General features: G+C 41.7%; 115 protein-coding genes, 1 rRNA gene, 1 pseudogene and 1 riboswitch. Of the genes and pseudogenes, 74 read left to right on the top strand and 43 right to left on the bottom strand.

The window, feature by feature from the left end; all coding sequences use genetic code 11:
• The first annotated feature begins 174 nt into the window (after nucleotides 1-174).
• The 11 genes from ES017_RS11480 (at nucleotide 175) to qoxD (ending at nucleotide 15,041) form a co-directional block, all read left to right on the top strand.
• Nucleotides 175-1,656 carry a TIGR02677 family protein gene (locus tag ES017_RS11480; protein WP_042535613.1) on the top strand — a complete coding sequence of 494 codons (1,482 nt, stop codon included), beginning with the start codon at nucleotides 175-177 and terminating at the stop codon, nucleotides 1,654-1,656.
• A 13-nt stretch (nucleotides 1,657-1,669) separates the two neighbouring features.
• The gene (locus ES017_RS11475) at nucleotides 1,670-2,836 is read left to right on the top strand and encodes a TIGR02678 family protein (RefSeq protein ID WP_075039531.1); all 1,167 of its coding nucleotides are present in this window, start codon (nucleotides 1,670-1,672) and stop codon (nucleotides 2,834-2,836) included.
• Complete coding sequence (locus ES017_RS11470) at nucleotides 2,826-6,962, top strand: TIGR02680 family protein (protein ID WP_075039532.1); 4,137 nt, start codon at nucleotides 2,826-2,828, stop codon at nucleotides 6,960-6,962. The genes ES017_RS11475 and ES017_RS11470 overlap by 11 nt, the downstream gene beginning before the upstream one ends.
• Nucleotides 6,946-8,187, top strand: a complete 1,242-nt coding sequence (locus ES017_RS11465; protein WP_042535617.1) for a TIGR02679 family protein — start codon at nucleotides 6,946-6,948, stop codon at nucleotides 8,185-8,187. Before ES017_RS11470 ends, ES017_RS11465 begins: the two co-directional genes overlap by 17 nt.
• 57 nt (nucleotides 8,188-8,244) lie before the next feature.
• Nucleotides 8,245-8,916 carry a helix-turn-helix domain-containing protein gene (locus ES017_RS11460; RefSeq protein WP_021094552.1) on the top strand — a complete coding sequence of 224 codons (672 nt, stop codon included), beginning with the start codon at nucleotides 8,245-8,247 and terminating at the stop codon, nucleotides 8,914-8,916.
• Nucleotides 8,900-9,523 carry a PIN domain-containing protein gene (locus ES017_RS11455; protein WP_042535619.1) on the top strand — a complete coding sequence of 208 codons (624 nt, stop codon included), beginning with the start codon at nucleotides 8,900-8,902 and terminating at the stop codon, nucleotides 9,521-9,523. Before ES017_RS11460 ends, ES017_RS11455 begins: the two co-directional genes overlap by 17 nt.
• Nucleotides 9,516-10,865, top strand: a complete 1,350-nt coding sequence (locus tag ES017_RS11450) for an aldehyde dehydrogenase (RefSeq protein ID WP_021094554.1) — start codon at nucleotides 9,516-9,518, stop codon at nucleotides 10,863-10,865. The genes ES017_RS11455 and ES017_RS11450 overlap by 8 nt, the downstream gene beginning before the upstream one ends.
• A gap of 343 nt (nucleotides 10,866-11,208) precedes the next feature.
• Nucleotides 11,209-12,180, top strand: coding sequence for a cytochrome aa3 quinol oxidase subunit II (gene qoxA / locus ES017_RS11445; RefSeq protein WP_171335082.1), 972 nt, complete (start codon nucleotides 11,209-11,211; stop codon nucleotides 12,178-12,180).
• A complete protein-coding gene (gene qoxB / locus ES017_RS11440) occupies nucleotides 12,170-14,146 on the top strand; it encodes a cytochrome aa3 quinol oxidase subunit I (RefSeq protein ID WP_021094556.1) in 1,977 nt (658 codons plus the stop codon). The genes qoxA and qoxB overlap by 11 nt, the downstream gene beginning before the upstream one ends.
• Nucleotides 14,136-14,741: a cytochrome aa3 quinol oxidase subunit III gene (qoxC, locus tag ES017_RS11435; protein ID WP_021094557.1), complete on the top strand. Its 606-nt coding sequence runs from the start codon at nucleotides 14,136-14,138 to the stop codon at nucleotides 14,739-14,741. Before qoxB ends, qoxC begins: the two co-directional genes overlap by 11 nt.
• Nucleotides 14,742-15,041 (top strand): cytochrome aa3 quinol oxidase subunit IV, encoded by a 300-nt coding sequence (gene qoxD, locus ES017_RS11430; RefSeq protein ID WP_021094558.1) that lies wholly within the window; start codon nucleotides 14,742-14,744, stop codon nucleotides 15,039-15,041.
• 15 nt (nucleotides 15,042-15,056) lie between these two features.
• On the opposite strand, the gene pstA is transcribed toward qoxD, so the two are convergent.
• The 4 genes from pstA to ES017_RS11410 form a co-directional block, all read right to left on the bottom strand.
• Nucleotides 15,057-15,968: a phosphate ABC transporter permease PstA gene (pstA, locus tag ES017_RS11425; protein WP_021094559.1), complete on the bottom strand. Its 912-nt coding sequence runs from the start codon at nucleotides 15,966-15,968 to the stop codon at nucleotides 15,057-15,059.
• Nucleotides 15,969-15,971: 3 nt separating this feature from the next.
• On the bottom strand, nucleotides 15,972-16,892 hold the full coding sequence (gene pstC / locus ES017_RS11420; RefSeq protein WP_021094560.1) for a phosphate ABC transporter permease subunit PstC: 921 nt from the start codon (nucleotides 16,890-16,892) through the stop codon (nucleotides 15,972-15,974).
• Nucleotides 16,893-16,954: 62 nt separating this feature from the next.
• Nucleotides 16,955-17,830: a phosphate ABC transporter substrate-binding protein gene (locus ES017_RS11415; RefSeq protein WP_021094561.1), complete on the bottom strand. Its 876-nt coding sequence runs from the start codon at nucleotides 17,828-17,830 to the stop codon at nucleotides 16,955-16,957.
• A 22-nt stretch (nucleotides 17,831-17,852) separates the two neighbouring features.
• Nucleotides 17,853-19,583, bottom strand: a complete 1,731-nt coding sequence (locus tag ES017_RS11410) for a stalk domain-containing protein (RefSeq protein WP_021094562.1) — start codon at nucleotides 19,581-19,583, stop codon at nucleotides 17,853-17,855.
• A 199-nt stretch (nucleotides 19,584-19,782) separates the two neighbouring features.
• Here ES017_RS11410 and ES017_RS11405 point away from each other — a divergent pair, with 199 nt between their 5' ends.
• Both ES017_RS11405 and ES017_RS11400 read left to right on the top strand, forming a co-directional pair.
• Complete coding sequence (locus ES017_RS11405) at nucleotides 19,783-21,291, top strand: HD domain-containing phosphohydrolase (RefSeq protein ID WP_021094563.1); 1,509 nt, start codon at nucleotides 19,783-19,785, stop codon at nucleotides 21,289-21,291.
• Between the two features lie 64 nt (nucleotides 21,292-21,355).
• A complete protein-coding gene (locus tag ES017_RS11400; protein WP_021094564.1) occupies nucleotides 21,356-22,042 on the top strand; it encodes a hypothetical protein in 687 nt (228 codons plus the stop codon).
• Nucleotides 22,043-22,080: 38 nt separating this feature from the next.
• Here the strand turns inward: ES017_RS11400 and ES017_RS11395 are convergent, their stop codons facing one another.
• The 4 genes from ES017_RS11395 to ES017_RS11380 all read right to left on the bottom strand — a co-directional run bounded on the left by ES017_RS11395 (nucleotide 22,081) and on the right by ES017_RS11380 (nucleotide 25,314).
• On the bottom strand, nucleotides 22,081-22,713 hold the full coding sequence (locus ES017_RS11395) for a PspA/IM30 family protein (RefSeq protein WP_021094565.1): 633 nt from the start codon (nucleotides 22,711-22,713) through the stop codon (nucleotides 22,081-22,083).
• Between the two features lies 1 nt (nucleotide 22,714).
• Nucleotides 22,715-23,197, bottom strand: a complete 483-nt coding sequence (locus ES017_RS11390; RefSeq protein ID WP_021094566.1) for a hypothetical protein — start codon at nucleotides 23,195-23,197, stop codon at nucleotides 22,715-22,717.
• 85 nt (nucleotides 23,198-23,282) lie between these two features.
• A complete protein-coding gene (locus ES017_RS11385) occupies nucleotides 23,283-24,653 on the bottom strand; it encodes a sensor histidine kinase (protein WP_021094567.1) in 1,371 nt (456 codons plus the stop codon).
• Complete coding sequence (locus ES017_RS11380; RefSeq protein WP_021094568.1) at nucleotides 24,643-25,314, bottom strand: response regulator transcription factor; 672 nt, start codon at nucleotides 25,312-25,314, stop codon at nucleotides 24,643-24,645. The genes ES017_RS11385 and ES017_RS11380 overlap by 11 nt, the downstream gene beginning before the upstream one ends.
• Nucleotides 25,315-25,484: 170 nt before the next feature.
• Between ES017_RS11380 and ES017_RS11375 the strand changes: the two genes are divergently transcribed.
• From ES017_RS11375 to ES017_RS11285, 19 genes are all read left to right on the top strand, one after another.
• Nucleotides 25,485-26,684, top strand: a complete 1,200-nt coding sequence (locus tag ES017_RS11375) for an FAD/NAD(P)-binding oxidoreductase (RefSeq protein WP_042895433.1) — start codon at nucleotides 25,485-25,487, stop codon at nucleotides 26,682-26,684.
• 13 nt (nucleotides 26,685-26,697) lie between these two features.
• Nucleotides 26,698-27,222 carry a hypothetical protein gene (locus tag ES017_RS11370; RefSeq protein WP_171335081.1) on the top strand — a complete coding sequence of 175 codons (525 nt, stop codon included), beginning with the start codon at nucleotides 26,698-26,700 and terminating at the stop codon, nucleotides 27,220-27,222.
• Between the two features lie 16 nt (nucleotides 27,223-27,238).
• Nucleotides 27,239-28,648 carry an MBL fold metallo-hydrolase gene (locus ES017_RS11365; RefSeq protein WP_075039536.1) on the top strand — a complete coding sequence of 470 codons (1,410 nt, stop codon included), beginning with the start codon at nucleotides 27,239-27,241 and terminating at the stop codon, nucleotides 28,646-28,648.
• A 66-nt stretch (nucleotides 28,649-28,714) separates the two neighbouring features.
• Nucleotides 28,715-29,734, top strand: coding sequence for a PAS domain-containing sensor histidine kinase (locus tag ES017_RS11360; protein WP_075039537.1), 1,020 nt, complete (start codon nucleotides 28,715-28,717; stop codon nucleotides 29,732-29,734).
• Nucleotides 29,715-30,347, top strand: a complete 633-nt coding sequence (locus ES017_RS11355; protein WP_042895435.1) for a response regulator — start codon at nucleotides 29,715-29,717, stop codon at nucleotides 30,345-30,347. The genes ES017_RS11360 and ES017_RS11355 overlap by 20 nt, the downstream gene beginning before the upstream one ends.
• A gap of 14 nt (nucleotides 30,348-30,361) precedes the next feature.
• Nucleotides 30,362-31,150, top strand: a complete 789-nt coding sequence (locus ES017_RS11350; protein WP_075039538.1) for a sulfite exporter TauE/SafE family protein — start codon at nucleotides 30,362-30,364, stop codon at nucleotides 31,148-31,150.
• Nucleotides 31,151-31,255: 105 nt separating this feature from the next.
• Nucleotides 31,256-32,182, top strand: a complete 927-nt coding sequence (locus tag ES017_RS11345; RefSeq protein WP_042535635.1) for a diacylglycerol kinase — start codon at nucleotides 31,256-31,258, stop codon at nucleotides 32,180-32,182.
• A gap of 65 nt (nucleotides 32,183-32,247) precedes the next feature.
• On the top strand, nucleotides 32,248-33,627 hold the full coding sequence (rlmD, locus tag ES017_RS11340) for a 23S rRNA (uracil(1939)-C(5))-methyltransferase RlmD (protein WP_021094570.1): 1,380 nt from the start codon (nucleotides 32,248-32,250) through the stop codon (nucleotides 33,625-33,627).
• Between the two features lie 251 nt (nucleotides 33,628-33,878).
• The gene (locus ES017_RS11335) at nucleotides 33,879-35,093 is read left to right on the top strand and encodes an MDR family MFS transporter (protein WP_021094571.1); all 1,215 of its coding nucleotides are present in this window, start codon (nucleotides 33,879-33,881) and stop codon (nucleotides 35,091-35,093) included.
• Nucleotides 35,094-35,125: 32 nt separating this feature from the next.
• Nucleotides 35,126-35,977, top strand: coding sequence for a hypothetical protein (locus ES017_RS11330; protein WP_021094572.1), 852 nt, complete (start codon nucleotides 35,126-35,128; stop codon nucleotides 35,975-35,977).
• A 186-nt stretch (nucleotides 35,978-36,163) separates the two neighbouring features.
• Entirely contained in the window at nucleotides 36,164-36,484 is a 321-nt protein-coding gene (locus ES017_RS11325) for a PadR family transcriptional regulator (RefSeq protein WP_006322987.1), read from the top strand.
• Nucleotides 36,477-37,049, top strand: a complete 573-nt coding sequence (locus ES017_RS11320; RefSeq protein ID WP_171335080.1) for a DUF3995 domain-containing protein — start codon at nucleotides 36,477-36,479, stop codon at nucleotides 37,047-37,049. The genes ES017_RS11325 and ES017_RS11320 overlap by 8 nt, the downstream gene beginning before the upstream one ends.
• Before the next feature lie 21 nt (nucleotides 37,050-37,070).
• A complete protein-coding gene (locus ES017_RS11315) occupies nucleotides 37,071-37,727 on the top strand; it encodes a class I SAM-dependent methyltransferase (RefSeq protein ID WP_021094574.1) in 657 nt (218 codons plus the stop codon).
• A gap of 103 nt (nucleotides 37,728-37,830) precedes the next feature.
• Entirely contained in the window at nucleotides 37,831-38,802 is a 972-nt protein-coding gene (locus tag ES017_RS11310; protein ID WP_021094575.1) for an ATP-binding cassette domain-containing protein, read from the top strand.
• Entirely contained in the window at nucleotides 38,799-39,599 is an 801-nt protein-coding gene (locus ES017_RS11305) for an ABC transporter permease (protein WP_021094576.1), read from the top strand. The genes ES017_RS11310 and ES017_RS11305 overlap by 4 nt, the downstream gene beginning before the upstream one ends.
• Nucleotides 39,600-39,713: 114 nt before the next feature.
• Nucleotides 39,714-40,385, top strand: a complete 672-nt coding sequence (locus ES017_RS11300) for a response regulator transcription factor (protein ID WP_021094577.1) — start codon at nucleotides 39,714-39,716, stop codon at nucleotides 40,383-40,385.
• Nucleotides 40,382-41,431: a sensor histidine kinase gene (locus tag ES017_RS11295; protein WP_171335079.1), complete on the top strand. Its 1,050-nt coding sequence runs from the start codon at nucleotides 40,382-40,384 to the stop codon at nucleotides 41,429-41,431. The genes ES017_RS11300 and ES017_RS11295 overlap by 4 nt, the downstream gene beginning before the upstream one ends.
• A 153-nt stretch (nucleotides 41,432-41,584) precedes the next feature.
• Complete coding sequence (locus ES017_RS11290; RefSeq protein ID WP_021094579.1) at nucleotides 41,585-42,070, top strand: sigma-70 family RNA polymerase sigma factor; 486 nt, start codon at nucleotides 41,585-41,587, stop codon at nucleotides 42,068-42,070.
• Nucleotides 42,057-43,226, top strand: a complete 1,170-nt coding sequence (locus tag ES017_RS11285; RefSeq protein ID WP_021094580.1) for an immunoglobulin-like domain-containing protein — start codon at nucleotides 42,057-42,059, stop codon at nucleotides 43,224-43,226. The genes ES017_RS11290 and ES017_RS11285 overlap by 14 nt, the downstream gene beginning before the upstream one ends.
• Before the next feature lie 19 nt (nucleotides 43,227-43,245).
• Here the strand turns inward: ES017_RS11285 and ES017_RS11280 are convergent, their stop codons facing one another.
• Nucleotides 43,246-43,692 carry a hypothetical protein gene (locus tag ES017_RS11280; RefSeq protein WP_021094581.1) on the bottom strand — a complete coding sequence of 149 codons (447 nt, stop codon included), beginning with the start codon at nucleotides 43,690-43,692 and terminating at the stop codon, nucleotides 43,246-43,248.
• Between the two features lie 220 nt (nucleotides 43,693-43,912).
• On the opposite strand from ES017_RS11280, the gene ES017_RS11275 reads away from it, so the two are divergent.
• The gene (locus ES017_RS11275; RefSeq protein WP_021094582.1) at nucleotides 43,913-44,980 is read left to right on the top strand and encodes a nitric oxide synthase oxygenase; all 1,068 of its coding nucleotides are present in this window, start codon (nucleotides 43,913-43,915) and stop codon (nucleotides 44,978-44,980) included.
• A gap of 119 nt (nucleotides 44,981-45,099) precedes the next feature.
• Nucleotides 45,100-46,581 (top strand): methyl-accepting chemotaxis protein, encoded by a 1,482-nt coding sequence (locus tag ES017_RS11270; protein ID WP_021093933.1) that lies wholly within the window; start codon nucleotides 45,100-45,102, stop codon nucleotides 46,579-46,581.
• A 67-nt stretch (nucleotides 46,582-46,648) separates the two neighbouring features.
• Here ES017_RS11270 and ES017_RS11265 read toward each other — a convergent pair whose 3' ends face one another.
• The 3 genes from ES017_RS11265 to ES017_RS11255 form a co-directional block, all read right to left on the bottom strand.
• On the bottom strand, nucleotides 46,649-48,547 hold the full coding sequence (locus ES017_RS11265; protein WP_042535654.1) for a protoglobin domain-containing protein: 1,899 nt from the start codon (nucleotides 48,545-48,547) through the stop codon (nucleotides 46,649-46,651).
• Between the two features lie 20 nt (nucleotides 48,548-48,567).
• Nucleotides 48,568-50,691: a bifunctional diguanylate cyclase/phosphodiesterase gene (locus ES017_RS11260; protein WP_021093935.1), complete on the bottom strand. Its 2,124-nt coding sequence runs from the start codon at nucleotides 50,689-50,691 to the stop codon at nucleotides 48,568-48,570.
• A gap of 168 nt (nucleotides 50,692-50,859) precedes the next feature.
• Nucleotides 50,860-51,309, bottom strand: a complete 450-nt coding sequence (locus ES017_RS11255) for a C40 family peptidase (RefSeq protein WP_021093936.1) — start codon at nucleotides 51,307-51,309, stop codon at nucleotides 50,860-50,862.
• A gap of 225 nt (nucleotides 51,310-51,534) precedes the next feature.
• On the opposite strand from ES017_RS11255, the gene ES017_RS11250 reads away from it, so the two are divergent.
• Nucleotides 51,535-52,224, top strand: a complete 690-nt coding sequence (locus ES017_RS11250) for a TerC family protein (RefSeq protein ID WP_021093937.1) — start codon at nucleotides 51,535-51,537, stop codon at nucleotides 52,222-52,224.
• Between the two features lie 127 nt (nucleotides 52,225-52,351).
• Here ES017_RS11250 and cdr read toward each other — a convergent pair whose 3' ends face one another.
• On the bottom strand, nucleotides 52,352-54,787 hold the full coding sequence (gene cdr / locus ES017_RS11245) for a CoA-disulfide reductase (protein ID WP_021093938.1): 2,436 nt from the start codon (nucleotides 54,785-54,787) through the stop codon (nucleotides 52,352-52,354).
• A 178-nt stretch (nucleotides 54,788-54,965) separates the two neighbouring features.
• Between cdr and ES017_RS11240 the strand changes: the two genes are divergently transcribed.
• The 4 genes from ES017_RS11240 (at nucleotide 54,966) to ES017_RS11225 (ending at nucleotide 58,171) form a co-directional block, all read left to right on the top strand.
• Complete coding sequence (locus ES017_RS11240; RefSeq protein WP_042535658.1) at nucleotides 54,966-55,682, top strand: arginase family protein; 717 nt, start codon at nucleotides 54,966-54,968, stop codon at nucleotides 55,680-55,682.
• Between the two features lie 97 nt (nucleotides 55,683-55,779).
• Nucleotides 55,780-56,010 (top strand): FeoA family protein, encoded by a 231-nt coding sequence (locus tag ES017_RS11235; RefSeq protein WP_009360812.1) that lies wholly within the window; start codon nucleotides 55,780-55,782, stop codon nucleotides 56,008-56,010.
• Nucleotides 56,007-58,010, top strand: coding sequence for a ferrous iron transport protein B (gene feoB, locus ES017_RS11230; RefSeq protein WP_021093940.1), 2,004 nt, complete (start codon nucleotides 56,007-56,009; stop codon nucleotides 58,008-58,010). The genes ES017_RS11235 and feoB overlap by 4 nt, the downstream gene beginning before the upstream one ends.
• Nucleotides 58,011-58,024: 14 nt before the next feature.
• Nucleotides 58,025-58,171: a FeoB-associated Cys-rich membrane protein gene (locus ES017_RS11225; protein ID WP_035062905.1), complete on the top strand. Its 147-nt coding sequence runs from the start codon at nucleotides 58,025-58,027 to the stop codon at nucleotides 58,169-58,171.
• 16 nt (nucleotides 58,172-58,187) lie between these two features.
• Here the strand turns inward: ES017_RS11225 and ES017_RS11220 are convergent, their stop codons facing one another.
• Complete coding sequence (locus tag ES017_RS11220) at nucleotides 58,188-58,466, bottom strand: acylphosphatase (protein WP_021093941.1); 279 nt, start codon at nucleotides 58,464-58,466, stop codon at nucleotides 58,188-58,190.
• Nucleotides 58,467-58,580: 114 nt separating this feature from the next.
• Here ES017_RS11220 and ES017_RS11215 point away from each other — a divergent pair, with 114 nt between their 5' ends.
• Entirely contained in the window at nucleotides 58,581-59,312 is a 732-nt protein-coding gene (locus tag ES017_RS11215) for a DUF4397 domain-containing protein (RefSeq protein ID WP_216367535.1), read from the top strand.
• A 25-nt stretch (nucleotides 59,313-59,337) separates the two neighbouring features.
• Here the strand turns inward: ES017_RS11215 and ES017_RS11210 are convergent, their stop codons facing one another.
• Genes ES017_RS11210 through ES017_RS11180 form a run of 7 tightly spaced genes read right to left on the bottom strand, consistent with a single transcriptional unit; the run spans nucleotide 59,338 to nucleotide 64,809 of the window.
• A complete protein-coding gene (locus ES017_RS11210) occupies nucleotides 59,338-59,835 on the bottom strand; it encodes an NAD(P)-dependent oxidoreductase (RefSeq protein WP_042535660.1) in 498 nt (165 codons plus the stop codon).
• Between the two features lie 4 nt (nucleotides 59,836-59,839).
• Complete coding sequence (locus tag ES017_RS11205) at nucleotides 59,840-60,547, bottom strand: sirohydrochlorin chelatase (protein WP_171335078.1); 708 nt, start codon at nucleotides 60,545-60,547, stop codon at nucleotides 59,840-59,842.
• Between the two features lie 3 nt (nucleotides 60,548-60,550).
• Entirely contained in the window at nucleotides 60,551-61,324 is a 774-nt protein-coding gene (cobA, locus tag ES017_RS11200) for a uroporphyrinogen-III C-methyltransferase (RefSeq protein ID WP_171335077.1), read from the bottom strand.
• Nucleotides 61,325-61,333: 9 nt separating this feature from the next.
• The gene (gene cysC, locus ES017_RS11195; RefSeq protein WP_171335076.1) at nucleotides 61,334-61,921 is read right to left on the bottom strand and encodes an adenylyl-sulfate kinase; all 588 of its coding nucleotides are present in this window, start codon (nucleotides 61,919-61,921) and stop codon (nucleotides 61,334-61,336) included.
• Entirely contained in the window at nucleotides 61,918-62,997 is a 1,080-nt protein-coding gene (gene sat, locus ES017_RS11190) for a sulfate adenylyltransferase (RefSeq protein WP_171335075.1), read from the bottom strand. The genes cysC and sat overlap by 4 nt, the downstream gene beginning before the upstream one ends.
• Before the next feature lie 44 nt (nucleotides 62,998-63,041).
• The gene (locus tag ES017_RS11185) at nucleotides 63,042-64,088 is read right to left on the bottom strand and encodes a sulfate permease (RefSeq protein ID WP_171335074.1); all 1,047 of its coding nucleotides are present in this window, start codon (nucleotides 64,086-64,088) and stop codon (nucleotides 63,042-63,044) included.
• Between the two features lie 13 nt (nucleotides 64,089-64,101).
• Nucleotides 64,102-64,809, bottom strand: a complete 708-nt coding sequence (locus ES017_RS11180) for a phosphoadenylyl-sulfate reductase (RefSeq protein ID WP_171335073.1) — start codon at nucleotides 64,807-64,809, stop codon at nucleotides 64,102-64,104.
• 184 nt (nucleotides 64,810-64,993) lie between these two features.
• Here ES017_RS11180 and ES017_RS11175 point away from each other — a divergent pair, with 184 nt between their 5' ends.
• Entirely contained in the window at nucleotides 64,994-65,971 is a 978-nt protein-coding gene (locus ES017_RS11175; protein WP_171335072.1) for an HD-GYP domain-containing protein, read from the top strand.
• Here the strand turns inward: ES017_RS11175 and ES017_RS11170 are convergent.
• Complete coding sequence (locus ES017_RS11170; RefSeq protein ID WP_035062907.1) at nucleotides 65,966-66,184, bottom strand: DUF1128 domain-containing protein; 219 nt, start codon at nucleotides 66,182-66,184, stop codon at nucleotides 65,966-65,968. The two genes, ES017_RS11175 and ES017_RS11170, sit on opposite strands and share 6 nt — an antisense overlap.
• 57 nt (nucleotides 66,185-66,241) lie before the next feature.
• Between ES017_RS11170 and ES017_RS11165 the strand changes: the two genes are divergently transcribed.
• The 3 genes from ES017_RS11165 to ES017_RS11155 are packed head-to-tail and all read left to right on the top strand — an operon-like array spanning nucleotide 66,242 to nucleotide 67,840.
• Nucleotides 66,242-66,712: a low molecular weight protein-tyrosine-phosphatase gene (locus ES017_RS11165; RefSeq protein WP_171335071.1), complete on the top strand. Its 471-nt coding sequence runs from the start codon at nucleotides 66,242-66,244 to the stop codon at nucleotides 66,710-66,712.
• A 12-nt stretch (nucleotides 66,713-66,724) separates the two neighbouring features.
• Nucleotides 66,725-66,988 carry a glycine/betaine ABC transporter substrate-binding protein gene (locus ES017_RS11160; RefSeq protein WP_171335070.1) on the top strand — a complete coding sequence of 88 codons (264 nt, stop codon included), beginning with the start codon at nucleotides 66,725-66,727 and terminating at the stop codon, nucleotides 66,986-66,988.
• Nucleotides 66,989-67,006: 18 nt separating this feature from the next.
• Complete coding sequence (locus tag ES017_RS11155; RefSeq protein ID WP_042535673.1) at nucleotides 67,007-67,840, top strand: YihY/virulence factor BrkB family protein; 834 nt, start codon at nucleotides 67,007-67,009, stop codon at nucleotides 67,838-67,840.
• Between the two features lie 206 nt (nucleotides 67,841-68,046).
• Here ES017_RS11155 and ES017_RS11150 read toward each other — a convergent pair whose 3' ends face one another.
• Nucleotides 68,047-68,196 carry a BH0509 family protein gene (locus ES017_RS11150; protein WP_009360828.1) on the bottom strand — a complete coding sequence of 50 codons (150 nt, stop codon included), beginning with the start codon at nucleotides 68,194-68,196 and terminating at the stop codon, nucleotides 68,047-68,049.
• A 62-nt stretch (nucleotides 68,197-68,258) separates the two neighbouring features.
• A complete protein-coding gene (locus ES017_RS11145) occupies nucleotides 68,259-69,431 on the bottom strand; it encodes an MFS transporter (protein ID WP_021093955.1) in 1,173 nt (390 codons plus the stop codon).
• 174 nt (nucleotides 69,432-69,605) lie between these two features.
• Between ES017_RS11145 and ES017_RS11140 the strand changes: the two genes are divergently transcribed.
• Nucleotides 69,606-70,358, top strand: a complete 753-nt coding sequence (locus ES017_RS11140; protein WP_235045424.1) for a YfkD famly protein — start codon at nucleotides 69,606-69,608, stop codon at nucleotides 70,356-70,358.
• Between the two features lie 40 nt (nucleotides 70,359-70,398).
• On the opposite strand, the gene yfkAB is transcribed toward ES017_RS11140, so the two are convergent.
• Nucleotides 70,399-71,523, bottom strand: coding sequence for a radical SAM/CxCxxxxC motif protein YfkAB (gene yfkAB / locus ES017_RS11135; RefSeq protein ID WP_021093957.1), 1,125 nt, complete (start codon nucleotides 71,521-71,523; stop codon nucleotides 70,399-70,401).
• A 113-nt stretch (nucleotides 71,524-71,636) separates the two neighbouring features.
• On the opposite strand from yfkAB, the gene ES017_RS11130 reads away from it, so the two are divergent.
• The 6 genes from ES017_RS11130 to ES017_RS11105 all read left to right on the top strand — a co-directional run bounded on the left by ES017_RS11130 (nucleotide 71,637) and on the right by ES017_RS11105 (nucleotide 76,850).
• Entirely contained in the window at nucleotides 71,637-71,831 is a 195-nt protein-coding gene (locus ES017_RS11130) for an SE1561 family protein (RefSeq protein ID WP_026011859.1), read from the top strand.
• A gap of 92 nt (nucleotides 71,832-71,923) precedes the next feature.
• A complete protein-coding gene (locus ES017_RS11125) occupies nucleotides 71,924-73,447 on the top strand; it encodes a fumarate hydratase (protein WP_035062910.1) in 1,524 nt (507 codons plus the stop codon).
• A gap of 36 nt (nucleotides 73,448-73,483) precedes the next feature.
• Nucleotides 73,484-74,314 (top strand): delta-lactam-biosynthetic de-N-acetylase, encoded by an 831-nt coding sequence (pdaA, locus tag ES017_RS11120; protein WP_021093959.1) that lies wholly within the window; start codon nucleotides 73,484-73,486, stop codon nucleotides 74,312-74,314.
• A gap of 52 nt (nucleotides 74,315-74,366) precedes the next feature.
• Nucleotides 74,367-75,203, top strand: a complete 837-nt coding sequence (locus tag ES017_RS11115) for a DNA-3-methyladenine glycosylase family protein (protein ID WP_021093960.1) — start codon at nucleotides 74,367-74,369, stop codon at nucleotides 75,201-75,203.
• Nucleotides 75,204-75,214: 11 nt separating this feature from the next.
• The gene (gene rlmD / locus ES017_RS11110) at nucleotides 75,215-76,588 is read left to right on the top strand and encodes a 23S rRNA (uracil(1939)-C(5))-methyltransferase RlmD (RefSeq protein WP_021093961.1); all 1,374 of its coding nucleotides are present in this window, start codon (nucleotides 75,215-75,217) and stop codon (nucleotides 76,586-76,588) included.
• Nucleotides 76,581-76,850 (top strand): hypothetical protein, encoded by a 270-nt coding sequence (locus tag ES017_RS11105; RefSeq protein ID WP_021093962.1) that lies wholly within the window; start codon nucleotides 76,581-76,583, stop codon nucleotides 76,848-76,850. Before rlmD (ES017_RS11110) ends, ES017_RS11105 begins: the two co-directional genes overlap by 8 nt.
• A gap of 50 nt (nucleotides 76,851-76,900) precedes the next feature.
• Here ES017_RS11105 and ES017_RS11100 read toward each other — a convergent pair whose 3' ends face one another.
• The 3 genes from ES017_RS11100 to ES017_RS11090 all read right to left on the bottom strand — a co-directional run bounded on the left by ES017_RS11100 (nucleotide 76,901) and on the right by ES017_RS11090 (nucleotide 78,458).
• Nucleotides 76,901-77,080 (bottom strand): hypothetical protein, encoded by a 180-nt coding sequence (locus ES017_RS11100; protein ID WP_021093963.1) that lies wholly within the window; start codon nucleotides 77,078-77,080, stop codon nucleotides 76,901-76,903.
• Nucleotides 77,081-77,339: 259 nt separating this feature from the next.
• Nucleotides 77,340-77,867 (bottom strand): hypothetical protein, encoded by a 528-nt coding sequence (locus ES017_RS11095; RefSeq protein ID WP_021093964.1) that lies wholly within the window; start codon nucleotides 77,865-77,867, stop codon nucleotides 77,340-77,342.
• A 6-nt stretch (nucleotides 77,868-77,873) separates the two neighbouring features.
• Nucleotides 77,874-78,458, bottom strand: a complete 585-nt coding sequence (locus tag ES017_RS11090) for a ComF family protein (RefSeq protein ID WP_042535677.1) — start codon at nucleotides 78,456-78,458, stop codon at nucleotides 77,874-77,876.
• Between the two features lie 137 nt (nucleotides 78,459-78,595).
• Here ES017_RS11090 and ES017_RS11085 point away from each other — a divergent pair.
• The 3 genes and pseudogenes from ES017_RS11085 to ES017_RS11075 all read left to right on the top strand — a co-directional run.
• A pseudogene (locus ES017_RS11085) lies at nucleotides 78,596-79,714 on the top strand (type I restriction endonuclease subunit R); the annotation flags it as partial.
• A gap of 145 nt (nucleotides 79,715-79,859) precedes the next feature.
• Nucleotides 79,860-80,396, top strand: coding sequence for a hypothetical protein (locus tag ES017_RS11080; RefSeq protein ID WP_075039575.1), 537 nt, complete (start codon nucleotides 79,860-79,862; stop codon nucleotides 80,394-80,396).
• Between the two features lie 329 nt (nucleotides 80,397-80,725).
• Nucleotides 80,726-82,171: a protein adenylyltransferase SelO gene (locus ES017_RS11075; protein WP_075039574.1), complete on the top strand. Its 1,446-nt coding sequence runs from the start codon at nucleotides 80,726-80,728 to the stop codon at nucleotides 82,169-82,171.
• Nucleotides 82,172-82,413: 242 nt separating this feature from the next.
• On the opposite strand, the gene adhP is transcribed toward ES017_RS11075, so the two are convergent.
• A complete protein-coding gene (gene adhP / locus ES017_RS11070; RefSeq protein WP_075039573.1) occupies nucleotides 82,414-83,427 on the bottom strand; it encodes an alcohol dehydrogenase AdhP in 1,014 nt (337 codons plus the stop codon).
• A gap of 236 nt (nucleotides 83,428-83,663) precedes the next feature.
• Nucleotides 83,664-83,751, top strand: a riboswitch (cyclic di-GMP riboswitch).
• A 104-nt stretch (nucleotides 83,752-83,855) separates the two neighbouring features.
• Here adhP and ES017_RS11065 point away from each other — a divergent pair.
• On the top strand, nucleotides 83,856-85,547 hold the full coding sequence (locus ES017_RS11065; protein ID WP_075039572.1) for a methyl-accepting chemotaxis protein: 1,692 nt from the start codon (nucleotides 83,856-83,858) through the stop codon (nucleotides 85,545-85,547).
• Nucleotides 85,548-85,592: 45 nt separating this feature from the next.
• On the opposite strand, the gene ES017_RS11060 is transcribed toward ES017_RS11065, so the two are convergent.
• The 5 genes from ES017_RS11060 to ES017_RS11040 form a co-directional block, all read right to left on the bottom strand.
• Nucleotides 85,593-85,781 (bottom strand): YfhD family protein, encoded by a 189-nt coding sequence (locus ES017_RS11060; RefSeq protein WP_075039571.1) that lies wholly within the window; start codon nucleotides 85,779-85,781, stop codon nucleotides 85,593-85,595.
• A gap of 74 nt (nucleotides 85,782-85,855) precedes the next feature.
• Nucleotides 85,856-85,984: a YfhE family protein gene (locus ES017_RS11055; protein ID WP_075039570.1), complete on the bottom strand. Its 129-nt coding sequence runs from the start codon at nucleotides 85,982-85,984 to the stop codon at nucleotides 85,856-85,858.
• A gap of 95 nt (nucleotides 85,985-86,079) precedes the next feature.
• Nucleotides 86,080-86,637 carry a GNAT family N-acetyltransferase gene (locus ES017_RS11050; RefSeq protein ID WP_042536102.1) on the bottom strand — a complete coding sequence of 186 codons (558 nt, stop codon included), beginning with the start codon at nucleotides 86,635-86,637 and terminating at the stop codon, nucleotides 86,080-86,082.
• Nucleotides 86,638-86,880: 243 nt separating this feature from the next.
• Nucleotides 86,881-88,008, bottom strand: a complete 1,128-nt coding sequence (locus ES017_RS11045; RefSeq protein WP_042536101.1) for an amidohydrolase — start codon at nucleotides 88,006-88,008, stop codon at nucleotides 86,881-86,883.
• Between the two features lie 41 nt (nucleotides 88,009-88,049).
• Nucleotides 88,050-88,958, bottom strand: a complete 909-nt coding sequence (locus ES017_RS11040; protein WP_075039569.1) for a TIGR01777 family oxidoreductase — start codon at nucleotides 88,956-88,958, stop codon at nucleotides 88,050-88,052.
• Nucleotides 88,959-89,026: 68 nt separating this feature from the next.
• Here ES017_RS11040 and recX point away from each other — a divergent pair, with 68 nt between their 5' ends.
• Nucleotides 89,027-89,827, top strand: coding sequence for a recombination regulator RecX (gene recX / locus ES017_RS11035; RefSeq protein ID WP_021095753.1), 801 nt, complete (start codon nucleotides 89,027-89,029; stop codon nucleotides 89,825-89,827).
• 6 nt (nucleotides 89,828-89,833) lie between these two features.
• Here recX and ES017_RS11030 read toward each other — a convergent pair whose 3' ends face one another.
• Nucleotides 89,834-90,502 carry an SDR family NAD(P)-dependent oxidoreductase gene (locus tag ES017_RS11030; protein ID WP_021095754.1) on the bottom strand — a complete coding sequence of 223 codons (669 nt, stop codon included), beginning with the start codon at nucleotides 90,500-90,502 and terminating at the stop codon, nucleotides 89,834-89,836.
• Between the two features lie 157 nt (nucleotides 90,503-90,659).
• On the opposite strand from ES017_RS11030, the gene ES017_RS11025 reads away from it, so the two are divergent.
• Together ES017_RS11025 and ES017_RS11020 are read left to right on the top strand one after the other, a co-directional pair.
• A complete protein-coding gene (locus tag ES017_RS11025; protein WP_021095755.1) occupies nucleotides 90,660-92,306 on the top strand; it encodes an L-lactate permease in 1,647 nt (548 codons plus the stop codon).
• Nucleotides 92,307-92,359: 53 nt separating this feature from the next.
• Nucleotides 92,360-92,680: a YfhH family protein gene (locus ES017_RS11020; RefSeq protein ID WP_021095756.1), complete on the top strand. Its 321-nt coding sequence runs from the start codon at nucleotides 92,360-92,362 to the stop codon at nucleotides 92,678-92,680.
• Between the two features lie 24 nt (nucleotides 92,681-92,704).
• On the opposite strand, the gene ES017_RS11015 is transcribed toward ES017_RS11020, so the two are convergent.
• The 3 genes from ES017_RS11015 to ES017_RS11005 all read right to left on the bottom strand — a co-directional run bounded on the left by ES017_RS11015 (nucleotide 92,705) and on the right by ES017_RS11005 (nucleotide 94,107).
• The gene (locus ES017_RS11015; RefSeq protein ID WP_006322047.1) at nucleotides 92,705-92,869 is read right to left on the bottom strand and encodes a YpzG family protein; all 165 of its coding nucleotides are present in this window, start codon (nucleotides 92,867-92,869) and stop codon (nucleotides 92,705-92,707) included.
• Between the two features lies 1 nt (nucleotide 92,870).
• Nucleotides 92,871-93,038: a small, acid-soluble spore protein K gene (locus ES017_RS11010; RefSeq protein ID WP_035063558.1), complete on the bottom strand. Its 168-nt coding sequence runs from the start codon at nucleotides 93,036-93,038 to the stop codon at nucleotides 92,871-92,873.
• 91 nt (nucleotides 93,039-93,129) lie between these two features.
• Complete coding sequence (locus tag ES017_RS11005) at nucleotides 93,130-94,107, bottom strand: metal-dependent hydrolase (RefSeq protein ID WP_021095757.1); 978 nt, start codon at nucleotides 94,105-94,107, stop codon at nucleotides 93,130-93,132.
• Nucleotides 94,108-94,162: 55 nt separating this feature from the next.
• Between ES017_RS11005 and mutY the strand changes: the two genes are divergently transcribed.
• Nucleotides 94,163-95,251 (top strand): A/G-specific adenine glycosylase, encoded by a 1,089-nt coding sequence (gene mutY, locus ES017_RS11000; protein WP_035063560.1) that lies wholly within the window; start codon nucleotides 94,163-94,165, stop codon nucleotides 95,249-95,251.
• Nucleotides 95,252-95,263: 12 nt separating this feature from the next.
• Here mutY and ES017_RS10995 read toward each other — a convergent pair whose 3' ends face one another.
• Nucleotides 95,264-95,488: a hypothetical protein gene (locus tag ES017_RS10995; RefSeq protein ID WP_021095759.1), complete on the bottom strand. Its 225-nt coding sequence runs from the start codon at nucleotides 95,486-95,488 to the stop codon at nucleotides 95,264-95,266.
• Between the two features lie 100 nt (nucleotides 95,489-95,588).
• Between ES017_RS10995 and ES017_RS10990 the strand changes: the two genes are divergently transcribed.
• The 7 genes from ES017_RS10990 (at nucleotide 95,589) to nikC (ending at nucleotide 102,152) form a co-directional block, all read left to right on the top strand.
• Nucleotides 95,589-95,741 carry a gamma-type small acid-soluble spore protein gene (locus ES017_RS10990; RefSeq protein ID WP_021095760.1) on the top strand — a complete coding sequence of 51 codons (153 nt, stop codon included), beginning with the start codon at nucleotides 95,589-95,591 and terminating at the stop codon, nucleotides 95,739-95,741.
• A gap of 99 nt (nucleotides 95,742-95,840) precedes the next feature.
• On the top strand, nucleotides 95,841-96,371 hold the full coding sequence (gene ntdP, locus ES017_RS10985; protein ID WP_021095761.1) for a nucleoside tri-diphosphate phosphatase: 531 nt from the start codon (nucleotides 95,841-95,843) through the stop codon (nucleotides 96,369-96,371).
• Between the two features lie 192 nt (nucleotides 96,372-96,563).
• Nucleotides 96,564-97,577 carry an ABC transporter ATP-binding protein gene (locus ES017_RS10980; RefSeq protein WP_171335069.1) on the top strand — a complete coding sequence of 338 codons (1,014 nt, stop codon included), beginning with the start codon at nucleotides 96,564-96,566 and terminating at the stop codon, nucleotides 97,575-97,577.
• A complete protein-coding gene (locus ES017_RS10975) occupies nucleotides 97,552-98,520 on the top strand; it encodes an ABC transporter ATP-binding protein (RefSeq protein ID WP_021095763.1) in 969 nt (322 codons plus the stop codon). Before ES017_RS10980 ends, ES017_RS10975 begins: the two co-directional genes overlap by 26 nt.
• Before the next feature lie 48 nt (nucleotides 98,521-98,568).
• Nucleotides 98,569-100,173 carry an ABC transporter substrate-binding protein gene (locus ES017_RS10970; protein ID WP_021095995.1) on the top strand — a complete coding sequence of 535 codons (1,605 nt, stop codon included), beginning with the start codon at nucleotides 98,569-98,571 and terminating at the stop codon, nucleotides 100,171-100,173.
• A gap of 65 nt (nucleotides 100,174-100,238) precedes the next feature.
• Complete coding sequence (locus tag ES017_RS10965) at nucleotides 100,239-101,243, top strand: ABC transporter permease (protein ID WP_009360861.1); 1,005 nt, start codon at nucleotides 100,239-100,241, stop codon at nucleotides 101,241-101,243.
• A 15-nt stretch (nucleotides 101,244-101,258) separates the two neighbouring features.
• Nucleotides 101,259-102,152, top strand: coding sequence for a nickel transporter permease (gene nikC, locus ES017_RS10960; protein WP_021095994.1), 894 nt, complete (start codon nucleotides 101,259-101,261; stop codon nucleotides 102,150-102,152).
• A gap of 31 nt (nucleotides 102,153-102,183) precedes the next feature.
• Here the strand turns inward: nikC and ES017_RS10955 are convergent, their stop codons facing one another.
• The 3 genes from ES017_RS10955 to ES017_RS10945 form a co-directional block, all read right to left on the bottom strand.
• Nucleotides 102,184-103,257, bottom strand: a complete 1,074-nt coding sequence (locus ES017_RS10955) for an FUSC family protein (protein ID WP_021095993.1) — start codon at nucleotides 103,255-103,257, stop codon at nucleotides 102,184-102,186.
• 138 nt (nucleotides 103,258-103,395) lie between these two features.
• Nucleotides 103,396-107,865 (bottom strand): glutamate synthase-related protein, encoded by a 4,470-nt coding sequence (locus tag ES017_RS10950; protein WP_021095992.1) that lies wholly within the window; start codon nucleotides 107,863-107,865, stop codon nucleotides 103,396-103,398.
• 263 nt (nucleotides 107,866-108,128) lie between these two features.
• Nucleotides 108,129-109,424 (bottom strand): glutamate-1-semialdehyde 2,1-aminomutase, encoded by a 1,296-nt coding sequence (locus ES017_RS10945; RefSeq protein WP_021095991.1) that lies wholly within the window; start codon nucleotides 109,422-109,424, stop codon nucleotides 108,129-108,131.
• A 133-nt stretch (nucleotides 109,425-109,557) separates the two neighbouring features.
• On the opposite strand from ES017_RS10945, the gene ES017_RS10940 reads away from it, so the two are divergent.
• The 6 genes from ES017_RS10940 (at nucleotide 109,558) to perR (ending at nucleotide 113,667) form a co-directional block, all read left to right on the top strand.
• Nucleotides 109,558-110,553 (top strand): ABC transporter ATP-binding protein, encoded by a 996-nt coding sequence (locus ES017_RS10940; protein WP_021095990.1) that lies wholly within the window; start codon nucleotides 109,558-109,560, stop codon nucleotides 110,551-110,553.
• A complete protein-coding gene (locus tag ES017_RS10935; RefSeq protein ID WP_021095989.1) occupies nucleotides 110,546-111,337 on the top strand; it encodes an ABC transporter permease in 792 nt (263 codons plus the stop codon). The genes ES017_RS10940 and ES017_RS10935 overlap by 8 nt, the downstream gene beginning before the upstream one ends.
• A gap of 4 nt (nucleotides 111,338-111,341) precedes the next feature.
• On the top strand, nucleotides 111,342-112,127 hold the full coding sequence (locus ES017_RS10930) for an ABC transporter permease (protein ID WP_021095988.1): 786 nt from the start codon (nucleotides 111,342-111,344) through the stop codon (nucleotides 112,125-112,127).
• Nucleotides 112,128-112,169: 42 nt separating this feature from the next.
• The gene (locus ES017_RS10925) at nucleotides 112,170-112,568 is read left to right on the top strand and encodes a potassium channel family protein (RefSeq protein ID WP_021095987.1); all 399 of its coding nucleotides are present in this window, start codon (nucleotides 112,170-112,172) and stop codon (nucleotides 112,566-112,568) included.
• A 10-nt stretch (nucleotides 112,569-112,578) separates the two neighbouring features.
• Nucleotides 112,579-113,040, top strand: a complete 462-nt coding sequence (bcp, locus tag ES017_RS10920) for a thioredoxin-dependent thiol peroxidase (RefSeq protein ID WP_021095986.1) — start codon at nucleotides 112,579-112,581, stop codon at nucleotides 113,038-113,040.
• A 183-nt stretch (nucleotides 113,041-113,223) separates the two neighbouring features.
• Complete coding sequence (perR, locus tag ES017_RS10915; protein WP_026011847.1) at nucleotides 113,224-113,667, top strand: peroxide-responsive transcriptional repressor PerR; 444 nt, start codon at nucleotides 113,224-113,226, stop codon at nucleotides 113,665-113,667.
• A gap of 23 nt (nucleotides 113,668-113,690) precedes the next feature.
• Here perR and ES017_RS10910 read toward each other — a convergent pair whose 3' ends face one another.
• On the bottom strand, nucleotides 113,691-114,053 hold the full coding sequence (locus tag ES017_RS10910) for a YgzB family protein (RefSeq protein ID WP_009360872.1): 363 nt from the start codon (nucleotides 114,051-114,053) through the stop codon (nucleotides 113,691-113,693).
• Between the two features lie 111 nt (nucleotides 114,054-114,164).
• On the opposite strand from ES017_RS10910, the gene ES017_RS10905 reads away from it, so the two are divergent.
• Nucleotides 114,165-115,037: a nucleotidyltransferase-like protein gene (locus tag ES017_RS10905; RefSeq protein WP_021095984.1), complete on the top strand. Its 873-nt coding sequence runs from the start codon at nucleotides 114,165-114,167 to the stop codon at nucleotides 115,035-115,037.
• Nucleotides 115,038-115,233: 196 nt separating this feature from the next.
• A 16S ribosomal RNA gene (locus ES017_RS10900) occupies nucleotides 115,234-115,343 on the top strand; the annotation flags it as partial.

Genomic DNA, 115,343 nt, shown 5'->3' with positions numbered 1-115,343 from the left:
CACCTCCTTTTCGTTTCCATTTTACACGAATCGACAACGGATGACTAGCGAACAGTTTCATTTTTTAGACAAGCTGCTTATAGATGATCACATTTTCCAAACGATGTTTTAGTAGAGAACGGCTCGCGAATCGATTACAATGATAGTAGATGAATGGAAGAAGGGGAGCAAAAGATGGATACGTCATGGCTAAAGCCGATTACAGAGGCGAAATATTTAGTAGTGGACAACGCGTATCGATACCGCGCGATTTTGCGCTATTTTTATACACAGCACGAGCGAATGCGGCAATATTTGTTTCCGGAAGAAGTATACGCTTTTTTAAAACAGTTCGATGAATTTCAAACGTATACAGAAGAAGAGATGCAACAAGATTTGGAACAGCTCGTCAAATGGAAAAACTTAATCGCGCGGCAAGAAACGGGCCATATTCGGACGATTGAGGAATTTAAAAAGAAACGGTTTCGCTATCAATGCAGCCCATATACAGTCGAAATCGAACGAATGATTCGTACCCTTGAGCAACTAGGGGAAACTTTTGGCGGTTCGCTCGAGAAAACGCGGTTTGACCGCCTGTATGCCTCGCTTGTCCGGATGGAATCGATTATTGACAATGGATTCGGGGAAAAACGAGAAGAAATGAATCAAGTGTGGGAAGAAACGTTCGATTATTTTAAAAAAATCATCCAAAATTCTGCCGATTACATCGCTTATTTGAACGGAGAAAACATGGAAGAACGGATGATGTCTGATTCGTTTCTTGCGTATAAAGAACAGTTTACCGCCTATTTGCGTGATTTTATCGTCGCATTGCAAAAAACATCGATGCAAATTGAAAAGCTGCTCGAAGATTTGCCAGAGGACGGGGTGCGTCGGTTTATTGAGGAAGTAGTTGCTTACCAACTCGCCATTCCCCGTTTTGAAGGCGCCGTTTTTTCACGTGAACAGCTAACGGAAGAGAAGCTAGACACATGGCGCAGTTTAAAAGAATGGTTTTTAGGGAGAAACGGACATGAAAGCGAGCTATCGTTTTTACAAAAGCAAACGAACGAAGCGATTCGACGAATGACGCGCGTCGTCCAGCGGTTAGGAGAGCGCCATCATCATTTTCGCAGCCGAAAGAAAGACTACTTGCATTTAGCCAAATGGTTCTCGTCATTAGAAACGGTAGAAGAAGCGCATAAACTGTCCGCGGTTGTGTTCGGCTGTTTCCATACGAAACACATCGTCGCTGAAAACGATGCGACGGAAAACATGTACCGCGATATTTGGGAGGAACAGCCGACAGAATGGCTCGTCAAACCGCGCGTTCGCCATTACCGGGAAAAGAAAAAGCCAGAAGCAATGATTGATAGGCGAAAAGAAAAAGAGGAAACAATGACCGCCTATTTAGCAGAGAAACAACAAGAAGAAGAAGCGCTCGCACAGCTTATAACCGACGGGAAAATTGTGCTTCAAGAGCTTCCGATTGTTGCTCCACACATTCGTAAAACGTTGCTCGGCTGGATTGCGAAAGCGATGGGGCGAGAAGACAGGATTGTCCAAACGGAAAACGGGTGGAAAGTGAAAGTGGTCCAACGTGAAGGAACGATTACACTGGAAGCAGAAGATGGCATGTTAATGATGCCGAATTACGAAATCCATTTGCTAGATTAGGAGAAGAGAAAGAATGGAAAAAGAGTTTGATGAGAAAGCGAAAGAAGCGTTAACGGCATTGTTTGAACATTTTTGGATTGTTCGGGAAAAAGAGCCGGAGCTTTTTCAAAAAATACGCGAACGCGAAAAAGTATTAAAGCGGTATGTGCAAGAGAAATTTGGCTATCGGTTAATTATTCACCGCTACTTTGCTAAGCTCGAAAAGATACCAGCGGAGCCAGAAGCATGGATGGGCATTGAGTCGTTTCAAGAACCGCTCGATTACGCATTGTTTTGTTGCTTATTAGCATATTTAGAAGGAAAAGCGGTCGAAGAAAAATTTTTATTGTCTGACGTATGCGAAGAAATAAAAGCGATGTACCCAGGCGAAACAGCGCTTGATTGGACGAACTATCAACATCGGCGCGCCCTTATTCGCGTGTTGAAAACAGCCGAGCAAATCGGAATTGTACATCACGTCGACGGAGAACTCGAGGCGTTTGCCAATCAAGAAGACGAAGAAGCATTATATGAAGTCCCTGTATTGTCTCGCTATTTTATGCGGTCATATCCGAAAGATTTTATTCAATATGAAACGATCGAGCAACTGTTAGAAGAAGAATGGAAAGCAGCGCCCGACGACTACCGCCGCCACTTTATTTATCGGCAGCTCTTTTTATCGCCTGTCGTGTATCGTCGGCAAAAAGACGACCCAAACTTTTATTATTTGCGCAACTTCCGCCATCGGTTGCGTGACGACATCGAAGCGCATACCGATTTTCGCTATGAGCTATATAAAAACGCAGCGTTGCTGACGATTTCAGAACGGCAACATGTGTATACATTGTTTCCTAACCAAAAAGGAATATCGGATATCATTCTTCACTTTGCCGCCGTTGTGCGCGCTCACTTGGACAACTATCCGCCAGATGAATACGGGCAAATTCGTGTCACGATGCCGGAGTTTCATCAGTTGCTGAACCGGTGTATGGAGCAATACGGCGAAGGCTGGAGCAAAACGTATCGAGAAATGACATTGGCACAACTTTCATCTGAACTGCTCTCTGCTTTAAAAGAATGGAAAATGGCGGAGCATGAACAGGAAACGGGCATGGTGACTCTTTATCCGCTACTTGGACGGCTTGTCGGTCGATATCCGGACGATTTTCTAATGAAAGGAAGAGACGATGATGACGAATAAATGGGTGCTTCATCGCGCAGGATTGATTAATTTTTGGTATTACGATGAGCAATATTTTGAGTTTGCCGACGGTAAGTTGTTGCTTCGCGGAACGAACGGTTCTGGGAAGTCAGTGACGATGCAAAGCTTGCTTCCTGTCTTATTGGACGGGAAAAAAACGCCAGATCGGCTGGATCCGTTCGGTTCTCGGGCACGGAGAATGGAAGATTACTTGCTTGGTGAAAAAGAAATTGTCGATCGCGATGAGCGGACAGGCTATTTGTTTTTAGAATATAAACGAAAGCAGACGGAGCAATATGTGACAACGGGAATCGGATTGCGGGCAAAGCGGCAAAAAAACATGGATTTTTGGGGGTTCGTCATTTTTGATAACCGCCGCATCGGCCGTGATGTATTTTTATATAAAACGGAAAAATCAGCGAACGGAACGGAAAAAATCCCGCTCACGAAACGCGAGTTAGCCAATTTGCTTGGCAACGGTGGAACGGTCGTGGATTCCCAAAAAGAATATATGGAACTCGTCAATAAGCACGTCTTCCGTTTTGAATCAATGGAGGCGTTTCAAGAGTTAATTGAGCTATTGATTCAATTACGTAGCCCGAAGCTATCAAAAGATTTTAAGCCGACCGTCATTTATGAAATTTTAGAAAGCTCGCTTCCGGCGTTGACGGACGACGAATTGCGCCATTTATCGGAAACGATTGAAAATATGGATCAAACAAAGCAACAACTAGAGCAGCTCGAGCGGGATGAGCAGTCGTTAAAGCGGCTTTGTGGGCAATATCGGGCGTATAACGAGTATATGATAGCGGAAAAAGCGAGCGAATGGCTAAAGGCAGAAAAACAGATGAAGCGTCTAGCCGAAGAAGGGAAGCAATGGCTTACGGAAGAAGCAGAAACAGAAGCGCACCTTGTGGATTTAAGCGAATACATTCAGACGCTTGCAAACGAGCAGGACGTATTGCATCAACGGGAATTAGAACTCGCAAGCCACGAAGTGTTCCAAGCGGCGCAACAATATGAACGCATCCAACGAGAAATCCAAAACGTGAAAGAAAAGCAACAAAAGCTATTGCGACAAATCGATGAAAAAGAACAAATCGAACGCCGCTACAAACGCCAGCTTGAAGAAACGAATGATAAGCTGTACGAAACAGAAAAACAACTCGATGGGCAGCTAGAAGATTTGCGCCACGATGCGCTAGAAAGCTCCTTTTCTGCCCACGACCTCAATGAAGCGGATTTTTCCCGCCACCGCCAAACGCCATTTGATTTTACTGTATGGAAGCGTGAGGGGCAGGGATATGTTGAGAAGCTAGAACAAATTCTCACCCTTTGGCGCCGCCATGATGAGATAAAGGCGCGCTATGAAGAGACGAGTAAAGAAGTAGGCGACCTGCAGCGGGAAGTCGACGAATTGCGCCACGAAGAAGCGAAATGGCTCGAGCTGTTAGAAAACGAAAAATCGCGGTTCCAACAAGAAGTATTTCGCTGGCTCGAGCAATGCCAAGACGTTTCCGTGCAAGAAACATCTGTCCAACTATTTTTGCAGCGCCTTCATGAACTATACGAAACGTATCATATCGACGAGATGAAGCAGCCGTTTACGGAAGCGTATTACGAAGCGCTCAATCGAAAAAACGAAGAAAAAATGGCGCAAAAACATGCGTGCACGTTACTAGAAGAGAAGATTGCCGCAAAAGAAGCGGAATGGAACCAATGGAAAATGCAAAAAGACCCAGAACTAGCGCGCGATGAACAAACGTTGGCAGCGCGGGCGGAGTTAGACAAAAAAGGCGTTGCTTTTGTCCCATTTTATGCAGGGGTGGAATTTCAAGACCATGTGCCAGAACCGCTTCGGGAGCGGATCGAATCGGCGCTGTACCACGCAGGGCTGCTTGATGCGTTAATTACAGAAACCGATGTTGAAGTAAGTTGTGACCGTGTACTTTTCCCACGTCCTGTCGAAATGGCGCATACGTTGGCAGACTACTTACAACCGGACGTAGATGAAGCGTGTCAGGTGTCGAAAACGCGCATCGAAGAAGTGCTCCAAAGCATTGTGCTTTCTGACAGAGAAATGGATGGAGCGTTTGTGCTCAATGAAGCAGGACATTATACGCTCGGATTAGTCAAAGGGCATGCACCGATGCGAGAAAAAGCGCTATTTATTGGCCGAACAGCCCGCAAACGTTGGCGGTTAGAAAAAATCGCCGCACTTGAAGCGGAGCTAGCTGAACTTCGTGCCCATCTTTACGAACAAACCGAAATGTTCCGCCAGCTGGACGAGGCGATTGAGCAAATGAAAAATTGGTTTCGCTCCTTTCCAACCGATCGTGACATGCGCGCAGCCTTTGAAGAGCGAGAAAAAACGAAACGCACGATGTTTAGTAAACAACAAGAATGGGAAAAGAAAAACGAAAAACTAGCACAGCTTGCCCGCAATTGGCAACAACTCAAACAAACGCTCCGTGAACAAACGGAAGGGCTCGATATAGAATTTTCCAAAGATGGCTATGAACAGTCGCTTCTTTTGATGAAATCGTATATGCGGCGTTTGCATGAACTTCAATTGACCCACCAATCATTTGTTCATTTATTTGAGATGATCGAGCGTCTCACCGAGCAAGTGGGAACATTGCAACAAGAAATCGATGACATCAAGGGTGAACGAAATGTACTAGCAAACGAACAGCAAAAACTTGATTTGAAGCGGCAAGAAATCGAGCGAACGATGCAGCTGATGGGGGCGGAAGAAGTGCAAGCAGAAATTCAGCGCGTCCGCGCCCGATTGGCGTTTTTGCAGAAGGAAATGCCAGCGAAAACAAATGAGCGTATCGCACTAGAGCATCAGCTCAAAGCTATCCGTGAGAAACGCGAACAGCTAGAAGGGAAAGAAGCATTCGCTAAACGATTGGCAGGGGCGTGGAGGCGGTCGTTTGAGCGAGAGGTCGCCCTCGAACTTGTTGAACTTCACGCACAAGATGCGGTTGAACAAGCAAAAGAAGCGATTGAGCGATATGGAGCACAGCTTAAGGAAACGCGAACGTCGCTTGTGAACCGGTTAAATAGCGTCTTTTTCCAAGAGTCAGCGAATTTGACGGAATACCGGCTTAGCCAAGAGCCAGTTGTCGTAGAGGAAGCGAGTCCATTTGCGGAGATCGAGCTAGACGAAGAAATGGAATTAAAGGTCGCTGGGTGGAGAGAAAAGCAAGACCGAATCGTCCTTTTGCTTGATTATAAAGGGCAGCGCGTATCGCCGTTTTACGTATGGAACGAAATCGAGCATGATATTTTCTTGCAGCGTGAATACATGAAAGAACAAGACCGTGAATTGTACGAAGAAATTATTTTAAAAACGATTGGGCGGATTTTGCGCAGCCGCATCCAACGAGCGGAGCGTTGGGTAAAAGATATGAATGACTTAATGCAGCAGCTCGATACGTCTTCCGGTCTTGTGTTGTTTATTCAATGGAAGCCGCGCACTGCGGAAACGGAAGAAGAGATGGATACGAAAGAGCTTGTCGAGTTGTTGCGGATGAATTCAAGGTTATTAAAAGAGGAAGATTTGCAGCGGGTGACGAAACATTTCCGCTCGAAAATTAACCGTGCACGTGAACTGCTAGAAGAGCGCGGCCAAGGCAATACGCTCCACCAAATTATTAAAGAAGTGTTGGACTATCGGAAATGGTTTTCGTTCACTCTTTATTACCAAAAGACGAACGAGCCAAAGCGGGAGTTGACGAACCAACGTTTCTATCAATTTAGCGGCGGGGAAAAAGCGATGGCGATGTATATTCCGCTCTTTGCCGCAACGTATTCGCGTTATCAAGAAGCGGCAGAAGATGCACCGTACATTATTTCACTCGATGAAGCGTTCGCAGGGGTAGATGAAAATAACATTCGCAATATGTTCGGGCTTGTCGAACAGCTTGGATTTAACTATGTGATGAACTCGCAAGCGCTCTGGGGCGACTATGACACCGTCCCATCATTATCGATTTGCGAACTCGTTCGTCCGAAAAACGCGTCGTTCGTGACCGTCATTCGCTATTATTGGAACGGAAAAGTAAAGCAGCTTGTCACTGAAGCAAGAAAGGGTGAGCTCATTGAACCGATTAGATGAAGCGGTGCAATTTTTTCGCGGTGAACGTTCGTTTCACCGCCTTTTTTGCGAGATGAAAAAGAAATACGAATCGCTTGGCCGCATTGGCGGCACGATTTCCGTTGCATCTTTTTCAATGGAAGAAAAAGATGCGATTGCGTCTTTTTTTGGCAAAGAAATGAGCCGTGTATCGCTTGCAGCATTTGAACAACAGCTTGCCAATACAAAGTTTGCCGGTATTTCTCTTGTGGAACTACTGTCAAGCTATTTTGGCGAGCCGCTCGTAACAAAAAAAGAGCAACAACAACAAGCAGAGCAAGAAAAAGAAGCATATTTTACGCGGTTGATACATACGTATCGACCACAGCGCGATTGGCTGATGGAGATGGCGAACCAACGAGTGGTGCAACTAGCCTATCAACAAAATCCTCAAGCGCTAGAAGCAGCCATTTCCGCCGTTTGCCGCGCGCTTGAACAGCTTCCATCCACGTATGTCCGTCTTCCTATGTTTGCACAAAAAGTGGCGAACGACCCGCATGCATTTGATTTGCATACGCTTGCAGGGAAGCTACTGCTTTCGGCGCTGCAATTTTATGCGGACACCAAATACGACTTGTCGTCGGTCGAAGACGTGAACGAATTATTGCAGTCGTATCGGTTATTGCGGGAAGATGTGCTGAACTTTGTCACGTGCGCTGGCGTGATGGCAGAAAAGGAGGGTCGCCATCCTGTGTTCGCTGCTGCATGCGAAACGAATACGGCGCTAAATGTGCCGCTTCGGGAAGTGATGCCGTTGACACGAGCGTATCCGTCCATTGGCAACATTGTCTTTATCGTTGAAAATGCCGGCGTGTTTTCGACGTTATTAGATACGAACGTACCACTCATTAGCACCAACGGCCAGCTCAACTTAGCAACGATATGGCTGCTTGATTTGCTTGTCAAAGAAGGGGTCGCTCTGTATTATTCGGGCGATTTTGACCCAGAAGGATTAAAAATGGCGCAGCGCCTTGTCGAGCGGTACGGTTCCTCTGTTCGGCTTTGGCATTACGATCGATTGGATTATTTGGCGACAAAACCGACCGTTCCGCTACCAGATGAGCGGTTAGCGAAATTGCAATCGGTGACGCTTCATGACTTGCAGCCAGTAAAACAAGAAATGTTGCGGCGGAAAAAAGCAGGATACCAAGAGGCGCTTGTGGAAGCGTTGAGGAAGGAGATAAAGAGAAATGTTGATTTTGTTTGAATTGTTGATTTTATTTGTTTTTCGGTAGTAAAATAATTTTAACAGGAGGTGTGAAAAGTGACACGTGCCATCGACCGAGAGCAAGAATATATGTGGGATAGTGTGTACATTCTTTCGCAAATTCATAGCGAAAAGGCGAAAGCTGTATTTAAAGCAGCAATTGAAAAATCTTTTTGGCAACTAGGGCTTACACTCCCTGTTTTTTCAACGATTCGATTCTCATTGCCAAATGAAGAGCACCTTTCTCGGCTTCGGGACATCGAAAAGAAAATGCGAGAGGCTTATACAACGAAAGAACAGGAGAAGGCGTATGAATATTTAGTGGATTATATTGAACAGCTGTCCGAAATAGCGGAAGGGGATTCGCTGACTGTTCGCAAAAAATTGCTTGTTTCCCTGTTAAATGAAAGTGCTAAGAACAATAAATGCTCAATGAAAAACTGCCAGCTACCAACCTCTATCGCTTCATTTCCATCTAGACAAACTAACGTCGCTTATTACACGACGACTGAAGTAGCGAAAAAGCTCGGGTTAAGTGACCAAACGATTCGGCGAATGTGTGAAACTGGAAAATTCCCGGGGGCATATAAAACAGATGGAGGTCATTGGAGAATTCCACAAGACATTTTTGTTACAACGCCAGAACAAGATGACCGTGCAGAGCAAATCCTACACCAAATCGATAGAAAGAACCAAGAGGCAGGGGATGTAGATGAATTTAATCTATGATTCCCTGCGTCCCCCTAAAGTATTGATCGATACGACCGTTTTATGCGGTGCGTTGCGAGTCGATGGAATCAACCGAAAGATTGTTAAAGCGGCTCGTTTCCCACACTTCTTTCAGCCAGTCATATCACGTGTTTGTTTATTTGAGTTTGTTAGAAATGCTTTCCAAGGAATTGGAAAAGGAGATAAGATGGTTATATACACTCTGCAAGAAATCGAAGCATTTTTAAACGAATTTTTATGTCCAATCTTTCGGTACTATACAAACCTTCCTGTCAATAGCCTAGTTGGTCGGTATAGTGTTGAAACAATCATGCGAGAGAATCGTCCGATTGGAGAAGTATTGGTCGAGTTAAGCGGATGTGATCACGAAACTGCTAAGCAGATTATTACTTCGCAAGAAATGTCTGAGCCACTTTATCGTTTTGATCAAGAAGACTTTCATGTTTGGATAACAGCTATTCAAGAGGAATGTGATTACATACTTACGACAAATTATCGGCGATTTCCAGCCCAGATTGGATCGATTAAGCGCATTCATCCGAGGGAGTTTTATAGGTATTTATCTGATATGGAATATGTATTTAAAGAGAGGGAAAGTAATGAATGAGATTGTGCAAAAACAGAAGCGGTATTTTCGCACAGGGGCGACGCTTTCGTTGTCTTTTCGGCTTGCGCAGCTTGCGCGTTTGAAAGAAACGATTCAAGCACATGAACAAACGATTATCGATACATTGGCGAAAGAGCTGCATAAATCCCCGTTTGAAGCGTATACGACGGAAATTGGCATCGTTTATGAAGAGATTCGGTTTGTAATGAAACGTCTAAGCGATTGGATGAAGCCGCAACGTGTACCGACGCCATTGACACACTTTGGTTCAAAAAGTTACATATATCCAGATCCATACGGTGTCAGTTTAATTATTGCGCCATGGAATTATCCATTTCAGCTCGCGATCAGTCCGTTAATCGGAGCGATCGCCGCAGGAAATTGTGCGATTGTCAAGCCATCTGAATATACACCAGAGACGTCGTCTTTGCTGAAAACGATTGTTTCTGAGGCGTTTTCAGAGGAATATGTTGCTGTGGTAGAGGGAGGTGTAGACGTTAGTCAAAAACTACTTCACTTGCCTTTTGATCATATTTTTTTCACGGGAAGTGTGCCGGTAGGGAAAATGGTGATGGCTGCTGCTGCAAAACATTTGACGCCTGTCACATTAGAACTTGGTGGGAAAAGTCCAGCGATCGTCGATGCTTCTGCCCATCTCGACTTAGCTGCCAAGCGGATCGTATGGGGGAAGTTTTTAAATGCTGGGCAAACGTGCATTGCGCCTGATTATGTGCTCGTGCATGCGTCTGTTAAATCGTTGCTTATTGAGCGAATGAAGCGGTATATTGAGCAATTGTACAGTGATAAAAATACGTACAGTCGTATAGTGACGGTGCGGCATACAGAACGGCTCGTTCGCTTCTTAGCAAACGGTACAGTTGTACACGGTGGAGCATACGACATTGAGCAACGTTGGATTGAACCGACATTGCTTGATGATATAACATGGGATGATGACGTGATGCAAGAAGAAATTTTCGGCCCTATCTTGCCCATTCTCACGTTTGAGACGATTGATGAAGCCATTCAAATGATTAACGACTATGAAAAGCCGCTTGCGCTTTATTTGTTTACCGAAGATCGCGACGTACAACAACAAATATTACAGCAAGTTCATTTCGGTGGTGGATGTATAAACGATACGGTTATGCATGTTGCCAATCCTCATTTACCGTTTGGTGGTGTTGGACAAAGTGGCATCGGTGCATATCACGGAAAAGCAAGCTTTGATGCGTTCACTCACTACAAAAGCGTGTTAAAACAAACAACGAAATTCGATATCCCGTTGCGCTATCCAAACTTTCCAAATGCGCTCAAGTGGGTACGGAAGTTGTTGAAATAGAGCGATTTTATTTTTGAACAAATTTCGAAAAAATTTTAACGAAAATGTGACAAGTTTTCGAGTGAAAAACCTATTTCTTTTTTTATTTCCATGTATTATATAAAAGATAACGCTTTTCTCGCTCATTTTTTGAGATTGAGAAAAGTGTTTTTCTTTTTGTCAATCCATTTGCTGCTTATTTTTCCTCGATGCATTTTCTTCCTTCCTTTTTTCGTCACAATTATTTTTACAATACATGTTAAAATCATTTCAATAGTGTTAATACTACAAAGCTAATTAAATTCGTTCGTTTTGTATTTGTTTCTTTGTTCAATGAATCACAATTTTGTTGAGGTGAAGACAGATGAAGCGTTTGTTTGCCTTAGTTATAGCGGGATTGCTTCCGCTTCTTGGTGGCTGTGAGATGGTTGTGTTTCAGCCGCAAGGACCAGCTGCACGAAGCATTACAGAACTAATTAACTGGTCGATTTGGTGGATGCTTCTCGTTGTTGTCGTTGTATTTGCATTGTTTGCTTACATCGTATGGAAATATCGTGATCGCCCTGAACGGCAAGGGGAGGAGCCACCTGAAGAGCACGGAAGTACAGTGCTTGAAATTGTATGGACGGTTATTCCGATTTTGATCGTCATTGCGCTAACGATTCCGACAGTGAGAACGTTATATGATTTAGAAAAACCGCCGAAAGGGTACGAAAACGAAAAACCGCTCGTCATTCATGTGACGTCGGCAGACTGGAAATGGATTTTCAGCTATCCTGAACAAAATATTGAAACGGTAAACTACGTCAATATCCCAGCCAATCGCCTTGTGTTATTTAAAATGACTTCTGCGTCCACGATGCAGTCGTTTTGGGTACCGGCGCTAGCTGGACAAAAATATACGATGAACAAAATGGAGACGGAATTGTACGTCGTTGCAGATCGTCCGGGTTCGTATGAAGGGCGGAATACAAACTTTAACGGACGCGGGTATGCGCATATGCAGTTTGAAGTGTTAGCGCAAACGCCAAAAGAGTTTGAAAAATGGGTGCAAGAAGTGAAACAAACGGCACCGAAATTAACAAAAGAAAAATATGAACAATTGTTGTTGCCGACACATTTAGGACGATTGACGTTTGTCGATACGCATTTACAATGGGTAAACCATGCTGATCCGCACTCGAAAACGTACACAAATCCAGAATTATATCGCGGACATGGATATCAAGGGAAAATTTTTATTCGTGAAGATAACTATAAAAACTCATCAACTTGTAACGATGAGGAACAAAAAGCTTTAGAGAGTGATAGCGGAGGTGAACATCATGGGCATTAAGTGGAATGAAATATTTGTTGGAGGAGACCCGCTTCTTGTCGGTTCACAAATTGCGATTGTATTGACTGTCGTTGCGATTGTCGTTGGGTTAACGTACTTTAAAAAATGGGGTTGGTTATGGCGCGAATGGCTTACGACAGTTGACCATAAAAAAATTGGGATTATGTACATTTTATCAGGTGTACTCATGTTTTTCCGAGGTGGAATTGACGGATTGTTAATGAAGGCGCAAACGGCCCGCCCAGAAATGAACTTTTTAGATGCGCAACATTACAATGAAATTTTTACAACACATGGCGTCATTATGATTTTGTTTATGGCGATGCCGTTTTTGATCGGTTTAATGAACGTCGTCGTTCCTTTACAAATTGGGGCGCGCGATGTGGCGTTTCCGCAGTTGAACGCACTTAGCTTTTGGCTATTTTTTAGCGGGGCGATGTTATTTAACATTTCGTTCGTTGTCGGTGGTTCGCCGGATGCAGGATGGACGTCGTATTTCCCGCTTGCTGGAAAAGAGTTTAGTCCAGGAATTGGAAATAACTACTATGCCATTGCGCTGCAAATTGCAGGTCTTGGGACGTTAATGACCGGGATTAACTTTATCGTTACGATTTTAAAAATGCGTGCACCAGGCATGACGTTGATGAAAATGCCTATGTTTACATGGACGACGTTGATTACGTCAATCATTATCGTGGCGGCGTTTCCGATTTTTACAGTTGCTTTGGCGTTAATGACGTTTGACCGTTTGTACGGAACGCATTTCTTTACGCTTTCTTCAGGCGGAAGCGATATGCTTTGGGCAAACTTGTTCTGGCTTTGGGGCCACCCAGAAGTGTATATCGTTATTTTGCCGGCGTTCGGTATTTTCTCAGAAGTGATTGCGACGTTTTCACGAAAAACGTTGTTTGGATACACATCGATGGTCGTTTCGATCGTTGGTATTGCGTTTTTAAGTATGATCGTATGGGTGCACCATTTTTACACGATGGATGCAGGTCCTGCGGTAAACTCGTTTTTCTCGATTACAACGATGCTTATCGCTGTTCCGACAGGGGTGAAAATTTTTAACTGGCTGTTTACGATGCGAAAAGGACGCATTCAATTTACAACTGCCATGTTATGGGCGCTCGCTTTCGTGCCAAACTTCGTCATCGGCGGAGTGACAGGGGTTATGTTAGCGATGGCGGCTGCGGACTATCAATATCACAATACGCTATTTTTAGTCGCGCACTTCCATTACGTATTAATTCCAGGCGTTGTGTTTGCGGTGTTTGCAGGATTGTATTATTGGTGGCCAAAAATGTTCGGTTTTATGTTAAACGAAAAGCTTGGCAAATATCACTTCTGGTTGTTCGTGATCGGATTTAACGTCACGTTTATGCCGATGTTTTTCCTTGGCTTAAAAGGGGCTGTTCGTCGCGCGTATACGTATTCAGCAGAATCAGGATTTGCGCCGCTGTTTCTCGTATCTGCGATCGGTTCCATTATTTTAGCGATCGGCTTTGCGGTATTTTGTTATAACATTTATTGGAGCTTCCGTTATGCGAAGCGCAATGTTTCCCACGATCCATGGGATGCGCGCACGCTTGAATGGATGACTGCATCGCCAGTGCAATTTTATAACTTTGCGGTCGTTCCAGAAGTGAAGCAATTAGATGCGTTTTGGCATATGAAAAAACGTGGTGAAACGCTGACGTTGAAAGAAAGCGACATCAAAAAAATTCATATGCCGAGCAACTCCGGTTTGCCGTTTTATATGGCGGTCGTGTTTGGGATTACAGGTTTCTTCCTCGTCTTTGAAGCGCACATCGCAGCAGCTGTTGCGGCGATTGGGATTGTCATCGGGCTTGTCATTCGTTCGTTTGATTACAATGATGGCTATTATGTCAGCGTCGATGAGATTAAACGAACAGAACGTACGTGGAGAAACGTAGAAGGGGGGACGGAAAATCATGTCGGCTAACGTCAATCATTCGCTTCCACTCGAATATCAAACGGAACAAAACCGATTAAATATTTTAGGTTTTTGGATTTTTCTCGGGGCAGAAATTGTGCTATTTGCGACGTTGTTTGCCGTCTACGGTGTATTAGGTCACCGCTATGCCGGTGGCCCAACACCAAGCGACATTTTTAAGCTGAACGATGTGCTTATTGAAACGTTGTTGCTGTTGACGAGTAGCTTCACGTGTGGGTTAGCTGTCTTTTTCATGCGACAACGCGATATGAAAAAACTGCTCATTTGGTTTATTATCACCCTTTTATTAGGGGCAGGCTTTTTATTCATGGAAATTCGCGAATTTATTCATTATGTGCATGAAGGAGCGACGATGCAGACGAGCGCGTTTTTATCGAGCTTTTTCGTGCTGCTTGGCACGCACGGAGCCCACGTGACGTTCGGAATCATTTGGGCGATTATGCTCATTATACAACTCCTTCAACGCGGGTTGACGCCAATGACTGCAAGAAAAATGTTTATCATTAGTTTATATTGGCATTTCCTTGATGTCGTTTGGATTTTCATCTTTACGTTCGTTTATTTAAAAGGGATGGTGGGGTAAATGGAACATAAAAGCAAATATCCCGTTAGCCACGTTGTTGGGTTTTTCTTTTCGCTTATTTTAACGTTTGTCGCGGTGTTCGTCGCATTGAAAATGAACGTATCATATACGATCGTCATGTGGATCATCGGTTCACTCGCGGTCATTCAAGCGGGACTTCAACTATTTATGTTTATGCACGTCACAGAAGGAGAAGACGGAAAAACGAACGTTATTAATATGGCATATGCGGTGTTCGTTGCGATCGTCATTGTCGCAGGATCGATTTGGGTGTTAACATCTGGACATGCGGCGCATTAAAACAAACCCCCTCGCTTAGCTTTTGCGAGGGGTTGCTTTTATTTTTGTAATTAGCGTTTGAATCCAAAGTGGGAAACGAACAGTAAAGCTGATCATTAAAACGATAAGAACAAGAATGGCCGCAGACTTTTCAGCAATTTCTTTTGCATCTGGTACGAGCGCTTCTGATTGAACATACCATAAGTGGACAGGAAGTGTACCGCCTTGTGATAACAAGTTGAAATCCCACATAAATCCTGATGTCGATGTTCCGCCTGCCAAAATAATGATGGCTGATTCACCGAAGGCGCGACACGCAACGAGGCTAATTCCAGTTAAAATACCATTTAATGCAGCCGGGAGTACAACTTTTAATATCGTCTGTGATTTTGTCGCTCCCAGCGCGAGAGATGCTTCACGAATGTCTTGTGGCACTGCTTGAATCGCTTCTTCTGTGACGCGAGCTAGCACAGGTAAGTTTAGCAACGCGAGTGTAATGGCAGCTCCAATGATCGTTAAGCCGATGCCGACATATTCAACAAACAATACGTAACCAAACAAACCGAAAACGATAGAAGGAACGGATGCTAAGCTTTCGACAGATGTGCGCACAAACTCCGTAAATCGGTTGTTCGGTGCGTATTCTGCAAGAAAAATGCCAGCTCCAATGCCAATTGGCAACGACAAAATGAGAGATAAAATGAGAACGTAAAAGGAGTTGAATAAAAATGGTCCGATCCCACCGCCAGCTTCTAATTCATCAGGTAATTTTACGAGAAAATCGAGCGATAGTTTCGGCAAACCTTTTCCTAAAATGTTATACAATAATCCGATGATGAGTAGAAATGTCGTGACTGTAATAATAGTAACAAAAATATGAAACAGACGGTTTGTATAAATCGCACTGGCGATTGTTTTCCGATGATTATGAAACAACGAATCTTTCATGGATTACTCTCCCTTTGGACGAAGTTGGCGAATAATAATAATTAGTACGAGAGAAATGAATAAAAGTAAAAATGCCATCATGTATAGTGCATAGTTCCATGTCGAGTCAAATTGAACGTTTGTAATTTGCATAACAATGTTGCTCGTTAACACCGATGTTGGTGTAAGCAAGTCCCAACCGAACTGTGCAGTATTCCCGATAACCATAACAACAGCCATCGTTTCACCGATTGCACGTGTCATGCCTAAAATAATAGCTGTTAAAATACCTGGTCGGGCAGCTGGAAGAACGATGCGTGTAATGACTTGAAGCTTCGTGCTCCCAAGCGCGTAGCCCGCCTCGCGCAAATGTTGCGGTACCGCACAAATGGCATCATCACTAATGCGAGTGACAGTCGGTAAAACCATCATCGTTAATACGAGAGCAGCAGCGAGAAAGCCATCACCAACGAGCGTGCCTGTCGTTTCACGAATGAATGGAATTAAAATCGTTAACCCTAAAAATCCGTACACAATGGAAGGAATGCCGACTAGTAAGTCTAGCATCGGGCGCATGATGTTTTTTAACCAGGTTGGTGCAATCTCAGCGATGAAAATGGCGATTGCTAGGGCAATAGGTGTACATATTATTAACGTTAAAAAAGTTAAGTACAACGTGCCGAGAATAAATACAGCTGCTCCGTATTTTTCTTCAAAAGGCTCCCACGTAGCTGAAAAAAAGAATTCTTTCCATGATACATCTTTAAACACGAGAAACCCTGTTTGGCTAATAAAAATGACGATCGAAAAGAGGGCGACGCCTAAAGAAAGTGCACTTGCTAAACAAGCGTAACGAAAGGCGTTATTTTTCATATACTTTGTGCGCCATTGTTTTGTTTTCGTTTGTTCATGTTGGATGCGAACATGTTCGGCAGGTAACGCCATGTTGTTTCCTCCTCGTTTATCATATAAAAGACAGCCCCCTCATGAAGGAGGCTGTAAGTCATTTATTTCTTTTTCATTGCTGTAATTGGGATAAACTTTAATTTTTTCAGCGAACCTTCTTGGAACTTTTTGCTTTGAACAAAGTCGATGAATGCTTTATTTGCTCCTGTTGCAGGACCTTTTGTTAACAAATAGCCGTAACCCCAAACAGGATATTTCCCGTTAATGACGTTTTGTACTGTTGGCTCGACACCGTTATATGCTACTGCTTTAATATCGCCTTTAATGTATGCAAGGTCTGTGTAACCAATTGCGTTTGGCGTTGTACGAACAGCTTCAATCATATTTCCGTTTGAAAGAACTTCTTTATAATTTTCACCTTGTGTCATAAAAGGAGCTCCCTTAAGGGCGCCAAGTTGGTAGTTTACGCGCGTTCCTGACCCGTGCACGCGGTTGATAACGATAATTGGTTCATCTTTTCCGCCGACTTCTTTCCAGTTTTTAATCTTTCCAGCGAAAATGTCTTGCAATTGTTTTGTAGTTAAGTTTTTGACAGGATTGTCTTTATGGACGATTGTTGCAAACGGAATGATTGCAATTGGGTACGCGTTTAAACCTTTAAATGCATTAAACCCAGGTACAGGTTTTGTTGCATCCCAGTCACAAGCTCCGATCGTTGCTGACCCTTTTGAAACAGATTGAGGTCCGACGATAGATGCTGTCCCAGATACGGAAACTGCTACTTTCGGATTTGCTTTTTTAAATTCTTTCGCTGCTTGTTGTGTTAACGGGAGTAATGCTGACGAACCGGCGATAACGATTTTACCTTTTTGTTGAGCTGCTTCTGTTTTTTCTGTCACAGCAAGAGAAGAACCGAATAACAAACTAGTAGACAATGCGACAAGAGAGAACTTTTTAATAAATGATTTTAAATTCATCACTTTTCACCTCTTACAAAATTTATTTTGTAATATCAATTAATTTATTGTTCATGACGATAGCAATCTTTTCTCCTTCATCTGTTGGAATCGTTACAGCAATTTCATTACCGAATGGAGAAGGAGCAATTGCTGTTATCGTCGTTTTTGTGTTAAAAATGCGCGTCCATTGTGCTTGTGGTGCTGTGGCGCGATAGATTGAGTAAGATCCATCTTTCTCTTCTACTAAGACGAACACGATACTTCCTTTTGTTGCGACATATGTGATATTCATAGTTGTCGCCATGTTTTGCTCTTGACCGGAAACAATCGCCTTTAATACAGGAAGCGCGTCTTCATCGTCTGGATTAGCGCTTAAATAAACGATCGCATCACCAGCGAAGAAAGAAAATGTTTTATTGTTTGTATCTGTTGTTACTGCTGTTGGCTTTTTATCGGCTGTCGTTAAATCAACAACGTACAATTGTGGCTCTGTACCAGTTGTATCAATTGAGTCGATTTCTGTTTTTGAATCATCTGTATAGTTTGCCTTTGCTTCTTTTGCGGCTGTGTACATTAGTTTTGTACCGTCATTTGATAGACGAAGGTCGGATTTATATTTTACTTTGTCGTCAACAATTTTTTTCACTTCACCTGTTTGAACATTGATGGAAGCAATTACATCGCTATTATTTCCTTTAAAGAAGTAAATGATAGAACTATCTGGTGACCATGTAAGTTCCACTTTTACATCGTCATCCGTGCCTACAGGAATCGCTTTTTTTGTTGCTAGGTCGACGATGAACAATTGACCATTATCATTTACATATGCACCTTTTTTCTTATCCGGAGATAAAGCAAGGTCTCCGCTTTCGAGCGTTGCGATCACTTTACGCGATGGAATGTGCACAATTTTCGATACAGGCTCATCATTTTCGTTTGTGACGATGACGTATTCATTGCTTAGCCATTGCGGGTTAAAGTTTGTTCCTTTTAAAAATCCATTTGTGGCGATAAATAATGGATTGCCGTGCTCGATTTCACCGCCTAATTTTGTTACCATACCGCGTAAGTCAGCATAAAACTTACCGTTTACTTTGACTACCGACGAGCCTTGTTGATGAAGAAGGAAAGAAGCTTTTTTTCCTTTTCCACTTAAAGTGATTGTTTTTGTTTTCCCATCGACATTCATCGCTACACCAAATGCTTTTGCCATATCAGACAGAGAGTAGAGTGTTTTTTGACCGATCGCTATCGCGTCGAATGGAGTTGCTTGTCCATCAACTGAAAGGGTCACTTTTTTTGTTTGAACTTTTCCGTTTGTGGAAAGAAGAATAGGGCTCGCATCTGTTTGCAACTGTCCGCCAAACGCTTGAACGATCGCTACAGCTGGGACGTATAACGTGTTGTTTACCATTTTAGGTGCGACGTTCATCGTTACTTTTTTCCCATTGATGACGGCAACGTTGTCATTGGCTTTGACTTGAACAACTGCTCCTTTTTTCGCCAGTTTGTATGTTTTTGCCTTCTTGTCATAAGAATACGTAGCTCCTAGTAATTTAGCGAGCTCTGGAGTAGCTATAATCCAATTTCCACCAGAAATCGTCGTAGCGGAAATTGGCATAACCGTTCCGTTAACACTCCAATTCGTTTTTTGGATTGTTTGTTTTTCGACAGCCTTTGCTTCCACGTTCCATGTTGTCGTTGAAACGAGTGGAGAAGCAAGAACAGCTGATGCGATCAGCGTATGTGCAAGCACTTTCTTAACGGACATTCTTTTCCCTCCTAAGTTTGTATATCAACACCGTTGATTATAAAAGGTGAATATTAATGCAGTTTAATAGTTTTGTATAGTTTGTAAAAAATATGTTTAATTTTTCAGAATTTTTATGAATGATATGTAAAGAAAAGGATCGTATCGGATTTTTTTCATTCTTGTTATAATGAAAAAAGAATAGGGAGGAGGGAAGGGTGTGCACGTATATGAAGAAACGTTAAAGAAATTGTTTATAAACTACACGATTGGTTCGATTTTAGCCGTTGTCGGTGTCGGTAGTACGCTAATGGTCATGGCGCTGCATATTCGGCAAGTGGATTTAATGATGTTGTTATTTATTCAATTTTTTTCATTTTGCATCATGTTATTTATTGAATATCGCGCCTTTCAAAAAGATATTGATCCGATTCGGCGTATTTTTTATGACAACAATATAACGGAACAACAGTTTTATTGGGCGCTTGTTCAGGCGAAGCGCTTTCCGCTTCTTACAGTGAGACGTATTGCGCTTCCACACTTTTTAGGGCTTTCTATTCCGGCCATTGCGTTGACACTTTCGCTTATTTTCATAGATGTGTTGCGCATTCCATATATGTATGTTGTTTATGCTTTGTTTGGCGCGTTGCTTATCGCGATGCTTCATGCGATGATTGAGTTTTTTTTAACGCTACGCACGATGCGACCGCTTATTCGCGAGATGATGCAAATCGGGAGAATGCACGGGTTTCATGAAACGATCCGAGCAACGAATGTCGTATATGTACCGATGAAAATAAAAATAGGGTTAAGTGTGTTATTCATTGGTATTTTCCCAGTTTTATTATTTGTGTTAGCAACGGAAGTCAAATTGTTTGCTGAAGGGGAAAATACGTTTTCAGGCTACTGGACGTGGACGATTGTTGTTTTAATCATTTCTGTTTTGTTTTCTTTATTTGCGGCTCGTGTGTTGTCGGAAGATGTGGAACGAAGCATTGAAGATTTGCTCCAATATATGAACCGCGTGCAAAGAAAAGAGTATGAACTGATGTGCGACAACGTATATATTGATGAATTTTCCGAGCTTACAAACGGCTTTAACCATATGGTCGATGCGATTGTTGAACGAGATGGAAAAAATAAACAATTATTAAATAGCTTTATTTCGGTCATGACGACAGCGCTCGATGCGCGCGATGAATATACAGCTGGTCACTCGCAGCGTGTTGCAGTATATGCTGTGGAAATTGGTAAGCGTCTAGGAATGACAAATGAACAACTTGCGCGTTTATATCGTTCTGCTATTTTGCATGATATCGGAAAAATCGGTATCCCTGATCACATTTTATTAAAAGACGGAAAATTAACAGATGAGGAATTTGCATGGATTAAAAAACACCCAGTGCTCGGTGAAAACATTATTCGCCAAGTGCAGCCAATTGAGGAAGTAAAAGATTTGCTTCCAGGCATTCGATCACATCATGAACGGATCGATGGGAAAGGATATCCTGATGGCTTAGAGGGGGAAGACATTCCGCTATTTGGTCGCATCATTGCGGTTGCTGATGCGTTTGATGCGATGACGTCTGATCGTCCATATCGAAAAGGAATGCATATAGAAAAAGCCGTTTCGATTTTGCTAGAAGGTCGTGGGACACAATGGGATGCCCAAATGGTCGATTGTTTTATTTCTTTTTTAAAGGAGAGAGAACAAGAAAAAGTGAGTTAGATGCCAACGACGGCATCTATTTTTCTAAGTAAGTGATATACTAAAGGAAAAAGGATGTGAGATCGTGAAACGGCTCATTATTAGCTTTATTATTTTGCTTGCAGGATGCGCGAATGAGCAAAATCCATCGAACGTGAAACAGTTAGAACAAACGATTGAAAAACAACAATCGGCCATTGAACAACTGCAAGAAAAAAATAAACAGCTTCAAAAAGAAAACGAGCAATTAAAAACCGAGGAAAAGCAAATTTCTTCTTCTCTTTTATCTGTTGCGTTAGACGTTGTGACGGCGTTAAAAAATAAAGATATGAATGCACTCGCCTCTTATGTCCATTCGACAGCTGGGTTGCGGTTTAGTCCATATGGACATGTCGATGTCCAAAATGATTTGCAGTTTTCTGCTTCTCAGCTTCCTTCCCTTTGGGCTTCGACGCAAGTATATCAATGGGGAGTATATGACGGTTCAGGCGATCCTATTCAATTCACGTTTCAAGACTATTTTGATCGTTTCGTCTATGATGTAGATTTTGCGAATCCACATATGATCGGAAATAATGTTGTTGTTGGGACAGGAAATATGATCAACAACATTCAACAAGCGTATCCGAACGGCTCATTTATTGAATTTCATTTTACAGGGTTTGACCCTCAATATAGTGGGATGGACTGGCGAAGTTTGCGCCTTGTTTTTGAACAAGAAAACGGTCAGTGGAAACTTGTTGGAATTATTCATGATGAATGGACGACATAACATATACAAAAGGTGCCCGGATAGGGACACCTTTTGTATTACTCGCCTTTTAATTGCTTGAGTTGTTGCACGACTTCTATATCAAATGATTGAGGGGGCATCGTTTGAATGACAGAGCGAGCTTTTGCTTCTGCTTCAAGTAACATTACTTTTTCTTCCATACGCGCAAAACCTTTTATGACATGATCGTAATGAAAAGACGTCATCGCTTCGTCCATTTGTTTCATCGTCTCGGCAACATAAAAGCGCGTCATTAACTGCATTTGTTTTAGCTTTAATTGCTCATATGTTTCGTACAGTTGCTTCACTTTTTCTGTTAAAACAGTTGTTTTTTCTTTTAATGTATTGTATTGTTGCGTATATAGCTCTAATTTTTTTTCATAAGCGATTTTTTCTTGAAGAGCCATTTTTGCGATCGGCTCTTCATTTTTTTCAACAGCTAATTTTGCTTGACGAGCACGTTTTTCAATCATTTCTTTCGCATCTGCGATCAAACGTTCATATTTTTGTTCGAACACGAATTGCTGTGCCAATGCTTGTTGTGCTTTTTCTAGCTGTTCTTCTAGTTCACGAATGTATTGTTTCGTCATGCGAATTGGATCTTCGCATTTGTCAATGATGTCATGTAAGTCGGCAAGGACGACATGTTTGACGCGTTTAAAAATGCCCATCTTATTTTTCCTCCTTGTTTATTGTTTTTTCCCATTCATCTAAAAAGCTATGGTTTTGAATAGGTGAAACGAACGGTTCAAATGCAGGCGCTCGTTTCGTTTTGCTTCTAAACAACACGTAAGCTGCAACAATAGCTAGGACAGCAAGCAACGCTTTCGGTAAAAGACCAACGAGCCCGATCACCATGAGCGCCCCGCCAATCCATTTGCCGCCACTTTTTGTCGTTTTCCACACGATCCATCCGATGATGACTAATGCCAACTGAATAAGGAAAGGAATCCATCCGAACATTGGCATGCCGTGTGGTCGCATCATTTGTGGACCGTGGTGGCCAAATGCTCGATGATGTTTCCCCATTCCCATCATGTGCTCTGCCGGCATTCGTCCGCTCCAACCGATGTGAATGAAATAAGTAGCGACGTGTGCGAATACGGCGACGACAACTAGTCCACCTAGCAAAAAGAAAAGGGTTCGTTTTTTCACATCACTCACCTCCTTTGTTATTTACAGTTTGAATTGTACAAGCGAAAAGAGAAAATTAGGTGAAAAAGAAAAAAACGTGCAACATTTATGCACGTTCATTCGGAAAAGTGAGAGTAAATGTTGTTCCTTTCCCCACGTCGCTTTCAACTTGAATGTGTCCGTTATGTGCTTCAACAATCCATTTTGCGATGGAAAGTCCAAGACCGTGGCCGCCAATTTGCCGTGTTCGCGCTTTGTCTGCACGGTAAAAGCGATCAAAAATATGAGGAAGATGTTCAGGTGCAATGCCAATCCCTGTGTCAGAAACAGAAATTTCTACAACTTTTCGTTGTTTCGTCACATGTTGTTTGAGAGAAAGGGAAACTGTGCCACCTTCAGGAGTATACTTGATGGCATTATCAAGCAAAATGTATAACAGCTGGGTACATTTATCTTCATCCCCGACGAATTCAATTTGTTCAGACGCATGAAACTGAAGTGCAATATTCTTTTTGTTTGCAAGCTCTTGTAACGAATGCAGCGTATGTTGCGCACATGCCCGCAAATCAAACGGTTTTTTTTCGATCTGGAGCTTTGCGTCGTCTGTTCGTGCAAGGGTGAGAAGGTCGTTAATGAGTTTAGTCATTCGTTTTGTTTCATCTCCTAGACGTTCAATCGTTTTTCGACTAAATGCATCGGACGTTAACGACATATCCATTTTTAATGCTTCTACAGAAGAAAAAATGACGCTAAGTGGTGTCCGTAGTTCATGAGAAGCATCGGCGACAAATTGACGTTGGCGATTGTATGCGTCTTGAATTGGAACGAGCGCACGTTTAGACATGAAATAACTAAAAGCAATAGCGACTGCGATAAATAACACGCCGAGGCTGAGCAAAATGAATGTTGACCATTTGAGCAAACGAAACATGCTTGTCACATCCATACCGACATATAACACGCCGACGAGTTGTCGATCGACAATTAAGGGACGAGCGACAGTTAATATTTTTAATTCATCGGCACGAAATCGTTTCAATTCGTGCTGATGGTGAGGGATATGAATATCTACATATCTTAATTCATTTTTTTCTGGCGTCCACGGCTGAAGGGTAGAGAGGAGAAGCGGTCGCAATCCTTTGTTCACTTCATCCCCCATCATTAACCGTCCGCGCGTATCCACGACGTAAAAAAACAGTTGGTCTTCACTTAAAAAAATGACATTTTGATCTGTTGGCCAACCGATGAACGACTGCTCTGTAAGCAAGGTTTGAATCGTTTGTCCTTCTTGTTCAGCGAGCATACGAATGCGTCGCTCTTGGTCATTTGTCATGACGGTATGAATAAGGAAAGAAACAACCGCAATGAAAATCGCCAAAAACGCGATAAGAATCCCGCTGTATGTGGCAGTTAAGCGCCATTGTGTGCGGCGAAACATATCGGAATGATTGAAAAAAGAACGAATGTTATTTTTCAATGGTATATCCCACCCCGCGCACCGTTTTAATGAGCTGTTGTTGTTCATCACCAATTTTTTTACGCAACAACTTGACGGTTGCATCAATCGTTTTCATCGAGACGTCTGCGTCATAACCCCAAATACGATCAAGAATAATGTCGCGCGTTAACACCCGACCTTTGTTTTGCAGTAATAAATCGAGTAGTTGAAATTCACGTGGGGTTAATATCATTTGTTCTCCATTTTTCGTCAATGTATGAGTTGTTCGATTGACTTCAAACGCTCCCCAGCAGACAATTTCTTCTTGAATTGGTGCAAATGTGCGCCGCGATAACGCTTTAAGGCGTGCCATGAGCTCATCGATTTCAAACGGCTTCACTAAGTAATCATCTGCGCCGGCTTCTAGCCCTTCGACGCGGTCTTGTACCGCATCTTTCGCTGTTAACATTAAAATGGCTCCGTGATAGCCATGTTTTCTTAAACGTTGACATACGCTAACGCCATCACCGTTTGGTAACATCCAATCTAAAATAATGACATCATAAAACGAAGCGAGTGCATAATCGTAAGCATCTTCTCCTTCTTGTACCCAATCAACATGTTCAACACCTTTTTTCTTCAACAAATGGACGATCAGTTCACCTAAATATACATCATCTTCTGCAAGCAACACTTTCATTTTTCTCACCTTTTTTTCTTTCATCATACCAAATCCCGATGAAAAACAGGTGAAAACAATATACAAAAGATAAGGGAAATCCCCTATGGGTATATAAGTTAACAACATATACAATGTAATTAAGTTAAGAAAACAAAATTGAAAGCGGATACAAAAAGGAGCGATGAACGATGGCGAACGTCTACGATGTGAAAGTAGCAATTGTTGGAGCTGGCTCAGCAGGTATTTCGATTGCAGCACGGTTATTAAGAAAAAATCGTCAATTGCGTGGACAGGTATTGCTGATTGATCCATCAGATAAACATTACTATCAACCGCTTTGGACGCTCGTAGGGGGCGGTGCAGCTAAAGTAGAAGACTCCGTTCGCGAGCAAGCTACACTTATTCCAGATGGAGCGAAATGGCTAAAAGAAGCGGTCGATACGTTTTCACCAGAAAACAATACATTAAAAACGAAAGAAGGTTCAACGGTTCGTTACGACTATTTAGTTGTAGCGGCAGGTGTCGAAATTTATTGGGATCAAATTAAAGGGTTGAAAGAAACGATCGGCAAAAACGGTGTTTGCAGCAACTATTCATACGACTACGTGCAAAGCACGTGGGAAAACATTCGCAACTTCCGCGGCGGTACAGCCATTTTCACACAACCAAGCACTCAAGTCAAATGCGGTGGTGCACCACAAAAAATTATGTATTTAGCAGACGACTATTTCCGTCAATCTGGCGTTCGCGAGCAAACAAACATCATCTTTGCTTCAGGATTACCAAACATTTTCGCTGTCAAAAAATATGCCGATACGCTTGAACAAGTCATTCAACGAAAAAACATCGAAACAAAATATCGTGTCGAGCTAGTGGAAATTGACGGAAAAGCGAAAAAAGCGACATTTGAACATCTCGATACGAACGAACGCTTTACGTTAAGTTTCGATATGATTCACGTGACACCACCGATGGGATCGCCAGCTTTTATTAAGAAAAGTCCATTAGCGGATGCGGCCGGATGGGTCGATGTTGATCCGTATACGTTGCAACATAAAACGTATGAAAACGTATTTGGTGCAGGTGACTGCACAAACTTGCCGACGTCTAAAACAGGGGCAGCAATTCGAAAACAAGCACCAGTCGTGGCAGAAAATTTACTCGCACTTATGAACGAAAAACCGTTAAAAGCTCGTTACGATGGCTATACATCATGTCCACTCGTAACTGGTTATAATAAGCTCGTTTTAGCTGAGTTTGATTATGAAAAAAATCCACAAGAAACGTTCCCATTTGATCAATCAAAAGAACGAATGAGCATGTATGTCATGAAACGAAACGTACTACCGATCGTCTACTGGAACGGAATGTTAAAGGGACTTATGTAGAGGGGGGGAGAACATGTTGCAATTAATTGAAAACGATGAACAACAAGAGGCACTCCGTTATTGTATTGAAAAACTCCCACAACTAAAACAAACAATGGAATCGCTAGAAGAAAAAGTTGCATTTGTTCAACATGTACTAAATGATAAACAATCGCTTGAAGCGATGTTTACGGAATGGGAGGAAAAAGCTGCGCCATTTCGACTAACACCGGAACACCTTGAAGCGCTTGCGACGCTCGTTCAGCTGCTGCCAACGCTTGTCCAATGGCTACAAAAAGCAGAAGAGTTCATTTCATTTGTGACAAGCGTGATCAATGATCGTGAGTCGATGGCGTATGCGATACAAGGGGCAAAAGATATCGTCCCAATTGAAAAAGGATTAACAATTTTAAAAGAAACAAACGAACGCTTTCAACGCGAACGCGATTCGTCTACCGTATCACTCTTACGTATGTACCGTTTGTTAAAACACCCACTCATTCAAGATGGGGTGAAATATATAGAAACGCTACTTGATGTAGCAAGCAAACATAAATAAATTGGAGGGGATGTATATGTTATTTCGTTCATTTTTCGATGAGCAATTAGCGCACATGTCTTATTTAGTTGGATGCCAACGCACAGGGGAAGCAATCGTGATCGATCCAGGTCGCAATGTCGACTGGTACATCGACACAGCGAAAAAAGAAGGATTGCAAATTGTCGCCGCAACAGAAACGCACATTCATGCAGACTTCGTTTCAGGTGCAAAAGAACTAGCAAAACGTTGTGGCGCAAAGCTGTATTTATCTGATGAAGGAGATGCGAATTGGAAATATCAATATTTGGATGAAGTCAATTACGAACTTGTGAAAGAAGGAAGCATTTTTACTATTGGAAATGTCGAGTTTCAAGTGCTCCATACACCAGGACATACGCCAGAACATATTTCGTTTATCTTAACGGATAAAGGTGGCGGTTCAACAGAGCCGATGGGTATTTTCACAGGCGACTTCGTTTTCGTTGGTGACATCGGTCGCCCAGACTTACTTGAAAAGGCAGCAGGAGTGGCTGGCACGGCAGACGTTGGCGCACGACAAATGTTCCAATCGCTGAAAAAATTTAAAGCGCTCCCAGATTATTTACAAGTATGGCCAGCACATGGGGCGGGAAGCGCATGCGGCAAAGCGCTTGGTGCGGTTCCAGTTTCAACAGTTGGATATGAAAAGTTAAACAACTGGGCATTAAAAATTGAAGATGAAGAAGAGTTTGTGAAACTATTGCTTACAGGGCAACCAGAGCCGCCAAAATATTTTGCGATGATGAAAAAAGTGAACAAGATCGGTCCAGCGTATGTAAATGAAGATGAAGTGCCAGCGTTGCAAACGCGTGAGCAGCTCGACGAGTATAAAGCAAACGGAGCATTTATTTTAGATGTTCGTCCGTCTCAACAATTTGCGAATGAACATTATGTAGGATCAATAAACATTCCGTTTAACAAATCATTCACAAATTGGGCAGGTTGGTTAATCAGCTATGACCAAGATATCGTAATCATCGCAAATAAAGAAGACGTACAACCGATTCGCAAAGCGCTTGCTTATATTGGATTGGATCGTGTCGTTGCTTACGTAGAGCCAGCCGTTGCATTAAACGGTGAGGTTGAAAGCTACGAAGAAATTGATGTACATCAGTTGCAACAATATATAAAAGACGATCGCTACCATCTCATTGACGTACGTAATCAAGCAGAATGGGACGAAGGGTATATTGAAGGTGCACAACATATTATGCTTGGCACGCTGGCAGATCGTTTACATGAGATTCCAGAAGGAAAAACATATATTGTTCAATGCCGTTCAGGTGCGCGCTCAGCCATTGGTGCAAGCATTTTGCAAGCAAAAGGATTCAAACAAGTACTCAACTTAAAAGGCGGATATTTAGCGTGGACGAGAGAAAAGCTTCCTGTTGTGAAACAATCATAAGGGCTGACGATGTCAGTCCTTTCTTTTCATCTTTCTCCTCTCCTATAATGGAAGAGAGGTGAGAATATGCAATTTTTAGATAAAATTTTTGCATATATTCAAGATGGGATTATTGTCATGAATCATGAACGAACGATCGTAGAAATGAATCCAGCTGCTAAACGACTTACAGGCTGGAAACTAGGTGAGAAAGTGCCGTATTGCTCGTTTTGTCAACAGCGCAATGTACGTGAAGGACAAGAGCGATGTTACTTAATCTCAACGGAAGAAGTACCGTATTTTTTATCGGAAATGCCGACGTATCACGGACAGTTCATTGATGTAGAAATGAGCACAGCGCTCATTCTAGAACAAGATGATGCGAAATATTATTTGCTTGTTTTGCGCGATCAAACGGCAAAGAAAAAAGAAGAGGAAGCACGTCGTTCAAAGTGGATGGTGAAAAAACTAACCGAAGCAAAAGAAGAAGAACATAAACGTTTAGCACAAGAATTGCATGACGGTGTCGGACAGTCGCTCTACAGCATTTCCATCGCGTTAGATAATATTATTCAACGTGTGCAAGACGAAAAGCTCCATGCATACGTCAAAGAAGTGCGCGAAGAACTTGGGCGCGTCATGGAAGATGTAAAACTATACGCTCAACAACTTCGCCCAAAAAGTTTAGATGCGCTCGGGCTTATTCCAACGATTCAATCGCTTATTCAGTCCCTTCAATCGAAAATGCCAAATACGTTATTTTTATTTCAAACGAACGTATATACACGTTTGTCACCAACGATGGAAATTAACTTGTATCGCATCATTCAAGAAGCGCTACATAACGTGATGAAATATGCAAAGGCAACAGAAGTGCGTATTTCGATTGAACAGACGGAACGGGAATTACTTTTGTCTGTTGCGGATAACGGTGTTGGTTTCCGCGTTGAAGAAAAGCGTGAAGGGCTCGGCTTAAAACATATTCAAGAACGTGTTTTTCATCTCGGGGGAGAAACGACTATTACATCTGCACCGATGGAAGGGACAACGATTTTTGTGCGCGTGCCGCTAGAGGAGGACGGAGAGGATGAAAGTGTTAATCGTTGACGATCATGATTTAATTCGAAAAGGTATTCGCCTCCTTCTTGAAGGATTTTCGGATGTGGAAGTCGTCGGGGAGGCAAGTAACGGTTGCGATGCCATTACACTGGCATTAAAACATCGTCCAGATGTCATTTTGCTCGACCTTTCGATGCCGACAGGGCTTGACGGATTTACAACCGCCAAAACGATTATGGATGAATTAGAAGATGTGAAAATTATTGTTTTAACGATGCATGATGAAGAAATATATGTGCAAAAAGCGATTCAATATAACATTCACGGTTACTTGTTAAAAAACAGCCAAACAAATGATTTGCACGAAGCATTGCAAACAGTATATTACGGCAAGCGATTTTATCGTACCCATATTCCTGAGGAACGGCTTGAAAAAATGTTTGCGGAAAAAGAGCCGAAGTCACCACTTACTAATCGCGAACGTGAAATTGTTCGGTTAACGTTTTTAGGATATACGAACAACCAAATCGCAAACAAGTTAAAAATTAGTCCGAAAACGGTCGAAAATCATAAAACGAACATTATGCAAAAACTTGGCATTAAAGAAAAACATGAACTCATTCAATATGCTTTAAAAAATCATATTGCTGATTTAGTGTAAAGGGAGAGTTTTATATGGAATATACATTTTTCCATTTGCTTGTTCTTTTCTTTATTGGTGCCATCGGCTCGATTTTATCGGGTATGGTCGGCATCGGTGGCTCAGTCATTAAATATCCCATGCTTTTATACATTCCCCCTCTCCTTGGCTTGACTGCTTTTACCGCGCAAGAAGTGTCCGCCATTAGTGCGGTGCAAGTATTTTTCTCGACACTTGCCGCTCTTGTCGTGTTTAAAAAAGGTGGATATGTGTCAGGGCGGCTCGTTGGCTACATGGGGACAGCCATTGTGATTGGCAGTTTCATTGGTGGATACGGTTCAAAGTTTTTAGCCGATGAGACAATTAATGTTGTGTATGCCATTTTAGCTTCAATTGCAGCCTTATTAATGTTTTTTCCAAAGCCAAAGGAAAGAGAACATGTGGCGGTAGAGCAACTTGCATTTGACCGATTGCATGCGGTTATGTTATCTTTTATTGTTGGAATTGCTTCCGGTATCGTCGGAGCAGCAGGGGCGTTTATTATCGTACCGATTATGCTCGTCATTTTAAAAGTGCCAACGCGCATTGCGATCGGTTCATCGGTGGCAATTACGTTCATTTCATCGATCGGGGCGACGGTTGGAAAAGTGATGGGGGGGCATATGCTCCTCATTCCATCGCTTGTGATGGTCATTGCTAGTTTACTAGCGGCGCCGATTGGGGCAAAATGGAGCCAAAAAATGAACACAAAAGTGCTGGAATACATTTTGCTTGTATTAATTGTAGCGACTGTGATAAAAATTTGGTATGAAATGTTCGTGTAAGCTGGCTCATTTGGGTCGGCTTTCTTTTGTTCGTTCGTTGCAACGGTCATGAAAATTTGGTATGATGTTAAATAGTGGAAAAATAAAATAAATAGGATGATGGGGATGAAACGAGCACGTATTATTTATAATCCGACGTCAGGAAGGGAAATATTTAAAAAACATTTGCCTGATGTACTGATTCGACTTGAACAAGCAGGATATGAAACGTCGTGTCATGCGACGACAGGGGCAGGGGATGCGACAGAGGCAGCAAGAAAAGCGGTAGAACGCGAATTTGATCTCGTCATTGCTGCAGGTGGAGATGGAACGATTAACGAAGTAGTAAATGGGCTAGCTGAGGCTTCGTATCGTCCAAACCTTGGCATTATTCCAGTCGGCACGACGAACGATTTTGCGCGTGCGATCGGCGTACCACGCTCGATTGAAGGAGCGTGTGATGTCATCGTAAATGGGGAAGCGGTGCCGATTGATATTGGCGCAGTTACGAACGAAGGGAAAACACATTATTTTATTAACATCGCAGGTGGTGGGCGCTTAACGGAATTAACGTACGAAGTGCCAAGCAAATTAAAAACGATGATTGGTCAACTTGCCTACTATTTGAAAGGAATTGAGATGCTTCCTTCGCTCCATCCTGTTCATGTAAAAATTGAGTACGACGGCAAAATGTTTGAAGGCGCTGTGATGCTTTTTCTCGTTTCGCTGACGAACTCTGTTGGTGGCTTTGAAAAATTAGCCCCAAATTCATCGTTAAATGATGGCATGTTCGATTTAATTATTTTAAAAGAAACGAACTTAGCAGAATTTATTAAAATTGCCACGCTCGCACTACGGGGTGAACATATTCACGATCCACACATCATTTATACGAAAGCAAACCGTGTAAAAGTGTATACGGAAGAAAACATGCAGCTCAATTTAGACGGCGAGTATGGCGGAATGCTTCCTGGGGAATTTGTCAACTTGTATCGTCATATGAACGTATTTGTTCCGAAAGAAAAAGCTGAACAAATGGGAACAGGGGAATAAACCTGTTCTTTTTTATTCGACTATGCTACAATCTTGACAGCAATTTTGCGGAAGGGGAAAGAAGCATGGAAGCACCAGTAGCAAAAAATGAATATTACGATGTCATCTTTGAAGATTTAACGCACGATGGTGCAGGAGTAGCAAAAATTGACGGCTTTCCAATTTTCGTTCCGAACGGTTTACCGGGGGAAAAAGCGAAAGTGAAAGTTGTCAAAGTGAAAAAAGGGTACGGCTTTGGCCGTTTAATTGAGCTATATGAACAAAGTGAAGATCGCATCGATGCTCCTTGTTCGATTTATAAACAATGCGGCGGATGTCAGCTCCAACATATTCGTTACGAAGGACAACTAAAAGCGAAATATAAACATGTCAAAGAAGTGCTTGCTCGCATCGGGAAAATTGAACATGCGATCGTTCATCCTGTTCTTGGCATGAAAGACCCATGGCGATATCGCAACAAAGCGCAAGTGCCGGTCGGTGAGCGCGAAGGCGGTCTTGTGGCAGGCTTTTATAAAGAACGAAGCCATGACATTATTGACATGGACACCTGTTTAATCCAAAAAGAAATGAACGATATTGTCGTTCAGACGGTTAAAGAAATTTGCGAGCAATACAACATTCCAGCTTATAATGAACAAACGCATAAAGGCGTTCTTCGTCATATTATGGCACGCTATGGGGCAACGACGAAAGAAGTGATGGTCGTGCTTATTACGCGCACAGAAGAGTTGCCTCATAAAAAGAAAATCATTGAAGCGATTATTGATCGTGTGCCGAATGTGAAATCGATTGTACAAAATATTAATCCGAAGCGAACAAATGTCATTATGGGAGAAGAAACGCGCGTACTTTGGGGTTCTGAATATATTTATGATTATATCGGTGACGTTCGTTTTGCCATTTCTGCCCGTTCGTTTTATCAAGTAAACCCTGAACAAACGAAAGTGTTGTATGATCAGGCAATTGCATACGCGAACTTAACGGGTGAAGAAACGGTCATCGATGCATATTGCGGCATCGGCACCATTTCCCTCTTTTTAGCGAAAAAAGCGAAAAAAGTGTACGGAGTTGAAGTCGTTCCAGAAGCGATTGCCGACGCTAAACGAAACGCTCAACTAAACGGCATCACAAATGTAGAATTTGCGGTTGGGGAGGCAGAAGTCGTTATTCCGAAATGGTACGAACAAGGAGTAAAAGTAGATTGTATCGTTGTCGACCCACCACGAAAAGGATGTGAGGAATCGTTATTGCAAACAATTATCGCGATGAAGCCAAATCGCGTCGTATACGTCTCATGCAACCCAGCGACCCTCGCCCGTGACTTGCGTATGTTAGAAGACGGTGGCTACAAAACAATGGAAGTCCAACCTGTCGACATGTTCCCACATACGATGCATGTCGAATGTGTAGCGAAATTAGAGCTTAGTTGTGTACACTCAAAATAAACTCGTTCCACTGAAAAAATAATCGTTCATCATGAGAAATAAAGTCGGAATTTGGATGATTTTTGTATGAAAAGGGCTATCAATTTTTGTTGGATAGTCCTTTTGTTTTTATGGAAATGTAACAGAAAGATTACTATTCAGCTTGCTTGATAAGGTGGGTGAATAGTTATTTTATCAAAATATTGTTAATTTATTCTAAAGTATAATATAATTTTAAATAAAGTTCATTCAAAAGGATAGAAGGGGAATTCATGGATCATATAAAAAAACTACATCCTGTCAGCGCGACGATCATTATTGGGACATTGTTTGCGAGAATGGCGATGTTTATGACCATTCCGTTTTTAGCTATTTATTTAACGAGCGTAAAAGGAGTTAGCGCTTCGTTGGCAGGGGCGATTATTGGGATCAGTTCGATTGTAGGGTTATTTGGTGGGTTTTTCGGCGGATATTTTTCCGATCGATACGGGCAAGAAAAAGTGATGAAGATTTCGCTTTTGATGTGGACGTTCGTGTTTATTGGTTTTGCGACAGCGGAGAGCGTTTGGACGTTTTTTTTATTAAATGCGTTAAACGGATTATGCCGTTCGTTTTTTGAACCTTCGTCGCGAGCGTTGTTGTCGCAGGTGACAAAACAAGAAAATAAATTGCTTGTGTTTAACTTGCGATATGCGGCAATTAATGTAGGGGCGGCGATTGGTCCATTAGTCGGCTTGAAGATTGGTGCTTCGTCATCGACGACGGCATTTTTTATTACTTCTTTTGTTTATTTTCTTTATTTCATTTTACTCGTCGTGATGTTTTCAAAATATACCATTGAACAAACGCATGGCGATATATCTGAACATGTAACGCTTCGTCGTGCTGTCGGTGTATTAGGCAAAGATCGCGTTTTTTTATTCGCTGTCATCGGAATGATTCTCGGTGTCACAGGGTATTCGCAATTCAATTCAACTATTCCGCAATATTTGTCGCAATATAAAGATGGTGTACAACTTTTTTCTTATTTAATTGTATTTAACGCAATCACGGTGCTCGTTGTACAGTATCCTGTTTCGCGAATTGGCAAGCGATATTCTCCGCTTACGTCAATTATGTTTGGCATTGTTGCGGTGTCATTCGGACTTTTCGGATTTGGTTTATTTACTGCCGTGCCGATGTTATTTCTTTCTATGTTTATTTTAACAGTAGGAGAAGTGATGATGTTTTCAATGGTCGACATATTTATTGACCAAATTGCACCTCAACAGATGAAAGGATTATATTTTGGTTCTATCGGTTTTACGGCTATAGGAAACGCCGTCGGTCCATGGATTGGGGGACTGATGCTTGAATACTTTGGTTATGAAAATCATCTCCTTATTTTTAGCTTATTATCTTTATGTACTTTGATCGGTTTTCCAGTTTTTTTATATGTCGGTGGGTTAATAAAGGCGACGAAACGACGTATCGAGTATAGTTTGTAACAGTTTGTTCGTACGATGAAGGAGGCGAAGGGATGAGAAAAGTTGTAATTTTTAGTTCACTTATCGCGATCATGATCATAGGGATGTTTTTTTATGGCGAGAACGATTTTAAAGCAAAGGATACTAGCCCTATTCTTGATGAAAGTGGTTCCAGTTCGTATGAACGAAGAGATGCAACAAATGTTGAAACAGCGGTAAGCGAAGCGATTAAAGAACATGGGAAAACGTATGGAAAGGGAGAATACATCACGGAAGGACACATCATTCTTGAGACAGAACAACAAGGAAATAAAGTGAAAGCATATACGATCGCAAGTATAGGGGTATTTGAATTTCAAGATGGTATATTTACAATCGTATCAGGTAGTGGAGCGATTCCGACTGTAATGACATTTTCCATTGATGAGCATGGGCAGTATAAACTTGTCGCATACGAAGAGCCGCTCGATGGAGAAGCGTATGTGAAGTCAATTAAGAAAATGTTTCCGAAAACATATCACTCAAAGGTGTTATATGCAGATAAATATTATGATGAACTTGCTAAGCAACAAGAAAGACAGGCGCAGGAGTATTTAAAAAAGATTGGTCGGCATGCAAAAGTGAGCATATCTTATGTGGAAAAACAGCCACTCAACATCTCTGTACAAGCGATGAATCATTTTCTTCGTATGCTTAGTAGCGATCCATTTTTGAACGAGTGTCCGGATTGGCTCGGAACGCGTGAAGTAATCGAACAAGGGATCCGCTACGTGTACGAAACATCTCAAAGTAAAACAAACGACGGGGGAGATGTCGTCACTTTGCGAAAGATGAAAGAAGATGGAGCGGTGATAGACATGCGACAGTATGTTATTGAGGAAAATAAATTAAAGCGTATAAAGTAAAAAGCAGTCCATTTGTTTCGGACTGTTTTTATTATTTTTCAATGGGCTGAGATGAGATTTGTAAATTGTTACTTTTTTCTGTTGTTTATCTAACTACTCTATGTTACTATATAGTAGTACTCAATAATATTGATTACCAACGTTGTTGAGTACATAGGAGGTGTTTTTTTGGATAATCTAAGCGAAATGTTGAAAGGGATTTTGGAGGGCATCGTACTTGAGATTATAAGCCGCGGCGAAATATACGGCTATGAGATTACGAAAAAGCTGCACGCTTTAGGTTTCCAGGGGATTGCGGAGGCGACAGTCTATGCGTTGTTGTTACGGTTGGAAAAAAACAAGCTCGTCCACATTACGAAAAAACCGTCAGACATGGGGCCGCCAAGAAAATTTTATACGTTAAACGAACGAGGGTTTGAAGAACTAGCGGCTTTTTGGGCAAAATGGGATTTTCTAAGCGAGCGCATTCATCTGTTACGAACGAATGGAGGAGAGAAAAATGTTTAGTCACGAGATGAAAGAAAAAATAAAACAATTTGCGAAAGAGCAAGCACCCTATTATTTAGAAGAAGCGGAGATGACGTATATGGAAAAGCTTCGCCGGAAAACAGGAGAAACGAAAAGCAAAGTGATGGCGAAGCTCGCTAAATTTAAAAGTCGCTCGGAAACAGCGATGGAAGCACAAAATGACATGATTCTTTACATGAGCGACTATATGAAAGATTTGATGGAACAAGGGTTGTCGGAACAAGAAGCATTTGAACGGGCGAAAGAAGAATTAAAGTTTCGGAGCGAAACGACAAAATCAGCCGATTTGCAGGAGCGGATTTTCGCGTACTATAACAACTTTGACCCTGCTGATTACGAAGCCATTGGGTTGTTTTACGGAGCGTTTGTTTTTTTAGGGCTTTCCATTGGCGCGCTTATTGGCTTTATCGGCAGCGGTGGTTGGGAGATGTTTTTATCTGACGGATGGATTCGTACGCTCATCGGTGCAGTTGTCGGTGTTTTGATCGGAGTAGGGATGGGACTGTTGAGCCATGCGGTAATTGTGTTGAAGCGAAAGAAATAGTGCAAGGGGAGAAGATGTAGGATGATGAGAAACATTAGAAAAAACAAAGATCTCGGCATTTATGGTTTAGCGGCAAAATGGTATGATCGCAACTCGCGAAAAAGCAGACTTACTGAAATGAAAGGATATGCGAATGAAGTGGCTTCACATGTGATGAAAGGTGCTCATATATTAGAAGTTGCCCCTGGCCCAGGCTATTTGTCCATTGAACTTGCCAAAAGAGGATTTCATGTGACAGCTATTGATATCAGTCCAGACTTTGTTGAAATCGCAACACAAAACGCTAAAGAAGCAAATGTTTCAGTGAATTTTATAGAAGGAAATGCAGCTCACTTGTCTTTTGAGGACAATCGTTTCGATTTTGTTGTTTGTACGGCGGCATTTAAAAACTTTAAAGAGCCTGTAAAAGCGTTATGTGAGATGCATCGAGTACTGAAAAAAGAAGGAACAGCGCTTATTATAGACATGAACCGTGAGGCGACAGATGAAGAGATTGAGCATGAAGTAAGCAAAATGAAAGGATTTGACAAGTATTTCGTAAAATTTTCGTTTAAGACCTTTTTAAAGCAAGGGGCTTATACAAAAGAAGAATTTGAAACATTTATTAAAGAAACACCGTTTAAAAACTATGACATAAGAAAAGAAGGCATTGGGCTATATGTGTATCTTTATAAATAGGAATTTTTCAAACCTGCTGCTTTTGGCAGGTTTTTTGGTTGTTCATATTCCGTTCATAAAAGCGTGTTACGATTGCCATGTACGAAGCGATAAGGAGGAAAGAATGATGCAGAGATTCAATAGTGATTGGGCGATTGAGGCGAATGGACTTGTGAAAATATTTGGTCACAATCGTGCAGTGGATGGCGTTGATTTACGGGTTCGGGCGGGTACGATTTACGGTGTGCTCGGACCAAACGGGGCGGGGAAAACGACGACGGTTAAGATGCTTGCAACGTTGTTGCGCCCAGATGGCGGTTCAGCGCGCATTTTTGGCTATGACGTAGTAAAAGAGCCGCAAATCGTCCGGCAATTGATTGGGGTCACTGGACAATACGCCTCGGTCGATGAATCGCTTACGGCGCTGGAAAACTTAATCATTTTTTCCCGCTTGCTCGGGCTGAGCCGTACAGAGGCAAAACGTAAGGCAACGGAATTGTTAGAAGAATTCGGACTGGTGGAAGCAGCGAAACGTCCGCTTAAGCACTTCTCCGGAGGCATGCGGCGCCGGCTTGATCTTGCTGCTAGCTTAATTGCTCAGCCGCCGCTCATTTTCCTTGATGAGCCGACGACAGGATTGGACCCTCGCACACGCAATCAAATGTGGGAAACGATTCGCCGATTAGTCAACATGGGTTCAACCGTATTATTGACGACCCAATATTTACAAGAAGCAGATGAACTCGCCGATCGTATCGCTGTGATCGATCGTGGTCGTGTCGTGGCAGAAGGAACAGCAGATGAACTAAAGACGTCGATTGGCAATTCATCGCTGCAATTAAAAATTGACAATCCACAACATGTAGAAATGGCACGTCAAACAGTAGAACGTGTGCTAAACGCCCGTGCCAATGTCTCAGCGGATACAGGAAAAATTACGGCACCGATGGCGGATGCTGACCGAGTGACCGATTTACTGATTGCCCTTCGCGAAGCAAACATTCAACTAGCGGAATTAAGCGTACAAAAACCGACGTTAGACGAAGTTTTTTTAGCGATTACAGGCCACGGAGTAAAAGGAGAGGAAAGCGCATGAATCATACGGTGAACCGCGAATTAAAAAACTATACAAGTTTTCGGCAAACGGTACAACAAACATTCACAATGGCGTATCGAAGTTTATTAAAGGTGCGGCGTACGCCAGAGCAATTATTTGACGTTACGTTCCAACCAATCATTTTCACGTTAATGTTTACGTACATTTTTGGCGGAGCGATCGCTGGAAATGTGCATAACTACTTGCCAATGATTATCCCAGGCATCCTTGTGCAGACGTTAATTGGGGCTTCTGTCGCCTCCGGTGTCCAACTTCGCGATGATATGGACAAAGGCGTTTTCGATCGATTTAAGTCTTTGCCAATTGCTCGCATTGCACCGTTGGCAGGAGCTTTATTAGCTGATACGGTTCGCTACACGATCGCTACCGTGCTCACTTTTGCGATGGGGTTTCTCATTGGTTATCGCCCAGAAGGAGGAGTTACGAGCGTTGCGTTCGCTGCTGTTTTTGCCATCGGATGCGCATGGGCTGTTAGCTGGATTTTCGCTTTTTTTGGCGTCACCGCGCGCAACGCGGCGAGCGTACAAGGAATTTCTATGCTAGCGTTGTTTCCGCTCATGTTTCTTTCGAATGCGTTCGTGCCGGTAAAGACGATGCCCGATTGGCTACAATGGTTTGCGAACATTAACCCGATTTCACATATGATTACAGCCGTTCGCGAGTTGACGAATCACGGAACGATTGGTTCGGACTTTGCAATTTCGCTTCTTGGAGCTGCAGTCATTGTCGCCATCTTTGCACCTATTACGGTACGCGTCTATATGAGCCGAGCATAAATATCGTGCCCGTGCCCGAAACGGTGCACGATATTTTTCGATACAAGATTCGAATGCGATAGATGACAAAATGCGCTACAATGAAGATATATTTGGAAAAGAAAGGGGATAAGAATGCCACAAGTGTTAATTGTCGATGATGACGCACATATTCGCGAGCTTGTCGGGCATTTTTTAAGCCTTGAAGGGTTTGAGATACACGAAGCAACGACTGGCAAAGAAGCATTAGTGGTGCTGGAAGAGGCCAAAGTTGACTTAGTCGTATTGGACATTATGATGCCCGAAATGGACGGATGGGAACTATGCCGTGAACTTCGCCAATATGACGATGTGCCAATTTTAATGTTGACGGCTAAAGGGGAAACGGCGCAAAAAGTAAAAGGATTTGAGCTAGGGGCAGATGATTATCTTGTCAAACCGTTTGATCCGCTTGAGCTTGTTGCCAGAGTCAAAGCGCTGCTCAAACGATACCGAATCGCTGCGTCGCAAACAGTACAAATTGGGGATTTATTGTTGAATCGCCAGACGTACGAATGCCGATTAGGAGGCGAAGAGATTGCTTTGCCACCTAAAGAATTTGAGCTACTTTTTACGCTAGCTAGCTATCCTGGAAAAACGTTTACTCGTGATGAACTCATTGAACAAATTTGGGGCTATGATTACGAAGGGGACGAACGAACGGTCGATGTGCACATTAAGCGGTTGCGCGAGCGGTTTGCCGATTGTCATGTGTTTATCATTCGGACGATTCGCGGGCTCGGCTATCGGTTGGAGGTATGCAAATGAAGCGGCTTTCGTTTGTGCTTAAGTCGGCGTTGACAGTCATTGCGGTGATGGCGATGATTAGTCTCTTTTGGACTGCCGCCTACTTTATTACAGAAGCGATGTATGCCCGATTTGCCTGGCAGCCGCAGCCGTTAGTTCGGCAAATCATCACATCTGTCTCGGGCTTTTTTTTATTTGGCATTAGTATGAGCATCGTCGGACCTTTCATAAGAAAGCGGGAACGCGTGTTTTGGAAACACTTGATGGATGCGATCAATCGAATCGCGAAAGGAGATTTTCACGTAAACATCCGTGCGGACTGGGGCGAACGGAATCACCCATTTACAGAACTAGTCGAAGGACTTAACGATATGGCAGCGAATTTGCGGGCGATGGAAGAAATGCGGCAAGAATTTATCTCAAATGTTTCGCACGAAATTGGTTCGCCGCTTACTTCGATTCGTGGGTTTGCTCGGGCGTTAAAAAACGAAAATTTGCCTTACGAACAGCGAATGCATTATCTCGACATTATTGAAACGGAGTGCATCCGTCTGTCAAAGTTGAGCGATAATTTGTTGCGCTTGGCGATGTTAGACTCCGAGCGATACCCATTCCAACCGATCTCCTATCGCCTAGACACACAATTACAATCGCTCATTCTCCATTGTGAGCCGCAGTGGATCGAAAAAGAAATAGAGATGTGTGTAACGCTTGAGAAAGTAGTTATTACTGCAGATGAAGATTTGCTGAGCCAAGTGTGGTTGAACTTACTTCATAATGCGATAAAGTTTACGCCAAACGGTGGAACGATTACGGTTCAGCTTCAGCAACAAGCCAACAACGCCATTGTTACCGTTTCAGACAATGGATCAGGCATTGCCGAGGAAGATCAGCCACGTATTTTTGAACGCTTTTATAAAGCGGATAAATCGCGTAACCGTGCCGTTGGCGGCAGTGGGCTAGGGCTAGCTATTGCAGACAAAATTGTAAAGATGCACCAAGGAAAAATTTCTGTCCGCAGCCAATTAGGACAAGGGACGGAATTTATTGTTCAGTTGCCACTTTAGTTTAGGGTTAAGAGATATTTTGCATTGTTTTAGTTTAAAGACAGCGACCGCATCACTCGCTGTCTTTTTGTATACTTAAAAGATAAAAAGTTTCGATTGGCTGCAACATTTTTATTTGTTCAGTTGTATATGAAGTGAAAGGAGGTCGTTTCTTTGTGCACAAAAGAACAAATCCAGCGTGCTATGGATGAATATGGGAATATGGTGTTACGCCTCGCGTATACGTACATGAGAAATGAACACGATGCAGAAGATGTCTTTCAAGATGTGTTTATTAAGCTATATGAGCATATGGATCGGATACAAAGTGAAGAGCATATGAAGGCGTGGCTTATTCGCGTTACTGCAAATGTATGTAAAAACAAATTAAAATGGTTTGCGTATCGAAAGGTCGATGCATATGAAGAATGGTTGCATTCTTCTGATGTTGATGCCAACGATTACTTCGAAGTCATGTCAGCAGTCACATCGCTTCCGACAAAATATCGAGAAGTCGTCCATTTATTTTACTATGAAGGGTATCAGACGAAGGAAATTGCCGAGTTGTTGAAAAAGCGGGAAAGTACGGTTCGTTCGCTGTTAGCACGTGCGAGGGAAATGTTAAAAAACAAACTGAAAGGGGAGTATGATTTTGCGTGAGCGATATAAAAAAGAGATGGAACACATTGTCGTGACGGAAGAATTGAAAAATAAAGTCATTGAACGAATTGAAGAAAGAGAAAAACAACAGAAGCGAAAGTCGCTTCGACCAGCTTATGTGACTTTAGTTGCTGCGAGTGTATTATTGGCTGTTAGCTTGTATCCGACAAAACCTGCTAAAGAAAAAACGACAGAAGAAGCGGAAATGATGATGGAACATGGGCAAGGGGAAGATATGATGAAAACGGAAGTTAATGATTCGTATGTAACTATTCATGATGTCACATATGATTCAAACAAACAAAAGCTCCAGTTCTCTGTGACGAATAAAAGCGATGGTGTCATTTCGTTCGGGTATGCATATACAATTGAGCGATACGATGACAAAAAACAGACATGGTTGCCGACAACGTTAACGAATGATATTGCAGTCATTGAAGTTTTAGCATTAGTTGAAAAAGGACAAACGGTGAAGGATGTTATTGATTTTTCATTGTTAAATGAACCGTTAGCAAATGGAAAATATCGCACCGTGCGTACGTATTATGCGGATACAGCTCACTTCATCGGTTATATTGAATTTGATGTTGTCGATCAAAAGCTGATGAACTTTCAAACGTATATGGAAGCAAAACCGATTGAGACGAGCGAAATGAAAGATGTGAAAATAGCATGTGAAAAAGATTGCCACTTTTCTGTTTATAGTAGTCATAACGGACTTGTTTTAACGAGAACGAACCGCCAAGGGTTGCATATATATCCGATGTACGAAGGGAAAGAACAGGTGAATTTTTCAATGGAAGCAAGTGAAGGAAAGTTATTTACGGATAAAATGGCTGATGATGCGTTCACGATTTATGAAGCGGAGCAACCCGTATCTTCTGATGAACAAATGATCGCTGAATCAATGTCACCTGATAGCGGACAGATCGAAGGCATCGAAGGATATGAAGGACCAAAAGTTTTATTTTTAAATGGAGAACGAACTAATGTTGAGCCATCGATCATTTATTGGGAACCGAATGAAGCAAGTAAAAAAGAGGAAGTTAAAGTGAAAGTGACTGTGATGAATGCCCGAACAAACGAACAAATAAATGTATTTTATGTCGTCATCGTTCGAAAAGGAGACGAATATGTATTAAGTCATATTGAGTAAACGAGGGGAGTTCCCTCGTTTATTTTGTTAAAATGAAACGAATGCTAGAAATAGCTGCTTCATGCTCGAGTGAGCGATGCGAAAGAAGAGTTAAAAGTTTTTCATGGCTGTCAATTTTCGTTTCTAGTTTTTTGACGATTTCATTTGTTTCAAGCACGGCTTGTTGGACAAGCGTGAAGTCTTGCTTCGTCGCCATGTTAGCTTTGACTTCTTGAAGTTCTTGTTTTGTTGCCATGTTAGCTTTGACTTCTTGAAGTTCTTGTTTTGTTGCCATGTTAGCTTTGACTTCTTGAAGTTCTTGTTTTGTTATCATGTTAGCTTTGACTTTCTCAAGTTCTGCTTTGATTTCTGCAAGCTCTTGCTTCGTCGCCATGTTGGCTTTGATTTCTTCAAGTTCCTGCTTCGTTGTCATGTTAGCTTCCATTTTGTCAAGCTTGTCCAAAATTTGTCGCAACGTATGCTCCATGAGGGAACCTCCTTTCGTTTAGAAGTGTAGAAAGGGAAACAGGTGACAGGCATGTACGGTGCTAGGAAGAGGTGTTTAGGATGTGTGGTGATGCGGATAAAGACTGTTTCCTGTATTTTATTATACACAATTGGTTCAAAGGGTGGAATATGCTCTTTGTTGTGATTTTGTTGCTAGATGGTGTATTGTATAAAAAGACAAGATGGTGGGGGGACTGACGTTGACAGCATTATGGAAAGAGGCAAAACAATTTATCACTTTATGCTATACAGAGTTAGGAAAAAACGATGATGAAATATATGAGCGGTTACAACAAGTGAAGCGAGAAATTGAACAAACGGGAACGTATGAACATACGTATGAAGAGCTTGAACATGGGGCGCGCATGGCATGGCGAAACAGCAATCGTTGTATCGGACGTTTATTTTGGCAAACGCTTCATGTGTTTGATGCACGTGCGATAGAGAGAGAAGAAGATATTGCGGAGCGTCTATTCCATCACATTGCTTTCGCGACAAACGAGGGGAAAATTCGTCCGACTATTACTATTTTTCGTCCTGAACGTGTTCGCATTTGGAATCATCAGTTAATTCGTTATGCCGGTTATGAAACAGAGTATGGAGTCATTGGAGACTCATCATCCATCTCGTTTACGAAAGCGTGTGAACAGTTAGGTTGGAGAGGGGAACGGACGCATTTTGACGTTTTACCTCTCGTCATCCAAGTAGATGGTCGCGAGCCGAAGTTGTTTCCGATTCCGAAAGATATTGTACTTGAAGTACCGATTGAACATCCGAAGTTTGCGTGGTTCCATGATTTGCAGTTAAAATGGTACGCTGTGCCGATTATTTCAGATATGTGTTTAGAGATCGGTGGTATACGGTATACAGCAGCTCCGTTTAACGGTTGGTATATGGGAACAGAAATCGGGGCGCGCAATTTCGCGGATGATTACCGATATAATATGCTTCCAAAAATTGCTTCATGCATGGGTCTTGATACATCGAGAAATAGCACACTATGGAAAGATCAAGCGCTTGTTGAATTAAATGTAGCTGTTTTATATTCGTATAAAAAAGCAGGAGTAAGCATTGTTGATCACCATACGGCAGCCCAGCAGTTTAAGCGATTTGAACAACACGAACAAGAAGCAGGAAGGAAAGTAACAGGCAGTTGGACGTGGCTCATTCCTCCCCTTTCCCCAGCGACAACGCACATTTTTCACCAATATTATGATAATACAATTGTAAAACCGAATTATTTTTATCAACAACGTCCTTATGAGTAACACCGCGTCAATGGCGTGGTGTTTTTTGCAGGAATATATTCCTAATTTTCAGAATAATATTTACTATCTTCTTATTTTTTTGATATAGTTATAGAAAAAAGGAAAAGGGGGAGACATGATTGGATTTTATTGAGCAACTCAAGATGGAAGAAATGAGGAAGAAAAATTTTTTTCTGTTCCTCATTTATACGTTTAGTGCGTTAACAGGCTTGATTGGACTTATTTTGATTGGGGAGAAAGTAGAGAAGATTGCTATTTATGGGGGAAGTCTTTTACTCAATGTACTCGTTTATATCGTGTTAAAAAAGATAAAAAAGCATGAGCACATATATCCATACTTTATTATTTTTATATTATTTTCTGCGACGTTAGGCAGCTTGTTTACGACAGGCGGGAGTTTAGGGACAATCGCCTTGGCTTTTTGTTTAGCTGTGTTGTCGGTGTTACATTTGTATCGCGTATTGTTTATGACAGGGATGTTGCTTGGAACAATTGTTTTAGTTGTCAGTGCACTTACTCCTTCACCGTTTCAGCAGGTGTTTCAAAAAACTGGGCATACCGTTTTTATCGTTTATGTGATGATAGGCATCGCGCTTTCTGTTTTGTTGCATTTAAGTCGTAAGCAGTTTCATCAGCTTGTTGAGCATGTTGGACAGACGCATGAAGAAAAAGAAAAGCAAAGTGCAAGAAGGTATGAGCTTGAACAACAATTAAGACACATTATTGAAAATGTGGAACATATTCATCAAAAGGTGCTTCAAAATGTGCAAGCACAAGAAGAAATGAAAGAAGCGATTCGGCAAGCTGCGGTGGCAGGTCAAGCACAAAGTGAACAAGTCGTTGATATTCATGATGAAGTAGCGGAAGCGAAAACGATGAGTGAGCGAATTTACGAAACTTCTAAACAATTAAAGGAACATTCAGCACAATCAAGTGAAATGGCGCAGGCTGGTATACAAAAAATGCATCTTTTACTAACACATACAGCAAAGTTCCATGAGGCGATTCATGCGACGAGAACGACATTAAATGCATTAACGAGTAAAATTGCCAATACAAATGAGTTAACGAAACAAATTAAACAAATTACAAATCAAACGAATTTATTGGCATTAAATGCGACGATTGAAGCAGCGCGAGCAGGGGAATACGGGAAAGGATTTGCGGTCGTTGCAGAAGAAATTCGAAAGTTGGCTGTATTAACGGAAGAAACGACACAACAAATCGTTTGTAATTTGGCAGAAGTAAACGAAAGTAACAATGAGCTGTTAGAGCGGATGGATGAAACGAGTGAACAATTAACGAAAAATGAATCATTGACGGATGAAGTGAATGTATATTTTGAACGATTGTATCAGTCGTTAACTTATTTGCAAGAACAACTTTCTCACTTTTTTATCATTAGCGAGAAGCTAGAGAAACAAGGAGAAAAAATGGATCGTTCCATTAGCGATTTTTCTGTTTTCATTCAACAATCGAGTGCAGCCCTCGAAGAAGTAAGTGCAACAGTAGAACACTTAAAAGATGCGAATGAAAAAATGGCGGCATATGTAACAGAAACGGCTCATCGTGCCGCAACGATTCAACAACAAATAGTATAAAAAGGAAGAGCACCCCCGAATTTCACATGAAATATTTGGAGGTGCTTTTATTTTTGTTACATTACATTTACGCTAGGCTTTCCCTTGTTTCGAGAAAATCGTTCCACATTGTAATGAATAAGTCAATCAATTTCGGATCGAATTGTTTTCCGCGACCATCAAGTAAAATCTCTTTTACTTTCTCTGGAGGGAAAGCGTCTTTGTAAATGCGTTTGGACAATAATGCATCGAACACATCAACAATGGCGACAATTCGTCCTTCTAGCGGAATTTCTTCTCCTTTTAATCCGTTTGGATATCCTTGTCCATTCCACCATTCATGATGGGTTTGTGCAATGTTTGCAGCCATTTGAATGACAGGTAAATCGAGATTGGCTAAAATTTGATGGCCAATGAGCACGTGCGTCTTCATCGATTCCCATTCTTCTTTTGTTAGCTTTCCTGGTTTGTTTAAGATGTAATCAGGAATACCAACTTTTCCGATGTCATGAAATTTCGCTGCAATTTGAATATTAGCCACAAATTGTTCGTCACACCCAGCAAGACGAGCAAGCATGCTGGAAAGAATGCCGATGCGATGCACATGATTTTTCGTATCATCATCGCGATATTCAGCTAGTTGAAGCAACCGTTCAAGCGTATCGAACATCACTTTTGCCTCTTTTGTGACATCTTGAATGACGAGAAGGGCACGAGATAGCTCAAAAATTTTATTTTGCGGCAAAAGCCGAACCTTATAATAATGGGGCCCGCTTTCATTTTCAAATGTGGCAAGCAGTGGTTCGGACTTTTCTTCTAACGCTGGACAGCCTGAACAAGGGACGGTACGTTGATGAAATAACTCGTAACAGCGACGCCCAATCGGATGCTCTTCCTCTATGCCGATGTGATGCAACAATCGTTTCGTTTTTTCATCAATCCATGTAATACGACCAAAATCAATTGTGCTAATTTCGTAGGCGTAAATATCGAGAAAATCGAAATCGCGTAAAAATAAGTACGGTCGAATGATTTCTTGCATAATTGAAAGTGTAAATTTCGTAAATCGCTCGAACGAGTAAATATATTGAACGACATGTGGGTCATGCAAATATTCTTTTGTTAAAAATATCTTTTTTATCGCTTCGCAAATAGATTCCGTTGTAATATGGAAAAAGCTTTCATGATATTTTTGATCGATAATTAATCGACTCCAGTCGCGAATGATGCGAAAGTATGATTCGGTGTCATAGTAAATTTTCTCTTGGAAAAATTGTAACAAAAAGTTTTTAACATACTGAAAAAACTTTTCTCGTTCAAAAAAACTGTATGAATACTCTTCCCATAGCCGTTGTGAAAACGATTGGCGAAATGCTTCCATAATCGCATCGACGCGAAACGAAATATAGCCGCTAAATTCATCAAGATGTTGCAAATCTTGTTCTGTAAATCCATTCACTTGTTGTAATTTGTGCAGTTCGTAACGAAGCGGGTGTGCTGCTTTTTCGATTTCAGCCATTTCATATGCTTCAAGGGTAAGCTGCATGTCAAATGAAAATAGTGCATGAATAGCTAATAAAATGTTGATTGCTTCATTCGGCAAAACGGGAGAGATATGTTTGTAAATAATTTCAACGTATTTCGTATACGTAGCTAAATACCATTTCAAATCAAGTCCGATTTCAGAGTGCACTTTGCCGATATTGTACCGCTTTTGAATATACTCGTCATCAATGACCCCTGCAAAACATTCATTCAAATATGTGATTTGTGTTTTTTTCAATCGTCTTAATGTCGAATGTTCTTCAATTAATTTGCGTAAAGAAGGAATAGATAATATCTCTTTATATAAATCTTCCACAATTCCTTCGACTAACGGTTGTAATACATTGCGATGATTGTAAATGGATTGTAGCTTTTCTTCTGTTACCCCTGTATAACGTAGCTGATGAAGTCGCTTTTTGTCTGTTACTTGTATATGTTTCATCCCCCAAATTCTCCCCTTTATTATATATGAGCAGCTTGAACTTGTTTCACAACTTTTTCAAACGGAACAGGCGGGCTAAAGAAATAGCCTTGCACTTTGTCGCAATGAGTTGATTGTAAAAACGAAACGTGTTGATCTGTTTCTACTCCTTCAGCGACGATATGCAAATGCAAGCGATGGGCAAGCGCAATAATAGCTTCGGTTAATTTTGCGGTATGTTCGTTTGTGGTGACTTCGAAAATAAACGACTTGTCAATTTTGAGTGTATCGACAGAAATATGGCGCAAGTAACCGATTGATGAATAGCCGCTACCGAAATCGTCAATCGCGATGCGAATTCCCATTTGTTTTAGGGCATGAATCGTTTCGATGACTTGCTTTTCATCGCTTAACGCAATGTTTTCTGTAATTTCTAATTCAATATGGTTTGGTTGCAAACTCGTTTTCTCTAATAATTGTTGTACAAAAGAAAGAAACTGCTCGTTTTTCAATTGACGAAGCGATAAGTTAATGCTGACATATACGTGAGTTAAGCCTTGTTCATGTAGTCGTTTTAAGTCACAAACAGCTGTTTGGAAAATATATTCTCCAAGCGGAATAATAAAACCATCCTCTTCAGCGATGCTAATAAATTCATTTGGTGGAACGAAGCCGAGTTCTTCATCGTTCCAGCGAGCGAGCGCTTCCATTCCAACAAGTTGATTTTTCTTCATGTCGATAATTGGTTGATAATATACAGAAATGGCGTGTTGCTCTAAAGCGACGTGTAATCGTTGGCGAATGAGTGATTTTCGGATGCGCTCTTGTTCAAACGTTGGATCGTACATCGCCCATTGATTTTTCCCTTTTTTCTTTGCTTCATACATCGCCATATCCGCATGTTGAATCAATGTCATTTCATCTTCCCCATCTGTTGGGTATACGCTTATGCCGAGACTTGTTGTAATAAACAATTCTTTTTGACGAATAAAAAAAGGTTCGCCAAGTATATCAATCATCTGTTGTGCTACTTGTTCAAATGATGGAACATCAGCAACAATGACCGCAAATTCATCGCCCCCAAGGCGAGCGACAAAATGATCGTGCAAATGACTTAATCGTTTCGCCACCAATTGCAACAAAAGATCACCAGCTGCATGGCCAAGTGAGTCATTAATATTTTTAAAGTTATCTAAATCAAGGAAAAAAAGCGCCACAGTTTCGTTTTTTTGTTTCGCTATTTCGAGTCGCTCACGAAGTGTATCAATAAAATAGCGTCGGTTTGGTAAATTTGTTAGTTCATCGAATAAAGCTTGTTTTCTCAGTTGCTCTCTACTTTTAGCGAGCGCTTGCTCGGCACGCTCTCTTGCTTGAAACGGTTCTTTAAACGACGCTAAATATAAACCGCGTAAAAAGTAAGAAAAGCCGATTACTTTATATACGTGTCCGAATATGTTTAACACATCATAAACGTTGCGGTATAGCGTGAAAATAAGTTCACTTAAAAGTAAGAAGACGAAACCGACCATGACATCAAGCGTTGGCGCTAGCCGTTTTTCTTTATAGTGTCGAATGAGTAAAATAATCGTGATGATGTGTAATGTTGTGATAACGTACTCTACTCCGTTTTTTAGTGGAGTCGTTCCTAGCCCTTCAACGACAAGCGGTGGCAAGGAGTCTGCAAGATGAACGATACTTATCGATAAAAGCCCTACATATAGTAAAGGAACGAAGAAACCGAGCAGCTTCTCTTTTTCTTGAATCGGTCCGTCAGGAAGTAAAAAAGCGAGCAATAAAAATACTGCTTGTGTGAGCCGAGCAGCTAGCCAAAAAGAAGTCGCAAGCTGAACGGAACTATCTGCAAACACAATGCCCGGCATTTCTTTATATGTAAGCGTGTGCAATAAATCGAGGCAGCCGACGGCTAAAAAAGTTGTCGCAATGCGCAATCGACGGCGCGATAACGCTTGCGGAAACGAAATCCATCCTTGAAACGCAATAGCCATAGCAACTGTAATGCTGAAAAACTCAAGCAATGTATGAATTGACAAAAAGTGATTTTGTTTAAATGTCATTGTTAGCGCTGAACTAAACAGCAAAATGGCTATGAAACAAATGAACGCCAACGAGCTAACTATCATGGACCATTTTTCTTTTTTTGTCATCGGTGCTATGTCCCTCCATCATCCCCACGTTACATATATTATATATCGCAAGAATAGGAGAGGAAATGAAAAAATAATGAAAAAAAGCAGGAGGTGTCCCCTGCTTTGTTGTCGAGAGCAAGCACTTCGCGTCGAAAAGACGTTCGGCATGAAGTGCTTGCCTTCGCTTTATAAACGTTTCGCTCCAACAAAACGTTGTTTCCAATAAGATTGATGAATAGAGTCTATTTTGACTCCCTTTGATGATGTGGAATGAACCATACGCCCGTGGCCAATATAAATTGCAACGTGAGAGATCCCTTTATGTTTCGATGTTTTAAAAAACAGCAAATCCCCCGGTGCTAATTGGTTGAGGGAAACAGGCTTTCCGACCCCATACATTGCTTCTGAAGAACGAGGGAGCGAAACACCTAATTTTTTATATGTATAACTAACAAAGCCAGAGCAATCAAATCCTTTTGGAGTCGTTCCTCCTGCACGATACGGTGTACCAATTACTTTCTGTGCTTCAGCAATAAGCGTATTCGCTGAAAACGCAGCTTCTGTTTTGAAAGGGTTTGCAAAAAAAGTGAAACATAAAATCATGAAGAGAGCGGCAGTGGCTAGAGACTTTTTCATTGCTTGAACCTCCAAAAGACTTGTTCCATCGACGAATACATTATAGCAAAAAAGATGTCGAAAAATTGTTACATAGCCATTAAATTATGTTACAAATACATTACAACGGTCGGTTTTTGTAAAAATAAAGAGAGAATTTAACATATATGTCGGAATAGAAAAGTTGAATGTAGACGGGCTTCGCGATAAGATAGGGGAGAAATATATTGAAAAAGGGGAGCTTAGATGCTTGATTGGATCATCTCATCAGAAGCGATTGTCGCTTTGTTAAAAATTATTGCGATTGACATTATTTTATCTGGAGACAATGCGATTGTCATTGCCATGGCTACGCGTCGATTGCCGGAAAAGCAACGCAATCGGGCCATTTTATTCGGGACTGCTGGAGCCGTCATTTTGCGCATATTGTTTGCTGCAATCATCGTCTTTTTATTACAAATTCCATTTGTTCATTTTGCGGGAGGATTATTGCTCCTTTGGATTGCGTATAAAGTGCTTGTGAACGAGGAAGAAGAAGCGAATGTACAAGCGGCCGACCGTTTATGGAAAGCGATTTGGACGATTATTGTGGCTGATGCTGTCATGAGCTTAGATAATGTTGTGGCGATTGCCGGAGCATCAGGGGGGCATATCGGCATGATCGCTTTTGGTGTCGCGATCAGCATTCCGATTATGATTTTTGGGTCGAAGGCGATTGTGTTGGCGATGGAGAAATATAAATGGATTCCTTATGTTGGATCAGGTATTTTAGCGTGGACAGCGGGGGAGATGTTATTAAAGGATGAACAAATAAAAAAATGGATGGCTTTTTCTCAAGATTCGCAATCGCTCGTATTTCTTATTGTTGTTATAGGGTTTATTTTACTGGCGGGATATGTAAAAAATAAAAAAATGGATAAACAAAAAATTGCATAAAAATTTTATGAACATATGTATAAAACAAAAAAGAACGGTCATAATGAATAATGCTAAGTGTATTCCCCCGATCCCCCTGTGAATATACTTGAAAGGGCTATCTCGATCGCGAGATAGCCCGATTTTTTTAAATAAATAAGTTTAAGCCTGCTTCTTCTGCATCACCTAAATATGTTGCGACGCCGCCCACTTCGATTCCATCAATTAATTCCTCTTTTTTAATGCCCATGATGTCCATCGACATCGAGCAAGCGACAAGTTTAACACCCGCAGCCATAGCATTTTTCATTAATGTTTCAATGTCATCTACATGTTTCTTTTCCATGACGTATTGAATCATTTTTGGTCCCATGCCTGCCATGTTCATTTTTGATAACGGGAGATCATGAACACCTTTTGGCATCATCATGCCGAACATTTTCTCAAGCATATCTTTTTGTACCGGCGGAGCGTCTTTTTTCCGTAAAATATTTAGTCCCCAGAATGTAAAGAACATCGTTACTTTTTTGCCCATTGCTGCGGCACCCGATGCGATAATAAACGATGCGATCGCTTTATCTAAATCCCCGCTAAACACAACGAGCGTTGCCCCGTCTTTTTTCGTTTCTTTTATAGATGGAGCGGGTGCTGTCGTTCCTTTTTGGATATAGGCGGTAAACATTTTATTTTCGAACGTAGTCTTTAGTAACGTGTTGCCCGTTTTTTTACACCATGATTGAATGTCACGAGCAAATCCAGGGTCCGTTGCTTTGACCTCTAATACATCGCCATCTTTTAGCTGTTCCATCGTTTGATATACTTTCATAATTGGTCCAGGGCATTGGAGTCCGCATGCATCTAATGTTGTTGCTTGAACATTCATGACATCAACACGCTCCACTTGTTTTTCTTCTTTCTCTGCTTGATGTGCTTCATATTCGTTGTAAACAGCGGCGTATGTTTTATATCCACCATCTAAGTTTTTCACGCGGAACCCATGTTGAGTTAATATGCGTGCTGCTAAATAACCGCGTAATCCCACTTGGCAATAAACGTAGATCGTTTCATCTTTTGATAGCTCGTGAAGTCGTTTGCGTAATTGTCCGAGCGGAATGTTGATTGAGCCCGGAATAAATCCCATGTCGCGTTCCATTTCTTCACGAACGTCAACGAGACATGCCCCGTTTTTCACTAATTGATTGACTTCATGCCATTGAATTGTTTCGACCATGTTTTCAATGATATTTGATGCAACATACCCTGCCATATTGACTGGGTCTTTAGCCGATGAATATGGCGGTGCGTAAGCTAATTCTAAGTCTGGTAAGTCGAATACTGTCATTCCACCTTTGATTGCCGTTGCAATGACATCAATTCGCTTATCAACCCCATCGTAACCGACCGCTTGGGCACCGAATATGCGACCAGTTTTGCGATCGAACAATAATTTTAGGGCGATTGGAAACGCACCTGGATAATAGCTCGCATGTGAATTTGGATGAATGTGTAACACTTCATATGTGATGCCGAGACGTTGTAGCGTTTTTTCGTTGTTTCCTGTTGCCGCAACGGTCATATCAAATACTTTTGCAATCGCTGTGCCAAGCGTTCCGTTGTAACGTACGTTCCGGCCATAAATATGGTCGGCAACGATTCGACCTTGACGATTTGCTGGCCATGCGAGTGGAATGTGAGTCGGTTTGCCGTTAATATAGTCAATCACCTCAATCGCATCACCAATCGCATAGATGGATGGATCAGATGTTTGTAAATATTCATTGACTTGAATGCCACCTCGTTCGCCAATAGCTAGTCCTGCTTGTTTAGCTAGTTCATTTTCTGGCTTTACGCCAATAGCTAAGACGATCATGTCCGTTTCGATCGTTGTTCCACTTTGCAAGCGAACGATTTTTCCTTTTTGCTCAAATGATGCAACGCCATCTTCTAAAATGAGACGTACGCCTTTATCTCTTATATGTTGATGAAGAATTGCCGCCATTTCGTAGTCGACAGGCGCCATAATTTGTTTCGCCATTTCAACGAGCGTCACGTCTATGCCGCGCTCCCATAAATTTTCCACCATTTCTACACCGATAAAGCCGCCACCGATGACGACAGCTTTTTTCGGCTTCTTTTCATCTACATATGATTTGATTCGATCTGTATCCGGAATGTTGCGCAATGTGAATAAGTCGTTTGCTTCTTCTATGCCTGGAATGTTTGGTTTGATCGGGCTTGCTCCAGGTGATAAAACGAGATAGTCGTAACTTTCTTCGTACGTTTCACCTGTTGGTAAATGTTTCACGGTTACCGTTTTACGTTCGCGGTTGATCGCAATGACTTCACTTTGAATGCGGATGTCGAGATGAAATTTTTCCGCCATGCCTTCAACCGTTTGAACGAGCAAAGCATCACGCTCTGTAATAGCACCGCCGATATAATATGGAAGACCACAGTTTGCAAATGAAATATATTCCCCACGTTCAAACATCACGATTTCCGCTTGTTCATCTAAACGGCGTAGACGGGCCGCTGTTGTTGCGCCACCAGCTACACCACCAACAATGACAATTTTTTTGCTCATATTGATCAACCTCCTTACAATGTGAATTGTATCACAATGAAAATTATAGATAAAGGGGTATTAGTATTTGTTTGTGACGAATATGTGAATATTTTCATGAAAGAACATCGTTGTATTGATTATAGAGATGTTTGTATAATTTTGTTGAAGAAAAAACTTGCACAAGGGTGGGGAAAGTATGCATCCAAGTGTAACGTTTTTAAACTTCGACAACACGTATACGTGGCAACGAAATCTTCTTCGTTTTCCTCATGAATGGATCGATATGTATGACATCGAAGGAACAAACTTATATTGTGATGACCATGCGATGCAGGAAATTGAAAAAAGACTTGCACGTCGCCATACGAGAGGGATGACGTTGATCGGAAGCGGTAACTATCATTATGTTTCATACGTATTGCTTAAGCAATTTCATGAGCCGTTTACACTCGTATTGTTTGATCATCATACCGACATGAATGAACAAACGTTGTTTCCACTTCTTTCGTGTGGCTCATGGGTATCATATGCTCAAAAACATGTTCCGACATTAAAACACGTTGTCATTATCGGTTCAGCAACTTCATACGTATCTTCACATGTCACGACTTTTCCAAAAAATGATGTGACGTATGCGCCAATGACGATTGTGCGCGCCATTCCGACAAAACATGTATACATTAGCATAGATAAAGATGTGCTTCGCCCACAAGATGCACAAACAAACTGGGACCAAGGGACGATGTCGTTACAAATGCTTTTGATTTACATTGACTATCTTTTTCGGTACAAGCATGTGCTCGGTGTTGATGTATGCGGTGAAGACCGAACATTTTGTGTGAAAAATGAACAAGCAAACGAAGCGATTATACGTGCATGTTTCAAACATATGCCGATATCCTCTGCGTCGTAACATTTTATGAACACAATAAAAAAAGATAGATGTTTTCCGCCTTGCGTACTATAATGAATATTGAAAAAGGTTATCATTATTAATTGGGGGATTACGTATGGTTGCGATGACGCAATTACGGGTTGGGGAACGCGCAAAAATTGTTGATTTATCGCGAGTAAGCGATTTAGTAAAAAGAAGATTGCTAGATATGGGGGTCACAGAAGGGGCGGAAATTTGTTTGAAATGTACGATGCCGCTTGGTGGACCATTTATGATTGAAAATTGCGGACAATGCGTCGGCATTCGTCGTAATGAAGCGATGAACATTCAGGTGAAGCCGCTATGATGCATATTGCGCTTGTGGGTAACCCAAATACAGGGAAAACATCGTTGTTTAATCAGTTAACCGGGACGTACGAATATGTTGGAAACTGGAGCGGTGTGACCGTTGAAAAAAAGGTAGGTGTTTTGCGCAACAAGCAAGCCAAAGTAATCGATTTGCCTGGTGTATATTCGCTCCATCCACTTTCTCGTGATGAGCGAGTGGTGACGCAATTTTTATTGACAGAGTCGTTCGATGAAATGTTAAATATCGTCGATGCCTCACAACTAGAACGAAATTTATTGTTAACTGTTCAACTTTTGGAATTCGGTAAACCGCTAGCGATTGCTTTAAATATGGTTGATGTAGCAGAAAGAAGAGGGATCTTCATCGATCAAACAAAATTAGCTACAATGTTGCGCGTACCTGTTGTTCCTGTCGTTGCTCGAACGGGGAAAGGATGCGATCAAGTAGAGCATATGTTGCTTGAAAAAGCAACAGAGCAAACAGAGCCTCTTACTCTTTTTTATGGTGGGGCGATGGAACGAGCAATCGAACGCTTTCGTGCCGCATGGGGAACGGAGGAGAAATTTCCTGTCCGTTGGTTAGCGATTCAGTTTTATGAAGGGAATAGCTACGTTCGTGATTACGTAGCAGAAAAGTTGCCAGAAGCTACATGGCGCTCATTATATGAACAAGCAGAAAAAGAAGTGCAACAGGCAGAACAAATGTCGCTTGCTCAGCTCATTTATGAACGGCGTCGTTCGTTTGTAAAAGAAATCATTGAACAATCTGTACAGCGCAAAGAAATCGAACGGGTGACGTTGACGGAACGTATTGATGCTGTTGTCACAAATAAATATGTCGGCATTCCCATTTTTTTATTGGCGATGTATGTTTTATTTCAGCTGACGTTCGACTGGATTGGAGCACCGCTTTCCGACTTGCTTGATGCATTTTTTGCAGGTCCGCTAACAGATTCAATGACAGCAGTGTTAAAAGCAATCGGTGCTTCTGAATTTATTCGCGCCCTTATCGTCGATGGCATTATCGCAGGGGTAGGTGGCGTGCTTGTATTCGTGCCACAAATTTTCATTTTGTTTTTCTTTATTTCGTTTTTAGAAGATTCGGGGTATATGGCGCGTGTAGCCCTTGTCATGGATCGATTAATGGAAGCGGTCGGATTAAACGGAAAAGCATTTATTCCGCTTATTATCGGATTTGGTTGTAATGTTCCTGGCGTCATGGCAGCAAGGACGATTGAACAACCGCGTGAACGGCTTGTGACGATGTTGTTAACACCGCTTATGTCTTGTTCGGCACGTTTGCCGGTATATGCTTTATTTGTCGGGGCGTTTTTCGCGACACATCAAGCGCTTGTCGTTCTTTCGTTATACGTTCTTGGCGTCTCACTTGCTCTTATACTTGCTAAGCTATTTTCATTAACAATCTTAAAAGAAGAATCATCCGTATTCGTCGTTGAATTGCCGCCATATCGTATGCCACAATGGCAAGCATTATGGCGCAGTACGTGGGATAAAGGAAAAGGATTTGTGAAAAAAGCAGGGACGTTCATTTTCGGGGGTTCTGTTGCTATTTGGTTATTATCTTATGTCGGTCCACATGGTGTCAATGTAAATATGGACGACAGCTTTTTAGCGATGATTGGCAGCGTGCTTGCGCCGTTGCTTGCTCCGCTTGGATTTGGTACGTGGCAAGCGGGTGCTGCGTTATTAACCGGATTTTTAGCAAAAGAAGTCGTTGTGTCGACGATGAACATTATTTATCACGTGCCGGATGTCGAATCGCTTCAAGGACTCATGGCATCGCACTTTACTGCTCTATCCGCATTTAGTTTTATGGTATTTGTTTTATTATATGTTCCATGTTTAGCAACTGTTGCGACGATTTATAAAGAAACACGTTCGCGAAAATGGACGATGTTTTCGATTGGCTATGCGCTAGTTTTAGCATATATCGTTTCGTTTGTCATTTACCAAGCCGGAAGCTTATTCGGCTTCTAAAGGAAGGGATATACATGATCGCAAATGTTGTCATCGGATCTGTCATTTTCGGATATGCAGGGTGGACGATTTTCCGCTTTATTCAAAAAAGTAAACGAGGCACATGCGCTGCCTGCTCAGTCAAGGGTGCATGCGGCACAAGTTGTCATGAAAAAAGCTGACTTCGGTCAGCTTTTTTTAATATATAATGCGAAAGGTCGTTTCGTGGGGGACGGTAGGAATGGCGTATTGTTCTACTCGTTCTACACGCGCAAATGGTGGCCCTTTTTTTATTTCATCTACAAACGCCTCCACTCGTTCTACTTCTCCTTGAACTTCCATTTCGATCATATGATCAGCTTCACAATTTTTTACCCAACCGGTCAAACCTCGTCTTCTTGCTTCATATTGGGCAAAGTAGCGAAACCCTACACCTTGTACCCGACCGTGCGCAACAACGGAATAACGAACGATCATTTGTTTATCTCCTTCGCAAAAAAATTTTCTATAAAAATCATACAACAGCCTACCTTGTATTGCATACGTTGAATACGTAAAAAAGATTTATGAGGAGGAACTGTTGTGAATGAAATGGATCGCTACATTCAAAAAGCTGTGATGTATGATTTGTTAGCGCGTTATTATCAATATAAAGATCGTGATCAATATGAAAAGTATATGCGAAAACATATGGAGTATGTGGAAAAAATCGTGAAGTCACGCGAGGAAGAGAGGGTTGATGACGCTGGACGCATTCGCGTATTTCATGCCTCGCCAAATGCTCCTGCGGTTGATGTATATGTGAATGGGCAAAAAATATTACGCAATATGAAATATAAACAACTAAGCCAATATATGAAAGTGCCAAAAGGAGAGCATCGCATCGACGTGTATCCAGCAGGACATACGACGTCTCCAGTTCTTAGTCAAACCATTCAAGTCTTGCCGAAAATGACGTATACGCTTGCGGTCATTGGTGACGTACATCGCTTGCAACTTCTTTCTATTCTCGACGAACCATATGCGCCGTACGGAAAAGCGAAAGTGCGTTTTGCTCATTTTTCACCAGATGCGCCAGCAGTAGATATTGCGCTACGTGGTGGGGATGTATTGTTCCAAAATGCTTCGTTTGGAAAGGTGACGAATTATATTGAAGCGCCAGTTAACGAAAAATTGCATGTCGATGTGAGGGTAGCAGGGACAAATCAAGTCGTTTTATCGATTCCCAATGTGCGCTTCCAACCGAATAAGTCTTATACGGTCGTTGCCGTCGGTTACGTATCCCGCACTCCTTCATTAGAGGTGCTCGTATTAGAGTCATAAACAAAAAGAGCTTTGATCGAAATGATCAAGGCTCTTTTCGCTGTTTGCGTTGTTTATATAATTCTTCGACATGTTGAGCGATCGATTCATCAAATTGTTGTTCAAGTTGTTTTTTGATTTGTTTCGCAAATGCAGGGCTTGCTCCTCCTGTTGTGATGGCAATTTGTAATTTCCCTCTTGAAAAAAAGGCAGGTACATGAACGTTGCCGATAAGATGATTGCTTGCCACATTGACAAGCTGTTTTGGTGATGCATAGGTAGCGATTTGTTCATTAACGTTCGGATCGTTCGTTGCCGCAATAATGAAAAAAGCATCGGCATAGTCGCTCGGTTCAATCGAACGTGCATGCCATGTAATTCGTTTTTGTTCGGCTAAATGAACAATGGCATCGATCGCTTTTGGGCTAATGACGGTAATGCAAGCCCCTTCATCAAGAAGAGGGAGGAGGCGGCGATACGCAATTTGTCCGCCACCGGCAATGACAACTTTTTTTCCTTTCATTCGGATGAAAAGAGGAAACATACGCCTACCTCCATTCTTTAACTTGTTGTTCAACGAGACGGTCTAATACGTCATACGTTCGAATCGGAGGATATAATGTAAACGATACGTCGCTCGTTTGTTGTGCTTGAAGCGTTTCATGAATATAGTCAAGCAGCTGTCCGAAAAATAAAATGTATGGCACAACGGCCACTCGTCTGTGCTTCGCTGTTTTGGCAAGCGAAGTGACAACGTCAGAAAAAGAAGGAGAAGCAGCTGCTAAATAACATGGATAGACGGGGATGTTTGTTTCTTGTTGCAATAGATGAGCAATTTGTTTGAAATCAGCTTGCGCGTCTATATCGCTGCTTCCACGGCCAACGAGCATGATCGCATCAGCATGTTCGATTGTTTTCGAAATGGCAGAAACGATATGACGTTGTACACCGAACGGTTTTCCATATGTAATCGTTACAGAAGGAAACATCTTTTTTGCTTTTTCTAACTCATATGGAATGTCGCGTTTCGCGTGGTTAGCCGACAATAGTAAAAGCGGAATGGCATAAATCGTCGTTGCTCCATCATGAACGCAACGTTCCACCCCTGCGACAATATTCGGTTCACACAATTCTAAAAAGCATATGTGTTGAATAGGGATTGAAATGGAAGAAGAGAGGCGTTCGACGAAAGCGACCGCCTCTTTTTGTCCTTCTGCTGAACGACTTCCGTGACAAATGTATAAAACAGCTTTCATATGCTACCTCATTCCATGTGCAATTTTTTCCTCTAACATTGTTTCAAACCATTGTAGCTGTTCATGTAGCCGGACAACTTCTCCGACAATGATGATACTCGGATTCGAGATACAGTTTTTTCTTACAGCATCCGCAATCGTATGTAACGTCGCTACGATCGTTTTTTGCTCGGGAAGCGTTCCCCACTGGATGACGGCAACAGGGGTTTGTGGCTGTCTGCCGTACAACTGTAATTGTTTACAAATGAATGGGAGATGTTTCACGCCCATATAAATGACGAGCGTATCGACTCCCTTTGCTAAATGCTCCCATTGTACCGCATCTGTTGCATCGAGTCGGCGATGACCTGTGACAAATGCAACGCTTCCGCTAAAATCGCGATGAGTGACAGGAATTCCCGCATATGCTGGAACGGCGATGCCAGATGTCACTCCGGGAACGATTTCAAACGGAATGCGATGTTTGATAAGTGCTTGCGCTTCTTCACCACCACGTCCGAATAGAAAAGGATCGCCGCCTTTTAATCTCGTGACGTATTTTCCTCTTTTCGCATGCTTCACTAAAAAATGATTAATCGTCTCTTGTTTCATTGTATGGTAATTTGGTAACTTTCCGCAATAAATCAAATCAGCATCGCGCTTGGCGTACGACAGTAGCTGTTTGTTAATGAGGCGGTCGTATAAAATAACATCTGCTTGTTGAATACATTTTAACCCTTTAACTGTAATGAGCTCAGGATCCCCAGGACCAGCGCCGACTAAATATACTTTCCCCATTGTCTCCTCCTAAATCCACTGTTTATTTTTTAGATAGGAAATGATTTGTTGAACGCATTGTTCAATTGAATATTGATCTGTATCGACGACAAGTTCTGGCGAAAGCGGTGGTTCATATGGTGAATCAATGCCGGTAAAGTCGCGAATTTCTCCATTTCGTGCTTTTTTATACAATCCTTTTGGATCGCGTTGCTCACACGTTTCAAGCGGACAATGAACATAAACTTCAATAAATTCATCTTGCTCGAGCTTGCTGCGAACGAGTTGACGATCTTGACGGAACGGAGAAATAAAGGCAGTCAGCACGATTTGTCCACTGTCTACGAACAATTTTGCTACTTCACCAATGCGGCGAATGTTTTCTGTACGATCTTCGGCAGAAAAACCTAGATCGCTATTTAAGCCGTGACGCACGTTATCGCCATCAAGCACGTAACATTGAATGTTTTGTTCAAATAATGTTTTCGCGACTGCGTTTGCTAATGTGGACTTCCCAGAACCTGACAATCCTGTAAACCAAAGAACGAAGCTATGATGTTTATTTTTTTTTCGTCGCTCTTCTTTTGTTACACTTTCTTGATGCCAAACGATATTCATGAACGGCCACCTCCGACTGTTTGTAAACCATCCATCAGCACGTGCACAACTTCTGGGCGACTGAATGTGCTTGGTGGCATTTCGCCAGCGCGCAACATTTCCCGTACTTTTGTTCCAGAAAGAACGACATGAGCGGTTGCATCGTGCGGGCACGTTTTCGTTGACGCCATCGCTTCACATTTTGTGCAGTAAAAGCTATGTTCGAAAAAGAGAGGGGTAATGCCTAGCTCTTCGTTTGTAAACTGCAAGAAAATTTTTTGAGCATCATACGTGCCATAATAATTGCCAACTCCCGCATGGTCACGGCCGACGATAAAGTGGGTGCAACCAAAATTTTTACGTACGAGCGCATGAAAAATAGCTTCACGTGGACCTGCATAGCGCATTGCGGCTGTAAATACACCGAGAAAGACGCGATCTTTTGGATAATAATGTTCAAGTAATACTTGATAGCTTTTTAAGCGAATGTCTGCAGGAATGTCATCTTCTTTCGTTTCGCCAACGAGTGGATTTAAATAAAGACCGTCGACGATTTCAAGTGCACATTTTTGAATGTATTCGTGGGCGCGGTGAACGGGATTGCGCGTTTGAAACCCGACGACTGTTTTCCAGCCAAGTTCCGCAAACCGTTGCTTTGTTTCTTTTGGTGTAAAAAAGAATGGCGAAAAAATTCCTTTATCTGTTTGACGCACAAGCTTCACAGGTCCACCGATATATATATCCGGTTTTTCAAATAATTTTTTTACACCAGGGTGTGCTACGTCTTCTGTTTGGTATACAAGACGCGCTTCTTTTCGCTTGTCTGGGCGATATATATGTTGCACTTCCATTGTGCCGTACACCGTTCGGTCATACACGAGTTCGACTTCGTCCCCGAGCGATAGTTGTTTCGCTTGTTGTTCTGTTACGGCAAGCGTAATGGGGATGCTCCATACCGATCCGTTTGTAAGCCGCATCGTTTCGACAACCGACTCATAATCATCTTTTCCTAAAAAGCCAGTGAGCGGTTCATATCCGCCGACGGCAAGTAATTCAAGGTCACTTAACTCCGCTTTACTTAATACGATTTGTTTCATGTTTAATCCCTCCTAAACTTATTATCCTTATAAAACAACTAGGTTTAAATGCCGCCACCATGTTCGTGAAACGAGCGGCGTTCCTCTGTGATTGTTTTTTTTAAGCTAATCGTTCCAAGTGTGGCGAAACAAACGCTCACAATTGCAATGGCTGTATAGACGTCGCTATGAAGCAATAATTTAATTAAGCTATATGAAACAGCTAATGCAAAAATAGGCGAGACAACCCACACTTTTAGCACTTGAATGACAATTTGCTTTTGCCAAATGGAAAAGCCGCTTTTCGTTGTCCCGATGCCGATAATGGCTGATGTCGTAATTTGTGTCAGCGGAACGGGAAGACCAAAAAGAGATGAAACGATGACGAGCGTTGCTCCGATTCCTGAAATAATACATCCTTCGAGTTGAGAGAACGTCGTAATTTTTTTTCCGTTCGTTTCTAATACGCGGCTGCCAAGCAAAAGCGCTCCAAGGGAAACGAACAATCCACCAAAGATGATCCCGTGTTGGACGGATAGTAAACCCGCTCCAACGAGAGGACCGACCGCGTTGGCGACATTGTTCATTCCGGCTGAAAACGCCTCGAAAAATCCGGCGATAATAAGCAAAAAGCCGATCCATTTGTTTTGTTTGACTGTTTTTCCTTTTAGCCATTTGCTAATGAAAAAAGCGAAAGAAAACGCAGCAAGCGGTGTAATGAGCCAAAACGATACAATCCATAGGAGTTTGCCAACATATACGCTTTGATACGCAATGCCTGCCCCAACGACCGCACCGACTGTAATTTCGCTTGTCGATAGCGGAATGCCAAGCACGTTGGCCGCAAATAACGAAATCGTTGCTGCTGCTAAGACGATGACAACAAGTTCTGTTTGTAAAATGGATGGAGGAACGATGCCAGAGCCAATCGTTTTCACAACTTCTCCTCCGCTTAAACTGCCGAGGAAAATGGCGACGGCGCATATGAGTAAAGCGATTCGTTTATTTGGCAATGTGCCAGAACCGTAAGCAGCTCCCATGGTCGCGGCGGCTCCGCTTCCCCCAATGTTCATCGCAAAGAAAAAAGCAATAATAAAAGCAACGATGACCAAGCCACTCCCCCCTTTATGATTCGTGCAAGCCGCATTCTGTTTTTCCTAGCCCAGCCCATCGACCAGAACGTAAATCTTCTTCTGTATAAGCAGGGGCTGTACACGGTGCACAACCGATGCTCGGATATCCGCGGTCATGAAGCGGATTATAAGTGAGGTTATGGCGATGCACATAACGCCATACGTCTTTCCACGTCCAGTAAATAAGCGGACAAACTTTAATGTTTTGAAACTTTTTATCGCGATTAATAAATTCAACATGTTGTCGCGTTGGCGATTGTTCACGGCGCAGCCCAGAAATCCACGCTTTTTTTCCTATCATCGCTTCTCGTAGCGGAACAATTTTTCTTAGTTCACAGCATTTGTTCGGGTCTCTTTTCCAAAGTTCTGCACCGAATTGTTTTTCTTGTTCTGCAAGTGATAAAGACGGTGTTTGTAAATGAATGCGCAAGCGTGGGTATGCTCGTTTGACGCGTTCAATCGTTTCGTATGTTTCAGGAAAATGTAAATGCGTATCGAGAAACACAATGTGAGCATCATCCTTCACTTGAGAAATAAGGTCAATGAGCACGATGCCTTCAATGCCAAAACTGCACGCATACAAAAGGTCGTCGCCATAATGGGCATACGCCCATGAAAGTACATGTAATGCCCCTTTTTCATTATTATCGATTGGAAAAGTCGGTTTTTGGACCTCGTCCCACGTTTCATACGTAATCATGTCTCATCTCCCTTTCTTATTCGTCGCCCTTTCTGTTTGATTGTTTTAAATTTTAACACAATTCAAGCGAATGTCAATCCTAGTTTTTCTATCGGAATTTATTTTTTTAAAAAACGTCATGGCAAACGAAAAAAAACATGATTATACTGTTTGTATGGGAGATGTCGAAAGGAGTGGAGTATGTTTGCGGCTCATTTTATTAGAAGACTACGATGAGCGAACGATGGAATTGGCACGTCCGATTTATGATCGCCATCGTCGAGTGCTTTTAGCAGCAGGAAGAAAAATTCATCCAAAATATGTAGAGCGTTTAAAACAAATGGACATTCGCTACGTATTTGTTGAAGATGCGGTGTCTGAAGGCATTACTTTAGAAGAATTGCTCGATATGCCGTCGTGGATGGACGCGATTGAAGTTGTTCAGCAATCGTTTGACGCGGTGCGAAAACGAGAACAATTGCCGCTTCGCTTGTTGTTTAAACTAGCGGTAAAGCTCGTTGATGAAGTGAAAAAAAGAAAAGTATTAGCGATCATCCCAGCGACGTCGCTTGAAGTGGAAGCGCAGCCGTACGCTCATGCAGTCAACGTAGCGCTGTTAGCATTACAGTTAGGGAAGAAGCTACATTTGAACGATTTACAGTTGCGCGATGTCGCGCTTGGCTCGTTGTTTCACGATGTTGGGAAAGAAATAGAAGGAGAAGAGCATCATGCAGTAAAGGGATTTGTGTATTTACGAAAAGAGCGAGAACTTAGTTTATTATGCGCACATATGGCGTATCAACATCACGAACATGCAGACGGCTCAGGTATGCCGCGCGGATTAAAAGAAACGAATATTCATTTGTACGCCCAAATTTGCGCCATTGCCAATGAATATGAAAATTTAATTTCCGCTGAATTTGTTCCACCGCACGAAGCGCTTGAAATTATTATGGCGCGAAGTGGTATTCGGTATAGCCAGCATATTGTGCGGCTGTTTGTTGAGACGATTCCTGCTTATTTGCCGGGAACGATGGTCAAAATGAGCGACGGAAGAAACGCGATTGTCACAAAAATCGTTGAACATATGCAACGTCCGTACGTACGGTACACGGATACACGTGAAGAAATTGCACTCGCGGATCATCCGTCGCTGCTCATCGTTGGACAGGCGATTTTATAATTTTTTGCGTAAATTTCCGAGCTCTTCAGCGATCGCTTGCATTTCGCTCGGGCTAAATGATGACTTTTTCATCACCATATCGTATATATCTTTTAATTCATCGTATAGTTGCTCATCAAAATGATCTGGTTTAATCGCATCAAAATTTAATACTTTTAACTTTTCTTTGATTTGCTCAATCATTTGTTCAACTGATAAACGCACAATCGTCATCCTTTCGTGTGTGATTTTGTTCATTGTATCATTGTTTTATGTGTGAGGTGAAATGAAATGATTCGTGTGTTATTTGTTTGTTTAGGAAACATTTGTCGTTCTCCGATGGCGGAGGCGGTATTTCGGCATCTTGTGAAGCAAGAAGGACTTGATCACGTCATTTCTGTTGACTCAGCAGGGACAGGAAATTGGCATATTGGTAAGCCGCCTCATCACGGCACACAGCGCATTTTAACAGAAAAACAAATCGATTTTACAGGATTGAAAGCACGGCAAATTACAAAAGAAGACTTTCATACATTTGACTATATTATTGGCATGGATAGCGATAATATCGCTCATCTTCGCCGTCTTGTCAGCGAAGATTGTCGTGCGGTGATTGCTCGCTTTATGGACTTTGTGCCAAACCGTCGCGTAGATGATGTGCCAGACCCGTACTTTACAGGAAATTTTGAAGAAGTGTACGAATTAGTAGAGGAAGGATGTAAACATATATTAGAACGCATAAAACGAGATCATTCGTTGTAAGGAGGCATGGCGATGGGAAAGGGGAAATGGCTTGCATTGGCTGGTGTCGCTTTGTTGCTAGCGAATAAAAAAGCGCGTCAAGTGGTAAAAGAAACGTGTCGTGAGTGGATGGATGATGTGGAAGGAGTAAAAGAGACAGTCCATCAAACAAGACAACATGTCGACGAAATAGTGAATGATTTGCAGTTTATTGTGAATAAACTAAGTGAAGTAAAAGAAACAACGCCGCAAGTGATGGAATGGATTGGGGAGATGATTCGCAAACGCTCGACATAAGGAGCGAGGTGGTGAAAGATGATTATTAGCTTTTCCGTCGTTCGTGAGCTCATGAAACGGTTCGATGAAGATGAAGTGTTCGACTTGTCGGCTGAGTTGGCGTATTTCTTTTTACTTTCGCTATTTCCGTTTTTACTGTTTTTGCTGACGTTTTTATCGTATTTGCCCATCCCGCATGAAGATGTGATCGCTTTTTTAAGTCAATATGCTCCGAGTGAAACGGTACATTTAATCGAAACAAACATTCAACAGCTCATGAAATCACAAAGTGGAAAATGGTTATCGTTCAGCGTTCTTGCGACCGTGTGGGCGGCATCGAACGGGATGTCAGCCATTATTCGTGCTTTAAATCGTGCATATGATGTGAAAGAAACGCGTTCCTTTCTTGTTGCGCGCGGTATTTCCATCTTACTTACATTTGCCATGATTTTCGTCATTATTGTCGCGCTTGTTTTCCCTGTATTCGGTAAAATGATTGGCACGTTTCTTTTTTCAGCGTTTGGGCTTTCGGACGTTTTTTTACGCATATGGGAAACGATTCGTTGGTTTGTTAGTTTTATCATTTTATTTTTTGTTTTTTCTGTGTTGTACGTTTTTGCGCCGAGCAAATATGTTCGTTTTCGCGACGTATGGAGTGGTGCGCTGTTTGCCACAGTCGGTTGGATGGTTGTCTCGCTTGCTTTTTCGTATTATGTGAATCAGTTCGGTAACTATTCGGCGATGTACGGTAGTCTAGGTGGCATTATTGCGTTAATGGTTTGGTTTTATTTGTCCGGCATGATGATTGTATTAGGTGGAGAGTTAAACGCCATTTTTTGTTGTAAACGAGAAGGAAACATGCGCATACGGTAGACATTCCCTCTTATAGAAAAGCCCTGTTTAATCCATATTACAAATGAACGTCGTTATAAAGGGGGAATATACGTGACGAAAAAAACGAAAAAAGACGGCGGGACAAAACAAAAGGGAAAAAGCCGTCCGAAACATAAAACGAGCAGTAGCGCAAACGGACAAAACGGATATCATTAAAAAGAAAAGGGATGTGTTGCACATCCCTTTTATTCTGCAATTTCTTCGTGATGATAATATGTTTGGTTGTAAATATGTTCGATTTCTGCATCTGTCATATAAACAAGTTGTTCTTGATTAAAGCCACGCAATTTTGTAATAAACTCAATCATATTTTTTCTTTCTTCTCTACTCATCATGATCGCTCTCCCCTCTGTTTTAAAACAGTTTATTTTGTTTAATTGTATTATATAACAGTGGTTCAAAAAGCGTCAACGTTTTTTTCTTGTTTTTTAGAAAAATATTTTGAAAATTTTGTGAACGGGCGCTGGGCGAATAGTAAAAAAAGCAAAAGAGAGCTCATGGTAAAGAAAAATAATTCCTCTTGCTTTTGTAATACAACGCCACCGATTGCAGGACCGCATATGCTCCCAATACTATATAGCATACCGCATAAAATGTTGCCGACAGGAAGAAGCGACGTTGGCAACAAATCCGCCATATATGCCATGCCGAGTGAAAAAAGCGAACCGACAAACATACCAGCAACGAAAAACGTTGTTGTTAGTTGCACAGGAGAAGAAAACCATGTAGCGATAGCAAAACAAAGGGCACCTACGGCTAATGAAATCATAATCATCGTTTTTCGTGAAAAGCGATCGCTTAACGTTCCGAGCGGAAGTTGAAAAGCGATGCCGCCAAGGGCAAATGCAGGAAGCATCATCGCAACTGTCTCAACACTTAACTCGTTTCTTAACGCATAAATCGGAAACATGCTATGAAGCGACGCCTCTAAAAAGCCGTAGCCGAACGGCAACAACAAAGCTGGCCAAGCTTGTTTCCAAGCTTGAAAAAAGCGTGTCGCTCCAACTTTTTCTGCTTCTTCCGTTTCTGGATACATATGTGGCAAGAAAAATAATAATATCCAGCCACATAAGCTAAGCAAAGATGAAACGATAAACGGCAACGCTTCATGTATGTGGACGAGCGGAACGAGAAGCGGTCCGATCATAAAGCCGACGCCAAACGATAAACCATATAGCGAAATGTCGCGACCGCGCCGATGAGTAGGAGAAGCGTATGTAATCCATGTTTGCGAACCGAAATGAAGAATGTGATCGCCAATTCCGATGAATAGCCGAAGCATAAACCAAAACAATAACGAAGATGAGATCGGAAAAATCGCCAAGGAAACGATTACGATCGCTCCACCGGCCATAATTAAACGTTTAAAGCCGTAGCGACGAAGCGGACGCTCTAAAAAAGGTGAAACGACAAGAACGCCGATGTACATCGCTGTTGCATGCATGCCGCTAAGCGACGAATGAATACCATTTTGTTCAAAAATGATAGAAATAAGCGGCAACAATAGCCCTTGAGAAAGACCTGAAATCATGACGATGCTAACTAAAATAAAAAAATGACGTTGTTGCATAATTCCCTCCTGTAATATGTTCACTATGTTCGATATTAAAGCGTTTCACGAGAAGAAGCAACAATGGCGGATTTTTTTTATGGAGAGGATAAATTGTTGACTTTTGAAAAAAATAACGATGAACGATGTAATAAAGAAAGGAGTTTACGCATGAAAAGATGGTTTGCTTTAAGTATGATGTTCATTTTCTTCTGTATTCCAACGGTTAGCGAAGCAACTGTCAAGCTCCCGTCATCGGTTATTGACATTTCAAAAGAAAATACGTATCCGAATCCGACGCAAAATTTGCCTTATTTGCAACCAAGTGAATTAGCGAAACAACTGCTTCAATCGGCGAATGTGAAAATTGAAAATCCGGAATTAATTCGTCTTTTAAATGAATCGTCGATTTCGAGCACGCCGTTTGCGATCGGTTATGAAGCAACGATTTATTTAGGACAATGGCCGTTGAATTATGAATCGACGGAAACATCGACGAATTGGGAGTATCAAAAAGTAAATACAAACTTCATTGACAATCGCGGTGGGAAAACAGCCGCGCGACTGACATATCGACAAGAGATGCAAAAACAAGTGCGGGGTGGGCTAACCGCAAGCATTCCGAATGAAGAAGATGTGAAAAAAATGATGTTATTAACAGCGATGAAAAAAACAAACTTGCCGCTCTCGTTTAGTACGTGGATCGGCATCGGGACGAAAAAAGAACAAGCATATAACGTCCCGCCGAAAAAATTAGGATATTTATACGCCTACGCTCCTGCGGTAAACGAAAAAGGAAAAGTGACGTACGGTGAAGTATATATCGTCCTAAAAGGAAACAAAAAGAGCATTGTCGTAAAAAACGTGACGTCGCAAGGGATTGGTGCTTGGATTCCAGTACAAGACCGCCTATCATTCGCATTTGTCGCAAGCGACGTACCGAGATGATGAAAAAAGCTTGTCGAGCGCCCCGACAAGCTTTTTCGTCTTACCGTTCAATTTTTGCTTTTCTTGTTGTAAAATCGACATTCGGATAATAGCGGTTTTTCACAAGCACATTTGGCCCTAAACATTTTACCACAGGGCAATGGCAGTTCAATGATTTGGCTAAGTCGGATGCCATCCATTTGTCATAAGCAGAAAGAAGCGAGTCGGTTTGAATGTTGCCAAGCGTCGGTTCATCGCCAAAATCAGTGACAATAATGTCGCCTGTAAAAATGTTTACATTTAAACGTGAACGTCCATCAGGGTCGTTTCGTACCGTTACATTTTTACTCTCGTATAAACGTTTTAATAGCGCTAAATCTTCTTCGTTGTCGCTACATGGATAAAAAGGCAACGTACCAAACAACATCCATACGTTCTCGTCCCGTATATCAAGTAAATGATGAATCGTCTCACGCAATTCATCTAACGTTAATGTTTCTAAACTGCTAGCGAAGTCGCTCGGATACATCGGATGTACTTCATGACGTTTACAGCCCATTTCGTTTACAATTTGGCGATGAATCGTTTCTATATGTGGACGCGTCCGTTTATTTAACATCGTTTCAGCTGAAACAATGACCCCCATGTTTGAAATGGCACGCGCGTTTTCGATCATGCGTATAAAATAGCGCTCGCGTTGTGCGACGGTTGGTTTTTTCTCCATCATCGCAAATCCGCCTTCAATGAAATCATCAATCGTGCCCCAGTTATGCGAAATATGTAAAACGTCTAAGTAAGGAATAATTTTTTCGTACCGTTCTAAATCAAGAGTTAAGTTAGAGTTTATTTGTGTGCGCACTCCGCGTTCATGTGCATATTTTAACAACGGCACGACGTATTGTTCGACCGATTTCAGCGAAAGCATCGGCTCACCGCCTGTAATGCTTAACGAACGCAAATGTGGAATTTCGTCAAGACGGCGAAGAAGAAGATCGAGTGGTAGCGCCTCAGGATCTTTCGTGCGCAACGTATAACCGACGGCACAATGTTCGCAACGCATATTGCAAAGTGTCGTTGTTGTAAGTTCGATATTCGTCAACTGCATGCTTCCGTACTGTTCAACATCCATATATGCTTCCCAAGGATCAAATGTCGGAGTAATCGCTTGACGCAACAATGTTTCCATAACCAAGCTCCTTTTATTTTAAAATAGGACTAACGATTATTATGCAAACGAAATGGAATGATTGTCAATGATGTTTCGATCGTGTACGATAAAGAAAAAGCGAGGTGACGATGTTGGGCAACGCAGTATCAGATCAAAATCTACAACTAACATATTTAAAAACGCGCTTAAATATGTTTCTTGAAGTGCTCGAAGCTCTCGATCCAGAAACGGCTGAATTAGAAGATATTGACCGCCTTATTCAAATGATTGATGATTTAGAAATGAAATACGAGCGGTTTAAAAAAGATTGGGAAAAAAGTCGCTAAGCGACTTTTTTTCATGTTCAAAAAAGAGGTATAATACAGATGGAGAATTCGAAAAATTGTTACATATTGAACAAAGGGGAAGGGAAATGGTGATGGAAAAGTTTCAAGAAAGTATGTACAAGCTAATTGTTGAAACGTCAACAAAGTTGCCAAAAGATGTACGACGTGCCATTGCGAAAGCAAAACTGCGTGAAAACGCAGGAACGAGAGCAGCGATGTCACTTGCTACGATCGTGCAAAACATTCAAATGGCCGATGAAAACGTATCGCCGATTTGCCAAGATACAGGGTTGCCGACATTTAAAATTAAAGTGCCGGTTGGGGTTAATCAAATTGAAATGAAAGAGGCGATTCGCCGAGCGATCGCTCAAGCAACGAAAGACGGGAAACTGCGTCCAAACTCGGTCGATTCATTAACAGGTGAAAATAGCGGCGACAATTTAGGGATCGGGTTGCCTGTCATGAAATTTGAACAATGGGAAAAAGATTACATTGACGTTCGCTTAATTTTAAAAGGTGGCGGCTGTGAAAATAAAAACATTCAATATAGCTTGCCGTGCGAGTTAGAAGGGCTTGGCCGCGCAGGCCGCGATTTAGATGGCATTCGTAAATGTATTTTACATGCGGTATACCAAGCGCAAGGGCAAGGCTGTAGCGCAGGATTTATTGGCGTTGGGATCGGCGGCGATCGTTCTGCGGGGTACGATTTAGCAAAAGAACAACTATTTCGTCCTGTTGACGATGTCAATCCGAACGAAGATTTGCGCAAACTAGAAGAATACATTATGGAAGCTGCCAATAAACTCGGTATCGGCACGATGGGATTTGGCGGAGAGACGACTCTTCTTGGCTGTAAAATTGGCGTCATGCACCGCATCCCAGCCAGCTTTTTCGTTTCTGTCGCATACAATTGCTGGGCGTTTCGCCGTTTAGGCGTCATCATTGATCCACATACAGGCGACATTCAAGAATGGTTGTATCAAGAAGGAGAAAATGTCGATTTCAAACAAGAAGAAACCGAAATGACAAGCGAAGCGCGTGAAGTTGTGCTTGAAGCGCCAATTACGGAAGAGCAAATTCGCTCGCTAAAAGTAGGCGATGTCGTTCGCATTAACGGCATGATTTATACAGGACGCGATGCGATTCATAAACATTTAATGGATCACGATGCTCCTGTTGATTTAAACGGTCAAATTATTTATCACTGTGGACCGGTTATGTTAAAAGATGAGAACGGCAAATGGCACGTCAAAGCAGCTGGTCCGACGACAAGCATTCGTGAAGAGCCGTATCAAGGAGAAATTATGAAAAAATTCGGCATTCGCGCTGTCATCGGAAAAGGTGGGATGGGGGCGAAAACGCTCGCCGCGTTAAAAGAACATGGCGGCGTGTATTTAAATGCCATCGGTGGTGCAGCGCAATATTATGCTGAATGTATTCAATCAGTAGAAGGCGTCGACTTTTTGGAATTTGGAATTCCAGAAGCGATGTGGCATTTGCGTGTGAAAGATTTTACAGCTGTCGTCACGATGGACTCGCACGGAAACAGCTTACATGAAGATATCGAAAAATCGTCGCTCGAAAAATTAGCTCAATTTAAAGAACGTGTATTTTAATGGAAATCCGTCTAGCGTTAGCTAGGCGGATTTTTTATGCTTCTTTTTGCACAACCTATCATTGAAATGAATATGGAGGTGCAAGCAGTGAAAAAAACGATCATCTTCTTTCTCTTCTTTTTATGTTTGCCGTTTAGTCAAATAGAAGCGATGTCATGGGGATTTAAGCGAAGTGAAAATCATCTCCCTCCTTCTGCAGGAAAACAGTTAGATGAACTACTTGCTAAATACGATGCGTTTTATTTAGGTAATCCAACAAAAAAATATATTTATTTAACGTTCGATAACGGATACGAAAATGGTTATACGGCACAAATTTTAGACGTGCTCAAACAAAAAAAAGTTCCCGCTACGTTTTTTGTGACCGGCCATTATTTGCAATCTGCTCCGGATCTCGTGAAACGGATGGTAAACGAAGGGCATATTGTTGGCAACCATTCATGGCATCATCCTGATTTAACGACCGTTAGTGATGAAAAATTGCGCGAAGAGCTTGAAATGGTTAGAAAAAAAACAGAGTTGTTGACGGGGCAAAAACATATGCGTTACATCCGCCCTCCGCGCGGCATTTTTGATGAACGGACGCTTGCGGTCGCACGCGAACTCGGCTATTATCACGTCTTTTGGTCATTAGCGTTCGTCGATTGGCACATTCACGATCAAAAAGGATGGCAATACGCTTACAACAACGTGATGAAACAAATTCATCCCGGTGCCATTATATTGTTGCATACAGTGTCTAAAGACAATGCCGATGCGCTCGGTAAAATCATTGACGATTTGCGAAAAGAAGGATACGTTTTTAAAAGCTTAGACGATTTCATGCTTGAAAAAATGAATGTCCCTTCTTGGCTTTTTTCCCTTTGACGATGTGCAAAGGGATTTGTTTTGATACAATGGGGGAAAGAGGTGAAGTTTAATGACCCCATACGATTTTACACGTGTATGTGAACGGCTAGCACGTGATCCGCTTGTACGCATTCAACATAACGAAATCGCTGTTCCGCTGTATGTAAAAGAAACACCGGTTGTTGTATATGTGAAAAGCACCGGAACAAAAGAGAAGCCATCGTTCGTTGTGTCGTGTGATAACGAACAGCATAAAGAAGAAGCGATTGCGCGCATTTCGCACATTTTTCATTGGGACAGGTCACTTGCCCCTATCCACGACCATTTTATGCAAACCAATTTACGAGACTTATTTATCGCTCACGAAGGAACGCCGATTGTATTGGAGTTTGATTTATATTTTTGCTTAATCAAATGCATCATCCACCAACAAATTCATATGAAAGTCGCTTATCGGCTCACCGAACGTTTTGTGCATACATTCGGCGAACGCCTCGGGGATTTATACATATATCCTCGGCCAGAACGAATCGCTAATGCTTCATACGACGAGTTGCGCGCTTTATCTTTGAGCGAGCGAAAAGCACAATATATTGTTGATATTTCGCGTCTTATTGTAGAAGGGAAGTTGCGTTTAGAAGAGATGCATTCGCTTTCCGATGAAGAAGTGGCGAAACAGCTTCTTTCTATACGCGGCATCGGTCCGTGGACAGTGCAAAACTTTTTATTGTTTGGTTTAGGTCGTCCAAATGTGTTTCCGAAAGGAGATGTTGGCTTGCAACGAGCGATTGAACGATGGTTTCAGCTTGATCATCGTCCGACAGCAAAGGAAATGGACGAATTTCGACAAATGTGGGAACCGTATGCAAGCTACGCAACATTTTATTTATGGCGAAGTATTGAATAGGAGAGAGAATCATGCTACAGCAAGGACAACAATTTCCACTAACAATTAAACGGCTCGGCATTAACGGGGAAGGAGTCGGTTATTTTAAAAAACAAGTCGTGTTCGTTCCGGGAGCGCTTCCGGGAGAAGAAGTCGTCGTTCAAGCGACGAACGTATACCCGACGTATGCGGAAGGAAAAATCGTGCGCATTCGTAAACGATCCCCACACCGTGTCAAACCGCCTTGTCCTGTATATGACCAATGTGGAGGCTGCCAACTGCAACATTTAGACTACAACGCGCAGCTTGAAGCAAAGCGCGATATTGTCATTCAAGCGCTGGAACGCCATAGCCGACTAAATATTGAAGCGCTCGATATTCGTCCGACGATTGGGATGGACGACCCGTGGCATTATCGCAACAAAAGCCAATTTCAAACAGGAGTGAAAAAAGGGCGTGTCATCGCTGGACTTTACAGCATGAACTCGCACGAACTGATTGACATTGACCGTTGCTTCATTCAACATGACGCCACAAACCGCGTCACAACGGTCGTCAAAACGATTTTACAAGATTTGCGTATTCCGATTTATCACGAGCGAAAGAAAACAGGCGTTGTGCGCACAATCGTTGCCCGCGTTGGGTTTTATACAGGCGATGTGCAACTTGTCATTGTGACAGCGACGAAAGAATTTCCGCGCAAAGAACTATTTGTAGCAGAGGTGAAGCGCCGGCTGCCAGAAGTGAAATCAATCGCGCAAAACATAAACGGGCAAAAAACGTCGCTTATTTTTGGCGACGAAACGATCGTTCTCGCAGGAGAACCGTACATTCAAGAAGTGCTTGGCGACTTATCGTTTGAACTATCTGCCCGCGCTTTTTTCCAGCTCAATCCGATTCAAACGGTCAAGCTATACGACGAAGTGAAAAAAGCAGCTGCGCTCACGAAAAACGAACGCGTCGTCGATGCGTATTGCGGCGTCGGCACAATCGGGCTTTGGCTTGCCCGCGAGGCGAAAGAAGTGCGCGGCATGGACACGATCCCTGAAGCGATTGACGATGCGCGTCAAAATGCCAAACGTCACGGCTTCACAAACGTCACATATGCGGTCGGAAAAGCGGAAGCGTTGTTGCCAAAATGGGTGAAAGAAGGTTGGAAACCGGACGTCATCGTCGTCGACCCACCGCGAACAGGCTGCGACAACGTCTTGTTAAAAACGATTTTACAAGTGAAACCAAAAACGGTCGTGTACGTTTCCTGTAACCCATCAAGCCTTGCTCGCGACATTGATACACTTGCGAAACAATACCGTGTCGAATACATTCAACCGTTTGACCTTTTCCCACACACCGCGCATGTCGAAAGTGTGGCGAAGTTGGTGAGGAGGGTGAAAAATAATGAATGAATTATTGCATTGCATTGAAAAATATCTCAACGGTAAATTATCTGCGGAACAGTTTTCCTATGAATTTCCTTCCATATACCTTTTTTATATTGATGAAGGAAACATTGATGAGCAGTATGTTGATGCTCTCGATGATATTTCTGAAGCTTGTGGCTGGTATGAACCGAATCCGTTGCATAGAAAAGATGACGATGGCTATATTGGGGAGGGAGAACTACGGAAAATTGTTTTGGAGAAGTATAAAATGTTGCAAAGCACATAACCGAACATGGTTACGTGCTTTTTATGTTTTTACCCTATAATGGAATGGTGTCATTCGTTTTTCCGACATTTATAAGTAATCTTAACAATTTCATCTGTGGTAACGTAAAACATATCATCGTCTTCATCTACGCGTTGGCAAAAATATTTCGGTTCTGTCGGAAAAATTTCTAAAACAGTAGCTTCTGTTCCGACTTTTAGACGTATGACATCCAATTCTTCGACAATCATTTGTCTCTCCCACGCTTTTCGTTAAGGATTGTAATCGATTTTATTTCGTTTTCCGATACACCTAAAAGGTAGCCTTCCCTTTTTGTTTTTTCGTTTGTAATCACTAAACTGTCTATTCCATCCTCATTGTCCTCACCGTCACAGTAATCGAGGACATATCCTTCTAACACATCTCCGTCTTTATATACAATTCGTACATTTTTTTCAACATATTACCATAATTTCATGACAGTCCTCCTTTATTTTTTGTGCATTAAATTTAAAACAGCTTTAACTGCTCTGAATTGTGCATAAGCTCATGAAGTTTAGCGACAACAGGGGCATTGTCGATATTTATCATCATTTGAATGTCATCCACATCTTTAATCGTGTAAAATTGTTTAGCAGGGATAAAGTATACTAATACTTTTTTGTTTAACTTGGTAAGATTAATGATGTTATTCAATGTTCCTTTACTTTGTCCGTTCCAAATCATAAAGCCGTAGTCTGCGTTTTTAGCCATCTCTATATCTTTGGCTGCGTAATAATCAAATCCTTTTTTGTGTGGTTCAACCTCCACCTTCTCTACTTCCCATTGCCCAATATTATTTCTTGCCTTTCCATTTGTTGCATAAACTTTAACATTTCGATAATTCAACGAATGTAAAAACTTTTGAACTTGTTTATCTACCCCATTCGCATCCCCGACCAAAACAGTGAAATTGTTGTTTATAATGTTGAACAACCTTTCTTTCACTTGTTTATTCAAAATGGAGACTGCCCGTGGGCCAGCGACAAATACCTTCATTTCAATTCACCTTCTCGTTTTTGTTATTGTAAGGACGTATACATTTTTAACATTCTCATCTGTTTTTAACACTCTCACAGTTTCATGCAATGTTGTCCCACTTGAGTATAAGTCGTCTACAACTAATATATTGACCAATTTTAAAAATCTTTTTTTTCGCACAATCGAACCTGATATTTCTGATTTATCAAATTTATTTAGATTTTTTGCTTGTGCAGTATTTGTTTTTTCTAATATGTCATTATATGAAGGTACACGTAAATAGTCTGCAATCTGTTTACTTAGTTCAAAAACAGGTTGAAATGTTCTGTTACGATTAGATGGAGGAACAGGGAGGACTACATCTACTTCCTTTAAGGCATCCCAACGAGAAATAAATTGTGTGATCAGGTTCATTATTTCTGCTAACTTCTCCCTATCTTGATTATACTTAAATTGATACAATAACTCACCTAAATAACTTCTAGTTGTTTGAAAACGATTGTGTCCCCATTCATCAATACCGATGAACTCGCTCGCAATTGAATGATAATCTAAGGCATATCCTTCTTTCCAAATACCAATCAATCGAATAGGATTGATTTTGCGCAACAAGGTTCCCTCCCGCTTTCTCGCTTTGCATATTTCTTCGACAATAGCTATCAAATTCCTTGTATATTATTGTAAAAATATGCAAAAGAAAATCGAAAGTTTGCCTAACGCTGTGGAAGAGCGAAGAGGTCAAATGTTACTATCAAAAAGAAGCGGTGTTAGCTGTATGCGATGCGCTCGAGAAAAAACAGCGCAAAGCGTTGCTTGTCATGGCGACAGGAAGCGGCAAAACGCGAACAGCCATCGCGATTGTCGATGTGCTCACGCGCCATAATTGGGTAAAAAATATTTTGTTTTTAGCAGACCGTAAAACGCTTGTCACGCAAGCGAAAAATAACTTTAGCCACCTTCTTCCGAATTTAACGCTATGTAATTTGCTTGACAACAAAGATAATCCAGAGGAAAGCCGCATGGTGTTTTCGACGTACCCGACGATGATGAACGCGATTGACGAAGCGAAGCGAAAAGACGGCAAACGACTCTTTACCGTCGGACATTTTGACTTAATTATCGTCGATGAGTCGCATCGCAGCATTTATAAAAAATATCGGGCGATTTTTGACTATTTTGACGCAATATTGCTTGGGCTGACCGCCACACCAAAAGACGAAATTGACCGCAATACGTATGAAGTGTTTGATTTAGAAAACGGTGTTCCGACCTATGCCTATGAGTTAGATCAAGCGGTGAAAGACGGCTATTTAGTCGATTATCGGACGATTGAAACAACCCTGAAGTTTCTTGAAGAAGGCATTCGTTACGATGACTTATCCGATGAAGAAAAAGAACGATATGAAGAAACCTTTGACGATGAAGTAGGTGAGGATATTGACAGTGCCGCGTTAAATGAATGGCTGTTTAACGACGATACGATTGATACGGTACTGAGAGATTTAATGGAAAAAGGAATTCGCGTCGAAGGCGGGGACAAACTCGGCAAAACGATTATTTTTGCGAAAAACCACCGCCATGCGGAACGGATTGTCGAGCGCTTTGATCAATTGTTCCCTGAATATAAAGGTGGCTTTGCGCGCGTCATTGATTACAGTGTAAACTACTACCAAACGTTAATTGATGACTTTTCGGATCGAAACAAATTACCGCAAATTGCCGTATCGGTTGACATGCTTGACACGGGTGTCGATATTCCAGAAGTCGTCAATCTTGTTTTTTTCAAAAAAGTGCGTTCGAAAGCAAAGTTTTGGCAAATGATTGGACGGGGCACTCGTTTATGTAAAGATTTATTAGGAATAGGAAGCGTTGTCGATTTGTTTAAAGACAACTTAGACGATGCACGTAAAATTATCAGCATTATTGACGAAATTAACCGAAATTCAGAAGAGATTGCAGGGGCATAGCATCTTGCGATTATCTGGAAGAGGGGCATGAACGCCCCTCTTTTTGAAACGAGGTGAACGAGATGAGAACAAAGGAACAGGAAAAAGTTACGACGAATTAAAAGACATTTTAGAAAGAGAGGGATGGGCTGAGGGGATTGGAAATGTGAATTTGTTTGTATGCATGATGAATGTGGGAGATTATGTGATTGTCCCAGATGATAACAAAAGAGATGTTTATTTTGGAGAAATAACATCAAGTTATATGTATGACCCGCAAGTGGATAAACCTAATGATGGATTCTATCCTCATCAGCGGAAAGTAAAGTGGTTTTTCGATAAAAAGCCGCTTTTACGGAGCGAATTGCCGGACGAACTTAGAGGATCCTTACGATATCCGGGAACAATTGCTAATATTACAAAGCATCGTTCCATTGTTGAAGGTTTGATTCAACATGAATTAATTAATATGGATAAAGTAAATCGTACTCCTTTAGACAAAGCTATTCATGTATTAGAAGAATTACTTGAAGATAATGATAAAAACATTCGTTTAAAGGCAGCCGAGATTATTGTAGGATATTACTCACCAAAAAGATAACTCAGTATTATCCTTATTGAATTACGACGAAACTAAAACACATATAAAAACGCTCGAGTTATTCTCACACTCCCCAGAGAGCACATTGTTTGTTCTTCTGGGGATTACTATTGATCTAAAACGATAATTTCCATTTCTTTTTGAATGATCATAGACATGAACCTCTTCACACTTTCATGCATTTTGTCATAACAATCCATCACCGCAGCGTTGTGAAGGAAAATGGGGTATACTGAAAAATAAATAGAACTACCATTTTTGCGTATGGAGTGAGAAGCGGTGAAAAAAGAACAAGTGTCGGACTGGAACATTTCATGCAGGAGGGAAATATGTTGAACGCCAACTGGAACTTTGACAATAGCTATGCTCGTTTACCCGAGCGGTTTTTTACGAAAATACGTCCGACGCCTGTCAGTGATCCAGCGCTTGTCGTGCTCAATCGTTCGTTTGCGGAGGAGCTTAGGTTATGTGCGGAAGCGTTAGCGGACGAAGAAGGGGTGGCGGTGTTTGCAGGAAATCGTATTCCGGAAGGGGCGAAGCCGTTAGCGCAGGCGTATGCAGGGCATCAGTTTGGTCATTTTAATATGCTTGGCGATGGTCGCGCCATTTTGCTTGGTGAGCATGTGACGCCAAACGGAGAACGGGTCGATATTCAACTAAAAGGGGCGGGGCGGACGCCATATTCGCGCGGGGGAGATGGACGTGCGGCGCTTGGGCCGATGCTTCGTGAATATATCATTAGCGAGGCAATGCACGCCCTTCGTATCCCAACGACTAGAAGTTTAGCTGTTGTAACGACAGGAGAAGTCGTCGTGCGCGAAACGGAACTTCCAGGGGCGATTTTGACGCGCGTGGCAGCGAGCCATTTACGTGTCGGAACGTTTCAATATGCGGCGCATTTTTTATCAAAAGAGGAGTTACAGTCGTTAGCGGATTATGCGATCAAGCGGCATTATCCGAACGGTGAACATGCGCCAAACCGCTATCTTTTTTTCCTTGAAGAAGTGATGAAAAAGCAGGCAGCGCTTGTTGCGAAATGGCAATTAGTCGGGTTTATTCATGGAGTGATGAATACCGATAATATGACGATTAGCGGAGAGACGATTGATTACGGACCGTGTGCGTTTATGGACGTGTACGATCCAGCAACGGTGTTTAGCTCAATTGATACGCAAGGTCGCTATGCATATGGCAATCAGCCGTACATTGCTGGGTGGAACATCGCACGCTTTGCAGAAAGCCTTTTGCCGCTTTTACATGACGTAGAAGAAAAAGCGATCGAACTTGCGCAAAAAGTAATCGCTCAATTTCCAACGCTGTATGAAACGTATTGGCTGCAAGGGATGCGTGCAAAACTTGGGCTTTGTACGGAAGAAGAGGAAGATAAGCGACTGATTGGGGAGTTGCTTCATCTTATGTACACATATCGCTCTGATTATACGAATACGTTTCGCGCGTTGACGCTAGATGAATGGGAGTTTTGCGAACAAGAGTTTCGCGACTGGCATATACGTTGGCAACAAAGAATTGTCCGTCAAGACGTGACGAAAGATGAAGTGTATGAACGGATGCGACAACACAATCCTGCCATCATTCCGCGCAACTATCGCGTTGAAGAAGCGCTTGCGGCAGCGGTTGAGCATGGGGATGATACGGTCATGGAGCGACTGCTTTACGTGTTGAAACATCCGTATGCGTACACGAAAGAACAAGAAGAATATGCCAAGCCTCCAGCACCGTCTGACCGACCGTATAAAACGTTTTGTGGGACGTAGAAAAGCTCAAGGGTCACTTGAGCTTTTTTAAAATCCTGCGAGATGCTTGGCATATGCGAGCGGATTGAAAAACGTCCGTTCAATTGTTTCACGATGACTAATATACAACATAGAAAACGTCCCTTTTCTCATTGGAAAGGGATGTTGTTACATTCCATTTCGGATCAATACGACGAAGAAATAGCTCTATTCATTTTAGTTGAAATCAAATAAGAAGGCGCCTTCATGACGCCTTCTTTTGCTTAATCTACTTTTAACACAACGCGACCGTTAATTTGTCCTTTTAACATACGATCGAATACATCGTTAATGTTTTCAAGCGGTTGAACTTCGACAATTGTTTTTACTTTTCCTTCTGCCGCAAATTGAAGTGCCTCTTGCAAGTCTTTACGCGTACCAACGATTGAACCGATAATCCTTACTCCATTTAAAACGGTATCAAAAATCGGTACAGGCATTTCTTCTGGCGGTAATCCGACAAGTACGCAAGCGCCGCCGCGACGAATCGCTTTATAGGCCGATTCGAACGCTGCTTTCGAAACAGCAGTAACGACAGCTGCATGCACGCCGCCAATTTTTTCTTTCATCCATTGCGCGGCGTCTTCATGTTTTGGATTGACGACAAGATCAGCTCCCAGCTGTTTAGCTAACTCAAGTTTTTCATCGCCTAAATCGACAGCAACGACGTTTAGCCCCATCGCCTTCGCATATTGAACAGCGACGTGTCCGAGACCACCAATACCGTAAATGGCTACCCATTCACCAGGTTTTGCGCCTGTTACTTTTAAAGCTTTATATGTTGTTACGCCAGCGCAAAAAATTGGAGCAGCTTCTTCAAATGATAAGTTATCAGGAATTTTCACAACATAATCAGCTGCAGCACGACAATATTCAGCATAACCACCGTCAACCGAATATCCAGCGTTTTGTTGATGTTCACATAATGTTTCTTGTCCGCTTAAGCAATAGTCACAATGGCCGCAAGCGGAATAAAGCCAAGGGATACCGACGCGATCCCCGACTTTTAAGTGCGTCACCCCAGGTCCGACTTCTTCGATGACACCGACGCCCTCATGTCCAGGAATGAGCGGTAGTTTTGGCTTCACAGGCCAGTCGCCATGTGCGGCATGCAAGTCTGTATGACATACTCCACACGCTTTAATGCGCACTAGCACTTCTCCGTATGAAATTGTTGGTTTTTCTACTTCTTTAATTTGTAATGGTTCTTTAAATTGTTCCACAACTGCAGCTTTCATAATTATAATCCTCCTTCTAAATGAAAAGGGATTTTTTGGTCTATGCATATTTAATGTAACATGCATTAAATTTGTTAAAAATATCACAATCAAACTGTTCGAAAAAATGTAAAATTTTTTTGGATAGAAAGGTAAATTTTTGTTTTTTGTCTTGACGAAGTAAAATGTTTCCCTTTTGATCACAACTCACTACTTCCTTTTTCCTATTTTTTGTGTTAAGATGAAAATGTAAAAAATTGAATAATCGGCAAACTACTCGAAAGGGTAGGGCGCAAAGCTATAGGGGCTACGTCTATTGTATAGATATGCCAGCCAGTTGCCCTTCTTATAAGGAAATGATAAGAAGGTTTTACTGTCGAACGATAGCTGCCTATACATTTGTTTTTGGGCAGCTTTTATTTTTATTAACATAGGAGGAGGAAAACAGCATGAAGGTAACGGTAAGAAAAAAATTAGTGGCGACGTTTCTTTCGGTCTTATTATTGTTTATTGTTGTAAGTATGTTTACATATAATCGGCTAGAGACGATTGATAAACAATATTCAGAAGCGATGAAAAAAGGATTTGAACGGATTACGCTCGTTACAAACATGCAAAATGCAATGTTACGTGAACAAATTGCTGTACGGGGGTATTTAATTAATGGAAAGCCGGAAAGTTTAACGGCATTTGAGAAAGCAGCGAGCGAGTTTTCGACTAATCAAGAGAAAATGGAGTCATTACAGCTAGAGGGGAAAGTAAAGCAGGCCGTTGACCGTTTAGTGAAAGCTGAACAAGAGTATCGCGACATTGCGAAACAAGCGATCGAATTTAAAAAGCAAGGTCAAATGGATGAAATTTCACGGATCATGAAAGAGCGAGGAAATGCGATTACGTTAGAAGTGACAGAGGCAGGGGAACAAGCGCGCGCGGCTCAAGCGGAGCATTTATACCAAATGAGCGAAACATTGTCCGAACAAGCGAAACAGATGAAATATATGACGCTTATTACAATCGGTGTCGCTTTTTTTGTGAGCATCGCAATTGCACTATATATTAGCGAAAAAATCTCCAGACCTGTTAAACAAATTGCTGAACATGCTGAAAAAATCGCACACGGTGATTTGTCTGTTGATGATATTTACGTGGCAAATCGTGATGAAATTGGGGATTTAGCCAAAGCGTTTAACCAAATGGTTCACAATTTGAAACAACTTATTCAACAAGTAAGTACAGCGACTGAGCATGTGTCTGCTTCTGCTCAAGAATTAATGGCAAGCGCGGAACAAGCAAGCGCAGCGACAGAAGAAGTGACGACAGCGATTCAAGAAGTAGCCCAAGGAGCAGAAATGCAAGGGAAACATGCGGAGGAGAGTTCGCAAGCCATCGGTGAAATGGCGGCAGGAATTGAGCGAATGGCTCAAACAGCAACCGTCGTGGCGAACTCAGCAACAGAAACGACAAAACAAGCTACTGTTGGACAGCAATATTTACAACAAGTTGTGACGCAAATGAATACGATTAACGAATCAACAAATGAAACGAATGTAGTTATTAAAGAGTTAAATGAGAAGTCTGCCCAAATTGGAAAAATTGTTGACGTCATCGTCGGTATTGCTGAACAAACGAATTTATTAGCACTTAATGCAGCGATTGAAGCGGCACGTGCTGGAGAACACGGAAAAGGATTTGCGGTTGTGGCGGATGAAGTGCGTAAACTCGCAGAGCAATCTCGCGAATCGGCAAATCAAATTGCGCAATTAATTGAGATGATTCAACAAAATACAGGTTATGTTGTGCAAATTGTCGGCAAAGGAACGGAAGAAGTGAAGCAAGGAACAAAATTAGTGGAACAGACTGGAACGTTTTTTGGGCAAATTTTGCGTTCCATTGAACAAGTGAATGCACAAATTCAAGAGCTATCAGCGATTTCAGAACAAATGTCAGCGGGCGTCCATCAAGTGCATGCTTCAATGGATGAAGTATCGTCTATTGCGAAACGGTTTGTTGAACGGACGACCGAAATTTCTGCTTCTTCTGAAGAGCAGCTTGCTTCAAGTGAAGAAGTGACATCTGCCGCTACATCGTTAGCTGAAATGGCGGAGCAATTGCGTAATGCTGTCGCAACGTTTAAAGTATAGTTTGAAAAGGTGTCCCGTCATTGTGTTGGGACACCTTTCTTTTATCTAGAATTTTCTTCTTTTGCTTTGGCGAATGCCAGCTGCTTCAGCGCGTGCTTGTGCCTCTAAATCTTCATGATCAGCCAATTCTGTAGAAAACTCTACATCATAGCCGTCTGATTTCATTGTTTTTGGTACTTGAGGCATCGTCGATTTGTTTTTATCTCTCGTTTTTTGACCGCGTGAACGACCCATCACTTTTCCCTCCTCTTTGCTCATCTCGTTAGTAGCATGTGATGAACGATGGAAAAAATGAATGGAGAATGTTGTTAATGACGAGCATGTTTGTCGGTAAACCCACCGGCTTGGTCCGCGCGTTTGAAATCGCGGGCGTATGTCACTTCTTGTGCGCTAGAGAGCGTACTTTTTGTTTTTTCACGTTTCTTTTTGTCAGGCATATGTATCCCTCGCTTTTATAAAAATGTCACGTTAACATTATGAACAGAAAAATAAAAAATTATCCAAATAAAAAAACCTGTTCGCACAGAACAGGTTATGCTTCTTTTCGCTGTTGTTCATCGTCAAGTTTTTGTTGGCGCATCGCGTACAACGTATAGTTGTCCTTTGAAATTTCATATAAGTTATATATATCTTCGCCTTGGTTTATTGCTTCCCATAATTGCTTTCTCGTTTCATTAGCAAGGGTGACGTAAGGAAGTTTTTCAGCGGCTTTTGTGGAGCGGACGTTGACTTTGCGAATGCGCATGAAGATCGTGTTGATGGAACGTTCGTAAAACAGTTCATGAAAGAAGGCGTCTTTTGCGATTTGATTGTAACCTTTCCCATGATACGGCTTTCCAAGCCATGTGCCTAAAAAACCAGCACCATCTTCAATGTCAAATAAGTTAATCGTTCCAATCGGATTGCCCCACTCATCTAAAATGGTGCGCGAAATAAGTTCACCGCGTTCTTCGGCTTCAATCGTTTGCTTCGTTATAAACAAAAATTCTTCGTATGAATTTGCTTTATGGCGCACGAAAGGGAAGACGTCTGGGTGCACCATAAGCTCGTATAACGCTTGACAATCTTGTAGTTCGCGTTTTTTTAACATCGAATCTCCCTCCATTCACGAGGGCAGTCGACCATAGGGAACGAGCCACCCTCGAAATTTTTTAATTTATGCAAATCAAAAAATTTCGGGGTGGGAATCGAACCCACTAGAACCAGCACATTGCTGGTGGCGCACCATTTGCCTTCCCTTACTGTCGCATCGATATATAGTTTTGAACGTATATTTCGCATATAACCTTTTATATCATACTTGAAACGGTGTAAAAAATAAATAGTTTTTTTGTTAATTTTTTTTGTATATTATTTCCCCATTAATCATTGTAAATATAGGGGTTGCAATATAGTGAAACGGATGGTAATTCCAAACGACAATATCGGCATCTTTTCCAACCTCTAAGCTGCCGACACGGTCGTCTACTCCTAAATTACGTGCTGGTAAAATCGTAATGCCTTCGAGCGCTTTTTGTTCATCAAGCCCTTCGCGCACAGCGATGGCAGCGCAAATGTGTAAATATTGAATTGGCGTGTACGGATGGTCTGTAGTAATAGAGACATGAACACCTGCATCACATAAAATTTTGTACGTTTTCCAACTTTTATTTTTTAGTTCTACTTTGGAACGGCGTGTTAGTGTTGGTCCGACAGACACTTGTAAGTTTCGGCCTTGTAGCTCCTCAGCGATTAAATGTCCTTCTGTACAATGTTCGATGCGTAAATCAAGCCCAAACTCGTCGGCTAGGCGAATGGCGGATAAAATATCATCAGCGCGATGGGCGTGAACACGAATCGGAATTTCACGATTTAATGCTTGAATGATCGGGATCGTGCGAAAATCGTGCGGCCAATCGCTATATTTCGCGTTGTAAAACGTTTCGCGAAGCATTCCCATAATGCCCATGCGCGTGAGCGACTCTTTATTCCCTTGACTATGCATTCGTTTCGGGTTTTCACCAAGGGCGATTTTTAAGCCAGCTGGTTGTTTAATAATCATGTTTTCGACGTTTTTCCCATACGTCTTAATGACTGCCGTCGTTCCACCGATGACATTCGCGCTTCCAGGCATAATATGAACCGTCGTAATGCCGTGTTCGATCGCATCTCGAAAGCCGGGATCGAGCGGATATACGCTATCAATGGCACGCACATGAGGAGTCATCGTTTCAATCGTTTCATTTGCATCGTTACCTGCCCATCCAGTTCCTTCATCATACAAACCGAGATGTGTATGCACATCAATGAAACCAGGGAAAACATATTTTCCTGATACATCGATCACTTCTGTTCCTTCGTGAACAGGAAGATCATAACCAATATGTGTGATTTTTCCGTTTTCAATACGTACATCTGCCCCCTTCATCGGAGGAGAAGTAATTGGATATACGATCCCGTATTTGAGCAATATGCTTTTCATTCCAAGAAGCTCCTTTATTTCTTTTTCGTATAGTGTATTCGTCACGATTTTAGTATGTTCGCTAGCGCTTGATCAATAGTGGGAAATGAAAAATGATATCCTGCTTGAAGAAGTTTTTCTGGGATGACACGTTGTCCTTCTAACACAAGCATGCTCATTTCCCCTAATAATACTTTTAGAGCGAAGGATGGAACAGAGAGCCAATGTGGGCGATGTAATATGTTTGCCACCGTTTTTCCAAACTGCTCCATCGTTACAGGATATGGAGCGGTGACGTTAATCGGGCCTGATACGTTTTCGTGTCGAATAACAAAATCGATAGCACCAACGATGTCCTCTATATGCACCCATGACATCCATTGTTTACCGTGGCCAATCGTTCCACCAATGAACCATTTGTAAGGAAGAACGATGCGTGGAAGAGCCCCACCGTCTCTTCCTAAAATAATGCCGAAACGCATAAACACCGTTCGTACGCCGAGCGCTTCCATGCGCCGTCCAGCTTCTTCCCATCGTTTTACGGTTTGAGCTAAAAAGTCTGTTCCTGTCGTTTCATTTCGCTCTGTAAACGTCTGATCAAGCGATGTGCCATAAATGCCAATGGCGCTCGCTTGAATGACAACGTTTGGCATTTGTTTCATATTGGTGATAAGGTCATATATCGCATTTGTTGCTTGTAATCGACTTTCTACAATGGTTCGCTTTCTCGCTTCGTTCCACCGTCCACTATTAATCGATTCACCAGCTAGATTAATGATAACATCGATCGAAGGCAATTGTTCGATAGGATTCGCCCCGTCCGTTAGCCATTGCACATAGTGAACATACGGATCGTTCTCCCGTTTTTGAGCGTTTCGCGTTAATATATACATATGATGGCCATTTCGTGTAAAATATGTCGTCAATGCTTTACCGACAAATCCGGTTCCTCCAGCAATTAAAATATTCATTATTTTCCCTCCTTTCCTTATATTATGCGTTTTTTTAAAAGAAAAAGAAAGAAAAGGTGTGTTCAACGATGCGAATTGAAAAAATTGAAGTAGATAAAAAAAATGCTGAACGTTTTTACGTCCATCTTGTCAAAGAAGATGGAGAGAAACAACTCGTTTCTGTTGATCAAGACGTATTGATTGAGTATCGGCTGAAAAAAGGAATGACAATAACAGAAAAGCAATGGATGGAAATGATAAAAAAAGATGACGAAACACAAGCATATAAGATGGCGCTTCGTTTTTTAGCTTACCGTATGCGTTCGAAACAAGAAGTTATGGATCATTTAGAAAAAAAAGGAGTAGATCATGGGACGATCGAACGAGTAATGGGGAAGCTACAAAATGAGCGATATATAGACGATGAACAATTTGCACATGCGTACGTACAAACGCAAGTAAATACGACGATGAAAGGGCCTTATGTTATTTATAAAGAACTGATAGATAAAGGAATATGTGAAGATACGATTGCGAAAGCGATGGAGCGTTATACGGAAGAGATGCAACAGGATAAAGCGATGAAGTGGGTTGAAAAAGTAAATAAACAATCAAAAAAACGATCATATCAAGAACAAAAAGCGTATATAGCGCAACTGCTGCATATGAAAGGTTTTCCTGCCCATATCATTGAGAGAGTAAAGCAACAGATCACTTTAAACGATGAAGAACAATGGGAAGCGCTCGTATATCATGGAGAAAAGGCACATCGTCGCTATGAAACATATGACCGTTATACGTACGAACAAAAAATGAAACAAGCACTATACCGAAAAGGGTTTCCGATTTCGTTAATTGAGAAATTTTTGGAAAAGAAAAAGGAGGATTAATTCCTCCTATTCAACGATTATTTCTGGTTGACGTTTGTATTCATTTACGATCGTTTCCGCTACTTGTTTAGGAGAACGAAGACGAGAGCGATCTTGAATATGGTTGCAATCGTCCCAAAAAGGTGTGTTCATCCCACCCATATATACAGCGGTGACGGCAACGTTCGTTCCCGCAAGCTCCTTTACAAGACTTTCGCTAAATCCGCGCACAGCAAATTTACTTGCGACATATACACTTTCGTTTACTTTGCCGCGCAAACCAGCCGTCGAAATAATGTTCATAATACTTGCTTCCTGCAACGTCTTAAAATACGGAAGAAACGCTTTTGTCATATATATTGTGCCTTTGACGTTAATGTCGATCATTTCGTGAATATGTTGCTCCGTCATTTGCTCAAGCGGTCCGAAATGACCGACACCCGCATTGTTAATGAGCATTGTTACGTTATGCTTCTGACAAAGCGTTTCAGCCGCTTTATGCACTTGTTCATTATTTGTAATATCAAGAGAAAAAGCGACTGCTTTTCCTCTAAAAGATTCGATTTGTTTTTGGACAGATTGTAGTGGCTCCTTTCTTCTCCCGACTAAAATGATTTCGTACCCTCGTTGTGCATATAAAAGGGCAAGTTCTTTTCCGAGACCCGTTCCAGCCCCTGTGATGATGATACTTTCCATTACTTTCATCCTTTCGTATATCATATATTCACAACAATATGGAAAACGTATACATAAGCAGTTGTCAAGAAGTAGTCAAATGTCATTGTGAATATATGCACAAACATATGGTATAATGTCTTATGTCATTATATTACAAAAAAGAAAGGGGAACAATATGAGCTTTTTACAAGTGATTACAGCTTCTACACCGGTATTGGCTGTCTTTCTTTTTCTCGTTTTACTGCGTTTACCGGCGGCAAAAGCGATGCCGATTAGTTTTCTTATTACTGTTATTTTATCATTATTTGTTTGGAAAATGCCCGGCATTCAAGTGGCAGCTGCAACGATTGAAGGTGTTATTGTAGCTATTTCAATTTTATGGATTATTTTCGGTGCGATTTTGTTGTTAAATACGTTGACGAAAAGTGGAGCGATGGATACGATTCGAAGCGGATTTTTAGGCATTACGCGCGACCGGCGTGTGCAAGTTATCATTATCGCATGGTTGTTTGGTGCGTTTATTGAAGGGGCAGCAGGATTTGGAACGCCTGCAGCCATCGGGGCTCCACTTCTTGTTGCTTTAGGGTTTCCGCCACTTGCTGCGGTTGTCGTTGCCCTTGTCGCAGATAGTAGCCCTGTTTCGTTCGGTGCAGTCGGAACACCGATTATTGTCGGGGTAGACCAAGGGCTTCGCGAAGGAAATTCTGTTGCCCAACAAGTGCAACAAGTGATCGGCACAGCCGATTTATCTACGTTTCTTCAAACGCTCGCAAAACAAGCAGTGTCATTTGACATTGTAATCGGTACGTTCATTCCGCTTATTTTAGTGCTTATTTTAACGCGCTTTTTTGGAGAAAATCGTTCGTGGAAAGAAGGATTTGAAATTTGGAAGTTTGCTTTATTTGCGGGGCTTAGCTTTACACTTCCAGCATTTCTCGTTGCTTCTTTTCTCGGACCAGAGTTCCCGTCCATGATCGGTGGGTTAATTGGTTTAGCGATCGTTGTCCCGGCAGCGAAAAAAGGATTTTTATTGCCAAAAGAGCCATGGGATTTTAAGAAAACAGATGGAATACAACATGTCGCGAACGTACAAAAAAATGAAATGCCACTTTTACTTGCATGGATGCCGTATGTTCTTGTGGCGCTTATTTTAGTGTTGACACGTTTGCAAAACTTGCCGCTAAAAGCATGGTTACGTTCTGTGAAAATACAGTTCAACAACATTTTAGGAACAAACATTAGCACATCGATTGAACCGTTATATTTGCCGGGAACGATTTTCCTTGTCGTCATCTTTATTACGATTTTTATGCATAAAATGAAGCGAGAAGATGTCGTGGCGACGATGAAAGAATCGGCATATACGCTGATCGGTAGCGCCATTGCACTCGGAACAGCTGTGCCGATGGTTCGCATTTTTATTAACTCTGGTGTAAACGATGCAGGGCTTGCTAGTATGCCAATTGAGTTAGCGTCGATGGTCGCCGGGGGAGTAGGGGCTGCTTGGCCGTTAGTTGCTCCTTTGATTGGGGCCCTTGGTTCGTTTATTTCCGGTAGTGCGACGTTTAGTAATATGATGTTTTCTTTATTCCAATTTAGCATTGCTGATCAAATTCAAGTGCCTCATCATATCGTCATCGCTGGCCAAATGTTAGGGGCGAATGCAGGTAACATGGTTTGTGTATTAAACGTTGTTGCAGCGGCTTCCGTTGTTGGTCTAGCTGGGAAAGAAGGAACGATCATTCGTATGACGCTCATCCCGATGCTTTATTACGTATTGATGACTGGAATATTTAGCCTTCTCTTGATCTATGTATTTTAGCTTCACTTTATGATACGATGAAAATGAAGTTGTCATAAAGTGGAGTGGGGAGAATGGACCAAAAACGGTATAGTGAAATGAGCGAATGGGAATTAAAACAAGAGATTGCCACATTAACTGAAAAAGCACGAAAAGCAGAACAAATGGGAATGGTAAACGAATACGCTGTGTATGAGCGGAAAATTGCCATGGCTAAAGCATACTTATTAAATCCCGATGACTTTCTACCGGGAGAATTTTACGAAATTGAAGGAGATCCGCAGTCGTTATTTAAACTTCAATATATAAATGGCGTATTCGCATGGGGGTATCGTTTGAATGATCCGAACACCGAAGTGGCGTTGCCCATTTCATTGCTAAAGAAAAGAGGTTGACACGTCCGCCAACCTCTTTTTTCATTAAATTTTCCTTTTACTTACTTCGGAATGTAAAATCATTAAACTTTGTGATTGTTGTGTTTCGCCATTTACTTGGGCATGAGCGTGTTTCGGGTTTGCCCATGGTTGTGGGAACGGATCGGAATAGCGGTTATCATAAAATTTTTTACGCCAATGTTTACCCATTTTATTCCTCCTCGATGTCGCCCCGTTTATCGGACGCGTGCATTCGTTCTTGAGGGTGCGTATTAATCGTGCCGTTCGCACGTTTTGATGCGTACTCTGCTTTTGCGCGTGGCTCGCCTTCTAATTTTTCATTGTTTTGATTTGGAAAGCCTCGTTCTTTATTGCTCAATGTTAGTCCCCCCAGCCGTTCATTTCGTGCTTTTTGAGCACACGTATAGTATTCGTTAATAAACGTCTATTTATGAACGAGCAAGGTTGCTTTAGCTTGGAATAAGTTCTAATTTTTTACGCAATTTCTTTTCGCTAAAAATCCATCCTGTATATGAGCTAACAATATTTAGGTCGAGATCGAGTTGGACGACTGCCACAAACGGATAATAATTTTTGCTTCGGTAACGCAAGTCGATGAAACGCACTTCATAATGATCGTTATATTCATGAATTTCCCAACGATATACAGGGGAAAACGATAAAAATGCAGCTAAATTTTCATCTTGTTTTGCTTTTTCAATGATTGGGATGTCTGGAATCGGACATTTTTCGAATATGTCAAGTACATCAATTGTCCCGTTTTGTGCGCGCGCAACGTAAAAATGGTTTGATGTCGTCACAGCTAAATGCCATTCGTTCCATTTTATTGTCGGAACGGTAATGACTTGTTCAACATCCGGAAACATTTGTTTCAACTTGCGTTTTATTGCTTGTTGTTGGCGAAAACGAATGATATAGTAACCAATGAGCACGACATATACAGCTAGAAACGTGTACCCCGCATGATGTCCGTTTAGCCATAAGACAATACCAGCTAAGTGGACGATAAAAATAAACGGATCGAACGTGTTAATGATACCGAGCGCAACCCATTTTTTTGAAAACGGACGTAACGCTTGTGTGCCATATGAATTAAAAATATCGACAAACACGTGTACACTGACGGCGATAAATGTCCAAAGGGCTACATGAAAAAAAGACGTGTCATATATATAAAAGAGAGTGACGCTAATGAGCAACGTCCAAATGAACAAAGCGGGGATCGAATGCGTCATGCCACGATGATTGCGAATATATTTCGCGTTATTTTTTAATTTAAAAACGGTGTCAATATCAGGTGCTTGTGACCCAACGAGCGTGCCGATCAGCACGGCATGCGCAAGCGTCGGATCGTTAGCGATCGCTGGATCGAACGTAGCTAATCCACCTAATGCAAACCCCATTAAAACGTGTGTACCTGTATCCAAATAAAAGGCCTCCTTTTTCTGATTGGACTTACTTTTAGTTTACCACCTTGGAGGAATGAACGTGAAAGAAAATGTACAACAAATATTGGCTCATTTTCATATTAAGCAGTTTCAACATGATTTAATTCATTGGTTTCAAACAGAGCAACGCGATTTACCGTGGCGAAAAGATAAAGACCCTTACAAAATATGGGTATCTGAAGTGATGCTTCAACAAACGCGAGTCGATACAGTCATCCCTTACTTTTATCATTTTATCGAAAAGTTCCCGACTTTAGACTCCTTAGCTGAAGCAGAGGAAGAAGAAGTGTTGAAGGCGTGGGAAGGGCTCGGCTATTACTCGCGTATTCGTCATTTGCATGAAGCGGTAAAAGAAGTGAAAGAAAAGTACGGAGGGTGTGTACCTGCGTCCAAAGAACAGTTTTCTTCATTAAAAGGGGTTGGGCCTTATACAACAGGGGCGGTGTTAAGCATCGCTTATGGCATTCCGGAACCAGCGGTAGATGGAAATGTCATGCGAGTATTGTCGCGCATTTTTTATATAACAGACGATATTGCGAAAGGAAGTACAAGAAAAAAGTTTGAAAACATTGTTTCCCATATTATTTCACACGACAATCCGTCTGATTTTAATCAAGCGTTAATGGAACTTGGTGCACTCGTTTGCACGCCGAAAAACCCGAGTTGCTTTCTATGTCCTGTTCAGCGTCATTGCCGTGCGTTTGCAGAAGGGGTAGAAACAGAGCTACCTGTAAAAACAAAAGGGAAAGCCCCGAAACGTGTTTCTTTTCGTGCCATTGTGCTTATGAATGAAAAGGGAAATATACTCATTCAAAAACGCCCGCCTCGTGGATTATTGGCGAATTTATGGCAATTCCCAAATGATGAACATGCTCCAACACGAAACGATGAATCCTTTGTAAAAGAAATAAGTGAACGATATCATGTCGTCATTCGTTCGATGGAGCGAATCGGTTCATTTGAGCACGTCTTTTCCCATGTTGTATGGCATATTGAAGCATATAAAGGGAACGCGCTTGAATTACAAATGGGAGATGAAACGAATAAATGGGTGACGATCGATGAACTTAAGCAATATGCGTTCCCGGTTATATATCAAAAAATATGGCAAGCGTACGAGTAAAGGCAACTGCCTTTACTCGTAAAATACGCGCGTTCCGTTCGTATATGTCGCTTCGTTTCGCTGTAAACCGCCTCTTGCTTCAATTTCTTCCACAATTTCACGATGCATTGTTTGTCCCTCCGCGTTTAAATACGGAGTGACTTGTTGAAGAGCATGATGAAAAAACGCTAACTCGCTATCTTTCCACTGCTGTTTAGGAATCATTTGCAAGGCTGTTAAATCGCGTCCAATATACATCGTTCTCACCTCTTTATGTAGTGTAGAAAGTGAAACAAAAAATTATTCATACGGATATTTTTTAAACGGATAGTACAAAGTAATGAGCGTGGAGGTGAGAATGATGAAGCCAAACAAAACAGTTGCAGGAACAAACATTCAACATGTGAAACAGCAAAATGCTGGTCAGTACGGAACAGAGTTTTCAACTGAAACAGATGTTCAACATGTGAAACAACAAAACGCAAAAGCAGAAGCGAAGAAAAATCAATAACAGGCAAAGGGCATCGGTTTTCGTCCGATGCTCTTTTTCTTCATTGCTTATTAACGGTATAATAGAGGAAAAAGCGTCGAATGAAAGTAGGGAATGTGTATGGAGTATCCACAAACAGGGGCGATCATTCAAATTCATAGTTATAAACATGACGGGCATATCCATCGTGCATGGAAAGAAACTGTTGTGCTAAAAGGAAGCGAAGAAGAAGTGATTGGCGGCAACGATCGTACACTTGTGACAGAGGCGGATGGGAGAACGTGGGTGACGCGTGAGCCGGCCATTTGTTTTTTTTATGCAAAACATTGGTTTAACATTATTGCGATGATTCGCGCTGAAGGAGTATATTACTATTGCAACATTAGCTCGCCTTACGTTTGGGATGGGGAAGCGTTAAAATACATCGATTATGACTTAGATATTAAAGTATTTCCGAACGGTCAATACGACATATTAGATCACGATGAATATGAGCGTCATCGCGAACAAATGAACTACCCTGAAATTATTGATAAAGTTTTAAAAAATAATGTTCAAAAATTAATTCAATGGATTAAAGAGAAAAAGGGGCCATTTGCCCCTGAAGTAGTTGAACATTGGTATAAAAAGTTTATTATGTGTAGAAAGTGAAAATGATACATACATGAACAAAAAAACAACGGTTACTTACTAATGGCCGTTGTTTTTTATTTTTTATAAACAATGATTAAATTTTTTGAATTTTTTTATTGTATTTTTTTAATATTCGTGTAATAATTTGAAACGTAACATAAAAGTTATTTTAAAAATATAAATTTTCTGTATATAGAAGGAGTGGCTTCCGTGGGAGATGAAGCGATTTTACGAGTAAAAAGCTTAAAAACATGCTTTTTCACAGACGAAGGAGAAGTTCCTGCGGTTGATGGCGTAGACTTTTACATAAATAAAGGCGAAATTTTAGGTGTTGTCGGTGAATCGGGCTGTGGAAAAAGTGTTACATCGCTCTCTATTATGGGATTGTTGCCAAAAGGAATCGGAAAAATTACAGATGGCGAAATATGGTTTAAACATGAAAATATTGTGCTAGCATCGGAAAAACGGATGAAAGAAATACGTGGGAATGAAATGGCGATGATTTTCCAAGAGCCGATGACGTCGTTAAATCCGCTTTTTACGATCGGTAACCAAATGATTGAAGCGATTCGTATTCATGAAAAAATAAGCAAACTAGAAGCGCGAAAGCGAGCCATTGATATGCTTAAACTTGTCGGTTTGCCTCGTGCTGAGGAGATCATTGATGAATATCCGCATCAGCTATCAGGAGGCATGCGGCAGCGCGTGATGATTGCGATGGCGATGGTATGCAATCCATCTTTATTAATTGCAGACGAGCCAACGACTGCTTTAGACGTGACGATTCAGGCACAAATTTTACATTTGATGAAACAGTTAAACGAACAATTCGGCACAGCGATTATGATGATCACACACGATTTAGGAGTCGTCGCTGAAATGTGTCATCGCGTCGTTGTTATGTATGCGGGAAAAATCATTGAAGAAGGGGATGTTCAAACGATTTTTCGAAATCCAAAACATCCATATACGATTGGACTTATTCGTTCTGTTCCAGATATTCGGGAAAGAAAAGCACGTTTATATTCTATTCCAGGAAGCGTACCGAAGCCGGGCTCGATTAAACAAGGTTGTCGTTTTGCGGCAAGATGCGAGCAAGCATTTGAGCGGTGCTTTTCCCAAAATCCTGATTTATACGAAGTAGAACAAGGCCATCGCGCGCGTTGTTTTTTGTATACAAAGGAGGAAAACGTCATCCATGAACGAACCGTTACTACAAGTTAAAGGGTTAAAAAAATATTTTCCCATTACGGCAGGTTTATTTAATAAACAAATTGGTCAAGTGAAAGCGGTCGATGATTTATCGTTCGTTGTTTACAGAGGAGAAACGCTAGGTATTGTCGGGGAGAGCGGCTGCGGAAAATCGACGACGGGGCGTATGCTTATGCGGCTTATTGAGCCAACGGAAGGATCTATTTTATTTGAAAAGGAAGAAGTGACAAAACTATCGCCCCAACAATTAAGAAAAGTGCGTCGCGATATGCAAATGATTTTTCAAGACCCGTTTGCATCGCTTAATCCGCGCCATACAGTAGAAAAAATTTTAGAAGAACCGCTGATCGTCCATGGAATTGGGTCAAAGGAAGAGCGACGAAAAAAGGTGCGGGAGATGTTGGAAGTTGTTGGATTAAGTAGCTATCATGCGAAACGTTATCCGCATCAATTTAGCGGAGGACAACGACAACGTATCGGTATCGCTCGCGCATTGATGACGAAACCGAAGCTCATTATCGCGGATGAGCCCGTTTCAGCACTAGATGTGTCTATTCAGGCACAAGTGCTCAACTTACTAGAAGATTTACAAAAAGAGTTTGGTTTGACATATATTTTTATCGCTCACGACCTTGGTGTCGTGCGTCATATTAGCGATCGTGTTGGCGTCATGTATTTAGGACGAATGGTTGAACTCGCTAGCAGCGAAGAGCTATATCGCCATCCGAAACATCCATACACAAAAGCGTTGCTTGAAGCTGTTCCGATTCCAGATCCGGAATATAAAAAAGAAAAGCAACTGCTTACCGGGGATTTACCGAGTCCATCAAATCCACCAACAGGTTGCGCTTTTCATACACGATGTCAAGCATGTATGGATATTTGTAAAACGACAAAACCAGAATGGAAAGAAGTTGGAAATGGGCATTACGTCGCCTGCCATCTTTATACATAAAGATGGCTAGGTGATGAAATATATATTATTCACTAAGGGGGAAAAGAAATGAAGAAAAAATGGTTATTAACCATGCTTACGTTTCTTCTTGTAGCAGCGACTGCGCTTGCAGGTTGCGGCAAGTCGGAACAAACAGGTGGAGGCAAAACGGAAGAAGCCGAAAAGCCAACGACGCTCGTCTATGGACGCGGCGGTGACTCTGTTGGGTTAGATCCAGCAACAGTGACAGATGGTGAATCGTTTAAAGTAACAAAAAACATTTTTGACACACTTCTAGACTATAACGATGGTGATACAACGATTCAACCAGCATTAGCGGAAGAATGGACAATTTCTGACGACGGCTTAACGTACACGTTCAAGCTTCGTGAAGGTGTAAAATTCCATGACGGAACAGATTTTAACGCAGAAGCTGTTGTATTTAACTTTGAACGTTGGGCAAACGGGAATGCAGATACGTTCCCTTATTATGGCTCAATGTTTGGTGGATACAAAAATGATGAAGGGCATGTCATTAAAGAAGTAAAAGCGTTAGATGAACATACGGTGCAGTTCGTTTTAAAACGTCCGCAAGCGCCATTCTTAAAAAATCTTGCGATGGTACCGTTTGCGATCGCTAGCCCTGAAGCAATTAAAAAATATGGCGACAAATTCGGTGAAAATCCTGTTGGAACAGGTCCATTTGTCTTTAAAGAGTGGAAGCGCAATGAGCGCATCGTGCTTGAGAAAAACAAGGAATATTGGTTAGAAGGTCATCCGAAACTTGATAAGTTAATTTTCGTATCGATTCCAGACAACTCTGCACGCCTCAATGCGTTGTTAAAAGGCGAGATTGATATTATGGAAGATTTGAATCCTTCTGATTTAGCTCAAGTAGAAGGAAATAAAGATTTCCAAGTGTTTAAACGTCCTTCGATGAACGTCGGTTATGTCGGATTAACTGTTACACGCGGTCCATTAGGCAATAAACTCGTTCGTCAAGCGTTGAATCATGCGGTAGATAAACAAGCGATTATTGATGCGTTTTATGCAGGTCAAGCACAACCGGCGAAAAACCCATTACCGCCAAGCATTCCTGGCTACAACGACGCGATTCAAGACTATCCGTATGATTTAGAAAAAGCAAAACAATTACTTGCGGAAGCTGGTTATCCAAACGGCTTTGAAATGGAATTATGGGCGATGCCTGTTCCACGTCCATACATGCCAGACGGACAAAAAGTAGCCGAAGCGTTACAAGCAAGCTTTGCGAAAATTGGCGTAAAAGCAAAAATCGTTACGTATGAATGGGCGACATACTTAGATAAAGTGGCAAAAGGAGAAGCAGACGCCTTCTTGCTCGGTTGGACGGGCGATAACGGTGATGCAGACAACTTCTTATATGCGTTGCTTGATAAAGATAGCATTGGCAGCAACAACTACACGTACTATGCAAACGATGAGTTACACAACATTTTAATCGAAGCACAAACAGTTAGCGATGAAAACAAACGAAACGAATTGTACAAGAAAGCACAAGAAATTATTAAAGAAGACGCACCATGGATTCCGCTCGTACACTCAACACCGTTATTAGCAGGTAAGGCAAACATTGATGGATTTAATCCGCATCCGACAGGAACGGATAAATTTACAAAAGTACAGTTTAAATAACATTTGTGTTGAGGGAGGGGAGGGAATCCTCTCCCTTTCCATCATGTCAGAAAGGAGTGAAACGTATGTTTTCATATACGGTCAAACGCATTTTAACGGTCATTCCTGTTTTGCTTGGCATGTCGCTCGTCGTGTTTTTTATGATTCGTGCCATTCCGGGAAATCCTGCGCAAGTCATTTTAGGACAAAAGGCGACGAAAGAAGCGGTAGAGGCGTTAACGCATAAACTCGGATTAGACCAACCGTGGTACATTCAATACATGAAATATCTTGGCGGATTATTAAAAGGGGATTTAGGGGAATCCATTCGCACGGGGGTTGCGGTTTCACAAGAAATTTGGCCATATTTAGCGGCGACATTAGAACTATCGCTTGCAGCGATGTTCATTGCTGTGGTGATTGGTGTCAATGCAGGTATTATTAGCGCATGGTTTCAAAACTCTTGGTTTGATTATGTTGCGATGGTTTTAGCGCTGATTGGGGTTTCGATGCCTATTTTTTGGCTCGGGTTGATGGAACAATGGATTTTTGCGATTAACTTAGATTGGTTCCCGACATCTGGACGAGAAGATGTACGAAATCCAATTGAACCGATCACCCATTTATATGTCATTGATACGTTGATTCAAGGAAATACAGATCAGTTTTTTCAAACATTGCAACACTTAGTGCTTCCAAGTGTCGCTTTAGCGACAATTCCAATGGCTATTATTGCTCGTATGACTCGTTCAAGCATGCTTGAAGTGATGAAGTCGGATTATATTCGTACGGCACGTGCGAAAGGATTAAGCATGTTTTGGGTTGTGTACAAGCATTCGTTAAAAAATGCGATCATTCCTGTATTGACGGTCATCGGTTTACAAATGGGGTTGTTACTTGGCGGGGCGATTTTAACGGAAACGATTTTTAGTTGGCCGGGAATTGGTCGGTACATTTATGAAGCGATTGGCTATCGTGATTATCCTGTCATTCAATCAGGCATTTTAATTGTTGCGATGATTTTTATTTTTATTAATTTAATTGTTGACCTTCTATATGCTGCAATTGATCCGCGAATTAAATATAACTAAAAGGAGGGGAGCGCATTGGCTGAGCTGGCACGAAACGAGGGAAATGTTGTACAGCAAGAAGAAAAAGCAACATCGTTATGGAAAGAAGGATGGATTCGCTTTCGAAAAAATAAAATGGCGCTCATCGGAAGTGGCATTGTGCTATTTTTCATTTTGCTTGCCATTTTCGCACCATTTATCGCTCCGTACGATATGAATGACCAACAACTATCCATGCGTTTGCAAGCACCATCGAAAGATCATATATTTGGAACAGATGATTTTGGACGAGACATTTTTTCTCGTGTTGTTTATGGGGCACGCATTTCGTTATGGGTCGGATTTTTTTCTGTGTTAGGTTCGGTTGTAATCGGCTCTTTACTTGGAATTATCGCAGGATACTATGGACGATGGGTTGATGCGGTGATTTCGCGCGTATTTGACATTATGCTCGCATTTCCGAGCATTTTATTAGCGATTGGAATTGTGGCGGTTTTAGGACCGTCATTGAAAAATGCGCTCATTGCGATCGCGGTCATTAACATTCCGAACTTCGGGCGTCTCATTCGTTCGCGTGTATTAAGCATTAAACAGGAAGAGTATATTACAGCGGCGAAAGCAATTGGCATGAGTGATGCGCGCATTTTATTCCACCACATTTTGCCGAATAGTATGGCGCCTATTATTGTTCAAGGCACGCTTGCGATTGCAACGGCTATTATTGAAGCGGCAGCCCTCGGATTTCTTGGGTTAGGAGCACAGCCACCAAACCCGGAATGGGGGAAAATGCTAGCGGATTCAAAAGCATATTTAACGCAAGCACCATGGACGATGATTTTTCCGGGATTGGCAATCATGTTAACAGTATTAGGATTTAACTTAATGGGGGATGGATTGCGCGATGCGCTTGATCCGCGTATGAAAAGCTAAAAGATGTCCCGTTTGTATGTCGGGACATCTTTTATTCTTGCTCTGGGGTAGGGACGACGTGCTCTTCTTTATGGTAATGATGGAAGCTTTCGATCAGCGTGTCTAAATGTTCAAGCTGATGGCTATACTCAATAATTGCTCCGATAAGTGGAAATAGTTGATAATTTTCTTGCTTAATGCTTTGCTCAGCATAATGGTTTAAAAACGAGTGGATTAATCCTTTTTTTCCAGAGCATGCTTCTGTAACGAATTGTGATTGTGGATCAGACTTTACCTTCCCAATGAACTTTAGCAATATTTGATCGTGATAATTTAACAAACAGTCGAGTTCGTTTTTTATGGCGTCTTGAAGTTCAGCAGATGTATGTGCTAGCTCGTTTTCTAAACGATGCAACAATTTTAATGTTTCTAGCGCTCGATTTGTTGCGACAATCATTTGGCGATATAACACAAGTTTACGCGATTTGCTATATTTATGCTTGCGAAAATATGTCCGTTCTTCTTTGTAAAGCAAATAAAGTTGGTCTAGTTTCATCATGTTTTCTTTAAATTTTTCGATGTCTTCTTTTAATAAATGATGTTCAGACGCGTGTCGTACATTCATGCGAATCCATTTTAAAATATGTTCGGTATATTCCACAATTTTAGTATACAGCTTCTTTTCGTATTTTGGCGGTAGAAACACTAAATTAACGATAAATGCTGCGAACACGCCTAGCATAATGGTTGAAAAGCGAATAAGCGCAAATTCAATAAAGTGTTCTTCGGTATATTCCATAATTGCAATAACTGTCACAAGCGCAACAGAAATAGAAGATTCTAAACGAAGACGAAGAAATAACGCAATGACTAAAATGGCGGTTAGCCCAATAATAAATGGGTCGTGCCCGAAAACAAGCGTAAAAACGATCGCGAAAACTGCACCAATGACATTTGCTTGCACTTGTTCAATTAAAGATAAGTATGAACGGTAAATCGTTGGCTGCATGGCAAATACTGCTGAAATACCAGCAAACACAGGAGAAGGCAACTGCAACAGTTTCGCTAAAACTAATGCAAACGTAATCGCAATCCCGGTTTTAAAGACGCGGGCTCCAAGTCTCATCGTCGCTCAAATTCCTTTCTTTTTCATCATCTTGTTAGAACAACAAACAAATATACATGTTTTTCATCAGTATATCAAGATAAAAGGAAAAAAATTAAAAGAACTGCCCCATTTTTTTGAGGCAGTTCTTTTTGACGTTTATTCTGTCGATACGGATGGATCGGCTTGTTCTTTTTTCGGAATGACTTGGAAAAAGTGTTGCTCTGGTTGTTCCAACAACGGTTGAAGTGTTGCTGCTTCTTCATGCTGTTCATGTTCGATAAGTAAATCAATATATGTGCGAAGTAGTTCTTTGACGTCCGCTTTTCCTTTTTCGTTTAGCGGCTGAATCGCGACGTTTGCGCCTTTGGCGATTCGGCGTTCGAGGGCGGCTTTCGTTAAGCCCATTTCTGGTTGGTGACGTAAATAAACGACACCGCCTGTCATTCCTGCACAAATCCATGGACCTGGGTCGCCGAGAACGAGCCCGCGTCCGTTTGTCATATATTCAAAGGCAAATCCTTTAATGTTAGCGTGAACACCGATATTGCCGTGTTCAACTTCAGGAATTGGTTTTGTCACTTGACCACCGATAATCATATCCGCTCCTGATAAGCGAATGCCTGCGCGTGCGTCAGCGTTTCCTTGTACGATTAGCAATCCTTTTTGTGCTCCGTAGCCAAATCCTTTTCCGACTGATCCGTTGTAAAACTTTCCGTCTTTTCCTTTCGCTTTAAAGACGAAAATACCTCCGCCAAACGTTGTCTTTCCAGTTCCGTCTTGCGCTCCACCGTCAACATGAATATGAATGCCAGCGACGTTATATGCACCGAGTCCATTGCCAGGTACAGATCCATCTTTATAACGAAGGGATATGTTTGGCAGCTTTTTATACGATCCGTCCAATCGACCACGCACACGATGGCATGCGACGCGGCTGCCGAGTACGCGTTGTTCAGCTGTGACAGTTGAAAATTCGCGTGAACGGTGTAAGTCTTCAACGTGATAATCTAAATATTCAGCTCCAGCTGCAACGGCCAGTTTTCCTTCTTCCGATGTCGCCGCGACTTCTTTTTGATACCATTGACCGATTTCTAACGGTTTTAATAACGTTGTTAAATTCATCCGATCACGTCCGCGCGTTTGTTCAAGCAAATCAGAGCGACCGACAAGCTGTTGTAAGTTCGTATAGCCGAGCGAGGCGGTGAGCGCTTTTAGTTCCTCTCCAAATGCTGTAAAGAAACGAACTAAGTTTTGTACCGCTTGCTCGAATTGTCTCGGAACGAAACGGCGTAAACCATGTTCTTTCGCTTGTGCTTCCGATTCAATTTGCGTGGCGATTCCGACATGGCATGTATCTAAATGACAACCGCGACATGTTGTACATCCGATCGCAATCATCGCTAATGTGCCGAAGCCAACGCGGTTGGCGCCGAGAAGCATCACTTTGATCACGTCCATCGCGCTTTTTATGCCGCCATCTGCCCAAATTTCAACTTGGTGGCGCAATCCGGCTTCTAAAAGCGCGTTGTGCGCCGCTTTCACGCCAATTTCTACAGGTAAGCCAACGTGTTGAATGGCATGAATGCGCGCAGCTCCTGTTCCACCGTCGAAGCCGCTTAGCGTAATAATGTCCGCACCAGCTTTTGCGATGCCGACAGCAATCGTTCCAATATTAGGGACGACTGGTACTTTGACAGCGACTTTTGCTTGGTCGTTTGCTGTTTTTAATTCAGCAATCATTTGCGCTAAGTCTTCAATCGAGTAAATGTCATGGTTGTTTGACGGTGAAATTAAATCAGAGCCGATCGTTGCGTTCCGTGCTTCAGCGATTTTAGCTGTCACTTTCGAACCTGGCAAATGACCACCTTCACCCGGTTTTGCTCCTTGCCCGATTTTAATTTCTAGTAAATTCGATGAGTTCAGCAGTTCAGCATTGACGCCAAATCGTCCAGAAGCGACTTGTTGCCCGCGCGTGCGCGGATATTTGCCGAGCATATCTTTAATTTCGCCACCCTCACCGTTTAAGCTAATCATGTTCAGACGGTTCGCCGCTTCGGCATAAGCGCGAAACGCAATTTCGTTTTGCGAACCAAATGACATCGAAGCGATCACAAAAGGTAAGCTATGTTCACCGACAGAAATGTCCACATGTTCTTTTTTAGCTGGCACATCGGCCTGTTTTAAATCTGTTAAATGACGAATAGCTGTTGGCGTTTCTGTTTCGATTTCCGTCAATTTTTCGCGATATTGATCGTATGAGCCTGTTTGTGCCACCTCACCAATCGCTTTCCAAATGCGTGGGAAGACGTGAAACGTTTTGCGCAACTTTGCTTGTTCTGTTTCAAAATCGTTTGCGCGTGCGATGGCGTCTTGTTTTAATGCTTCAAAATTTTGGGCAAGCGAATCAGAACCAAAAAAGTTAACAATATTTAATACAGCTGCGACTTCTTCATGCAAGCCGATCGATGAAAAGAGACGGCTGTATCCGCGTAATTCATGAATACCAATCGTTGAAATGACTTTTTCAAGCCCTTTATTTAACGCTTGGAACAAATGAATCGCTGGTCGAGTGGACGAATCAGCCACTGTCGCAAACATTAAATATGGGCTAATGACGTTTGCGCCAAGTCCGTATGCAACGATGAAATCATGCAACGAACGAATCGCTCCAGAACGAAGAAGAAGCGAACAGTTTCTTCGCAATTGCGCTTTTGTTAACGCTTGATCGATGGCCGATATAACAAGAAGTGGATCGATCCATAAATGACCATTTTGATGCGCTTTTGCATCGTCAATGACAAGCAACGTTTTTCCGTTTGCCGCAGCTGCACATGCTTCTTCGCTTAAACGGGCGAGCGCCATTGGAATCGTTTCATGTTCAAAAGACGTAGCTGATATAAAGTACGTCAATTGTTTTTCTTCAAATGTATGAACGAGTTGATCGTACGATGGTTGCTGTAACGTTTCTGCACATTCATTTCCGAGTTTTCCCTCAATTAAAATAGGTGAAAGAAGCTCAACGGTGTAAGGATGTTCCTCATTTGAGACGATACTTGGTCGTTTTCCAACGACAACGCGTGTAGAAAAATGTTCTGTTTCGCGGTCGCGGTCAATGGCAGGGTTTGTTACAACAGCCACACTTTCTTTTATAAAATCAGCAATATTTTTTCGCTCAGGATCGATCGCTGCAAGCGGAGCATCGTGTCCGAGCGAGCGAATAGGTTCTGCTCCTTTTTCTGCCATTTGTTCGAGCAATTGAATATGTTCGCGGTCCCAACCAAATGCAGCGTATTGTCCGTTATGCACTTTTGTTGGTTGAGCCATAAGTACGTATGTTTTTAACGTTGGCGTTTGGAGACGTTGGCGCATATTCTCGATATTTAAACGATTTCGAATACGATTGTATACTTCTTGTTGATAATCTGCGTATTCATACACACGAATTGTTCCATCCGCTTGCCATTTTAATCCGATTTTTTCTCCCGGTGCGAGCGGTTTTGGTTCCCCTGTATATTCGCACACAGGAATAATGCCTGGCTCAGATGCAAATACGTAACGGTGTTCTGTTTCAATTTTCCAAAGCGGACGCAACCCGAGCGCATCGACGCTAAATACTGCTTCATCTGCATGGCGAGAAATGATGCCTGCAGGTCCTTGGGCGAAATGTCCCCAAGCTTCGCGAATGTAAGTATATAAATCTTGTAAATGTGCTGGATAGTTTTTTATTTCGTTTACAATTGGCGGGAATAAAAAGTCCATTGCTTCAAATAACGTATAGCCATCACGATAAATAAGCGTTTCCATCGTTCGGCTCAAGTCTTGCGAATCGCTTCCGCCGTTTGTCAATGGAACACCGATCATTGTTGCCTCTTCACGTAGTTTGGCAATCGTGTTAATTTCACCGTTATGACCTAAGACGCTAAACGGTTGTACACGGAAAAAGTTTGATAGTGTATTTGTTGAATAGCGATTATGGCCAAGCGTCATCGTAGATGCGACAAGCGGGCTCGCTAAGTCGTGATAATATTTTGGTAAAATATCTCCAGCCCCCATCACTTTGTAAATGGCGTGATGGTTGCTAAGAGAAGCGACATGAATATGTTCATCTTTCTCGATTTCAACCGTTAATTCAAATAATGTTTTAGATAACGTTTCGTTTTTGTTTGGTAAAAGGGCTACTTGCCAAAATACAGGCTCCTCGCGTAAAGCGATTGGACCGAGCGCTGAAGAAGAGGTCACGCGATCGGATTCAAAAATGAGAGTGAGATGAAATTGAGCAAACAATTGACGCATACGTGCTTTTTTCTCTTCGACATTCGTTGTTCGCGTAATAAATATATGGCCAACAATAAAATCGTCGCGGTCGACGAGTTGAGGATCAAGATGGGCAGCAGCAAATTTTTCTTTCCAAAGCGCTTTCGGAATGTCAATATGAATACCGACGCCATCTCCTTCACCATTGATAAATCCGGCGCGATGATTCATTGTGACGAGGGCGTTAATACATGTTGTAATGTTTTCCTTTGTCGGAATGCGTCGTTTTTCAACCGCAGCGACAATTCCACACGCATCGTGTTCGTGTTCATAAAAATGTTGAAATGAAGTTGGATTCCACCGTTGTTTCATAGCATGCGGCTTGTAAGCGGCTTATTGCTCGCTTCTCGCCTTCGCCACCTCCCACACAAAACTTTTTTAAGAAATAAAATTTTCTGAATTTTATAGTCTATATTAGCATGTTTGCAAAAGAAAATCAATTATTTATTCATATTTTTGGATATAATATTCAGTTCATGTAACAAAACGTTCACGAATGATGTAAGCGTTTACATTGTTTTTGAACATAAAAAACGAGGTAGGAATGGATTTCCTCCCTCGTTACGATTGTATATTTATTCATTTTTTAAGGATTTAAATGCGCGTCCTACCGCTTCGATTGTATATTCAATATCTTCTTCTGTGTGGGCTAATGTAATAAACCATGCTTCATATTTCGAAGGGGCGAGATTAATGCCTTGATGAAGCATAAGTTTGAAAAATTTTGCGAACATCTCTCCATCTGTCCGTTCCGCTTGTTCATAGTTTTCTACTTTTTCTGTCGTGAAGTATACAGTGAGCGCTCCTTTTAGGCGGTTAATCGTAATAGGAATATCGTATGTTTTCGCATGTGTTAAAATGCCAGCCTCTAACATCGCACCGAGGTGATCGAGATGTTCGTACACGCCTTCTTGTTGTAATACTTCTAAACAAGCAATACCTGCTAAAATGGACGCAGGATTTCCCGCCATCGTTCCTGCTTGGTAAGCTGGGCCAAGCGGAGCTACTTGTTCCATAATGTCTTTTCTACCGCCGTATGCACCGATTGGTAAACCACCGCCGATAATTTTTCCGAGTGCCGTTAAGTCTGGCTCGATCCCAAGCAAGTTTTGAGCACCGCCATACATAAAACGGAAAGCGGTGATCACTTCATCATAAATGACAAGTGCGCCAGCTGCATGGGCGATGTCGTTTATCGCTTGTAAAAAGCCTGGTTTCGGTTCGACGATCCCGAAGTTACCGACAATTGGTTCAACGAGAACGGCAGCTACTTCGCTTCCCCAACGATCCATCGCTTGTTTAAAAGCATCTACGTCATTAAAAGGAACAGTAATGACTTCTTGAGCGATGCTTTTTGGTACGCCCGCTGAGTCAGGTGTTCCTAATGTAGATGGGCCAGAACCAGCTGCAACAAGAACGAGATCGGAATGTCCGTGATAGCAACCTGCAAATTTTACAATTTTATCGCGACCTGTGTAAGCGCGAGCGACACGAATTGTCGTCATGACAGCTTCTGTTCCTGAGTTGACGAAACGTACTTTCTCGAGAGAAGGAATCGCTTCTTTTAACATTTTCGCGAACGTAATTTCATACGGTGTTGGCGTCCCATATAAAACGCCGTTTTCAGCCGCCTGTTGAATAGCTTTTGTAATGTGTGGATGAGCATGTCCGGTAATAATAGGACCGTACGCTGCTAAATAATCAATATATTTATTGCCGTCTACATCCCAAAAGTATGCCCCTTGCGCTCTTTCCATCACGACGGGTGCACCGCCTCCAACAGCTTTATATGAACGGGAAGGGCTGTTGACACCGCCGACGATATGCTCAAGCGCTTCTTGGTGTAATTGTTCAGACTTCGTAAAATTCACGCGAAGCCTCCTCCTTTTATGTAAAAATTGTTTCACGGTGTTTATTTTATCACATTTATTTGAGCACACCATTTGTTGAGTTTAAACATTTTCGTTACACTATTAAATAGTGATTTCATGAGAGGTGAGGAACATGTATGCGATTGAAGTAGAAAAACTACGTAAGGAATTTAAGTCATACTCTAGCCGCTCCGGTTTAGCTGGGGCGTTTCGTGATTTGTTTACGAGAAACTATAAAATAATTCGAGCTGTGGACGATATTTCGTTTACTGTTAAACAAGGGGAAATGGTTGGCTACATTGGAGAAAATGGGGCAGGTAAATCGACGACAATAAAAATGTTAACAGGAATTTTAACGCCGACATCTGGACGAGTCGTTGTAAATGGAATGAATCCGCATAAAGAGCGGGAACGTTTCGTGCAGACGATCGGCGTTGTGTTTGGGCAACGATCACAATTATGGTGGGATATCGCCGTGCAAGAGTCGTTTCGATTGTTGAAAAAAGTATATCGTGTCTCTGATCAAGATTATAACGAGCATATGGATCACGTGATTGAAACGTTAGATATTGGTCCGTTGCTTGATAAGCCTGTGCGCAAGTTATCGCTCGGTCAGCGAATGCGCTGTGAATTAGCAGCTGCGCTCATTCATAATCCGCCACTTTTATTTTTAGATGAGCCGACGATCGGTTTAGATGTGCTTGTAAAGTTAAAAATTCGTCAATTTTTAAAAGAAATTAATGAAAAATACAACACGACGATTTTATTAACGACGCACGATATGACAGATATTGAAGCGCTTTGTGAACGCGTCATTATGCTTGACGAAGGAAAAATCATTTACGATGGATCATTGCAACGTTTAAAGCAAAATTGGGGAGAAGGAAAGCAAATTCATTTTCAATTTCGCGATATCGTCCCAAAAGAAGAGCTTATGCTACTTGTTGATGCGACGTGGGAACAAGGGGAAGATCGATATAGTTGGATTGCGCATGTTCGTGCAACGGATATGGCACATGTTATTGGAAAAGTCGTTTCTTCCTATGAATTAAAAGATATTCACATTCGTGAAGTATCGACGGAAGAAATTATTCGCAACATTTATGAAGAAGGGATTCATCATGGGTAAATACATTGAAATGATTCGTATGCGTTTTTTAATGATGTTAGCTTATCGCACGAATTATTATAGCGGTATTTTTATTTATAGTATTAATATTGGCGCGTATTATTTTTTATGGTCCGCCATTTATGGAGGGCAACCGTCTATTCAAGGAATGACAGTTGAACAAATGACGACATATGTCGCGATCGCTTGGATGGCAAGAGCGTTTTATTTTAATAACATTGATCGTGAAATTGCGATGGAAATTCGCGAAGGAAAAGTGGCGATTGAACTTATTCGTCCGTACAACTATTTAATTATGAAAACGATGCAAGGGCTTGGGGAAGGGATTTTCAGATTACTTTTCTTCTCACTTCCCGGAATGATTATCGTCACATTCGTTTTTTCGCTTCAATTTACAACGAATGTTCATACGTGGGGATATTTTGCTTTGTCGACAATGCTTAGTTTTATTATTAACTCTCAGCTCAATTTAATAGCTGGGATGGTCACGTTTTTTACGTTAAATGGGGAAGGATTGCTTCGCGCCAAACGATTTGTTATTGATTTATTTTCAGGGCTTATTTTGCCAATTAGTTTTTATCCCGAGTGGGCACAACATATCATGCACTATTTGCCGTTTCAAGCGATTAGTTACATTCCAAGTATGATTTTTACGGAAAGCTTTACAGGGGATGCTGTGATTAAAGGAATGATGTTTCAAGCGGTTTGGTGCGTCGTATTAATTGTGCCGATTTACGTATTATGGAAAGCAGCCAAACGAAAACTCATCATTCAAGGGGGGTGAACATATGTTTTATATATCGATTTTTTTTCAATATATGAGTCAATATGTAAAAACAAAGCTGCAATATCGTACCGATTTGCTCGTTGAGTTTTTGTCTGATTTAATGTTTCAAGGTGTGAATTTAATTTTTATCCTTGTTGTATTTGGACATACGCAATTATTAAACGGATGGACGCGCGATGAAATTATTTTCATCTACGGCTTCTTTTTAGTTCCTTTTTCTTTGTTTGCTGCGTTTTTTAATATTTGGGATTTTAACGAAAGATATATTGTGCGTGGGGAAATGGACCGTGTATTAACCCGTCCTGTGCATAGTTTGTTCCAAATTGTGCTTGAACGAATGGAGTTAGAGTCGCTCCTCGGAGGAATTACTGGTTTAATTGTTATGGGGTATGCCGTATCAAGATTACATTTATCGTTTCATTGGTATGATGTCATTTTATTTGTGTTGTTCGTTTTAGGAGGGACGTTCGTTTACGCGGGCATTTTTATTTCATTAGCAAGCATTAGTTTTTGGTCTGATGCGCGCAGTTCGATTATGCCGATGATGTATAATATAGGAAACTACGGAAGATACCCTGTCGATATTTACAATCGCGTTATTCGCTACGTTTTAACATGGGTTTTGCCGTTTGCGTTTGTTGGTGTATATCCGTCAGCGTATTTTTTGCGTAAAACGGAATGGTATACGTACTCGTTTTTGACGCCGGTGATGGGAATTGTTTGTTTTACATTGTCGGTGCTGTTATGGAATGCGGGTGTCAAACGTTATCGTGGTGCCGGGAATTAAATTAAACATCCTCTCGTATATATGAGGACAGGAGGGGATGTTGTGACGTATATATGGATTGGGATTATTGCATTTATCATATGTATGAGTTTTTTTTCCTTTTGGCAGACGAAGCGTTCTGTCATTTCGATAAAAAACTTTATTGCCATTTTATTTGTGTATTCAACGACGATGATTGGCTTTGCGCTTGTATATACGATTTTGCATATAAATGGACATGTTGTGATGATGGAAAATGGGAAGAATATAGAGGCTTCTAACTTTTTGCAATATGTCGAAACAAGTTTATATTTTAGTGCAGTCACTTTGCTTTCGGTCGGCTATGGGGATGTTGTGCCGATTGGAATCGGTCGGTGGATTGCGATGGTCGAAGCGTTGCTCGGCTATGCGCTACCTGCCGCTTTTGTTGTTCGAACAGTGATGGATGTAGAAAGAAGGTAGGAGGAGAAATATGAAAGCACCTGATTTTACATTGCCAGCAAGCAACGGAGAAAACGTGACGTTGTCGCAATTTCATGGGAAGTATGTCGTATTATATTTTTATCCAAAAGATATGACGCCAGGATGTACGACAGAGGCTTGCGAGTTTCGCGATCATCATGAAGTATTTGAGGAACTTGGAGCGGTTGTAATCGGTATTAGCCCTGATTCAATTGTTCGGCATAAAAAATTTATTGAAAAACATCGCTTGCCGTTTTTACTTCTTGCTGATGAAAAACAAGACGTAGCAAAGGCGTATGACGTATGGAAGTTAAAGAAAAATTTCGGGAAAGAGTATATGGGGATTGAGCGTTCGACGTTTTTAATCGATCCAAACGGTCAAATCGTGAAAGAGTGGAGAAAAGTAAAAGTAAATGGGCATGTCGAAGAAGTGTTGAACGCTTTAAAAGAGGCGGTTGGCTCAAACAAATAAAAGGATCGTTGCGTACGATATAGTAGAGCACACACCTCCTCAAATATGTATGCGGCGATTCCTTAAAGGGTCGCCTTTTTTCTTACCTAAAAATACAATTGACAAACAGTTTCATTTTTTTGTACACTATTTATAAAAATTATAAAGTAATAATTATAATTTTTATAAATGAAAGTGAGGTGCATGACGGTGACGCACGCACATCAATTAAAAGAAGCGCTTCACACGTTGAAAGAAACCGGCGTCCGTATTACACCGCAACGTCATGCGATACTCGAATATTTGATTCAGTCCATGTCCCATCCAACAGCGGATGAAATTTATAAAGCTTTGGAAGGAAAATTTCCAAATATGAGTGTCGCAACTGTGTATAACAATTTGCGTGTGTTTAAAGAAGTCGGTCTTGTCAAAGAACTAACGTACGGGGATGCGTCAAGTCGTTTTGATTTTGTTACGACACATCATTATCATGTGATTTGCGAAACGTGTGGAAAAATTGTCGATTTTCATTACCCAGGCTTAGATGAAGTCGAAGATTTAGCGGCGCATGTGACGGGATTTAAAGTTAGTCATCATCGGATGGAGATTTACGGAACGTGTCCAGACTGTCAAAAAGGACATCATTAAAAAAGCTGGTAGCGACGCGGCTATCAGCTTTTTTTGTTTCTTGTTTTTCGATTATATTTTTCATCAAATTCTTTTCCTTCAAGTGTTGGATCGAGTGTAAGTGGCTCGTTGCAGTACATACATACATCGACCCGTCCTAACATTTTTGTTACTTTATTGCATGAAGGACAGACAACTTGTACCGTTTTTGTTGACAACATTCCAATCCAAAAATAGACAACTGTACTTGCGATAATAAACAACAAACCTAAAATCATAAATAATGTCATAACAATAGGCGATGTGCGGAAAAATATACCCGCATACATCACGAAAAATCCGATAAAAATTAAACTTAACGCAAACGTACGAATTTTGTTGATCTTGCTCGAATATTTCACACCCACATATATCTCCTCCTAGGCATAACTATATCATAAGTTTTGAATAATAAGCAGGAGTTTTTTTAAAATTGTCGAATACGGTCAAACAATGTTGAAAAGTGGAGGAATCGGTTTATGGAAGATGTGTTGCGTCCGATTTACCAAGAGCGAGCAAGTCATCCACAAACGCTTGGAATTTTAATGATTGAAAAAGGGTCGGATTACTCTCCGGAGACGGATTTGTTTGATGTCGTTTTATTTGTTATCGTTCGGGAAGGGAGAGAACCGATTTTTATTAAACATTATGCGTTTGAGGAAAAAAGCGCGTCTTTGCACATTGTAGATGAACGTCAAGTGAAAGAATGGGTGTTGTTCGGTTCAAATCGAAAAGTGATGAATTGGTTGCTGAATGGGAAAGTTTTATTTGATCGGAATGAATATATCGAGCAGTGGCGGCAACGTCTATTGCAGTTTCCAGTAGACGAAAGAAAAGTAAAGATGGGAATAGAATTTGCTAAGTTAGTACGTCGCTATATAGAAGGACGAAGTTTTTTTGAAAAAGATCAATGGCTTGATGCGTACAATCACGTATTACATGCACTTCATCACTTAGCCCGTCTGTCTATTATCGAAAATGGTTTTTATCCCGAAGTAACCGTATGGAACCAGGTGAAACATATTGAACCACAAATTCATAAACTATATGCTGAGTTAGTTGGAAGTGAAGAACCGCTTGATAAACGATTGCAATTGCTATTTTTAGCAAGCGATTTTTTTATCCATTCGAAGTTGAAACAAGGGGCAAGTCACTTGATACACGTGCTTCAAAAAAAGAAAACGTCATGGTCTATGGCGGAGTTGCTCGATGAACAAGAGTTGGCGGTATACGGGGTTGATTTAGCTATTTTGCTTGAATTTCTAGTTGAAAAACATATACTTTCCGTTGAAAAAATTGCAACGAAAGGGCAAGGAGTGTTTCATAGACACTACATGGTTGAAAAAAAATAAAGAAAAGGTGTTGACGTTTAAAAATGTTCGTGATATATTTTTAATCGTCGCTGCTGAGATGTAGCGGCGGTTAAAAATAAAGGTTGTTGACATCAAGTTTATGATGTGATACTATAAGAAAGTCGCTTCAAAAGCGACGAGATGTTCCTTGAAAACTGAACGAAGCGAAAAGCGTACAGAAGCTAAGGATAACTTTTCTATGGAGAGTTTGATCCTGGCTCAGGACGAACGCTGGCGGCGTGCCTAATACATGCAAGTCGAGCGGACGATTCAAAAGCTTGCTTTTGAATCGTTAGCGGCGGACGG

The organism is Anoxybacillus sp. EFIL, assembly GCF_013096955.1.
Classification (GTDB): Bacteria; Bacillota; Bacilli; order Bacillales; family Anoxybacillaceae; genus Anoxybacillus; species Anoxybacillus ayderensis.
Note: the sequence above shows the minus strand (reverse complement) of the source record. Positions and strands in the feature narration are given on the sequence as shown.

What these genes read in the sequence shown, in the direction of transcription:
- ES017_RS11480 (WP_042535613.1), top strand. Translation starts at nt 175, where the DNA reads ATGGATACGTCATGGCTAAAGCCGATTACAGAGGCGAAATATTTAGTA.
- ES017_RS11475 (WP_075039531.1), top strand. Translation starts at nt 1,670, where the DNA reads ATGGAAAAAGAGTTTGATGAGAAAGCGAAAGAAGCGTTAACGGCATTG.
- ES017_RS11470 (WP_075039532.1), top strand. Translation starts at nt 2,826, where the DNA reads ATGACGAATAAATGGGTGCTTCATCGCGCAGGATTGATTAATTTTTGG.
- ES017_RS11455 (WP_042535619.1), top strand. Translation starts at nt 8,900, where the DNA reads ATGAATTTAATCTATGATTCCCTGCGTCCCCCTAAAGTATTGATCGAT.
- ES017_RS11450 (WP_021094554.1), top strand. Translation starts at nt 9,516, where the DNA reads ATGAATGAGATTGTGCAAAAACAGAAGCGGTATTTTCGCACAGGGGCG.
- qoxA (WP_171335082.1), top strand. Translation starts at nt 11,209, where the DNA reads ATGAAGCGTTTGTTTGCCTTAGTTATAGCGGGATTGCTTCCGCTTCTT.
- qoxB (WP_021094556.1), top strand. Translation starts at nt 12,170, where the DNA reads ATGGGCATTAAGTGGAATGAAATATTTGTTGGAGGAGACCCGCTTCTT.
- qoxC (WP_021094557.1), top strand. Translation starts at nt 14,136, where the DNA reads ATGTCGGCTAACGTCAATCATTCGCTTCCACTCGAATATCAAACGGAA.
- qoxD (WP_021094558.1), top strand. Translation starts at nt 14,742, where the DNA reads ATGGAACATAAAAGCAAATATCCCGTTAGCCACGTTGTTGGGTTTTTC.
- pstA (WP_021094559.1), bottom strand. Translation starts at nt 15,968, where the DNA reads ATGAAAGATTCGTTGTTTCATAATCATCGGAAAACAATCGCCAGTGCG.
- pstC (WP_021094560.1), bottom strand. Translation starts at nt 16,892, where the DNA reads ATGGCGTTACCTGCCGAACATGTTCGCATCCAACATGAACAAACGAAA.
- ES017_RS11415 (WP_021094561.1), bottom strand. Translation starts at nt 17,830, where the DNA reads ATGAATTTAAAATCATTTATTAAAAAGTTCTCTCTTGTCGCATTGTCT.
- ES017_RS11410 (WP_021094562.1), bottom strand. Translation starts at nt 19,583, where the DNA reads ATGTCCGTTAAGAAAGTGCTTGCACATACGCTGATCGCATCAGCTGTT.
- ES017_RS11395 (WP_021094565.1), bottom strand. Translation starts at nt 22,713, where the DNA reads ATGGGCATTTTTAAACGCGTCAAACATGTCGTCCTTGCCGACTTACAT.
- ES017_RS11380 (WP_021094568.1), bottom strand. Translation starts at nt 25,314, where the DNA reads ATGAAAGTGTTGCTTGCAGAAGATGATGTATATTTAGGTGAACTGATC.
- ES017_RS11375 (WP_042895433.1), top strand. Translation starts at nt 25,485, where the DNA reads ATGGCGAACGTCTACGATGTGAAAGTAGCAATTGTTGGAGCTGGCTCA.
- ES017_RS11370 (WP_171335081.1), top strand. Translation starts at nt 26,698, where the DNA reads ATGTTGCAATTAATTGAAAACGATGAACAACAAGAGGCACTCCGTTAT.
- ES017_RS11365 (WP_075039536.1), top strand. Translation starts at nt 27,239, where the DNA reads ATGTTATTTCGTTCATTTTTCGATGAGCAATTAGCGCACATGTCTTAT.
- ES017_RS11360 (WP_075039537.1), top strand. Translation starts at nt 28,715, where the DNA reads ATGCAATTTTTAGATAAAATTTTTGCATATATTCAAGATGGGATTATT.
- ES017_RS11355 (WP_042895435.1), top strand. Translation starts at nt 29,715, where the DNA reads ATGAAAGTGTTAATCGTTGACGATCATGATTTAATTCGAAAAGGTATT.
- ES017_RS11350 (WP_075039538.1), top strand. Translation starts at nt 30,362, where the DNA reads ATGGAATATACATTTTTCCATTTGCTTGTTCTTTTCTTTATTGGTGCC.
- ES017_RS11345 (WP_042535635.1), top strand. Translation starts at nt 31,256, where the DNA reads ATGAAACGAGCACGTATTATTTATAATCCGACGTCAGGAAGGGAAATA.
- rlmD (WP_021094570.1), top strand. Translation starts at nt 32,248, where the DNA reads ATGGAAGCACCAGTAGCAAAAAATGAATATTACGATGTCATCTTTGAA.
- ES017_RS11335 (WP_021094571.1), top strand. Translation starts at nt 33,879, where the DNA reads ATGGATCATATAAAAAAACTACATCCTGTCAGCGCGACGATCATTATT.
- ES017_RS11330 (WP_021094572.1), top strand. Translation starts at nt 35,126, where the DNA reads ATGAGAAAAGTTGTAATTTTTAGTTCACTTATCGCGATCATGATCATA.
- ES017_RS11325 (WP_006322987.1), top strand. Translation starts at nt 36,164, where the DNA reads ATGTTGAAAGGGATTTTGGAGGGCATCGTACTTGAGATTATAAGCCGC.
- ES017_RS11320 (WP_171335080.1), top strand. Translation starts at nt 36,477, where the DNA reads ATGTTTAGTCACGAGATGAAAGAAAAAATAAAACAATTTGCGAAAGAG.
- ES017_RS11315 (WP_021094574.1), top strand. Translation starts at nt 37,071, where the DNA reads ATGATGAGAAACATTAGAAAAAACAAAGATCTCGGCATTTATGGTTTA.
- ES017_RS11310 (WP_021094575.1), top strand. Translation starts at nt 37,831, where the DNA reads ATGATGCAGAGATTCAATAGTGATTGGGCGATTGAGGCGAATGGACTT.
- ES017_RS11305 (WP_021094576.1), top strand. Translation starts at nt 38,799, where the DNA reads ATGAATCATACGGTGAACCGCGAATTAAAAAACTATACAAGTTTTCGG.
- ES017_RS11300 (WP_021094577.1), top strand. Translation starts at nt 39,714, where the DNA reads ATGCCACAAGTGTTAATTGTCGATGATGACGCACATATTCGCGAGCTT.
- ES017_RS11295 (WP_171335079.1), top strand. Translation starts at nt 40,382, where the DNA reads ATGAAGCGGCTTTCGTTTGTGCTTAAGTCGGCGTTGACAGTCATTGCG.
- ES017_RS11285 (WP_021094580.1), top strand. Translation starts at nt 42,057, where the DNA reads ATGATTTTGCGTGAGCGATATAAAAAAGAGATGGAACACATTGTCGTG.
- ES017_RS11280 (WP_021094581.1), bottom strand. Translation starts at nt 43,692, where the DNA reads ATGGAGCATACGTTGCGACAAATTTTGGACAAGCTTGACAAAATGGAA.
- ES017_RS11265 (WP_042535654.1), bottom strand. Translation starts at nt 48,547, where the DNA reads ATGAAACATATACAAGTAACAGACAAAAAGCGACTTCATCAGCTACGT.
- ES017_RS11260 (WP_021093935.1), bottom strand. Translation starts at nt 50,691, where the DNA reads ATGACAAAAAAAGAAAAATGGTCCATGATAGTTAGCTCGTTGGCGTTC.
- ES017_RS11255 (WP_021093936.1), bottom strand. Translation starts at nt 51,309, where the DNA reads ATGAAAAAGTCTCTAGCCACTGCCGCTCTCTTCATGATTTTATGTTTC.
- ES017_RS11250 (WP_021093937.1), top strand. Translation starts at nt 51,535, where the DNA reads ATGCTTGATTGGATCATCTCATCAGAAGCGATTGTCGCTTTGTTAAAA.
- cdr (WP_021093938.1), bottom strand. Translation starts at nt 54,787, where the DNA reads ATGAGCAAAAAAATTGTCATTGTTGGTGGTGTAGCTGGTGGCGCAACA.
- ES017_RS11240 (WP_042535658.1), top strand. Translation starts at nt 54,966, where the DNA reads ATGCATCCAAGTGTAACGTTTTTAAACTTCGACAACACGTATACGTGG.
- ES017_RS11235 (WP_009360812.1), top strand. Translation starts at nt 55,780, where the DNA reads ATGGTTGCGATGACGCAATTACGGGTTGGGGAACGCGCAAAAATTGTT.
- feoB (WP_021093940.1), top strand. Translation starts at nt 56,007, where the DNA reads ATGATGCATATTGCGCTTGTGGGTAACCCAAATACAGGGAAAACATCG.
- ES017_RS11225 (WP_035062905.1), top strand. Translation starts at nt 58,025, where the DNA reads ATGATCGCAAATGTTGTCATCGGATCTGTCATTTTCGGATATGCAGGG.
- ES017_RS11220 (WP_021093941.1), bottom strand. Translation starts at nt 58,466, where the DNA reads ATGATCGTTCGTTATTCCGTTGTTGCGCACGGTCGGGTACAAGGTGTA.
- ES017_RS11215 (WP_216367535.1), top strand. Translation starts at nt 58,581, where the DNA reads ATGGATCGCTACATTCAAAAAGCTGTGATGTATGATTTGTTAGCGCGT.
- ES017_RS11210 (WP_042535660.1), bottom strand. Translation starts at nt 59,835, where the DNA reads ATGTTTCCTCTTTTCATCCGAATGAAAGGAAAAAAAGTTGTCATTGCC.
- ES017_RS11205 (WP_171335078.1), bottom strand. Translation starts at nt 60,547, where the DNA reads ATGAAAGCTGTTTTATACATTTGTCACGGAAGTCGTTCAGCAGAAGGA.
- cobA (WP_171335077.1), bottom strand. Translation starts at nt 61,324, where the DNA reads ATGGGGAAAGTATATTTAGTCGGCGCTGGTCCTGGGGATCCTGAGCTC.
- cysC (WP_171335076.1), bottom strand. Translation starts at nt 61,921, where the DNA reads ATGAATATCGTTTGGCATCAAGAAAGTGTAACAAAAGAAGAGCGACGA.
- sat (WP_171335075.1), bottom strand. Translation starts at nt 62,997, where the DNA reads ATGAAACAAATCGTATTAAGTAAAGCGGAGTTAAGTGACCTTGAATTA.
- ES017_RS11180 (WP_171335073.1), bottom strand. Translation starts at nt 64,809, where the DNA reads ATGATTACGTATGAAACGTGGGACGAGGTCCAAAAACCGACTTTTCCA.
- ES017_RS11170 (WP_035062907.1), bottom strand. Translation starts at nt 66,184, where the DNA reads ATGACGATTGTGCGTTTATCAGTTGAACAAATGATTGAGCAAATCAAA.
- ES017_RS11165 (WP_171335071.1), top strand. Translation starts at nt 66,242, where the DNA reads ATGATTCGTGTGTTATTTGTTTGTTTAGGAAACATTTGTCGTTCTCCG.
- ES017_RS11160 (WP_171335070.1), top strand. Translation starts at nt 66,725, where the DNA reads ATGGGAAAGGGGAAATGGCTTGCATTGGCTGGTGTCGCTTTGTTGCTA.
- ES017_RS11155 (WP_042535673.1), top strand. Translation starts at nt 67,007, where the DNA reads ATGATTATTAGCTTTTCCGTCGTTCGTGAGCTCATGAAACGGTTCGAT.
- ES017_RS11150 (WP_009360828.1), bottom strand. Translation starts at nt 68,196, where the DNA reads ATGATGAGTAGAGAAGAAAGAAAAAATATGATTGAGTTTATTACAAAA.
- ES017_RS11145 (WP_021093955.1), bottom strand. Translation starts at nt 69,431, where the DNA reads ATGCAACAACGTCATTTTTTTATTTTAGTTAGCATCGTCATGATTTCA.
- ES017_RS11140 (WP_235045424.1), top strand. Translation starts at nt 69,606, where the DNA reads ATGATGTTCATTTTCTTCTGTATTCCAACGGTTAGCGAAGCAACTGTC.
- yfkAB (WP_021093957.1), bottom strand. Translation starts at nt 71,523, where the DNA reads ATGGAAACATTGTTGCGTCAAGCGATTACTCCGACATTTGATCCTTGG.
- ES017_RS11125 (WP_035062910.1), top strand. Translation starts at nt 71,924, where the DNA reads ATGGAAAAGTTTCAAGAAAGTATGTACAAGCTAATTGTTGAAACGTCA.
- pdaA (WP_021093959.1), top strand. Translation starts at nt 73,484, where the DNA reads ATGCTTCTTTTTGCACAACCTATCATTGAAATGAATATGGAGGTGCAA.
- ES017_RS11115 (WP_021093960.1), top strand. Translation starts at nt 74,367, where the DNA reads ATGACCCCATACGATTTTACACGTGTATGTGAACGGCTAGCACGTGAT.
- rlmD (WP_021093961.1), top strand. Translation starts at nt 75,215, where the DNA reads ATGCTACAGCAAGGACAACAATTTCCACTAACAATTAAACGGCTCGGC.
- ES017_RS11105 (WP_021093962.1), top strand. Translation starts at nt 76,581, where the DNA reads ATGAATGAATTATTGCATTGCATTGAAAAATATCTCAACGGTAAATTA.
- ES017_RS11100 (WP_021093963.1), bottom strand. Translation starts at nt 77,080, where the DNA reads ATGATTGTCGAAGAATTGGATGTCATACGTCTAAAAGTCGGAACAGAA.
- ES017_RS11095 (WP_021093964.1), bottom strand. Translation starts at nt 77,867, where the DNA reads ATGAAGGTATTTGTCGCTGGCCCACGGGCAGTCTCCATTTTGAATAAA.
- ES017_RS11075 (WP_075039574.1), top strand. Translation starts at nt 80,726, where the DNA reads ATGTTGAACGCCAACTGGAACTTTGACAATAGCTATGCTCGTTTACCC.
- adhP (WP_075039573.1), bottom strand. Translation starts at nt 83,427, where the DNA reads ATGAAAGCTGCAGTTGTGGAACAATTTAAAGAACCATTACAAATTAAA.
- ES017_RS11065 (WP_075039572.1), top strand. Translation starts at nt 83,856, where the DNA reads ATGAAGGTAACGGTAAGAAAAAAATTAGTGGCGACGTTTCTTTCGGTC.
- ES017_RS11060 (WP_075039571.1), bottom strand. Translation starts at nt 85,781, where the DNA reads ATGGGTCGTTCACGCGGTCAAAAAACGAGAGATAAAAACAAATCGACG.
- ES017_RS11055 (WP_075039570.1), bottom strand. Translation starts at nt 85,984, where the DNA reads ATGCCTGACAAAAAGAAACGTGAAAAAACAAAAAGTACGCTCTCTAGC.
- ES017_RS11050 (WP_042536102.1), bottom strand. Translation starts at nt 86,637, where the DNA reads ATGTTAAAAAAACGCGAACTACAAGATTGTCAAGCGTTATACGAGCTT.
- ES017_RS11045 (WP_042536101.1), bottom strand. Translation starts at nt 88,008, where the DNA reads ATGAAAAGCATATTGCTCAAATACGGGATCGTATATCCAATTACTTCT.
- ES017_RS11040 (WP_075039569.1), bottom strand. Translation starts at nt 88,958, where the DNA reads ATGAATATTTTAATTGCTGGAGGAACCGGATTTGTCGGTAAAGCATTG.
- recX (WP_021095753.1), top strand. Translation starts at nt 89,027, where the DNA reads ATGCGAATTGAAAAAATTGAAGTAGATAAAAAAAATGCTGAACGTTTT.
- ES017_RS11030 (WP_021095754.1), bottom strand. Translation starts at nt 90,502, where the DNA reads ATGGAAAGTATCATCATCACAGGGGCTGGAACGGGTCTCGGAAAAGAA.
- ES017_RS11025 (WP_021095755.1), top strand. Translation starts at nt 90,660, where the DNA reads ATGAGCTTTTTACAAGTGATTACAGCTTCTACACCGGTATTGGCTGTC.
- ES017_RS11020 (WP_021095756.1), top strand. Translation starts at nt 92,360, where the DNA reads ATGGACCAAAAACGGTATAGTGAAATGAGCGAATGGGAATTAAAACAA.
- ES017_RS11015 (WP_006322047.1), bottom strand. Translation starts at nt 92,869, where the DNA reads ATGGGTAAACATTGGCGTAAAAAATTTTATGATAACCGCTATTCCGAT.
- mutY (WP_035063560.1), top strand. Translation starts at nt 94,163, where the DNA reads ATGAACGTGAAAGAAAATGTACAACAAATATTGGCTCATTTTCATATT.
- ES017_RS10995 (WP_021095759.1), bottom strand. Translation starts at nt 95,488, where the DNA reads ATGTATATTGGACGCGATTTAACAGCCTTGCAAATGATTCCTAAACAG.
- ES017_RS10990 (WP_021095760.1), top strand. Translation starts at nt 95,589, where the DNA reads ATGATGAAGCCAAACAAAACAGTTGCAGGAACAAACATTCAACATGTG.
- ntdP (WP_021095761.1), top strand. Translation starts at nt 95,841, where the DNA reads ATGGAGTATCCACAAACAGGGGCGATCATTCAAATTCATAGTTATAAA.
- ES017_RS10975 (WP_021095763.1), top strand. Translation starts at nt 97,552, where the DNA reads ATGAACGAACCGTTACTACAAGTTAAAGGGTTAAAAAAATATTTTCCC.
- ES017_RS10970 (WP_021095995.1), top strand. Translation starts at nt 98,569, where the DNA reads ATGAAGAAAAAATGGTTATTAACCATGCTTACGTTTCTTCTTGTAGCA.
- ES017_RS10965 (WP_009360861.1), top strand. Translation starts at nt 100,239, where the DNA reads ATGTTTTCATATACGGTCAAACGCATTTTAACGGTCATTCCTGTTTTG.
- ES017_RS10955 (WP_021095993.1), bottom strand. Translation starts at nt 103,257, where the DNA reads ATGAGACTTGGAGCCCGCGTCTTTAAAACCGGGATTGCGATTACGTTT.
- ES017_RS10950 (WP_021095992.1), bottom strand. Translation starts at nt 107,865, where the DNA reads ATGAAACAACGGTGGAATCCAACTTCATTTCAACATTTTTATGAACAC.
- ES017_RS10940 (WP_021095990.1), top strand. Translation starts at nt 109,558, where the DNA reads ATGTATGCGATTGAAGTAGAAAAACTACGTAAGGAATTTAAGTCATAC.
- ES017_RS10935 (WP_021095989.1), top strand. Translation starts at nt 110,546, where the DNA reads ATGGGTAAATACATTGAAATGATTCGTATGCGTTTTTTAATGATGTTA.
- ES017_RS10930 (WP_021095988.1), top strand. Translation starts at nt 111,342, where the DNA reads ATGTTTTATATATCGATTTTTTTTCAATATATGAGTCAATATGTAAAA.
- bcp (WP_021095986.1), top strand. Translation starts at nt 112,579, where the DNA reads ATGAAAGCACCTGATTTTACATTGCCAGCAAGCAACGGAGAAAACGTG.
- perR (WP_026011847.1), top strand. Translation starts at nt 113,224, where the DNA reads ATGACGGTGACGCACGCACATCAATTAAAAGAAGCGCTTCACACGTTG.
- ES017_RS10905 (WP_021095984.1), top strand. Translation starts at nt 114,165, where the DNA reads ATGGAAGATGTGTTGCGTCCGATTTACCAAGAGCGAGCAAGTCATCCA.